106 protein-coding genes, 2 tRNA genes and 1 pseudogene (1 of these 109 cut by a window edge) are annotated in these 112972 nt (G+C 66.0%); 56 read left to right on the forward strand and 53 right to left on the reverse strand.

Going from position 1 to position 112972, the window contains the following annotated elements; all coding sequences use genetic code 11:
- The coding region (locus tag HCU64_RS16860; protein ID WP_233385518.1) for a hypothetical protein at positions 1-234 on the forward strand (234 nt) is incomplete at its 5' end.
- A 130-nt stretch (positions 235-364) separates the two neighbouring features.
- On the opposite strand, the gene HCU64_RS16865 is transcribed toward HCU64_RS16860, so the two are convergent.
- From HCU64_RS16865 to HCU64_RS16885, 5 genes are all read right to left on the reverse strand, one after another.
- Complete coding sequence (locus HCU64_RS16865) at positions 365-2083, reverse strand: L-lactate permease (protein ID WP_233385293.1); 1719 nt, start codon at positions 2081-2083, stop codon at positions 365-367.
- A gap of 251 nt (positions 2084-2334) precedes the next feature.
- Positions 2335-3372 carry a carbon-nitrogen hydrolase family protein gene (locus HCU64_RS16870; protein ID WP_233385294.1) on the reverse strand — a complete coding sequence of 346 codons (1038 nt, stop codon included), beginning with the start codon at positions 3370-3372 and terminating at the stop codon, positions 2335-2337.
- Positions 3373-3417: 45 nt separating this feature from the next.
- On the reverse strand, positions 3418-4542 hold the full coding sequence (locus HCU64_RS16875; protein ID WP_267922444.1) for an enolase C-terminal domain-like protein: 1125 nt from the start codon (positions 4540-4542) through the stop codon (positions 3418-3420).
- A 10-nt stretch (positions 4543-4552) separates the two neighbouring features.
- Entirely contained in the window at positions 4553-5014 is a 462-nt protein-coding gene (locus HCU64_RS16880; protein WP_233385297.1) for a GlcG/HbpS family heme-binding protein, read from the reverse strand.
- Positions 5015-5354: 340 nt separating this feature from the next.
- Positions 5355-6524 (reverse strand): alpha/beta fold hydrolase, encoded by a 1170-nt coding sequence (locus HCU64_RS16885; protein ID WP_233385298.1) that lies wholly within the window; start codon positions 6522-6524, stop codon positions 5355-5357.
- A 112-nt stretch (positions 6525-6636) separates the two neighbouring features.
- Between HCU64_RS16885 and HCU64_RS16890 the strand changes: the two genes are divergently transcribed.
- The 4 genes from HCU64_RS16890 (at position 6637) to HCU64_RS16900 (ending at position 9919) form a co-directional block, all read left to right on the forward strand.
- Positions 6637-7212: a TetR/AcrR family transcriptional regulator gene (locus tag HCU64_RS16890; RefSeq protein ID WP_233385299.1), complete on the forward strand. Its 576-nt coding sequence runs from the start codon at positions 6637-6639 to the stop codon at positions 7210-7212.
- Positions 7213-7714: 502 nt separating this feature from the next.
- The gene (locus HCU64_RS25645; protein WP_442785979.1) at positions 7715-7906 is read left to right on the forward strand and encodes a twin-arginine translocation signal domain-containing protein; all 192 of its coding nucleotides are present in this window, start codon (positions 7715-7717) and stop codon (positions 7904-7906) included.
- A 36-nt stretch (positions 7907-7942) separates the two neighbouring features.
- Entirely contained in the window at positions 7943-8746 is an 804-nt protein-coding gene (locus HCU64_RS16895; protein WP_233385300.1) for a fumarylacetoacetate hydrolase family protein, read from the forward strand.
- A gap of 99 nt (positions 8747-8845) precedes the next feature.
- On the forward strand, positions 8846-9919 hold the full coding sequence (locus HCU64_RS16900; protein ID WP_233385301.1) for an alpha/beta hydrolase: 1074 nt from the start codon (positions 8846-8848) through the stop codon (positions 9917-9919).
- A 270-nt stretch (positions 9920-10189) separates the two neighbouring features.
- Here the strand turns inward: HCU64_RS16900 and HCU64_RS16905 are convergent.
- Positions 10190-10264: transfer RNA gene (locus HCU64_RS16905), tRNA-Gln, on the reverse strand.
- Positions 10265-10362: 98 nt separating this feature from the next.
- Between HCU64_RS16905 and HCU64_RS16910 the strand changes: the two genes are divergently transcribed.
- Positions 10363-11115 (forward strand): SDR family oxidoreductase, encoded by a 753-nt coding sequence (locus HCU64_RS16910; protein ID WP_233385302.1) that lies wholly within the window; start codon positions 10363-10365, stop codon positions 11113-11115.
- A 103-nt stretch (positions 11116-11218) separates the two neighbouring features.
- Positions 11219-12838 (forward strand): peptide chain release factor 3, encoded by a 1620-nt coding sequence (locus HCU64_RS16915; RefSeq protein ID WP_233385303.1) that lies wholly within the window; start codon positions 11219-11221, stop codon positions 12836-12838.
- Positions 12839-12868: 30 nt separating this feature from the next.
- Here HCU64_RS16915 and HCU64_RS16920 read toward each other — a convergent pair whose 3' ends face one another.
- Complete coding sequence (locus HCU64_RS16920) at positions 12869-13630, reverse strand: ArsR/SmtB family transcription factor (protein WP_233385304.1); 762 nt, start codon at positions 13628-13630, stop codon at positions 12869-12871.
- Between the two features lie 158 nt (positions 13631-13788).
- On the opposite strand from HCU64_RS16920, the gene HCU64_RS16925 reads away from it, so the two are divergent.
- Positions 13789-15177 (forward strand): MFS transporter, encoded by a 1389-nt coding sequence (locus HCU64_RS16925; protein WP_233385305.1) that lies wholly within the window; start codon positions 13789-13791, stop codon positions 15175-15177.
- Here the strand turns inward: HCU64_RS16925 and HCU64_RS16930 are convergent.
- The gene (locus HCU64_RS16930) at positions 15166-15600 is read right to left on the reverse strand and encodes a Tellurite resistance protein TerB (protein ID WP_233385306.1); all 435 of its coding nucleotides are present in this window, start codon (positions 15598-15600) and stop codon (positions 15166-15168) included. The genes HCU64_RS16925 and HCU64_RS16930 overlap by 12 nt on opposite strands.
- A 306-nt stretch (positions 15601-15906) precedes the next feature.
- On the opposite strand from HCU64_RS16930, the gene HCU64_RS16935 reads away from it, so the two are divergent.
- The 4 genes from HCU64_RS16935 to ldtR all read left to right on the forward strand — a co-directional run bounded on the left by HCU64_RS16935 (position 15907) and on the right by ldtR (position 19848).
- A complete protein-coding gene (locus HCU64_RS16935) occupies positions 15907-17214 on the forward strand; it encodes an MFS transporter (RefSeq protein WP_233385307.1) in 1308 nt (435 codons plus the stop codon).
- Positions 17215-17319: 105 nt separating this feature from the next.
- On the forward strand, positions 17320-18585 hold the full coding sequence (locus HCU64_RS16940) for an arsenic transporter (protein WP_233385308.1): 1266 nt from the start codon (positions 17320-17322) through the stop codon (positions 18583-18585).
- Positions 18586-18810: 225 nt separating this feature from the next.
- Positions 18811-19047 (forward strand): hypothetical protein, encoded by a 237-nt coding sequence (locus HCU64_RS16945; protein ID WP_233385309.1) that lies wholly within the window; start codon positions 18811-18813, stop codon positions 19045-19047.
- 288 nt (positions 19048-19335) lie between these two features.
- The gene (gene ldtR / locus HCU64_RS16950) at positions 19336-19848 is read left to right on the forward strand and encodes a transcriptional regulator LdtR (protein ID WP_233385310.1); all 513 of its coding nucleotides are present in this window, start codon (positions 19336-19338) and stop codon (positions 19846-19848) included.
- A gap of 138 nt (positions 19849-19986) precedes the next feature.
- On the opposite strand, the gene pqqA (HCU64_RS16955) is transcribed toward ldtR, so the two are convergent.
- Together pqqA (HCU64_RS16955) and pqqA (HCU64_RS16960) are read right to left on the reverse strand one after the other, a co-directional pair.
- On the reverse strand, positions 19987-20076 hold the full coding sequence (gene pqqA / locus HCU64_RS16955) for a pyrroloquinoline quinone precursor peptide PqqA (RefSeq protein WP_147048147.1): 90 nt from the start codon (positions 20074-20076) through the stop codon (positions 19987-19989).
- Between the two features lie 64 nt (positions 20077-20140).
- Entirely contained in the window at positions 20141-20230 is a 90-nt protein-coding gene (pqqA, locus tag HCU64_RS16960; protein WP_147048147.1) for a pyrroloquinoline quinone precursor peptide PqqA, read from the reverse strand.
- Between the two features lie 435 nt (positions 20231-20665).
- On the opposite strand from pqqA (HCU64_RS16960), the gene HCU64_RS16965 reads away from it, so the two are divergent.
- From HCU64_RS16965 to HCU64_RS16975, 3 genes are all read left to right on the forward strand, one after another.
- Positions 20666-21085, forward strand: a complete 420-nt coding sequence (locus tag HCU64_RS16965) for an EF-hand domain-containing protein (protein WP_233385312.1) — start codon at positions 20666-20668, stop codon at positions 21083-21085.
- Positions 21086-21242: 157 nt separating this feature from the next.
- Positions 21243-21920: a metal ABC transporter permease gene (locus tag HCU64_RS16970; RefSeq protein WP_233385314.1), complete on the forward strand. Its 678-nt coding sequence runs from the start codon at positions 21243-21245 to the stop codon at positions 21918-21920.
- Positions 21921-22123: 203 nt separating this feature from the next.
- On the forward strand, positions 22124-22765 hold the full coding sequence (locus tag HCU64_RS16975) for a L,D-transpeptidase (RefSeq protein ID WP_233385315.1): 642 nt from the start codon (positions 22124-22126) through the stop codon (positions 22763-22765).
- A gap of 82 nt (positions 22766-22847) precedes the next feature.
- On the opposite strand, the gene HCU64_RS16980 is transcribed toward HCU64_RS16975, so the two are convergent.
- A complete protein-coding gene (locus HCU64_RS16980) occupies positions 22848-23342 on the reverse strand; it encodes a CinA family protein (protein WP_233385316.1) in 495 nt (164 codons plus the stop codon).
- Entirely contained in the window at positions 23339-24637 is a 1299-nt protein-coding gene (locus HCU64_RS16985; RefSeq protein WP_233385317.1) for a bifunctional 2-C-methyl-D-erythritol 4-phosphate cytidylyltransferase/2-C-methyl-D-erythritol 2,4-cyclodiphosphate synthase, read from the reverse strand. Before HCU64_RS16985 ends, HCU64_RS16980 begins: the two co-directional genes overlap by 4 nt.
- 111 nt (positions 24638-24748) lie before the next feature.
- Between HCU64_RS16985 and dusB the strand changes: the two genes are divergently transcribed.
- The 7 genes from dusB (at position 24749) to hflX (ending at position 34178) form a co-directional block, all read left to right on the forward strand.
- Positions 24749-25780 carry a tRNA dihydrouridine synthase DusB gene (gene dusB, locus HCU64_RS16990; RefSeq protein WP_233385318.1) on the forward strand — a complete coding sequence of 344 codons (1032 nt, stop codon included), beginning with the start codon at positions 24749-24751 and terminating at the stop codon, positions 25778-25780.
- Positions 25781-25785: 5 nt separating this feature from the next.
- Complete coding sequence (locus HCU64_RS16995; protein ID WP_233385319.1) at positions 25786-26919, forward strand: two-component system sensor histidine kinase NtrB; 1134 nt, start codon at positions 25786-25788, stop codon at positions 26917-26919.
- 23 nt (positions 26920-26942) lie between these two features.
- Positions 26943-28400 (forward strand): nitrogen regulation protein NR(I), encoded by a 1458-nt coding sequence (ntrC, locus tag HCU64_RS17000; protein ID WP_233385320.1) that lies wholly within the window; start codon positions 26943-26945, stop codon positions 28398-28400.
- 111 nt (positions 28401-28511) lie between these two features.
- Positions 28512-30851: a sensor histidine kinase NtrY-like gene (locus tag HCU64_RS17005; protein ID WP_233385321.1), complete on the forward strand. Its 2340-nt coding sequence runs from the start codon at positions 28512-28514 to the stop codon at positions 30849-30851.
- Positions 30848-32218: a nitrogen assimilation response regulator NtrX gene (gene ntrX / locus HCU64_RS17010; RefSeq protein ID WP_233385323.1), complete on the forward strand. Its 1371-nt coding sequence runs from the start codon at positions 30848-30850 to the stop codon at positions 32216-32218. Before HCU64_RS17005 ends, ntrX begins: the two co-directional genes overlap by 4 nt.
- A 213-nt stretch (positions 32219-32431) precedes the next feature.
- Positions 32432-32686, forward strand: coding sequence for an RNA chaperone Hfq (gene hfq, locus HCU64_RS17015; protein ID WP_003600267.1), 255 nt, complete (start codon positions 32432-32434; stop codon positions 32684-32686).
- Between the two features lie 97 nt (positions 32687-32783).
- Positions 32784-34178 carry a GTPase HflX gene (gene hflX, locus HCU64_RS17020; protein WP_233385324.1) on the forward strand — a complete coding sequence of 465 codons (1395 nt, stop codon included), beginning with the start codon at positions 32784-32786 and terminating at the stop codon, positions 34176-34178.
- Positions 34179-34253: 75 nt separating this feature from the next.
- On the opposite strand, the gene HCU64_RS17025 is transcribed toward hflX, so the two are convergent.
- From HCU64_RS17025 to HCU64_RS17045, 5 genes are all read right to left on the reverse strand, one after another.
- Positions 34254-34643: a c-type cytochrome gene (locus HCU64_RS17025; RefSeq protein ID WP_233385326.1), complete on the reverse strand. Its 390-nt coding sequence runs from the start codon at positions 34641-34643 to the stop codon at positions 34254-34256.
- Between the two features lie 281 nt (positions 34644-34924).
- Entirely contained in the window at positions 34925-35299 is a 375-nt protein-coding gene (gene copM, locus HCU64_RS17030; protein ID WP_233385327.1) for a CopM family metallochaperone, read from the reverse strand.
- Between the two features lie 34 nt (positions 35300-35333).
- A complete protein-coding gene (locus HCU64_RS17035; protein ID WP_233385328.1) occupies positions 35334-38504 on the reverse strand; it encodes an efflux RND transporter permease subunit in 3171 nt (1056 codons plus the stop codon).
- A 2-nt stretch (positions 38505-38506) separates the two neighbouring features.
- Positions 38507-40186: an efflux RND transporter periplasmic adaptor subunit gene (locus HCU64_RS17040; RefSeq protein WP_233385329.1), complete on the reverse strand. Its 1680-nt coding sequence runs from the start codon at positions 40184-40186 to the stop codon at positions 38507-38509.
- 66 nt (positions 40187-40252) lie between these two features.
- Positions 40253-40639 carry a hypothetical protein gene (locus HCU64_RS17045; RefSeq protein WP_233385330.1) on the reverse strand — a complete coding sequence of 129 codons (387 nt, stop codon included), beginning with the start codon at positions 40637-40639 and terminating at the stop codon, positions 40253-40255.
- Between the two features lie 234 nt (positions 40640-40873).
- Between HCU64_RS17045 and HCU64_RS17050 the strand changes: the two genes are divergently transcribed.
- From HCU64_RS17050 to HCU64_RS17060, 3 genes are all read left to right on the forward strand, one after another.
- On the forward strand, positions 40874-41950 hold the full coding sequence (locus HCU64_RS17050) for an efflux RND transporter periplasmic adaptor subunit (RefSeq protein WP_233385331.1): 1077 nt from the start codon (positions 40874-40876) through the stop codon (positions 41948-41950).
- A complete protein-coding gene (locus HCU64_RS17055) occupies positions 41947-45078 on the forward strand; it encodes an efflux RND transporter permease subunit (RefSeq protein ID WP_233385332.1) in 3132 nt (1043 codons plus the stop codon). Before HCU64_RS17050 ends, HCU64_RS17055 begins: the two co-directional genes overlap by 4 nt.
- Before the next feature lie 381 nt (positions 45079-45459).
- The gene (locus tag HCU64_RS17060) at positions 45460-45939 is read left to right on the forward strand and encodes a MucR family transcriptional regulator (RefSeq protein ID WP_233385333.1); all 480 of its coding nucleotides are present in this window, start codon (positions 45460-45462) and stop codon (positions 45937-45939) included.
- A 104-nt stretch (positions 45940-46043) separates the two neighbouring features.
- On the opposite strand, the gene HCU64_RS17065 is transcribed toward HCU64_RS17060, so the two are convergent.
- Complete coding sequence (locus HCU64_RS17065) at positions 46044-48080, reverse strand: carbohydrate porin (RefSeq protein ID WP_233385502.1); 2037 nt, start codon at positions 48078-48080, stop codon at positions 46044-46046.
- A gap of 435 nt (positions 48081-48515) precedes the next feature.
- Entirely contained in the window at positions 48516-49049 is a 534-nt protein-coding gene (locus HCU64_RS17070; protein ID WP_233385335.1) for a DUF2147 domain-containing protein, read from the reverse strand.
- A 216-nt stretch (positions 49050-49265) separates the two neighbouring features.
- Here HCU64_RS17070 and ndk point away from each other — a divergent pair, with 216 nt between their 5' ends.
- Together ndk and HCU64_RS17080 are read left to right on the forward strand one after the other, a co-directional pair.
- On the forward strand, positions 49266-49688 hold the full coding sequence (ndk, locus tag HCU64_RS17075; protein WP_233385337.1) for a nucleoside-diphosphate kinase: 423 nt from the start codon (positions 49266-49268) through the stop codon (positions 49686-49688).
- Between the two features lie 138 nt (positions 49689-49826).
- Positions 49827-50201 (forward strand): hypothetical protein, encoded by a 375-nt coding sequence (locus tag HCU64_RS17080; protein ID WP_233385338.1) that lies wholly within the window; start codon positions 49827-49829, stop codon positions 50199-50201.
- 42 nt (positions 50202-50243) lie between these two features.
- On the opposite strand, the gene purN is transcribed toward HCU64_RS17080, so the two are convergent.
- The 3 genes from purN to HCU64_RS17095 form a co-directional block, all read right to left on the reverse strand.
- Entirely contained in the window at positions 50244-50897 is a 654-nt protein-coding gene (gene purN / locus HCU64_RS17085; protein WP_325169990.1) for a phosphoribosylglycinamide formyltransferase, read from the reverse strand.
- Complete coding sequence (gene purM / locus HCU64_RS17090; protein ID WP_233385339.1) at positions 50894-51961, reverse strand: phosphoribosylformylglycinamidine cyclo-ligase; 1068 nt, start codon at positions 51959-51961, stop codon at positions 50894-50896. Before purM ends, purN begins: the two co-directional genes overlap by 4 nt.
- A 100-nt stretch (positions 51962-52061) precedes the next feature.
- Positions 52062-52655 carry a DUF4865 family protein gene (locus tag HCU64_RS17095; RefSeq protein WP_233385340.1) on the reverse strand — a complete coding sequence of 198 codons (594 nt, stop codon included), beginning with the start codon at positions 52653-52655 and terminating at the stop codon, positions 52062-52064.
- Between the two features lie 88 nt (positions 52656-52743).
- Here HCU64_RS17095 and HCU64_RS17100 point away from each other — a divergent pair, with 88 nt between their 5' ends.
- The gene (locus HCU64_RS17100; protein ID WP_233385341.1) at positions 52744-53835 is read left to right on the forward strand and encodes an AI-2E family transporter; all 1092 of its coding nucleotides are present in this window, start codon (positions 52744-52746) and stop codon (positions 53833-53835) included.
- 27 nt (positions 53836-53862) lie between these two features.
- Here the strand turns inward: HCU64_RS17100 and HCU64_RS17105 are convergent, their stop codons facing one another.
- Complete coding sequence (locus HCU64_RS17105; RefSeq protein ID WP_233385342.1) at positions 53863-55386, reverse strand: hypothetical protein; 1524 nt, start codon at positions 55384-55386, stop codon at positions 53863-53865.
- Positions 55387-55618: 232 nt separating this feature from the next.
- Here HCU64_RS17105 and HCU64_RS17110 point away from each other — a divergent pair, with 232 nt between their 5' ends.
- The 6 genes from HCU64_RS17110 (at position 55619) to minE (ending at position 62632) form a co-directional block, all read left to right on the forward strand.
- Positions 55619-56347: a hypothetical protein gene (locus HCU64_RS17110; RefSeq protein ID WP_233385504.1), complete on the forward strand. Its 729-nt coding sequence runs from the start codon at positions 55619-55621 to the stop codon at positions 56345-56347.
- A gap of 172 nt (positions 56348-56519) precedes the next feature.
- Positions 56520-58889 (forward strand): RNA degradosome polyphosphate kinase, encoded by a 2370-nt coding sequence (locus HCU64_RS17115; protein WP_233385343.1) that lies wholly within the window; start codon positions 56520-56522, stop codon positions 58887-58889.
- A gap of 62 nt (positions 58890-58951) precedes the next feature.
- A complete protein-coding gene (gene ppx, locus HCU64_RS17120; RefSeq protein WP_233385345.1) occupies positions 58952-60445 on the forward strand; it encodes an exopolyphosphatase in 1494 nt (497 codons plus the stop codon).
- Between the two features lie 378 nt (positions 60446-60823).
- Complete coding sequence (minC, locus tag HCU64_RS17125) at positions 60824-61504, forward strand: septum site-determining protein MinC (protein ID WP_233385347.1); 681 nt, start codon at positions 60824-60826, stop codon at positions 61502-61504.
- A 46-nt stretch (positions 61505-61550) separates the two neighbouring features.
- Positions 61551-62366: a septum site-determining protein MinD gene (gene minD, locus HCU64_RS17130; RefSeq protein ID WP_233385348.1), complete on the forward strand. Its 816-nt coding sequence runs from the start codon at positions 61551-61553 to the stop codon at positions 62364-62366.
- The gene (minE, locus tag HCU64_RS17135) at positions 62363-62632 is read left to right on the forward strand and encodes a cell division topological specificity factor MinE (RefSeq protein ID WP_233385349.1); all 270 of its coding nucleotides are present in this window, start codon (positions 62363-62365) and stop codon (positions 62630-62632) included. Before minD ends, minE begins: the two co-directional genes overlap by 4 nt.
- Positions 62633-62648: 16 nt before the next feature.
- Here the strand turns inward: minE and HCU64_RS17140 are convergent, their stop codons facing one another.
- A complete protein-coding gene (locus tag HCU64_RS17140; RefSeq protein WP_233385350.1) occupies positions 62649-64037 on the reverse strand; it encodes a cytochrome P450 in 1389 nt (462 codons plus the stop codon).
- A gap of 273 nt (positions 64038-64310) precedes the next feature.
- Here HCU64_RS17140 and HCU64_RS17145 point away from each other — a divergent pair, with 273 nt between their 5' ends.
- The 3 genes from HCU64_RS17145 to HCU64_RS17155 all read left to right on the forward strand — a co-directional run bounded on the left by HCU64_RS17145 (position 64311) and on the right by HCU64_RS17155 (position 65127).
- On the forward strand, positions 64311-64565 hold the full coding sequence (locus HCU64_RS17145) for a hypothetical protein (protein ID WP_233385351.1): 255 nt from the start codon (positions 64311-64313) through the stop codon (positions 64563-64565).
- A 149-nt stretch (positions 64566-64714) separates the two neighbouring features.
- Positions 64715-64791, forward strand: a tRNA-Pro gene (locus tag HCU64_RS17150).
- 24 nt (positions 64792-64815) lie between these two features.
- Entirely contained in the window at positions 64816-65127 is a 312-nt protein-coding gene (locus HCU64_RS17155) for an ETC complex I subunit (RefSeq protein ID WP_233385352.1), read from the forward strand.
- A 6-nt stretch (positions 65128-65133) separates the two neighbouring features.
- Here the strand turns inward: HCU64_RS17155 and HCU64_RS17160 are convergent, their stop codons facing one another.
- The 3 genes from HCU64_RS17160 to HCU64_RS17170 are packed head-to-tail and all read right to left on the reverse strand — an operon-like array spanning position 65134 to position 67459.
- Positions 65134-65595 carry a nucleoside deaminase gene (locus tag HCU64_RS17160; RefSeq protein WP_233385353.1) on the reverse strand — a complete coding sequence of 154 codons (462 nt, stop codon included), beginning with the start codon at positions 65593-65595 and terminating at the stop codon, positions 65134-65136.
- A 22-nt stretch (positions 65596-65617) separates the two neighbouring features.
- Entirely contained in the window at positions 65618-66685 is a 1068-nt protein-coding gene (locus tag HCU64_RS17165; RefSeq protein WP_233385355.1) for a spore photoproduct lyase family protein, read from the reverse strand.
- A 27-nt stretch (positions 66686-66712) separates the two neighbouring features.
- Positions 66713-67459, reverse strand: a complete 747-nt coding sequence (locus HCU64_RS17170; protein WP_233385356.1) for a hypothetical protein — start codon at positions 67457-67459, stop codon at positions 66713-66715.
- 286 nt (positions 67460-67745) lie between these two features.
- Between HCU64_RS17170 and glgX the strand changes: the two genes are divergently transcribed.
- From glgX to HCU64_RS17185, 3 genes are all read left to right on the forward strand, one after another.
- Entirely contained in the window at positions 67746-70064 is a 2319-nt protein-coding gene (glgX, locus tag HCU64_RS17175) for a glycogen debranching protein GlgX (protein WP_233385358.1), read from the forward strand.
- Positions 70065-70223: 159 nt separating this feature from the next.
- Positions 70224-71828, forward strand: coding sequence for a histidine kinase famiy protein (locus HCU64_RS17180; protein ID WP_267922457.1), 1605 nt, complete (start codon positions 70224-70226; stop codon positions 71826-71828).
- Positions 71829-71860: 32 nt separating this feature from the next.
- On the forward strand, positions 71861-72178 hold the full coding sequence (locus tag HCU64_RS17185) for a plasmid stabilization protein (RefSeq protein WP_233385360.1): 318 nt from the start codon (positions 71861-71863) through the stop codon (positions 72176-72178).
- Between the two features lie 12 nt (positions 72179-72190).
- Here the strand turns inward: HCU64_RS17185 and HCU64_RS17190 are convergent, their stop codons facing one another.
- From HCU64_RS17190 to HCU64_RS17200, 3 genes are all read right to left on the reverse strand, one after another.
- Positions 72191-73303 (reverse strand): helix-turn-helix transcriptional regulator, encoded by a 1113-nt coding sequence (locus HCU64_RS17190; protein ID WP_233385361.1) that lies wholly within the window; start codon positions 73301-73303, stop codon positions 72191-72193.
- Between the two features lie 249 nt (positions 73304-73552).
- The gene (locus tag HCU64_RS17195) at positions 73553-74767 is read right to left on the reverse strand and encodes an NADP-dependent isocitrate dehydrogenase (protein ID WP_233385362.1); all 1215 of its coding nucleotides are present in this window, start codon (positions 74765-74767) and stop codon (positions 73553-73555) included.
- 123 nt (positions 74768-74890) lie between these two features.
- Positions 74891-75382 (reverse strand): hypothetical protein, encoded by a 492-nt coding sequence (locus HCU64_RS17200; protein ID WP_233385363.1) that lies wholly within the window; start codon positions 75380-75382, stop codon positions 74891-74893.
- A 115-nt stretch (positions 75383-75497) separates the two neighbouring features.
- Between HCU64_RS17200 and HCU64_RS17205 the strand changes: the two are divergent.
- Together HCU64_RS17205 and HCU64_RS17210 are read left to right on the forward strand one after the other, a co-directional pair.
- Positions 75498-76013 (forward strand): annotated as a pseudogene (locus HCU64_RS17205) (formaldehyde-activating enzyme); the annotation flags it as partial.
- A 203-nt stretch (positions 76014-76216) separates the two neighbouring features.
- Entirely contained in the window at positions 76217-76963 is a 747-nt protein-coding gene (locus HCU64_RS17210; protein WP_233385364.1) for an RNA methyltransferase, read from the forward strand.
- Between the two features lie 6 nt (positions 76964-76969).
- Here the strand turns inward: HCU64_RS17210 and HCU64_RS17215 are convergent, their stop codons facing one another.
- Positions 76970-77986, reverse strand: coding sequence for a zinc-dependent alcohol dehydrogenase family protein (locus HCU64_RS17215; RefSeq protein WP_233385365.1), 1017 nt, complete (start codon positions 77984-77986; stop codon positions 76970-76972).
- Between the two features lie 196 nt (positions 77987-78182).
- Between HCU64_RS17215 and HCU64_RS17220 the strand changes: the two genes are divergently transcribed.
- The gene (locus HCU64_RS17220; RefSeq protein ID WP_233385366.1) at positions 78183-79076 is read left to right on the forward strand and encodes a hypothetical protein; all 894 of its coding nucleotides are present in this window, start codon (positions 78183-78185) and stop codon (positions 79074-79076) included.
- Between the two features lie 29 nt (positions 79077-79105).
- Here HCU64_RS17220 and HCU64_RS17225 read toward each other — a convergent pair whose 3' ends face one another.
- The 5 genes from HCU64_RS17225 to HCU64_RS17245 form a co-directional block, all read right to left on the reverse strand.
- Positions 79106-80074 (reverse strand): Dyp-type peroxidase, encoded by a 969-nt coding sequence (locus HCU64_RS17225; protein ID WP_233385368.1) that lies wholly within the window; start codon positions 80072-80074, stop codon positions 79106-79108.
- A 112-nt stretch (positions 80075-80186) separates the two neighbouring features.
- Positions 80187-80732 carry a L,D-transpeptidase family protein gene (locus tag HCU64_RS17230; protein ID WP_233385370.1) on the reverse strand — a complete coding sequence of 182 codons (546 nt, stop codon included), beginning with the start codon at positions 80730-80732 and terminating at the stop codon, positions 80187-80189.
- A gap of 144 nt (positions 80733-80876) precedes the next feature.
- On the reverse strand, positions 80877-81260 hold the full coding sequence (locus HCU64_RS17235; protein ID WP_233385372.1) for a response regulator: 384 nt from the start codon (positions 81258-81260) through the stop codon (positions 80877-80879).
- A gap of 293 nt (positions 81261-81553) precedes the next feature.
- Positions 81554-82057 carry a MucR family transcriptional regulator gene (locus tag HCU64_RS17240; RefSeq protein ID WP_233385373.1) on the reverse strand — a complete coding sequence of 168 codons (504 nt, stop codon included), beginning with the start codon at positions 82055-82057 and terminating at the stop codon, positions 81554-81556.
- 524 nt (positions 82058-82581) lie between these two features.
- Complete coding sequence (locus tag HCU64_RS17245) at positions 82582-83862, reverse strand: O-acetylhomoserine aminocarboxypropyltransferase (protein WP_233385374.1); 1281 nt, start codon at positions 83860-83862, stop codon at positions 82582-82584.
- Between the two features lie 93 nt (positions 83863-83955).
- On the opposite strand from HCU64_RS17245, the gene HCU64_RS17250 reads away from it, so the two are divergent.
- Both HCU64_RS17250 and HCU64_RS17255 read left to right on the forward strand, forming a co-directional pair.
- A complete protein-coding gene (locus HCU64_RS17250) occupies positions 83956-85218 on the forward strand; it encodes an MFS transporter (RefSeq protein WP_233385375.1) in 1263 nt (420 codons plus the stop codon).
- 157 nt (positions 85219-85375) lie between these two features.
- Positions 85376-86041 (forward strand): hypothetical protein, encoded by a 666-nt coding sequence (locus HCU64_RS17255; protein ID WP_233385376.1) that lies wholly within the window; start codon positions 85376-85378, stop codon positions 86039-86041.
- A 21-nt stretch (positions 86042-86062) separates the two neighbouring features.
- Here HCU64_RS17255 and HCU64_RS17260 read toward each other — a convergent pair whose 3' ends face one another.
- Positions 86063-86602 carry a CoA-binding protein gene (locus tag HCU64_RS17260; protein ID WP_233385377.1) on the reverse strand — a complete coding sequence of 180 codons (540 nt, stop codon included), beginning with the start codon at positions 86600-86602 and terminating at the stop codon, positions 86063-86065.
- Positions 86603-86642: 40 nt separating this feature from the next.
- On the opposite strand from HCU64_RS17260, the gene HCU64_RS17265 reads away from it, so the two are divergent.
- Positions 86643-87068 carry a PaaI family thioesterase gene (locus tag HCU64_RS17265; RefSeq protein ID WP_233385506.1) on the forward strand — a complete coding sequence of 142 codons (426 nt, stop codon included), beginning with the start codon at positions 86643-86645 and terminating at the stop codon, positions 87066-87068.
- Between the two features lie 584 nt (positions 87069-87652).
- On the opposite strand, the gene HCU64_RS17270 is transcribed toward HCU64_RS17265, so the two are convergent.
- From HCU64_RS17270 to HCU64_RS25295, 4 genes are all read right to left on the reverse strand, one after another.
- Positions 87653-88294, reverse strand: a complete 642-nt coding sequence (locus tag HCU64_RS17270; protein ID WP_233385378.1) for a protein-S-isoprenylcysteine O-methyltransferase — start codon at positions 88292-88294, stop codon at positions 87653-87655.
- Positions 88291-89514 carry a hypothetical protein gene (locus tag HCU64_RS17275; RefSeq protein WP_233385380.1) on the reverse strand — a complete coding sequence of 408 codons (1224 nt, stop codon included), beginning with the start codon at positions 89512-89514 and terminating at the stop codon, positions 88291-88293. Before HCU64_RS17275 ends, HCU64_RS17270 begins: the two co-directional genes overlap by 4 nt.
- 13 nt (positions 89515-89527) lie before the next feature.
- Positions 89528-90172, reverse strand: a complete 645-nt coding sequence (locus HCU64_RS17280; RefSeq protein ID WP_233385381.1) for a hypothetical protein — start codon at positions 90170-90172, stop codon at positions 89528-89530.
- Positions 90173-90306: 134 nt separating this feature from the next.
- Positions 90307-90438, reverse strand: coding sequence for a hypothetical protein (locus tag HCU64_RS25295; protein WP_267922459.1), 132 nt, complete (start codon positions 90436-90438; stop codon positions 90307-90309).
- A 555-nt stretch (positions 90439-90993) separates the two neighbouring features.
- On the opposite strand from HCU64_RS25295, the gene rplM reads away from it, so the two are divergent.
- Both rplM and rpsI read left to right on the forward strand, forming a co-directional pair.
- Entirely contained in the window at positions 90994-91455 is a 462-nt protein-coding gene (rplM, locus tag HCU64_RS17285; protein WP_233385382.1) for a 50S ribosomal protein L13, read from the forward strand.
- Positions 91456-91457: 2 nt separating this feature from the next.
- Positions 91458-91943, forward strand: coding sequence for a 30S ribosomal protein S9 (rpsI, locus tag HCU64_RS17290; RefSeq protein WP_233385383.1), 486 nt, complete (start codon positions 91458-91460; stop codon positions 91941-91943).
- Between the two features lie 70 nt (positions 91944-92013).
- Here the strand turns inward: rpsI and HCU64_RS17295 are convergent, their stop codons facing one another.
- The 3 genes from HCU64_RS17295 to HCU64_RS17305 form a co-directional block, all read right to left on the reverse strand.
- Entirely contained in the window at positions 92014-92523 is a 510-nt protein-coding gene (locus tag HCU64_RS17295) for a DUF1697 domain-containing protein (RefSeq protein WP_233385384.1), read from the reverse strand.
- Positions 92524-92619: 96 nt separating this feature from the next.
- Positions 92620-93072 carry a response regulator gene (locus HCU64_RS17300; protein WP_233385385.1) on the reverse strand — a complete coding sequence of 151 codons (453 nt, stop codon included), beginning with the start codon at positions 93070-93072 and terminating at the stop codon, positions 92620-92622.
- Positions 93073-93103: 31 nt separating this feature from the next.
- Positions 93104-93574, reverse strand: a complete 471-nt coding sequence (locus tag HCU64_RS17305) for a BLUF domain-containing protein (RefSeq protein ID WP_233385386.1) — start codon at positions 93572-93574, stop codon at positions 93104-93106.
- 239 nt (positions 93575-93813) lie between these two features.
- On the opposite strand from HCU64_RS17305, the gene HCU64_RS17310 reads away from it, so the two are divergent.
- From HCU64_RS17310 to HCU64_RS17320, 3 genes are all read left to right on the forward strand, one after another.
- Complete coding sequence (locus HCU64_RS17310; RefSeq protein WP_233385387.1) at positions 93814-95205, forward strand: flagellar hook protein FlgE; 1392 nt, start codon at positions 93814-93816, stop codon at positions 95203-95205.
- A gap of 91 nt (positions 95206-95296) precedes the next feature.
- Positions 95297-97165 carry a flagellar hook-associated protein FlgK gene (gene flgK / locus HCU64_RS17315; RefSeq protein ID WP_233385389.1) on the forward strand — a complete coding sequence of 623 codons (1869 nt, stop codon included), beginning with the start codon at positions 95297-95299 and terminating at the stop codon, positions 97163-97165.
- 11 nt (positions 97166-97176) lie between these two features.
- Positions 97177-99027, forward strand: coding sequence for a hypothetical protein (locus HCU64_RS17320; protein WP_233385391.1), 1851 nt, complete (start codon positions 97177-97179; stop codon positions 99025-99027).
- A gap of 81 nt (positions 99028-99108) precedes the next feature.
- On the opposite strand, the gene HCU64_RS17325 is transcribed toward HCU64_RS17320, so the two are convergent.
- The 5 genes from HCU64_RS17325 to HCU64_RS17345 form a co-directional block, all read right to left on the reverse strand.
- The gene (locus HCU64_RS17325; RefSeq protein ID WP_233385392.1) at positions 99109-100251 is read right to left on the reverse strand and encodes a DUF4167 domain-containing protein; all 1143 of its coding nucleotides are present in this window, start codon (positions 100249-100251) and stop codon (positions 99109-99111) included.
- A 441-nt stretch (positions 100252-100692) separates the two neighbouring features.
- The gene (gene prmC, locus HCU64_RS17330; protein ID WP_442785980.1) at positions 100693-101598 is read right to left on the reverse strand and encodes a peptide chain release factor N(5)-glutamine methyltransferase; all 906 of its coding nucleotides are present in this window, start codon (positions 101596-101598) and stop codon (positions 100693-100695) included.
- 28 nt (positions 101599-101626) lie between these two features.
- Complete coding sequence (prfA, locus tag HCU64_RS17335) at positions 101627-102706, reverse strand: peptide chain release factor 1 (protein WP_233385393.1); 1080 nt, start codon at positions 102704-102706, stop codon at positions 101627-101629.
- An 86-nt stretch (positions 102707-102792) separates the two neighbouring features.
- Complete coding sequence (ptsP, locus tag HCU64_RS17340) at positions 102793-105057, reverse strand: phosphoenolpyruvate--protein phosphotransferase (protein WP_233385394.1); 2265 nt, start codon at positions 105055-105057, stop codon at positions 102793-102795.
- Positions 105058-105143: 86 nt separating this feature from the next.
- Complete coding sequence (locus HCU64_RS17345; RefSeq protein WP_233385395.1) at positions 105144-106379, reverse strand: aspartate kinase; 1236 nt, start codon at positions 106377-106379, stop codon at positions 105144-105146.
- A gap of 184 nt (positions 106380-106563) precedes the next feature.
- Here HCU64_RS17345 and ubiG point away from each other — a divergent pair, with 184 nt between their 5' ends.
- The gene (gene ubiG, locus HCU64_RS17350) at positions 106564-107295 is read left to right on the forward strand and encodes a bifunctional 2-polyprenyl-6-hydroxyphenol methylase/3-demethylubiquinol 3-O-methyltransferase UbiG (protein ID WP_233385396.1); all 732 of its coding nucleotides are present in this window, start codon (positions 106564-106566) and stop codon (positions 107293-107295) included.
- Between the two features lie 71 nt (positions 107296-107366).
- A complete protein-coding gene (locus HCU64_RS17355; protein WP_233385397.1) occupies positions 107367-108350 on the forward strand; it encodes an NADPH:quinone oxidoreductase family protein in 984 nt (327 codons plus the stop codon).
- A gap of 79 nt (positions 108351-108429) precedes the next feature.
- On the opposite strand, the gene HCU64_RS17360 is transcribed toward HCU64_RS17355, so the two are convergent.
- The 3 genes from HCU64_RS17360 to HCU64_RS17370 all read right to left on the reverse strand — a co-directional run bounded on the left by HCU64_RS17360 (position 108430) and on the right by HCU64_RS17370 (position 110190).
- Positions 108430-108723, reverse strand: coding sequence for a hypothetical protein (locus HCU64_RS17360; RefSeq protein WP_233385399.1), 294 nt, complete (start codon positions 108721-108723; stop codon positions 108430-108432).
- A gap of 197 nt (positions 108724-108920) precedes the next feature.
- A complete protein-coding gene (ruvC, locus tag HCU64_RS17365; RefSeq protein ID WP_233385400.1) occupies positions 108921-109487 on the reverse strand; it encodes a crossover junction endodeoxyribonuclease RuvC in 567 nt (188 codons plus the stop codon).
- Positions 109488-109566: 79 nt separating this feature from the next.
- Complete coding sequence (locus HCU64_RS17370; RefSeq protein WP_233385401.1) at positions 109567-110190, reverse strand: YceI family protein; 624 nt, start codon at positions 110188-110190, stop codon at positions 109567-109569.
- A 109-nt stretch (positions 110191-110299) separates the two neighbouring features.
- Here HCU64_RS17370 and ruvA point away from each other — a divergent pair, with 109 nt between their 5' ends.
- Positions 110300-110917, forward strand: a complete 618-nt coding sequence (gene ruvA, locus HCU64_RS17375) for a Holliday junction branch migration protein RuvA (protein ID WP_233385402.1) — start codon at positions 110300-110302, stop codon at positions 110915-110917.
- A gap of 24 nt (positions 110918-110941) precedes the next feature.
- On the opposite strand, the gene HCU64_RS17380 is transcribed toward ruvA, so the two are convergent.
- The gene (locus HCU64_RS17380) at positions 110942-111238 is read right to left on the reverse strand and encodes a DUF3572 domain-containing protein (protein ID WP_233385403.1); all 297 of its coding nucleotides are present in this window, start codon (positions 111236-111238) and stop codon (positions 110942-110944) included.
- Positions 111239-111315: 77 nt separating this feature from the next.
- On the opposite strand from HCU64_RS17380, the gene HCU64_RS17385 reads away from it, so the two are divergent.
- Both HCU64_RS17385 and HCU64_RS17390 read left to right on the forward strand, forming a co-directional pair.
- Entirely contained in the window at positions 111316-111690 is a 375-nt protein-coding gene (locus tag HCU64_RS17385; protein ID WP_233385404.1) for a response regulator, read from the forward strand.
- A gap of 40 nt (positions 111691-111730) precedes the next feature.
- Positions 111731-112972, forward strand: partial view of a PleD family two-component system response regulator gene (locus HCU64_RS17390; protein WP_233385405.1) — the 5' portion only. The gene runs 132 nt beyond the window's last position; only the first 1242 of its 1374 coding nucleotides appear in the window; it begins with the start codon at positions 111731-111733; its stop codon lies beyond the right edge, outside the window.

Consider the following 112972-nt stretch of genomic DNA (forward strand, 5'->3'; position numbering starts at 1 on the left):
CAGCGTCGCGCCGAGATCGGCCCGGCTCTTCGGCAGGACCACGCCGGCCGGCATGATCTGGTAGATCGACGCATCCGTGCTGTAGCGACCGCGCGTGAACGCATCGAAACGAACATCACCCTGAAGAGCCGTCGCAAGGCTATTTTTCAGATCACCATTCATGAGGCCTCTCCAAACGCTTGCGATATCCGCTTCGATTCGGTCGATCTCCGTCGATGTGCCGGCATCGGCTAGAATTGGTTCGTAGATGAATTGTAATTAGCAAGCATTCGGCAAAATCATGCCTGCAAGGCAACAGCGGCAGCGTAGGGACAGCCCATCACGCTTTGCCGGCCCCGCCGGAGCGGGGCCGACGTCGCTTTCGTCATTCGACGATCATCAGCGTGAACGGCCAGACATAGGCCTGGAGTGTCACGAACCCACCGACTAGGCAGGCGAGAATAATGGAGTGCCAGAAGACGAACCGCAGGATCTCGCCTTCCTTTCCGCGGTAGTTGGTGGCCGTGGCAGCCACGACGATCGACTGCGCGTCGATCATCTTGCCCATGACACCGCCCGAGGTATTCGCCGCTCCCATCAGGATCGGGGACAGCCCAAGTTGCTGGGCAGCCGTCTTCTGGAGACCGCCGAACAGGACGTTCGAGGCCGTGTCGGACCCGGTCAGGGCGACGCCGAGCCAGCCAAGCAGAGTCCCGAAGAACGGGTAGAGCATCCCCGTCGCCGCGAAGGCCAATCCGACGGTGGCGTCGAGCCCCGAATACTTGGTCAGCGTGCCGAGCGAGAGCATGGCTGCGACCGTGATCAGCGAGTGGCGCAAGGCCCAGAGCGTCTCGCCATAGGCTCGCAGCAGCTTGAGCGGCGAGAACTTCATCAGAAGACCGACAACCAGGGCTGCGAAGAAGATTCCGGTGCCCGTCATCGTAACGATGTTGAAGCTGAACACCGCCCGTTCGAGGCTCGCGGCCGGGACGACCGGAGGGACCTTCTGGATCAGCTGATCCAGGCCGGCGATCGGCCATTTCGGCGCGAAGATCGGCATCGCCCAATCCTTGAAGGTCTGGGTTCCCCATACGAAGACGAAGGCGCAGAGAATGACCCAGGGCAGCCAGGCCTGGATCAGCGATGCCCGGTCGGCGCTCGGTTTCACCAGGCTTGCCGGGGTCGCGGCGGCGCCCAACGACAGAGCGGGCTGGACTTCGACAAGGCCTCCCTCGGCGTGCCCCCGAAGCCGAGGGCTTGTCCAGATCGTCTTCGGGCTCCAGACCCGGAGAAACGCCATCAGCGCCGTCATGGACACGATGGCCGCGGCGACGTCGACGAGCCACGGGCCATGATAGTTGGACACCAGAAACTGGACGCCCGCGAAGGATCCGCCGCAGACCAGGATGGCCGGCCAAATCTCCAGGGTGGCGCGTCTGCCGGCGAAGGCCCAGACCAGCCAGAACGGCACGAGCAACGAGAAGAGCGGCAGTTGCCGCCCGACCATCGCTCCGAGCTTGATCGCATCGATATCCGTATTGCCCGAGAGGTGCATGACGGAGGCCAGCGTCACGATCGGCGTGCCGAGCGCGCCGAAGGCCACCGGCGCCGTGTTCGCGATCAGTGCCAGCCCGGAGGCCGCCAGCGGAGAGAAGCCCAGGCCGATCAGGATGGCGCCCGTCACGGCGACGGGCGTGCCGAAGCCGGCAGCGCCTTCGAAGAAGGCACCGAAGCAGAAGGCGATCAGAAGCAATTGCAGCCGTCGGTCCGGCACCAGGCCGGCGAGATGCGACTGCAATGTCTGGAAGGATCCGTTCTCCACCGTGAGGCGGTATAGGAAGATCACGTTGAGGATGATCCACCCGATCGGGAACAGCCCGTTCAGGCCGCCCAGGAGAGCGGCTTTGCCGGCCATCTCGACCGGCATCGTGAAGACGAGCACGGAGACCGCCATGGCCGCGGCAAGCGCGATCAGGGCGGCGAGATGGGCCTGGATGTGCCCGAAGGCGATAAGGCCGAGGAGGATGACGATCGGCAGGGCCGCGACGACTGTCGAGATCGCGCTGTTGCCAAACGGATCGTAGAGCTGGCTCCACACGGTCATGGCTGACCTCCCTGTTGTTCGATTGTTGTCGTTGAGGGCGGCTCCCGTTCGCCGGAGGCCGCAGGTCCGGGCCTGCTTCACCGCACCCCGCGAGGAGGGCTTGGCCGAGGCCGGATGGCGTCCGGACGGCGCATCGATGTGGAAGGTCGGATCTCGCTCCGCGGTGGCTCACGCGGAGTCGGGGCGGATGGCGGCCGCCCCGTTTGCCGCGATCGTGATGGCGTCACGATCGGGCCGGCATGCGCACCCCGTCAGCGCGCCTCTTCGGCGGCGAGCGAGGCCTGGAGGTCGCCCTCGAAATCCGGTGGCGACAGGTCGTTGACGAACTCGGCGGCTGCGTTCGCGCGGCGGTTCACCTTGAACTCGAAGACATCGAACCTGTTGTAGTAACCCACCACGTCCTGGAACTGCTTCGGCACCACGCATTGCGCCAAGTCGATATCCGCGTAAGCGATGCCCTCTTCCTCCTTGAGGACCTCGCTGATCGGAGCGCCGCCGGGGCCGAAGATCAGGGAGACGCTCTTCGAGGCCTCTTCCAGCAATTGGCGCGCGCGGGAATTGTCGCGGCTGATCAGGTCGATGGCATCCGGCGGCAGGAAGCCGGAGGCGACTATGTTGAACAGCTTGCCTTCGAAGGCGTGAGCGCCCGCGCGCAGCCGGATTGCGGCCTCGAGGTCGTAGGCGGCCTCGCCCGGCGGATGGGTCGGCCAGCGCGGTGAGAACGAGGAGATGTGGACGTTCTCGCCCTGTGCGAGCAGCGCGAAACGCGCCAGGCCGTTCGTGTTCTCGCCGCAGACGAGCGCACCGATGCGGCCGACACGGGTATCGACCACGCGCAGGCCGCTCCCGTCGCCATTCGCCCAGGTCAGCTTCTCCCAGTAGGTCGGCACGAGCTTGCGGTGAACGTTGAGCAGCGAGCCGTCGTCACCGATCAGGACGTTGGTGTCCCAGACGCAGCCGTCGCTGATCGGCGAGGCTTCGTTGATGCCGATGGAGACGAAGACGCCGTGCTTCCTCGCCGTGGAGCGCAGGCGCGCGATCTCGGGACCGTCGATCAACACCGAGGAACCGGCGAGCTTGCAGAAGAACTCGTGGGTGTCGACCGGCGCCCAGACGCCGGACCAGACGGGGAACGAGGCGATATAGGCTTCCGGGAAGGCGATGAGTTCGGCGCCCTTGCGTGCGGCCTCGGCGATCCAGGCGCAGGCCTTGTCGACCGTGGCATCCGCATCGAAGTAGACCGGCGCGGCATGGCAGGCCGCCGCCTTGAAGCGGGGGTAGGACTTCATCGGACCATCTCCTCGGATCGTTTTTTGGCGTGGTGGTGGGCCGTGTCAGGCCGCGAAATCGGCGATTGCCGCCTCGTCCCAGCTGATCCCGAGACCCGGCTCGTCGCCCGGCCGCACATGCCCGTCATGGACCGGCAGGGTCCTGGCCAGGATCGGATCTGCGAGGCCGAAATATTCGACGAGGTGCGCCGTCGGCGTCGCGCACATCAGATGCGCGCTCGCTTCCTGGAAGAAGTGGTTGCTGACGGGGACGCCGTGCGCATGACACAGGGCGCTGGCGCCGAGCCATCCGGTGACGCCGCCGACCTTCACCAGGTCGGGCATCATGAGGTCGGAGGCGTGGAGCTCGATGGACTCGCGGACGTCGCGCGGCCCCCAGAGGTTCTCGCCGGTCTGGATCGCGGTTGCGGTCTTGGCCGTGATCCGCGCGTGCCCCCGCATGTCGTCGTAGCGTGTCGGCTCCTCGATCCAGCCGAGGCCCTCGTCGTCGAGGGCGCGGCAGCGCCGCAGCGCCTCCGGGACCGTGAGCGACTGGTTGTAATCGACGAGGAGGTCGACGGCGCCGAGCGCGTGCTTGACCGCCCGAACGACGGCAACGTCCTCCGCCAGGGTGGGGTAGCCGATCTTGATTTTGACGGCGGTGAAGCCCTGCTCCGCAGCGCTGGCGGCGAGCCGCACCGACTCGTCCTGGCCGTCCATTCCGAAGCTCGCATAGGCACGCAGAGGCTTCGCGGTCGCTCCGAGCAACCGGTAGAGCGGCCGATCGAGGATCTTCGCGTGGGCATCCCACAGGGCGACGTCGATGGCCGCCAGGGCCATGTCGAGAAGCCCACGGGTCCCGAGGAGCACGAAGCGCGACCGCAAGCTCTCCATGATCTGGACTGGCTCGAGCTCCGCACCTTCGAGAAGCGGCAGCAGATTGCGCAGCAGCTCGGTCAGGCCGGGCAGCGCCAACGGCGTGTAGGCGAAGGCATAGCCGTGCCCGACGTCACCGCCATCCGTCTCGATATCGACGAGAACCAGCGGCGCGCTCGTCATCGTGCCTGTCGCCGTACGGAGCGGCGAGGAGAGGGGAGCCTTCACCGCGCGGACGCGCGACCTTCGGATCCGGCTGCCATGCGCCAAAGACTCCGGTTCTGGGGACGGCTGCAGCGACGAAGCTGGGCTCATCGTTCGATCCTCACGGTACGAGGGCGGCGATGCCGGCCTTGGCGATCACCTCGTCATGGTCGGGCGTGTCGGCGGACACGCCGATCGCACCGACGATCCGACCGTTGACGCTGATCGGAAGCCCTCCGCGCATCAGCACGAAGCCGCGGGCCGACAGGGCTGCAGGACGTTGTCCGTTGATCGCATCCTCGAGAGCGCCGCTCGGCCTCCGAAACAAGGCCGCCGTGCGCGCCTTGCCGGGCGCGAGTTCGACGCCCGCCGGCACGGCGGCGTCATCCATTCGTTCCAGAACAATCGGCAGGCCGCTGCTATCGACAACGGCGATGACGCAGGGCCAGTGCTCGGCCTGCGCCTTGGCCTGAGCGGCCTTCAGGACCACGCGGGCCGCTTCGAGGGTCAGCACCGGCTGGACCGGCAGCGTCTGAGCCAGGGCGCCTCCGACGCTACATGTCCCGACGAGAACGGAGGCCACGCAAGTCCGAAGCAATCGAAGCACGGGTCATCTCCGTTTGAGACCGTGCTCTATTTCTGAAGCGCCCGTCTTCCGATGTCATTGCCGGCTCCGTTCGATTTAATTAGTCGCAGACTAATTCTCGCGGAGGCCGGTACGGCTATTGTAGCTCACCGTGCGCCGTCGGAATCGGCAACTCAGACTGTGCAGTTCGTCAACACGACATCGACCGGACTTCCCGAATACCGATGCGTTATGGCGAGGGCGCCACGGGCCCTGCCGGTCCTACGACGGCCCGGCCCTATGGCTTTCCGTATCGCCATCCATGCCGAGGCCGCCGGTCGGCGATCGAAAACGAAATCTAGCGCGTCGACGTGGCGGACTGCGTCTCGATCCACTTCATGAACTCACCAACATGGCCCGCCCAGAGCGCGGGATGGGCCATCGTGAGATGACCGAACGAGTCAGGCGACCCCTTCTGTACGACTGAACGCCCGTTTGCGACCTTCTTCATGGACTGTTGCAGGATCTGCAGACGGTCTGGGTTGAACTCGTCGTCGTCGAAGTTCAGGGCGAAAACCTTTGTCTTGACCTCACTGAGCTTCGGCTCCGGGTTGTAGTCTTGCGACGACTCGAGCGAGTAGAGAATGTCGTTCGGGTCGGAGGACGGTCCCGGCTTGCTGATCGCTTCGATAAAGGCGTCCGCTGATTTCACATCCGGAATCGCTTTCTGGAAGCGAGGAACGCCGTCGATCATCAACCTGATGAACTGCTGAGCCTGAACGTATCCTCTGGTGGTGGTCGCATAGCCGTTGCTCTGCCACTCGGGATCGTTGCGGATGATCGCAGCGGCCATGCGCCGCCAAAGAAGATTCCGGCCGGAAATCGGTACCGGGAACGCGACGACCGGCATGATCGCGCTGACCTGATCCGGATACGCCTCGGCCCATTGCCAAGCGTTCATTCCGCCCATCGACATGCCAAGAATGGCACGGAGTCGTTTGATCCCCAGAGTTTCGGTGACAAGTTTATGCTGTAGATCAACGATGTCGGTGTAGCCGTAGCGCGGAAACTTGTTTCTTAGGCCGTCGCTAGGCTTTGTCGACTGCCCGTGACCGAGGTTGTCCGGTACGATGAGATAATACTTGCTTGCGTCGAGAGGCTTGCCATCGGCAAACAGGGACTGCTTGTACTCTGGGGTCAAGACCGATGCGCCACTGTTTCCTGTCCAATGGAGAACCATAATCGCGTTGTCGATATTACCCGTTGCATCGCGATGAGGATTGCCAAGTGTCGCGAAGTGGAGACGCAGCCTTTCGATCGTCTCGCCGCTCCGCAGTCGGTAATTATCATAGATCGCGTCGGATTCCTTTTGCTGGAGCAAGTTTGATACTTGCTTCTTGCTTGTTTCCTGCGCAGCGCTCGGCGCAAGACAGCTTGATAGAACGACAAGCGCCGCGGCGGCTTTGAAACTCAGTGCGCTTGGCCTCTGCAGAGACTGTGCGGCCTTCAGAACGGCGGTTATCGGCATCGGATCGCGCTCCCAATCGGGCCCTACTGCCAACCTCAGCATTGGACAACGATTGCGACCGCAATTATAGTTTTTTGATTACGATCGCAATCAAAAATCCGAGGGAGCGGCGATGGCGCGGGTCAGCAAGGAGCAAACGCAACAGAACCGCGAGCTTCTGCTCGACGCGGCGGGCCGCCTGTTCCGCGAGCATGGTATCGACGGGATCGGCGTTGCGGATCTCAGCAAGGCCGCCGGCATGACACACGGCGCGCTCTATTCGCGCTTCGGTTCGAAGGACTCGTTGGCCGCGGAGGCCTTTGCTCACGGACACGAGCAAAGCGAGAGTCGGATGGACGATGAGATCGGCAGCAGGCCGAGCCTGGAACAGATCATTGCATTCTACGTGTCACCTCGACAGCGCGACAATCTCGCAAACTGCTGCCCAATGCTCGCATCCGCCAGCGAAGCGACGAGGCAGTCGGATGCTTTGAGGACTGAGTTCGCGACCGCGTATCGCCGTCTCAGCAATAAGATCGAAGCCGCTATCGACGTGCCGACCGAGGAAACTCAGAAAAGCCGGCTCATTGCAGCAGCCATGATCGGTATCGTCGCGGTTGCCAGAGCCCTGAGTTCGGTCGATCCGCAGGGTTCGGATGACTTGCTCTCGAGCGCGCCGTCGATCCTGTCAGGTATCGCTGCGCCTTGAGCCGACCAGCCTGACTTACGACGTGAAGTTTGCAGCGTCGGCCGCAGCAGGCTACAACCCGGCGCCCAGACAAAAAAGGCCACTCCCGAAGGAGCGGCCCGAAGTCTAGGGAGGAAACGCCCAAGAAGGGCTGCAAAATCGCGACGCCATCGCGATCTCACGCATCAGAAATTATATGCTGCACCGCACAATGCAAGTCGCACGCCCTATGCGCGCGGCGCATGAAGCTGCGCCGGTATGCCTCGCGGCTTCGCCGTCTTCCTCGGAACGCTAGCCGCCGGCATCGGATTCGGGCTCAATCTTAGGGGCAATGATCGCAAGCCGAGTGCAGCCTGAGGTCAAGCAAGGAGCCAATCGGCGGGTGATCAAGCAGACTTGATCGACACGGGCGAGCCGGCTGCGTTTTTTGAATACATTTTCCTTGTGCTCGCCGGCGCGTGTCGCCGATGCTCCGAAAATGCGCATCGCTTCGCCGAAAAGCGAGCGCATCGGAGGATGAGCCATGAGCACGCGACGGGACTTTCTGCATTTGACGGCAGCGGCAACGGCACTGGGAGCTCTCTCGGGACCCGCAGCAGCGCAGGAAACGGCCTCGAACGCAGGTCGTCCCATCCCTCCAGTCGGCAACGACGTCCTCCGTCTCGTCACCTTCCTGCCTTCGTCCGACAGCACGCCACGGGTCGGAGTCGTGTAAAAAGATGGGCGCGTCGTCGACCTGACGCGAGTTGGGGTGCCCGGCTTCGACGCATCCAGAATGGTTTCGCTGATCGAAGCTGGCCCGAAAGTGCTTGAACTCGTCCGCCGCGCCGCGGCTGCTGGTGACGGCCCACATGTCGAAACCGTTCGTCTTCTGGCGCCGATCCCGACGCCGACACGTAACATCTATGCGGTTGGTTGGAATTATCTCGAGCACTTCGCCGAAGGACAGGCGGCCCGCGGTACCAACATGGAATACCCTGCTCACCCCGTGTTCTTCACCAAGGGCGTCAATACGGTGAACGGACCCTATGATCCGATCCCGTATGATCCTCAGATCTCTACTGCGATCGACTGGGAAGTGGAGCTCGCCGTCATCATCGGCAAGGAAGGGCGAAACATCTCGGAAGCGGACGCCATGAGCCACGTCTTCGGCTATAGTGTCATCAACGACACCACTGCGCGTGACATGCAGATCAAGCTCCATGGGGGGCAGTGGTTCAAGGGTAAGAGTGTCGATAAACATGGGCCGATCGGCCCGTGGATCGTGCCCGCGGCAGACCTCGATCCAGGCGACCTTCATCTCAAGACGCGGATCAATGGGGTCGTGAAACAAGATGCCTCTACCAAGCAGATGTACTTCAAAGTCGCCCGCATCATCGCGGAACTCTCACACGGTCTGACACTGGTGCCCGGAGACATCATCGCGACCGGAACGCCCCCTGGCATCGGCAACGCCCGCAAGCCGCCAGAATATCTCAAGCCAGGAGATGTCATGGAGACCGAGATCATCGGCATCGGCACATTGCGGAACGTGATCCAGGCCGTGCCTGCTTAAGTCTTGCACTGACCGGGTATAGACTTTCCCGGAAGGGAAGCTCGGTCAGTACTCATTGAAGAACAAGGCCCCAGTAGCGGGCCCACTCGGGAGGATTTAATGCTGAAAAGCGGGCCGAGGATTCTTGCTGCCGCTGCTGCGGCGATCACCGGATGTGTGCTGCTTGGCATGACGCCGTGCCGCTCGCTCGCCCAATCCGGACCGTCGGGCATTGTTACCGAGGAGATGATGGTCCCGGCCACGGACGAAGGCATCAGCCTCTACGTCCGTAACAAGCATCCCGCGGGGATATCCAAGTTTCGGCCAGAGCGGACGTTGCTTTTCGTGCACGGCTCGACCTACCCGGCTGAGACCTCCTTCGATCTACCGCTGGCCGGCCGCTCGTGGATGGATGAGATCGCGGCCAAGGGCTACGACGTCTATCTCGTCGATCTGCGCGGGTATGGACGCTCGACGCGCCCACCGGAGATGTCGCAGGCGCCGGAGGCTAACGGACCGATCGTCCGCACCGAAACGGCGGTCAAGGATGTCGGCAGCGCCGTCGATGCCATCCTAAAGCGCCGGGGTCTCGCGAAGCTCGATCTGATGGGGTGGTCCTGGGGCACGACCATCATGGCGAGCTACACGACGCAGCATCCCGACAAGGTCTCGCGCCTCGTTCTCTATGCTCCCCAGTGGATTCGGACGACACCTAGCCCGATGGCGACGGGATCGGGTCCACTCGGAGCCTATCGCTCCGTCACGAAGCAGACAGCACATGAGCGTTGGCTGACCGGTGTCCCGCATGACAAGGTCGATAGCCTGATTCCGGCAGGATGGTTCGAGCAATGGGCCGCTGCCACCTTCGCGACCGATCCGATCGGCGCGAAGGCCGAGCCGGCCGTGATCCGGGCTCCCAACGGCACGGTTGCCGACGCCAAGGATTACTGGTCCTCGAACAAGCCGGTTTATGACCCCGCGAAGATCGTCGTCCCGACGCTCCTGGTGGGTGCGGAATGGGATCGAGACTGCCCGGCCTACATGCGCCAAGCCCTTTTCCCGCTGCTCGTGAACGCGCCGGGAAAACGCTATATCGAGCTCGCCGAAGGCACCCATACCATTCTGATGGAAAAGAACAGGCTCGAGCTGTTCCGGGCCGTCCAGACCTTTCTCGACGAAGGCGGTGGTAGCTGACGCTCCAACGTGGAGATTATTTTGATCTTCGCGCCCGCAGGCAATCACGCCGTCGCCAGGTCGGGAGAAGGCTAGAGGCTGACAACTCTGATCCCAGACACCATCCGCCGAACCCTCTCGCCTACGAGCCAAGGGCCTCAAGCTCGATGGCCCCGATGTGAGGAACGACACTGGGCCTGCGTGTCAGGATGGTGCCGCAGGTGTGCGTAGCTGAGCCGAGGTGGGATGCTCAGGCAGAAAAACGCAGGTGTTTCAAAGGCTGAAGCAATGTGGCTGGGGCGGGAGGATTCGAACCTCCGAATGCCGGTACCAAAAACCGGTGCCTTACCACTTGGCGACGCCCCATCGCGCTAGGCTGGGCGTGTCTAGACGGCGTCCGTGATGCTTGCAACTGGGCACGAGCGGCGCGAAACCGCCATCCGGCGTGTTTCGAGGGGCAGGACATGAGCGGCGGCATCGGGATCGTGACGGGAGCCGGCTCGGGCATCGGCCGGGCCGTGGCGCTGGCACTGGCGGCTGCTGGCTGGCGCCTGGCGCTGACCGGGCGGCGGCGCGAGCGGTTGGAGGCGGTGGAGCGCGAGATCCGCGCGGCTGGCGGCGAGGCTTTCAGCATCTCTGCCGATGTCGGCGACGCGAAGGCGGTCGACGGAGTCGTCGCCGAGGTGGTCGCGCGCTACGGTCGGCTCGACCTGCTGTTCAACAATGCTGGGATCTTCACCCCGGCGGTGCCGGTGGACGAGATCAGCGATGCCGACTGGCTCGGCTCCGTCACCACCAACCTGACCGGCGCCTTCTACTGCACGCGCGCTGCCTTCCGACAGATGAGGGCGCAGTCGCCGCAGGGCGGGCGGATCATCAACAACGGCTCCATCGCCGCCACCGTCCCCCGGCCGAACTCGGCGCCCTATACGGCGACCAAACACGCCATCACCGGGCTCACACGCTCCACCGCGCTGGATGGGCGACCCTACAAGATCGCCTGCGGCCAGATCGACGTCGGCAATGCCGAGACCGAGATGACGATCACGTTCAAGGACGGTGCACGACAGGCCGACGGCTCGATGAAGCCGGAAGCGGTGATGGATGCCCGCCATGCCGGAGATGCTGTCGTCTACATGGCTGGGCTGCCCCTCGATGCCAACGTGCTGTTCATGACGGTGATGGCGACGACGATGCCGTATGTCGGGCGCGGCTGAGCCCGCAGCGGTCTTTGCGCGGGCGAAGCGGAACGCGTAGAGAGCGCACTCTACCCATAGGACCTCCCACGAGCGGCCGCCCCACAGGCGGCCGGTGCCCGCCATGCTGATGCAGACTGATCCCAAACCCGCAGCCGTGAAGGAGACCGATCCGGTCGCGCGGCGGCGTACCTTCGCGATCATCTCGCACCCGGATGCCGGCAAGACCACGCTCACCGAAAAACTGCTGCTGTTCGGCGGCGCCATCCAGCTTGCCGGCGAGGTGAAGGCCAAGCGCAACCGTGTCTCGACCCGCTCGGACTGGATGGGCATCGAGAAGGAGCGCGGCATCTCGGTCGTCACTTCGGTGATGACCTTCGAATACGGCGACTGCGTCTTCAACCTGCTCGACACGCCGGGCCACGAGGACTTCTCGGAGGATACATATCGGACGCTGACGGCCGTCGACTCGGCGGTGATGGTGATCGACGCGGCCAAGGGCATCGAGGCGCGCACCCGCAAGCTGTTCGAGGTTTGCCGGCTCCGTGACATTCCGATCGTCACCTTCGTGAACAAGCTCGATCGGGAGGCGCGCGACCCCTTCGAGTTGCTCGACGAGATCGAGAAGACGCTGGCGCTCGACGTTGCGCCGGTCACTTGGCCGATCGGCCGGGGGCGCTCCTTCGCCGGTACCTACGATCTCGGCAACAATCGCGTGCGCAGGCTCGATGCTGCGGACGATGCCGGCACCGTAGCGGTATCCGGCATCGACGACCCGCTCTTCGACGAACTCTTGAAGGAACAGGGCGAGGCCGCGACCTGGCGCGAGGAAGCGGAGCTTGCCGAGGGCGGCCTCAAGCGCTTCGATCTGACAGCCTTCCGCGAAGGCCACCTCACGCCGGTCTTCTTCGGTTCTGCGCTCCGCAATTTCGGCGTGCGCGATCTCATCGACGGGCTCGCCCGCGTCGCGCCGCCGCCGCGCGGGCAGGATGCCGACAAGCGCCGCATCGAGCCGAACGAGCCGAAGATGACGGGCTTCGTGTTCAAGATCCAAGCGAACATGGATCCGAACCACCGTGACCGCATCGCCTTCATGCGTGTCTGCTCGGGCCAGCTCCGCCGCGGCATGAAGGCCAAGCTCGTGCGCACCGGAAAGCCGATCCCGCTCACGGCGCCGCAATTCTTCTTTGCCCAGGACCGTGCCATCGCTGACGAGGCCCATGCTGGCGACGTCGTCGGTATCCCGAACCACGGAACGCTCCGCATCGGAGACACGCTCACCGAGGGCGAGGAGCTCATCTTCCGCGGTGTCCCGAGCTTCGCTCCCGAGATCATGCGCCGGATCAAGCTGACCGACGCGATGAAGGCCAAGAAGCTGAAGGAAGCTCTCCAGCAGATGGGCGAGGAGGGCGTCGTCCAGGTCTTCATCCCGCAGGACGGCTCTCAGGCGATCGTCGGCGTCGTCGGTGCGCTGCAGCTCGACGTGCTGAAGGAGCGGTTGCAGGCGGAATACGGCTTGCCGATCGACTACGAGATGAGCCGCTTCTCGGTCTGTCGCTGGATCGAGTCGGATTCGGAGGCCGAGCTGGACAAGTTCGTCGATTCCCACGGGTCGTCGATGGCCAAGGATCTCGACGGCGCACCGGTCTTCATGGCGACGACCGCGTTCTCGCTGCGCTACGAGGAAGAGCGCTGGGAGAAAGTGCGCTTCACGGACGTGAAGGACTACCAGAAGGCGGTCTGACCGCCCGCACCATCTTCACGGTAGTCGCAGCTATCCACGGAATGCGGTCGATGACGAAGACTCGACCGCCTCGTCTCCGGCTCGCAACGATGAGAGCGCGATCCCGAATGTCGCGTCGAGTCCGGCATAGCCTTTCGGCGTGATCGTCACGGCCCGGCTATCTTTCGCGCGCGTGATCCAATCCAACTCTTCGCAGCGCATGCAAAGGGCGGCGCCGAGTCGCCCGGCGAGATGCGTGCGCCGCTCGCTCCAATCGACACAAGTCCTGCAGAGCGGGCGAGTGCTGCGCCTGCCGGACGTCAGATCGATGCCGAAGTCGCGTAGGAACCTCTCGCCAGAGTTGGTGACGGCGCCTGCGCCGTCCTCGAGGACAAGGTGGCCGTGCCCCACGAGCGCATCGCTCAGGGCCACGCCGATACGGCCGGCGAGATGGTCGTAACAGGTGCGGGCCTCGCGCATCGCTTCGTCGCGCGGACCCGGCGGGCGGTGACGGATCGGACCGACCGAAACCAGCACCATCAGTGCCTCGATGGCATGCGCCACCTCGGGTGAGGCCAGTCGGAAATAGCGATGTCGCCCTTGTTTCTCCGCCGTGATGAGTTTGAGGGCATCGAGCTTGGCGAGATGGCCGCTCGTCGTCTGCGGCGTAATCCCGGCCTCCCAGGCGAGCTCACCCGCCGTATGGGCGCGCCCGTCGGCGAGTGCGGCGAGGATGGTGGCGCGGGCGGTGTCGCCGATGGCGGCGGCAACCTCGGCGACCGCGCTGCCTGAGGCGAAGGTCGATCCGGTCATGAGCGCAAGAATAGGGACGCCGGGCAAACAGGTCACGGGAGAATGCTTCGGCCGTGACCGAACCGTTCTGCGATGACCGAACCCGTTTGGGCTGGCATCGTTTCGCTCGTCCGGCGGCTATCCGTCGGCGGTGTTTGATGGAAGCCCAAGGATCGGAGATGGACGGCGATCGGACGAACCACCCGGCTGCAGGAGGGCAGCCGTCCCCGCTTGGCATCGTCATTGCGCCCACCGGCTTCGCCTTCCTGCTCGTTCAGCTCGATGTCTCGATCGTCAACGTCGCGCTCGCGGCGATGGGGAGCGGGTTGGGTGCCAGCGTCGATGGGCTGCAATGGATCGTCGACGCCTACACGCTCGCCTTTGCCGCGCTGTTGCTTTTCGCGGGCACGCTCGGCGACCGCGTCGGAGCGCGGAAAGTCTTTCTCAGCGGCTTTGGGTTGTTCATCGCGTCATCCGCCGCCTGCGGCCTGTCGACGAGCCTCACAAGCCTCGTCTCGGCGCGTGTGATGCAGGGCGCGGGAGCTGCCCTGATGGTGCCGTCCTCGCTGGCCCTGCTCAACCATGCCTGCGCAGAGGATGCCGCGGCGCGGTCCCGAGCCGTTGGACTGTGGACCGCAGCGGGCAGCATCGGGCTCGCGACCGGCCCCATGCTCGGCGGTCTGCTCGTCGACGCGTTCGGCTGGCGCAGCGTGTTTCTGGTCAACGTGCCGATCGGCATTCTCGGGATCGCGACGACGCTGTTTTTCGTCCGCGAGGCAGGGCGTCGCGCGGGACGTTTCGATGCGGCAGGCCAACTGCTCGGTATCGTCTCACTGGTGGCGATCGTCGGCGCGGCGATCGAAGCCGGACCGCGCGGATGGCTGTCGCCGATCCCGATCGCCGCCCTGGCAACCGCACTTTCGGCGGCCGGTGCCTTCGTCTGGGTCGAGCGGTGCAGCCGCGACCCGATGCTGCCGCTCGGATTCTTTCGCGATCCGTCCTTCAGCGCGGCAACCTTCGTCGGGCTCTGCGTGAACCTGACGCTTTACGGCATTCTGTTCGTGCTGAGCCTCTACCTGCAGCACGAGCGCGGCTATTCGCCGGCGGAGGCTGGCCGTGCCTTCCTCCCGTTCACCGTCGTGCTGGGCTTGGCCAATGTCTTCGCCGGTCGGGCCAGCGGGCGGATCGCGGCGCGGACGCTGATGATCGGCGGCCTTTCGATGGCCGTCGTGTCCTACGTGGCGCTGGCGTTCCTGGGCGCAGCGCGAGTTCCGATCGTCCTGCAAGGCTGCCTGATCGGGTTGTCATTCGGCATCGGGATCACAGTGCCGACGATGACAAGCTCGCTGCTCTCTCGCGTGCCGCCCCAGCGAGGCGGCGTCGCTTCGGGCGTGCTGAACACGGTCAGGCAGGCCGGCGGCGCGCTCGGCGTTGCCCTGTTCGGCACGATGCTGGCGGCCGATGCGCAGGCGGGCCTGCGCGTGGCTCTGCTGGTCTCGGCGTCCCTGCTCGCAGCCGCTGCCGTCGCGGTCTGGCTCGCAGGTCGCGCCGAGGCCTCAGCCCAGTAGAGCGACCTTGTCGACGTCGAGCGCCTCGGCCAGCGCATCGAGCACCTTGTGCTCGGTATCGGTCACGCCGCCCTTGTCCGCCACATCGGCCGCGATGAGGAAGACGTGCTGGCGGTGCTCCAGCGGCCGGTCGGCCACGGCGGCGACGAGCGTCATGTTCTCGAGCCGGCCGGCCCGCAGTTCGGCCCGCGCCAGCGCCTCGTAGAGCTCTTTCTCGAGGGCGAGCGTGTCGTAGGATTTCGCGAGGATCGGGTTGGCCCGCATGCTGACGAGAGCGGCTTCGATCTCTTCCTCGTCAGTCTCGCCATCGGCAACGATGATGTTGGCGGCCGCCGCGACGGCTGCCTGCATGAATACGGAATCGCCGGCATAGGACATGACGGCGCGATTGATGCGGACGAGCGCATCCTGAAAGAACCCCATCACGGTCTCCTCGCGGCGGCCGCTCGGCCGTCCAAGCCCTTGCTTGGATACATGGTTCGCCGCCGCGCGCCTTCGCGTCAAGACACGCTTGCGGGGAGTTCGGCGGATGTGAAGGGCGATCAGTACCGACGCGCTCCGGGCACGGCCACGCCGTGCCGTCAGCCGAGTCGATGGTCCCGCCGGTGAAGCGATCCCGCTCGTCGTGGAAATGCGGAACCGAGTCGGACCAGACGCATTTCCAGCTCGGCCTCCTGGGACCCGTATTGGTTGTAGGGAGGCCTCCCGACCGGCCGGAGAGCGACCAAGATGCGTGAGAGCGATGCACCGGCCGCCCCGGCACGTCGGCCGTCGGCGCGATCCCTGCGCGGGCTCGACGCGATGAACTTCTTCCTCGCCGATGTGCGCGACGGGCTCGGACCGTACCTTGCGATTTACCTCCTCGCCGTGCGCGGACCAGACCAGGGATGGAACGAGGCCACCATCGGCCTGGTCATGACGATCGCCGGCATAGCCGGGCTGATCGCGCAGACGCCGGCCGGGGCGCTGATCGACCGGACGAACCGCAAGCGCGCCGTCGTGATTGCCGCGGCGGTCGCGGTGACCCTGAGTTGCCTGGCGCTGCCTTTCGTCTCCAACTTCTACCTCGTGGCCGCAACGCAATCGCTCGCCGGGATCGCCGGGGCGATCTTCCCGCCGGCCATTGCTGCGATCACCCTCGGCGTGGTCGGTCCGAACATGTTCTCGAAGCGCGTCGGTCGCAACGAAGGCTTCAACCATGCCGGTAACGCGGCCTCGGCGATGATCGCGGGCGGCAGCGCCTATTTCTTCGGCCCGATCGTCGTGTTCTGGCTGATGGCGATCCTGGCCGTTGCCTCGATCGCCGCGACGCTGATGATCCCCGCAGCGGAGATCGATGACGATCTGGCGCGCGGGATGGACCATGCGGAGGGCCAGGAAGGCGCGGACCAACCCTCCGGTCTCGCGGCATTGTTGCAGAATCGGCATCTGATGCTGTTCGCCGGACTTTGCGCGGCCTTCCATCTCGCCAATGCAGCGATGTTGCCCTCGGTGGGCCAACTGCTCACCAAGATCTCGGGCAAGGACCATGCAACCTCGCTCATCGCGATCTGCATCGTCGCCGCCCAGCTCGTCATGGTGCCCGTTGCCGTCTTCGTGGGGGCCAAGGCGGACATGATCGGACGCAAGCCGATCTTCCTCGCCGCCTTCGGCTTCCTGGCGATCCGCGGCGTACTCTACGTATTCTCGGACAATCCATTCTGGCTGGTTGCCGTGCAGTGCCTCGACGGCATTGGCGCGGGCATCTACGGCGCGCTGTTCCCGCTCGTCGTCGCTGACCTGACCCGCGGCACCGGACGCTTCAACGTGGCTCAGGGCGCGGTCGCGACGGCCCAGGGCGTGGGGGCATCGTTCAGCGCCACGCTTGCCGGTGTGATCATCGTCGCCGCTGGCTTCTCGACCGCCTTCCTGGTGCTCGCCGCCATCTCTGCCGCTGGCTTCGTCGTGTATCTCACGCTGATGCCCGAGACCCGCGGCTACGTACCGCCGGACAGACGCATGGCGATCTCGACACTCAGCGTTCCGACCGTCGCCTGACGCGCTTCCCTCTTGATCGATTCCGTAGCTGGGCATTATCCGCCAACGGGCAGAAGGTCGCGTCTCGGCCAACATCTGCCGATCCCGCGAAAGCTTCCCGGACTGATGAGCGCGTTGAGCTCGACACCCAACCTCGCCGCCTGGGCAATCGCCGGGCTGGCGACCCTCGGCGTGATCCTGCGCCCGTTCTCCTGGCCCGAGGCGATCTGGGCGGTGGTGGGCGCGGTGCTGCTCGTCGCGCTGGGGCTGTTGCCCTGGCAGGCGGCGCTCAACGGTGTCCTGAAGGGTACCGACGTCTACCTGTTCCTCGTCGGCATGATGCTGCTCTCCGAGATTGCGCGGAAGGAGGGGCTGTTCGACTGGCTGTCCAGCATTGCCGTGCGCCACGCCAGGGGCTCGGCGACGCGGCTGTTTCTCCTCGTCTACATCGTTGGCACGGTGGTGACGGTGTTCCTGTCGAACGATGCCTGCGCGGTGGTGCTGACGCCGGCCGTCTATGCCGCGGCCAAGGCCGCGCGGGCCGAACCTTTGCCCTACTTGTTCGTCTGCGCCTTCATCGCCAACGCGGCGAGCTTCGTACTGCCGATCTCGAACCCGGCCAACCTCGTCGTCTACGCCGCGCACATGCCGCCGCTGCCGCAATGGCTCGCCCGTTTCGCGCTACCCTCGGCGCTGGCGATCCTCGCCACCTTCGCGATGTTGCGCATCAGCCAGAACAGGGAGCTGAGGCGGATAAAAGTTGCCACTGACATCGACCCGGTCACGTTGTCGGCCACCGGCAAGGTCGCCGGGTTCGGCATTGTCGCCACGGCATTCGTCCTGCTCGCGGCGTCCGCGTTTGGTCTCGAGCTCGGCTTGCCGACCTTCATCTCGGGGCTTGCGGCGACGCTCTTCGTCCTTGCCATCCGGCGCGGCGGGCTCGTCGAGGTGGTCAAGGACGTTTCATGGAGTGTGCTGCCATTGGTGGCCGGCCTGTTCGTGCTGGTCGAGGCGCTCGACGTCACCGGCGTCCTTCGGATGATCGCTGCCGCGCTCAAGGCTTCTGCTCAGGGCGCGCCAGAGGCGACGGCCTGGGGCGGCGGCGTGTTGGTCGCGGTGCTGTGCAATCTCGTCAACAACCTGCCGGCGGGGCTTCTGGCGGGCGCCGCCGTTCAAAACGCTGACGTCTCTGACAAGATTGCTGGCGCTATCCTGATCGGCGTCGACCTCGGGCCGAGCCTCTCCGTCACCGGCTCACTCGCGACGATCCTCTGGCTCGTTGCGATCCGCCGCGAGGGAGAGAACGTCGGTGCACTCCGCTTCCTCAAGCTCGGCCTCCTCGTGATGCCGCCGGCTCTCGTGCTGGCGCTGGTCGGCCTGCTGCTGGTGTGAGGCTGCCTCACCCTTTGGGAAGGCCGGCTATTCGATCCGAGACCTGCGCTTCGCGATTGGCCCTCGGCCAATGCGATGTGCTACTTCCGCCAAGTCTCCGGCGTCTGCTCGATCGATGCGACGCCACACCTTTCCGACGCAGCCCATCCTCACCGGAGAGCGGGCTTCGATGAGCCTCCGCCTTGTCGACGGCAGGGCGCGCCGACCGAGTACGAAAGTCCACCGATGACCACCGAGGACCCGACCGCGAAGATCCCCACCGAGGACCGTGCCGAACGCGCCCAGCGCCTCGCACGCGATGGAGCCCAGGCGATGGCGGATCATGTGGCGCAGATCAAGGCGGTCGACGAACGCACGGCCCGGCTGCGCGCTCTGCGCCTCGCCAAGGAAGCCGAAGAGGCCGCGCTTGCGCCCGCGCCGACGCCGCCCAAGCCGAAGCGCAAGCGCGTCGTGAAGGCCTGACCCGATTGGTTTTCGCCGCCTGGAACGGCGGCCAATAGATAAGCCGCAGCTTTCGCCCCGGCGGCGCAAGTCGAGCCTGCGCGCCTGCCCGGTATTCTTAGCGGAAGCTTGGCGGATAGCCCTTCGCATTGGTAAATATCGCGGATTTTACTGCGCATTTACCTCGGCAGGTAAATCACAAATTCATCTTGTCGCTTAAATCGGCTTTCATTCGTCTCCGCCAGATTGGCTGCATAAGCGGTGCCGACGAAGAACGGCACACGGCAGAACAGAGCAGTGAGGCGTCAGATGAAGTCCCAGGCCGCGAGGATCGTCGAGTCCGACACCGCACCGGAAGCCGCCCCGGCGACCGGCTCCTACCTGGAGGCGCTTCATCTGGTTGAGCGGCTGCATCGCCGCCTGCTCGACGTGATCAAGGACGAGTTCGAGCGGCGCGGCCGCGAGGACGTCAACAGCGTTCAGGCCCTGCTGCTCTACAACATCGGCGACAAGGAGCTGACCGCGAGCGAGCTGCGCTCGAAGGGCTACTATCTCGGCTCGAACGTCTCCTACAACGTCAAGAAGCTGGTCGAGGCCGGGTTCCTGCATCACGCCCGCTCGAAGCTGGACCGCCGCTCGGTGCGGATCAGCCTCACCAACAAGGGGCACGAGGTCCACGAGATCATCCGTGGCCTCTACGAGAAGCATGCCCGCACGATCCAGCCGATCGGCGGCATCTCGACCGACGATTTCGGACGGCTCAACACGGCGCTTGGCCGGCTCGAGCGCTTCTGGACCGACCAGATCCGCTACAAGCTCTGACCCTTCGGCGCGCCTAAGACAGCGAAACGGCCGGGTGAGTGATCACCTGGCCGTTTTGTTGTTCAAGCACCGAAATTAAAAAAGGCGCCACCCCTTCGGGTGACGCCTCCAGAACTCGTCGAGTCCCGAAATACGACCTTAGTTGAAGGTGTCGATCTCAGCGGACTCGTAGCTGGTGACTTCCATGCCGACGCAGACTTCCTGGACGACGGGGGCAGACCACTTCATGACGTTTCTCCTGAATTAAAAGGTTTGTGAGAAGGCTATCGACCGAGATCAGCTTTCGCCGATCTTAGTTGAAGGTGTCGATCTCGGCGGACTCGTAGCTAGTGACTTCCATGCCAACGCAGACTTCCTGAACGACCGGGGCAGACCACTTCATGACCGTCTCCTTCGTGTTTCGATGACCCTTAGATAGCCGATCCATTGGGCGCAATTCAAGCGGGCGCTGCACTTATATTTCTCATAGAACATTTAGGAATTTCTCAGGAAGCGATCCAAGAGGCGTTCTGCAAATTCTCGCGCTCTCAGAGGGGGTTGGCTCCTGCACTATCATTCCCAGTGCCGGCTAATCGGAGCCACGGAAATGGCTCGATCCAGCCCGTCCGAGGACAACGTCCGCGGGCTCGTTCGGTTGCGCCCGCGAAGGCCAGCGGACTGATGAGAGGACAAGCTTGGCTAAATGCGCTTGTTCCCTTGACGCGATTGCCAAAAGCTCCCGATATAAGATTCCGCGTTGCAACACGTTGTGGTGTCCCGTGCCGTGTTCGCTCTGCCCTCACCACGTTCGAAGATTGACCCGTAGGAGACCTCGATCATGACCGTTTCGACCCGCGCGACCGCGCTTCTCGCCGCCGCTGCGTTCCTCCTGCCGGTGGCTTCCCTGAGCCCTGCTTTCGCCAAGGGCGCCGGCGGCAGCGCGATCATCAAGGCCGTCGACACCGACAATGACGGGACCATCGACCTTAAGGAGGTTCAGGCTGCGGCCTCGGCTTCGTTCGACGCGCTCGATCCGGACAAGGATGGCACGCTCGACGCCAAGGAGCTGAAGGGTCGCGTGAAGCCCGCCACCCTCAAGCAGGCCGATCCGGACAGCGACGGTACCCTCGACAAGAAGGAGTTCCTTGCTCTCGCCGAGTCGCTGTTTAAGGCTGCCGACCCGGATAACGACGGCACCCTCGACGCCAAGGAAATGAAGAGCCCGGCCGGCAAGGCTCTGGCCAAGCTGCTCAAGTAAGTTTGCAACATGGGCGCCCGATCGGGCGCCCATGTCTTTTTCAACCTGTCACGCTGAGTGCAAAATAAGAAGCCTTGAGCGTTATTCGATTGCGCGCAAGCTTGTCGGCCCGGTTCCTCGCCCCATAACTCGGCGATACGAACAGGGAGACAACGTCATGAGACGCCTCACGCTTACGGCCTTTGCGGGATTTCTAGCCCTGACTAGCGCCGGTCTCGCGGCCCCCGAACTCCAGCGCGTCCGCGGCACGATCGAGAGTGCCGATGCCGGTTCGGTCGTCGTCAAGACGGCAGACGGCGCTTCGGAGACGATCGCAATTTCGGGCGCGAAGTTCGCCTGGGTGGTCAAGTCCAGTCTCGACGAGATCAAGGATGGCGTCTTCATCGGCACGGCGACCAAGGGCGACAATCCGCCGACCGCGTTGGAGGTGGTGCTCTTTCCCGAATCCATGCGCGGCACGGCCGAGGGGCATTATCCCTGGGATGAGATCGTCGATACGACGGCGGGCGGCACGAAAACCAAGAGCTCGATGACCAACGGCACGGTGAAATCGAGTTCCGCTGGGGCGCCCAAGGTGAAGAGCTCGATGACCAACGGTACGGTCAAGTCGAGCGCCGGCGAGAGTGGCGACAAGACGCTCACAGTGACCTACGACAAGGACGGCTCGAAGACGATCACCGTCCCAACCAAGGCGCCGATCGTGGCCTTCGAGCCCGCTGACAACTCCATCCTCAAGCCTGGCAGTAAAATCTTCGTGGTCGCCGCCAAGGACGGTGGTAAACTCGACGGCAAGCTCGTCGGCGTCGGGAAGGACGGTCTGACCCCGCCGATGTAATCATCCCCCAGGATGAAGTCCGACTACTGAGACGCTGTGCGGCACCGGGGCTCGCCCCGGTGCCGTTCTTGGGAAAGGGCTGGCGGCCGAGGGACTTGCGCCGGTCGGCTCGCCCTTGTGGGTGCCGCGAGATTTCGCGGAACCTCGCGGCTTCGGCGGCGTAGTCTGTGAGGCTTAACCGTTCCGGTTGCGAGGCCCCCCTCATGCGTGCGCCGTTCCTCCCCCTGCTGTCATGCATTGTGCTGGCGGCTTTCATGGCCCCAGCCTCGGCCGAAGTCCGTATCGACGTCGACAAGTCGAGCCAGCGGATGTCGGTCACCGTCGATGGACAGCCGCGCTACACGTGGCCAGTCTCGACGGGCGTTTCGGGCTACGACACTCCGAGCGGAAGCTACAAACCGTTCCGGATGGAGCCGAATCACTTCTCGCGCGAGTTCGACAACGCGCCGATGCCGCATGCGGTGTTCTTCACGCAGATTGGCCACGCCATTCACGGCACCAATCAGGTCCGCAGCCTCGGGCGGGCCGCATCGCATGGATGCGTACGTCTCTCGCCGGGCAATGCCGCGACTCTCTACAGCCTGATCAAGTCGCATGGCATGGCGAATACGCGGATCACGCTCGAGGGCGACGTTCCCGCAGCGGTTGCCGGCGGCGGGCGTGATCGCGGCTTCCGCACCGTACGGCAGAGCCGCAGCTACGACGATGACGGCGACGTCATGCCGGCGGGCATGCAATCTGGCCGCTCGGCCGGTTACCGCTCCTCTCCCCAGCTACGGCAGCGCTCATACGATCCGTTCGGCGACCGAGAGTATGGTCGACGGGACGTGTTCGGCGATTATTGACCCAAGCCGGCCTCTTCGGATTCGCGTCGATGCGGTGTGACCCGCGCCTCGCGGATGCCAGAGGCAGCTGCGTGTCGGGTGTTCAGGTCAGCGCGCCTTCGAGAAGACCGAGGGCATCTTCGACGGCGCGGCGCCGGATTTTTCCGCGCGCCTCCGGCCCGTAGCGGCGTTCGAGATGACGCGTCCCGCCGTTTCTCTCGGCGAGACCGAAATGCACGAGCCCGACCGGCTTGTCCGCTGTTCCCCCGCCCGGTCCGGCAATGCCGGTAATCGAGACCGCGACATCCGCGCGAGAGGCTGCGAGAGCGCCCTCGGCCATGGCGACAGCCGTAGGCTTGCTGACAGCTCCGTGGGCTCGCAGCGTCGCCTCGGGCACGCCGATGAGCTCCGTCTTGGCCTCGTTCGAATAGGTCACGAATCCACGCTCGACGACCGCGGAAGAGCCGGCGACGGCCGTGAGCAAGGCGGCGACCAATCCACCCGTGCAGGATTCGGCGGTGGCAATGCGCCGTCCCGCCGCCTGGTAGGCCCTTAGCAGCGCCTCGGCGCGGGCCAACAGGACGGCGTCGTTGATCACGACTGGCGGTCGGTCTGCTCCGCCTCGGCGTCGAGCTCGGTGAGGATCTCGGGCAGGCGAACACTGGCGGCGGCCTGCGCGGCGAGGCCTTCACCTCGGCCGACGAAGCCGAGCGTTTCGGTGGTCGTCGCCTTGATCGAGACGCAGGCGACCGGGATGGCCGCGATCTCGGCGATCCGGGCGCGGATCGCGTCGCGGTGCTTGCCGATGCGCGGCGCCTCGGCGAGCACGGTGATGTCGAGATGGTCGATCTTGCCGCCCCTGGCCCGGACCAGTTCGACGGCATGCGCCAGGAACTGGTCGGAAGCCGCCCCGCGCCACTGCTCGTCGGAGGGCGGGAAATGCGTGCCGATATCGCCATCGGCGATAGTGCCGAGCAGTGCGTCGGTGAGAGCGTGCAGCACGACGTCGCCGTCCGAATGCGCGATCACACCGCGGTCGGCCGGGATTTTCACGCCGCCGAGCCAGACGTGGTCGCCCGGTCCGAACTTGTGGACGTCGAAGCCGGTGGCGAGGCGCGAGACGAGCGAGGTCATGGGGGAGACCGATACAGCGCCGGCGCCCCGCGAGAAAGAGCGATCGGCGTCGATCAGGTCACTCGGCTGCGTGATCTTCCTGTTCGCGGCATCGCCCTCGAACACGACCACGGACAGGCCGGCCCATTCGGCCAGCGCGCCATCGTCGGTGAAGCCGTCTTGGCCCTGATCGGCAGCTCGGCGATGCGCGGCAAGGAGCGCCGAATAGCCGAAAGCCTGCGGGGTCTGCACCGCACGCAGCGCCTCGCGAGCCGGGGTCTCGTGAACGCGGCCGATCCCCGGTGCGATCGGCTCGACCAGCTTGATCGTGTCGGTGACGGCCACGCCCGGCACCGCAGCACCATGCTCGCGGCCAGCCTGGATGGCGCGGTCGACCAGGTCCGTCGCCACATAGGGGCGGGCAGCGTCGTGGACCAGGACCAGGCCCGGTGTCCCGCCGCTGGCGCTCAGCGCCTCCAGCCCGGCGCGGACGGATTGCTGGCGCGTGGCGCCCCCCTGCACGGGTTCGGAAAGCTTTTTGCCGAGATCGGATGAGAGATCGGCGAGGCATTCGCGGTAGAACGCGGCGGCATCGGGCGCGATCACGGGTTGGATGCGGTCGATGCCCGGATGGCCAGCGAGCGCCGCCAGGGTTCGCGTCAGGACGGCTTGGCCTCCAACCCTGCGATACTGTTTTGGCAGATCGCCGCCGATGCGCAGGCCCTTGCCGGCTGCGACGACCACCGCGGCGGTCATGGGCCTCGCGGCGGGGTCGGACATGGGGCCTCTGCAAAGGGGTGGAAGTCGGGTGGCTCATAAGCGCTGCCCAAGACGAAGGCAAACCGAAGAACCCGCTTGCCTTCGCCGGCTTTTGTCTATTTATTGTGCAGAATGTTGGCTGATCATTATTTAAGCGTTCTGAGGGGCGATGGCGACCCGGCCGAGGGCGTGCCGGTGCTGCTGGCGCCGCTGTCCGGTGTCACGGACCTGTACATGCGCCGGATCGCGCGGCGTCACGGTGCCACCGCTGTGGTCTCAGAGATGGTCGCCGCCGCTGAGCTCGCACGCGGCGATGCCGAGTCGCAGCTTCGCTCGGAGGGGGCCGGCGTCTCGCCGCATGTCGTCCAGCTCGCCGGTTGCGCGCAGGAGCCGATGGCGCGAGCCGCCCGCATCGCCGTGGAGGCCGGCGCCGACGTGATCGACGTGAACATGGGCTGTCCCGCCAAGACGGTCACAGGCGGCGCGGCGGGCTCTGCCCTGATGCGCGATCTCGACAACGCGGAGCGACTTCTCGGCGCGGTGCGCGATGCCGTCGACGTTCCGGTTACGGTCAAGATGCGGCTCGGCTGGGACGAGGCGAGCCTGAACGCCGCCGATCTGGCCCAGCGTGCCGAGCGGCTCGGCCTCAACGCGGTCACGGTTCACGGCCGTACCCGACAGCAATTCTACAAGGGCAGCGCCGATTGGTCGGCAATCCGCGCCGTCGCCCAGGCGGTGAAGATCCCCGTCTTTGCCAATGGCGACATCACGAGCATCGATGGGGCCCGTGCCTGTCTCGCGGCGTCGGGCGCGGCCGGTGTGATGATCGGTCGGGCGGCACAGGGGCGGCCCTGGCTCGTTGGTGCGATCGCCGCCGCTCTTGCCGGTCAGGCGCGGCCCGAGCCGTCGCGTGCGGAGCGCGCGAGCATTGCCTGCGAGCATTACGAGGGCCTGATCGCGCTCTATGGGGCCGCGATGGGGGTGCGACATGCGCGCAAGCATCTGGCTTCCTACGTCGATCACGCCGGACCGGGCGCGCTTGCCGCGCCCGAGCGCGCGCGTCTGCTCACGACGACCGAGCCAGCGGTAGCGCTCGAACTCCTGCGCCGGGCCTTCCTCGATCCGGACGGCTCGGCCCTCGAATCCCTTGGCGAGGCGGCATAGACGCGATGTCAGGCGAGAGCGGCGTCTTCCCCATCGGCGGCCTCAGTTCGGAGGCGATCATCAATGCACTGCCGCTGCCGGTTCTGACCGTCGGCGCCGACGAGCGAATTCTTCACGCCAACCACGCGGCGGAGACCTTCTTTGACGCTTCGCTGCGCCTGATGAAGCGCGGCCGGCTCGGCGACATCTTCCCCTTCGCCTCGCCGATCATCGCCCTCGTCGCAGAGGTGCGGAACCGCCGCTCCAGCGTCAGCGAGTACAGGGTCGAGCTGATCCAGCCACGCACAGGTCTGGAGCGCAGCGTCGACGTCTTCGCCACGCATCTCGGCGACGACGGCGACAACGTCGTGCTGATGCTTCAGGAGCGCACCATCGCCGACAAGATGAACCGGCAGCTCACCCATCGCGGCGCCGCCCGATCCATGGTGGCGCTTGGCGCCATGCTCGCACACGAGATCAAGAACCCGCTCGCCGGCATTCGCGGCGCTGCCCAATTGCTCGAACAGTCGGGCGTCGAGGAAGACCGAGTTCTCACGCAGCTGATCTGCGACGAGTCGGACCGGATCGTGCGCATCGTCGAGCGCATGGAGCTGTTCGGCGACGAGCGCCCCGTCGAACGCGGACCGGTGAACGTGCACGGCGTGCTCGATCAGGTGAAGCGTTCTGCCCAATCAGGCTTCGGGCGGCACATCCGTTTTCTGGAGAACTACGACCCGTCGCTGCCGCCGGTGCTCGGCAACCGCGACCAGCTCGTCCAGGTGATCCTCAATCTCGTGAAGAACGCCGCCGAGGCGATCGGCGCGGACACCGTCGAGGGTGAGATTACCCTGTCGACTGCCTACCGCACGGGTCTGCGCCTGCAGGTGCCGGGATCGCGCGAGCGCGTCAGCCTGCCGATCGAGGTCGCTGTCCGTGACAACGGACCCGGCATCTCGGCCGAACTGCTCCCGGACCTTTTCGATCCCTTCGTGACCACGAAGGCGCAGGGATCAGGCCTGGGTCTTGCATTGGTCGCCAAGATCGTCGGCGACCATGGGGGCATCGTCGAATGCGATCCCATTCCCCGTCGCACTGCCTTCCGCATCCTGCTGCCGATGTCCAGCGCCCGAGACGGGCGTGCATCGACGGCGGAGCCGTGAGTTCGGAGCCCGAGTAAAGCGAAATGCCGAACGGCAACATCATCGTCGCGGACGACGACGCAGCGATCCGCACCGTACTCAACCAAGCCTTGTCCCGCGCGGGCTACGAGGTGCGCTCGACGGGCAATTGCGCGACGCTCTGGCGCTGGGTGGCGCAAGGCGAAGGCGATCTCGTCATCACCGACGTGATGATGCCCGACGAGAACGTGTTCGACCTGCTGCCACGCATCAAGCGCGTGCGGCCCGAACTGCCGATCATCGTGATGAGCGCCCAGAACACCTTCATGACGGCGATCCGCGCTTCCGAGCGGGGTGCCTATGAGTATCTGCCCAAGCCCTTCGACCTGAAGGAACTGACGGCGATCGTCGGGCGCGCGCTCTCGCGGCCCCGCGGCACGCCGGCGGCCGGCGTCGCACCCGAGAACGACGACATCCCGCTCGTCGGCCGCTCTCCGGCAATGCAGGAAATCTACCGGGCGCTCGCTCGGCTGATGCCGACGGATCTCACCGTGATGATCACCGGAGAGTCGGGTACCGGCAAGGAGCTGGTGGCCCGTGCCCTGCACGATTACGGCCGTCGTCGAGCCGGCCCCTTCGTGCCGGTCAACATGGCGGCAATCCCGCGCGACCTCATCGAATCGGAACTCTTCGGCCACGAGAAGGGCGCCTTCACCGGTGCGTTGACCCGCTCGGCCGGACGCTTCGAGCAGGCCGAGGGCGGCACGCTCTTCCTCGACGAGATCGGCGACATGCCGATGGAGGCGCAGACCCGCCTTCTGCGCGTGCTGCAGCAGGGCGAGTACACCACGGTCGGCGGCCGCGTCCCGATCAAGACCAATGTCCGCATCATCGCGGCAACGAACAAGGACCTGCGGGTCTCGATCCAGCAGGGCATCTTCCGCGAGGATCTCTTCTTCCGTCTGAATGTCGTGCCGCTGAGGCTGCCGGCATTGCGCGAGCGCGCCGAGGACGTGCCTGATCTGATCCGGCACTTCTTCGTGCTGGTCGAGCGCGAGGGCCTGACCCGCAAGACACTCGACGGCGACGCCATGGAGCGGCTCAAGCGCTACCGCTGGCCTGGCAACGTGCGCGAGCTGGAAAACCTCGTCCGCCGTCTTGCCGCACTCTATCCGCAGGAGACCATTACCGGCCCGGTCATCGAGGCCGAGCTCGATACCCTGCCGCTGATGCAGTCCCAGGCGTCTGGCGCAAACGGCCGCAAGGCTGCCGAGAACGAGACGCTGTCGGGTGCGGTGGAGCGCCACCTCTCCGACTACTTCTCAGGCTACAAGGACACGCTACCGCCGCCCGGCCTCTATCACCGCATCCTGCGGGAGATCGAAGGCCCCCTGATCGGCGCGGCTCTGGCCGCAACCCGTGGCAACCAGATCCGCGCGGCAGAGCTTTTGGGCGTCAACCGCAACACCCTGCGCAAGAAGGTGCGAGATCTCGACCTGCAGGTATTTCGCACCTCGCGCTAACCTGGCGTCACAGGAGAAGTACGGATGGGCGTCTCGTGATTGGGGCGGCCGATTGCCCGATTCGTATTAATTTCGCCACACTGTGATGGTCCTGCATCAGCCATGCCGCTGATGCGTTGGTTCAGGAAAGGGTCCGCCCCCGAGGCGGAGGCCGCAAGGCCCGGACGGACCCCACGGGGACCGGGCTGGATCGGCGCGGCCGTCGTCGCCACCGCGCTGATTTCGGCGAGCGTCACCTTCCTGATGCTGGCCGGTCTGATCAAGGTCACGCCGACACCGGCCACGGGCGTGACCCTGCTCGCGATCAACGTTGCGCTCGTGCTCGGGCTCGTGGTGGTGATCGTCTGGGAGGCGCGGGTCTTTCTGCATGCCCGCAAGGCGCATGCGGCAGTGGCGCGCCTGCACTCGCGCATCGTCGGCCTGTTCAGCCTGATCGCAATTCTTCCGACCATCCTGCTCGCCATCGTCGCCTCGGTGACGATCGATCGCGGCCTCTCCCTCGGCTTCACCGACCGTGTGCGCGACGTGGTGCTCAAATCCGTCGAGGTGGCCGACGCCTACCAAGAAAACCAATGCCAGTCCCTGGCCCGAGAGATCCGCATTCTCAGCGACGACCTGACCAGGGCCCGGCCGCAATTCGACGTGAACCGCGACTGGTTCGAAGGCTTCATGACGACGCGCGCACAGGCCCTCGGCCTGCCGATCGCCAAGATCATGCGCGGCCCGAACGAGGTCGTCGCGCGCGCCCAGATCGACATCCTCAAGCAGACACGCCTGCCTTCGGCGGCGGCTTTCGAGGATGCAGCGAAATCGAGCGAGCCGATCTGTCTGCTGCCGAACGAGGGACGCGTCTTCGCAGCCCTGCAGCGCATGCCGGCCTATGACAATGCGGTGCTGCTGATCCAGCGCGAGGTCAGCCAGCTTGCCATCGACTTTCCCGGCGTATCGCGCGCAGCGGCGGCAGAGTACCTGACCTACGATTCGTTGAAGCGCTCGATCCAGATCGCTTTCGCCTCGGTCTTCCTGCTGATCGCCCTGATCACGCTGCTCTCGGCGGTCTGGTTCGGCTTGAACTTCGCCAATCGTTTCGTCGAGCCGATCCGCCGCCTGATCAACGCGGCCGATCAGGTCGCCTCGGGCAACTACTACGCGCAGGTTCCGGCCCGGAGGGACGAGGGCGACCTCGGCCATCTCGGCGAGAGCTTCAACAAGATGACGCAGGAGCTGCGCCGCCAGCACGACGGGCTGACGGCTGCGAGCGAGCTGATCGACCGACGCCGCCGCTTCACCGAGGCCGTGCTGTCGGGCGTGTCGCCGGGCGTGATCGGCGTTGATGCCGGCGGCGTCATTACCATCGCCAACCCGTCCGTGGAGCGCACCCTCGGGCTATCTTCCGGCGAGCTCGTCGGCGTTCCGCTCGCGCAGGCTGTGCCCGAACTCGCCTCGCTCCTGCCGGAAGAGGGCGGCCGCGAGGGCCGCCAGCGCGCCTTGCAGCAGCAGATCCAGCTCCAGCGCAACGGACGCGAGCGCACCATCGCGGTCCGTGTCACGAGCGAGCAGGCCCAAGGCGGTTCGCGCGGCTACGTGGTCACGCTCGATGACATCACCGATCTCGTCACGGCCCAGCGTACCTCGGCCTGGGCCGACGTCGCGCGCCGCATCGCGCACGAGATCAAGAATCCGCTGACGCCGATCCAGCTTTCGGCAGAGCGCATCCGTCGCAAATACGGAAAGGTGATCGTCGAGGACAAGGAGATCTTCGATCAGTGCACGGCAACGATCGTGCGCCAGGTCGACGAGATCAAGCGCATGGTCGACGAGTTCTCGTCCTTCGCACGAATGCCGAAGCCGACGATCGCGCGGCAGGACCTGACCGAGATCGCGAAGCAGAACCTCTTCATGATGCGCGTGGCGCATCCGGACTTCGACTTCCCCTTCTCCGTGACGGGCGCTGGCGAGGATGAGCGGATCGAGGCGGCCTTCGATATCCGGCTGCTGAGCCAGGCCCTCACCAACATCCTCAAGAATGCCGTCGAGGCGGTTCAGGCCGTGCCGGAGGAGATCCTGCTCGCGGATGGCGGCCAGGGCCGCGTGTCCCTGCGGCTCCTAGTCGAGCAGGACTTCGCGGTGATGGAAGTCACCGACAACGGAAAAGGCTTTCCCGCAGAGGGACGCCAGCGCCTGCTCGAGCCCTATATGACCACCCGCGAGGGGGGGACCGGCCTCGGCCTGGCGATCGTCAGCAAGGTCCTCGAGGAACACGGTGGCGGGATCGAGTTGAACGACAATCCCGACGGACGGGGTGGTCAAGTCCGCATGAGAGTGCCGCGCGATCTGTCGCGTGAAGCCGGCACCGGTGCAGCAGCCGCCCCCATCCCCACTCCTCACACGAACACTGGCAGGGAGGGCGCCGGCACGAGCGCTCCCCGCGTCGCGGAGATGCAGTCATGAGCGCCGATATCCTGATCGTCGACGACGAGGCCGACATTCGCGACCTCGTTTCGGGAATCCTCGACGACGAGGGGCACCGGACCCGCACGGCGTCCGGCTCGGACGAGGCGCTGGCCTCGATCGAGAGCCGGCGTCCGCACCTCGTCTTCCTCGACATCTGGCTGCAGGGCTCGCGCCTCGACGGCCTGCAGGTGCTCGACCTGATCAAGGCCGGCCATCCCGACCTGCCGGTGGTGATGATCTCGGGCCACGGCAACATCGAGACGGCGGTCGCCGCGATCAAATCCGGCGCCTACGACTTCATCGAGAAGCCGTTCAAGGCCGACCGCCTGATCCTCGTTGCCGAGCGCGCCCTGGAGACCTCGCGGTTGCGTCGCGAGGTGCGAGACCTCAAGACCCGCGGCGGCCAGACCAGCCGCATCGTCGGCGCTTCGGTTGCCGTCAACCAGCTGCGCCAGACCGTCGAGCGCGTCGCGCCGACGAACGCCCGCGTGATGATCTCGGGCGCGCCCGGCTCCGGCAAGGAGCTCGCCGCACGCACGCTGCACGCCTCTTCGGCGCGGGCCAGCGGCCCCTTCGTGGTCATCAACGCCGCGACCATTACCCCGGACACCATGGAGGCCGAGCTCTTTGGCGTGGAGGCGGGCGAGGGCCGGACCCGTCGCGTCGGCGCGCTCGAAGAGGCGCATGGCGGGTCGCTCTACATCGACGAAGTCGCCGACATGCCGAAGGAGACGCAGAGCCGCATCCTGCGCGTCCTCGTCGACCAGAACTTCCAGCGGGTCGGCGGCACCACGCGCGTCCATGTCGACGTGCGCATCATCTCGTCCTCGTCTCGCGACCTGGCGGAAGAGATCGCCGGCGGCCGCTTCCGGGAGGACCTGTTCCACCGGCTCTCGGTGGTGCCGATCCGGGTGCCGTCGCTCGCCGAGCGCCGCGAGGACGTGCCCGAGTTGATCGCCTTCTTCATGGACCAGATCTCGGCGGCCACCGGCCTGCCGCGTCGTCGCATTGCCGAGGACGCCATGGCGGTTCTGCAGTCGCATGACTGGCCCGGCAACGTCCGCCAGCTGCGCAACAACGTCGAGCGGCTGATGATCCTGACCCAGACCGATCCGGAGCAGGAGGTTACCTCGGAGATGCTGCCGACCGAGGTCGGTGCGCTGGTTCCGACCACGCCGACGGGGGCCGGTGGTGAGAAACTGATGAGCCTCGCCCTGCGTGAGGCCCGCGAGATCTTCGAGCGCGAGTATCTCATCGCGCAGATCGCGCGGTTCTCCGGAAACATCTCACGGACCGCTGAATTCATCGGGATGGAGCGCTCCGCGCTTCACCGGAAGCTGAAATCGCTCGGAATTGGTCCGTAAGCGGCCGGGGCCTGGATAGCCCCACGACGCTGTGGACCGGTCCAGGAAAAGACCTTGGGTGACGCAAACCTCTTGCGTCCGGGAAGGCTTCGCCGTGTAATGCCAAACGTCCGGGGTCGGATCCGGATGACGGGCTCGAATGTTTCGACTCGCGAAGCCAATCAAAAGAATCCGTTCTGAGTGACGGACATAAGCTCAACAAGGATAAGAAAAATGGCGGGCGAGCGCGCACAAAATCTTCAGGACACGTTCCTCAATCATGTCCGCAAGAACAAGATCCCGCTCACGATCTTTCTCGTCAATGGAGTGAAACTCCAGGGCGTGGTGACTTGGTTCGACAACTTCTGTGTGCTTCTGCGCCGGGACGGCCATTCGCAGCTCGTCTACAAGCACGCGATCTCGACCATCATGCCGGGACATCCCGTGCAGCTGTTCGAGCCGGATGAGACGGCTCCCGAGAAGGCTTGAGGCTTCTCCGGCGCCATCCTCGATGGTTGCCCGGTAGGCCCCCCTTCGAAACAGTATCGGGCATCACGATATGTCATCGTGATGCCAAGAGGACTTCATGACTGAACCGCTGACCCCCGGCGAAGCGCGGTTGCGGCGTCAGGCCGCGCCAGAGGGCGATATCGCCGCCGCGACCCGGACACTCGTCGTCGGCCCCTATCTCACGCGCGCCGCTGAGCGCTCTGCGCATGCCGACGAGACGCCGCGCTCGATCGAGGCACGGCTCGACGAGGCTGTCGGTCTCGCCGCTGCGATCGAGCTCGACGTCGCGCAGGCGATCAGCGTGCAGATCCAGCGCATCCGACCATCGACCTATCTCGGCAAGGGCCGGGTCGAGGAGATCGCTGGGCTGATCGCTGCCGAGGAGATCGGTCTCGTTGTGGCAGACTGCGCGCTCTCGCCGGTGCAGCAGCGCAATCTGGAAAAAGTCTGGGGCGCCAAGGTCATCGACCGCACCGGCCTGATCCTGGAGATCTTCGGCCGCCGCGCCTCGACTCGCGAGGGCACCTTGCAGGTCGAGCACGCCCATCTCGCCTACCAGAAGAGCCGTCTGGTCCGCTCCTGGACCCACTTGGAGCGCCAGCGCGGCGGCTTCGGCTTCCTCGGCGGCCCCGGCGAGACCCAGATCGAGGCCGATCGCCGCCAGATCCAGGAGCGCATGACCAAGATCGAGCGCGATCTCGATTCGGTCACGCGCACCCGCGGCCTGCACCGCAAGAGCCGCGCACGCGTGCCGTACCCGATCGTGGCGCTGGTCGGATACACGAATGCCGGTAAGTCGACGCTGTTCAACGCGCTCACCAAGGCCGAGGTGAAAGCGCAGGACATGCTCTTCGCCACCCTCGATCCAACCGCCCGCGCGACCCGGCTGCCGCATGGCGAGACGGTGATTCTGTCCGACACGGTCGGCTTCATCTCGGACCTGCCGACCTCGCTGATCGCGGCCTTCCGCGCCACGCTGGAAGACGTGATCGAGGCCGACATCCTGCTGCACGTGCGCGATGTGTCCCATGGCGACACCGAAGCCCAGCGTAAGGATGTCGACGAGGTGCTGCGCGAACTCGGCATCGAAGCCAATGCCGACCGGGTCATCGAAGTCTGGAACAAGGCGGACCTGCTGCACGAGGGCGAGCGCACGCGGCTCGCCAATCTCGGCCGCCAGAGCGGGGGCGCTGCTCCGGTTCTGGTCTCGGCGCTGACAGGGGAGGGGCTCGAGGCACTCTCCGCCCGAATCGAAGCCCGTATTGCCAAAGCCCGCTCGACCTTCGCCGTCGAGTTGGGGCCGGAGGAGGGCGCCGCGCTGAACTGGCTCTATGAGAATGCCGAAGTGCTCGATCGCAAGTCGGAGGAGGGCGGCACGATGCATCTCGCTATCCGGATCGCACCGGAAAAAGAGCCGCGCTTCCTCAACCGTTTCGAGGGTGCCCGCCGGATTGGCGCATCGGCCAATTAGGCAGCCGGCACGCGTCGCCACGTGCTCTTTGCATGAAGCGTTCGGGAGGCCGCGTTTCCGCGGCCTCCCGAAAGGCTATTTCGGAAACTGGGCGCTTGCCGAACCCTTGGTGAGATCCTTGTCTCCGGGCTGCACGCCGTTCTTCGAAAGGACGAAGGCAACGATCGGATCGATCTGATCGTCGCCCAACGAGCCGGGCGCCGTCTGCGGCATCTTCTCTTGGACGAAGGTGCGGAGCTCGGCCACGGGCTTTCCGGCCCATTTCTTCTTGAACTCATCGCCCGTGAGAGCAGGGCCGGTGCCGCCTGCGAGGTTCGGCCGGTGACATTGGGCGCAGTGATTGTTGAACTTCGTCTTGCCGTCCTCGGCCTGCTTCTGGCTGAACGGACCGGCATCGGCAAGCGCGCCGCCTGCAAACATCAGCGTCCCGAACGCGAAACCCGCACCAATCGTCGTCACCCTCATCTCGGCATCCCTCCATGTGGCTTCAGGCGCCTCGAAACGATTTGCGTCGTCTCGAGGCGCGGCGTTTTGTCGTGCGGAGGGAACTGCTGAGAAGATAATAAGGATGCACAAAAATTGGAATTCTTCTGAATACAATTCCTGTCTTGTAGTGTGAACTATTGAACATTCAGAGATTCATATTGCGACGCACACTGTAAAATTTTGAATTTACTGCATGACAATTGCCGGCCTTGTCTGGGCAGAATTTTGCAATGCAAAATCGGTGCTTTGCGCTGCGAGCGTTACCGGTTGCGAGCGCTTTCGCGTTGCTTCAGCATCGCCTGCATTTGTGCGATCTCGTCGACCTGAGCCTTGACGATTTCCTCCGCGAGTCTGCGGACCTCCGGGTCTTTCGAATGCGCGAGAGCGACCTTGGCCATGGCGATGGCGCCGGCGTGGTGCGGGACCATCCCGCGCAGGAAATCGACGTCGACGTCGTTCGAATAGCTGATCGCCATATCCTGGTGCATGCGCGTATCCGCCTCTTTGAAGGCCTTGGTCGCAGCCGTGTCGGTGGCCCGTACCGCCTCTGACATCGCATGGCCGTGGTGATGCTCGCCTTCGGCCGAGGCGGCCGAGCCGAGCATGAGGATGGCGACAACGAGGATGTTTCGCATGGGCGGTTTTCCGGAGTGATGAGGGGAGTCGGTGTCAGAAGGCTTCGCGCAGGCTGCCGCCTTCTTTGGGCCTGTCCTGCAGCCGCTGGAAGGCGCGGCGTCCGAAGCGCAGGGCGAGGATCGGGGTCAGCACTGCATCGAGCAGCGTCGCGCTGATCAGGCCGCCGAAGATTGTCACGGCGACCGGATGAAGGATCTCCTTGCCCGGCGCGGTGCCATCGAAGAGCAGCGGCACGAGGGCGATGGCGGCCGCGAGGGCCGTCATCAGGACCGGCGTCATGCGCTCCAGGCTGGCGCGGATCACGAGTTCGGGCCCGAGGGTCAGGCCTTCCTCGACTGCGAGGTTCAGCATGTGGCTGACCTTGAGGATGCCGTTCCGCGCCACGATGCCCGTCAGAGTCACGAAGCCGATCATCGAGGCGACGGAGAGCGGCAGACCCGTGATCCGGAGAGCCGCGACGCTGCCCAGGATCGCAAGCGGCACGTTGCCCATGATGATCAAGGCAAGTGCCACCGAGCGGTACCGGCCGTGAAGCAAGGCGAAAACCAGGCTCAGCGAGACCAGTGAGAGCAGGCCGATGGTGCGCGCGGCCTCGCCTTGCGCCTGATACGTCCCTTCCAGATTCGCGCTGACGCCCTGCGGCAGCTTCGCGGAATCGAGCACGCGATGGATGCCCGCGATGACGGCGGCCATGTCGGTGCGTCCGTCGGAATTGGCCTGCACGACGATCCGGCGCCGGCCGTTCTCCCGCAGGATCTGGTTGGGCCCGTCGGTCTCACGGATGTCGGCAACCTCGCGCGCCGGCACCCAGCCGGAGGGCGTCTCGATGAGCAGGTCTCCGAGCGCCTGCGGCGTGCGCCGGGCCTCCGGCAGGCGCAGGGTCACGTCGAAGCGGCGCGGGCCGTCGGCGATGGTCGAGACGGTGCGGCCGTTGGCCAGCCGGCTGATCGCCTCGACGACGGCCGAGGGCGAAACTCCGTAGAGCGCGGCACGGTTATGATCGACGCGGATGTCGAGCTGCGGAATCAGCACTTGGCGCTCGACCTGGAGGTCGCGCAGGCTCGGCACCTCCTTCGACAGGCGCTCGCGTAAGCTCTCGGCAGAGCTGCGCAGCGTATCGAGATCGTCGCCGAACAGCTTCAGCGCAATCTCGGCGCGCACACCCGAGAGCATGTGCTCGAGCCGGTGCGAGATCGGCTGCCCGACATTGACGGAGACCGGCAGCACCGCGAGGCGTTCGCGCAGATCCGCTAGCACGGCCTCTCGCTCGCGGCCGGCGGATTTCAGCCGCACCTCGAGATCGGACGAGTGCACGCCCTCGGCATGCTCGTCGAGCTCGGCGCGGCCGGTGCGCCGGCCGACCGCTTCGACCTCCGGCACATCGAGCAGCAGGCGCTCGGCGATGGCTCCGACCCGGCTGCTCTCCGCCAGCGAGATGCCCGGCCGGAAGGTCAGGTTGATGGTGAAGGAGCCCTCGTTGAAAGCCGGCAGGAAGGCGCGCGGCAGCCTGCTCGCCCCGAATCCCGCAGCCGCGACGGCGATCAGCACCGTGGCGATCAGAAGCACCTGATGCGCGAGCGCTCCGCGCAGGAGCCGGCCATAGCCTCGCTTGAGCCAGCGGATCAGCGCGGGCTCGTGGTCGGCGAGGCTTTTCATACCCGGCAGCAGGTAGGAGGCCAGCACCGGTGTCAGCGTCACCGAGACGAGAAGGCTCGACAGGATCGCGACGATGTAGGCCTGGCCGAGCGGCGCGAAGAGCCGGCCTTCGATGCCCGACAGAGCAAAGAGCGGCACGAAGACCAGGACGATGATCGCCGTTGCGTAGACGATTCCCGAGCGCACCTCGGACGAGGCCGAGACGACAACGTCGAAGACGGAGCGCGGCGAGCCGTCCGTCCGGTTCTCGCGAAGCCGCCTGTAGATGTTCTCGACGTCGACCACCGCGTCGTCGACGAGCTCGCCGATGGCGATGGCCAGGCCGCCAAGTGTCATCGTGTTGATCGACAATCCAAAGAGCTTGAACACCACGGCCGTGGCGAGGATCGAAACCGGGATCGCCGTGAGCGAGATCAGCGTCGTGCGCGCGTTCATCAGGAAGGCGAACAGCACGAGCGAGACGACCGCGATGGCCTCGATCAGCACGCGCTCGACATTGCCCAACGAGGTCTCGATGAAATCCGCCTGCCGAAACAGGATCTTTTGGGCGTCGATGCCGGCGGGCAGGCTCGGGCCGATTTCCTTCAGCGCGGCTTCGACGCTCTGCGTGAGCCGTACGGTGTCGACGCCCGGCTGCTTCTCGATCGAGAGGATCACCGAGGGCTTGCCCATATAGCCGGCGTCGCCCCGCCGCTGTTTGGCGGCGTAGCTCACCTCGGCGACTTGGCGCAGATGGACCCTTCCCTCCACTGCCGGGTTGCCGGTGCCCGGCAGGTCGGCCGCCGCAGTGGCGCCGTCGGGGCCGGTGGGCACGACGACGTTCTTCAGGTCGTCCAGACTCAGCGTGCGGCCGACATTGCGGATCAAGATCTCGCGGGCATTGCTGTCTGCGAAGCCGCCACCGGCATTGGTGCCGAAATTGGCGAGTGCGTTGGCGAGCCCCTGGTTCGTCACGCCGAGCATGCGCATGGCGGCCGGGTTCGGGCTTACCCTGAACTGCCGCACCTCGCCGCCGATCGGGATCACCTGCGCCACCCCAGGGATGGAGAGCAGGCGCGGTCTCAGAGTGAAGTCGGCGGTTTCACGCAAAGCCATCGGCGTTGCCGTGTCACTCGTGACGGCGACCAGCAGGATCCCGCCCATGATGGAGGCGACGGGCCCCATCGTCGGCTCGACCCCGGTCGGCAGCTCGGCGCGCACCAAAGCGAGCTTCTCCGCGACGAACTGGCGGTCGCGGTAGAGGTCTGTACCCCAGTCGAACTCGACCGTGACGATCGAGAGTCCGACGCCCGAGACCGAACGCACGCGGCTGACGCCCGGCAGGCCGTTCATACGGCTCTCGATCGGGTAGGTGACGAGTTGCTCGACTTCTCGCGGCGCGTAGCCTTCGGCCTCGGTCATCACCGTGACGGTGGGCCGGTTGAGATCGGGCAGCACGTCCACCGGCAGCCGCGTCAGCGCAAGGCCGCCGCCGAGCACGAGCGCCGCGCAGAGCGCCAGGACGAGGACGCGGTTGGCGAGAGCAGAGCGGACGAGGAAGGCGAACATCGTCAGCGCACCTGATCCAGCAGCTCGGCGCCCTGCGTCACGATTCGCCGACCCGGCGGTAGCCCACTCGCCACCAGTACCCGCTCGGCATCGAGCGGCTCGACCTTCACCGGCCGCGGCTCGAAACGCTCGGCCGAGACGTGCTCGTAGACGACGGCGCCGCCGTCCGAGCGGATCACACTCGCCCTGGGAAGGGCGAGTCCGTTAGCAGTGGCGCCGGTCGGGGCGAGGACCGTGACGAACTGGCCGAGGCGCACACCCTCGCCGCCAGCGGTGATGGCGAACTGCACCGGCACCGCTTGGGCACGGTCGGCGAGTCCGGCGCCGCGGTAGGCAAGCGTGAGCGTGCGGCCGTCCGGGAGCCGCGCGCCTGCCATGGCGTCGGGCTCCAGCACCTCGAAGCTCAGGGCCTCCACGTAAAGCCGGTCGGGATCGACGACCCGAAACACCATGGTGCCGGGATTGGCCATCTGGCCCGCCGTCGCCGCGCGCTCGGCCACCACGCCGTCGACTGGCGCGATCAGATCCTCGGGTTGGCGGCGAATGGTATCGAGGGCGCTGCGGCGGTCCTTCAGGCCGGTCAGCTCGGCGCGGGCATCGTCGAGAGCGGTCTGCGCGACGGCGCCGCTTGGCGCGAGCTTCTCGTAGCGGGCGACGCGGCGGCCGACGATGGCGATCTGCTGATCGAGATCGCCCTGGGTCTGGCGCATGTCGGAAGCGTCGACGGCCTGGACCGGCGGCGTGACGGTGGCGAGCACGTCACCCTTGCGTACCCGCGCACCGAGATTCGGAAAGCCGCCGGGCGGCGCCGATAGGCGTCCGCCTACCGAAGATTGCACGACGCCGCTGGCATTCGGGTCGGCGATCACCCGGCCCGGCAGCTCGACGCTGCGCCGATGGCTGGCCTCGGTGGTGACGTTGGTGCGAAGCGTCAGGAGATGCTGTGTCGACTTCGGCACGAAGATCGAACCGTCCGGCATCCGCCGCGCTTGTTCGAAGACGGTGCTCGGCGCGACGAGCGCCGCCCCCCTCACCTCCGGCGCCGCCGGCTCGTGACCCTCATGGGCGATCGCTGCGCCGCCGATCAGAACCGTCAGCGTCAGCGCCAGCACTGCCAGTGCGGGGAGCATGCGCTTTGTCCGGAGCAGCATGATCGTCGCGAGGCCAAGCAGGAAGCCGCCGCCGAGCGCGCCCATCAGGCCCTGATGCCCGAGATGCTCGCGGATCTCGGCGATCAGCGGGAAAGACTCGGTTTGCGCCGTCGCGGCGAGCGGACTGGCCGCAGTCGGCAGGTCGAGATCGATCGTCAGCGTCTCCTCGACACCGCCCACCTTCACCGTAACGGCCAGATCGCGATGGCCTCCGGCCGCCAGCCAAGGCGCATCGATGCGGTAGCTGCCATCGGCCTGCGGCTTCGCCTCGACGAATCCCTCCGGTGTCTCGACGTCGATATCCGCGCCCGCCACCGGCACGTTCGTCGCGAAGTCGTCGAGATAAAGAACGAGAGCGCTGCCGCGCGGGATCGCGACGAGCTCGAAGCGCTGCGAGGCGGCCTCGGCACGCGGCCCGACATGAGCGGGCGGAGCCGGTTCGTCGCCGTGGTCGTGGCCCTCGTGGGCCGAGGTGGGATGCAGCCCGAGAACGGCGAGCGCACACAGCGCTGCCGCGAAACGACGGAACATGATGGAAGACCTTCACCGGAGGGGTGCCGCTGGCGGCGCAAGGATGCGCCGGCCGAGCAGCAGGGCTCAGGCGAAGGGTCTGGGTGGCTCGGGTAGCGCCTCTGGCACGATGCCGGAGAGACCTGCCAGGTCTCGGCTGGGCGCGCGGGCCGATGTCATGGGCGGAAGCGCCGCAGCAACGCCGGTCGGCGTGAGACCGGTGGCAAAACAGCACGAGCCGTGGTGGCCGCCGGCCGCGCAGGACGGGCAATCACACTCGGCTCCCGTCTCCGACTGAATCACTGAAGTGTGGATGTCGACCTGCGAAGGTGTGGCATGCGTCGCGTGTCCGCCCATCGGCGTCACCGCATGGCCGCGGCCGTCATGCGCCTGCGCCGAGGACGGCGACAGCGACACGGCGATCGTGGCGATCGCCATAGCGAGCAGCAGCGCGATTTGCCGGACCAGGGTCATGACCGTGACTGGGTATCATGAACCGCGCCGTTGAAACAGAGCACGGCCGCGCCGCCGCCAGACGACGCCTAAGATTGCGCGAACCGGGATAATTTGGTGGCAAATACCGGGATAAAATGGTAATCGGATCGCTGCATTAGAACGGCTTACACAGGGCGCGCGCGTGGTTCGCTTGGGGGAGCATCGAACCATGGCAGTTGGCTCATGACGTCGCGTGGTCGTCGCAGATCCAGTGTGGCATGGGTCGTGGGCCTGTTGCTGCTCGTCGCGCTTGCCGTCCTGTCGTGGCCCCAGCTCGAAAGTTCGCTCGCGCCGAAACTGGCTGGCTTTTTTGCGCAGAACAAGCCGGGTGCAGCCAAGGTCGAGCCCCAGCGCCCGCTGCTGCTGGCGACGCGCACTGCCATCGAGGGCGGCCGCGTCGTAGTGAAACTCTCCGACGACGAGCGCGCGCGCATGGGTGTGAAGACGGCACGGCTCTCGCCTGCCGCGCATCGCACCGAGATCCAGGCCTATGGTAGCGTCCTCGACATTGCGCGCATCACCGACCTGACCAATTCCTACGCCAGCGCCAAGGCTGCGCTGCAGACGGCCCAGGCGCGAGCCGAGGTCTCGCGGAGTGCCTACACACGGGCGAAGAGCCTCGGGCAGTACGCCACGCAGGTGCAGGTTGAGACGTCAGAGGGCACTTTCCGCACCGATGAGGCGGCGCTGACGGCAGCGCAATCCCAGGTGCGTACGCTCGCCGCGACGGCGCAGCAGGAATGGGGCGCAGTGCTCGGCAAGGCGATCGTTGAGCGTACGCCTGCCGTGACGCGGCTGATCGAGCGCACCGACTTCCTGGTGCAGGTCACGCTGCCGCCGGGCGAGACCCTGAAGGGCGAGCCGGGCGCTGCCTTCGCCGAGGTGCCGCCGCAGAGCGATCGCGTGGCGCTGCGCTACGTCTCGGCCGCGACCCGTACCGACCAGCGCATCCAGGGCCTGAGTTATTTCTACGTGGTGTCCGGTGACAGCGGGCTTCTGCCGGGCATGAGCACGCTGGCCTTCCTGACCTCCGACAAGATCGCCAACGGCATCGCCGTGCCCGAGAGCGCCGTGGTGCACTGGCAGGGCAATGCCTGGATCTATCGCGCCGTCGGCGACGATAGCTTCGCCCGCCACGCCCTCAAACCCGATACACCGATGGCCGACGATGCCTACGTCGTCGGTGATATCGAGGCGCCGACCGAGGTCGTGGTGACCGGGCCGCAGGCTGTGCTCTCGGAAGAGGTGAAGACACAGAGCCAGGCGACCGGCGACGCCGACGACGATTGAGCACGCTCCCCGTGACGCCCGACCATCACGGCCCGCAGGCCGCTCTTGTCGCCTTCGCCGTGCGCCGGCCCGGCATCGTGCTGGCGCTGGCCCTGGCGCTCGCCGTCTACGGCATCCTCGGCTTGAGACAGGCGAAATTCGACGTTTTCCCGGAATTCGCGCCGCCCACCGTGACGGTGCAGACCGAGGCACCAGGCCTCAACCCGGAACAGGTCGAGGTGCTGGTGACGCAGGCGGTCGAGGTCGCGCTGAGCGGGCTGCCGGGCCTCGCCACCATGCGCTCGAACTCGATCCAGGGTCTCTCGGTGATCACTGTGACCTTCGGGGGGCGCAGCGATATCTACCGCGTGCGCCAGCTCGTCACGGAGCGTCTCGCGACGCTCGCCGGTCGCTTGCCCCAGGGCGTCCTGACACCGGCCATGACCGCGCTGACCTCCTCGACTAGTTCCGTGCTCCTCGTCGGCCTGACGTCGGACACACGCTCGCTCATGGACGTGCGCACCGTCGCCGACTGGCGCGTACGGCTTCGGCTGCTCGCGGCTCCCGGCGTCGGCGAAGTGCTGGTCTATGGCGGCGACGTGCGCTCGTTCCAGATCCAGGTCAGGCCGAAGGATCTGATCCGCTTCCGCATCGGCATGAACGACGTGCTGGCGGCTGGCCGCAAGGCGACGGGCGTGCGCGGGGCCGGCTTCGTCGACACGATCAACCAGCGCATCACGCTGCAGACCGAGGGACAATCGCTGACGCCGGACGAGGTGGCGCGCACGGTCCTCGTCAACGAGGGCGGCGCCAGCGTGGTGCTCGGCGACGTTGCCGACGTGGTGGCCGCGCCGGAACCTGCGATCAGCGCGGCCTCCGTCGACGGCCGGCCCGGGGTGCTGCTGATGGTGGGCGCGCAGGTCGGAGCCAACACGCTCGACGTGACCGAGAAGGTCGAGACTGCGCTTGCCGAACTGCGCCCGGCGCTGGAGCGCGACGGGATGACCTTGCGCGCTGACCTGTTTCGTCCGGCCAACTTCGTCTCGGTAGCCACCGAGAACGTCGTGCAGGCACTGGCGCTCGGCGGAGCGCTCGTCGTCGTCGTGCTCTTCATCTTCCTGCTCGACTGGCGCACGGCCTTGATCAGCGCCGTGGCGATCCCGCTCTCGCTGATCAGTGCCGTGCTGGTGCTGCAGCTCCTTGGGGAGAGCCTGAACACCATGACGCTCGGCGGCCTCGCCATCGCCATCGGCGAGGTGGTGGACGACGCAGTGATCGGCGTCGAGAACGTCGTGCGCCGTCTTCGCGAGAACCGGCGATCCGCCACGCCCGCGAAAGAGCCGCGCGTGATTCTCGACGCGATCCTCGAGGTGCGCGTCTCGGTCGCCTACGCCACCTTTGCGGTGCTGCTCGTCTTCCTGCCAGTGATCGCACTGACCGGCGTACCCGGCCGGCTCTTCGGCCCGCTCGCCATCGCCTACATCCTCGCGGTGCTGGCCTCGCTCGCCACGGCGCTGACGGTCACGCCGGCCCTGTCGCGCCTGCTGCTCGCCGGCCGCAAGACCCTGCCGACGCGCGATCCGCCGGTGATGCGCGGCGCCCGCGCCATCTACACACGGTTGCTCTCACGCATCGACCGGCATCCGGGGATCATGATCACGGGCGCGCTGCTGACCACGCTGGCAGGAGCGGCAGCCGTGCCGTTCTTCGGTGGAGCTTTCCTGCCCGATCTCAAGGAAGGCCACCTCATCCTGCACATGGCCGCGGCGCCGGGCACCTCGCTGCAGGAATCGCTCCGCCTCGGCTCACACATCACCGACGGCCTGAGGGCCGTGCCCGGCGTGCGCGCTGTCGCCCAGCAGATCGGCCGGGCCGAAGCCGGCTATGACGTCGGCGGCCCACAGGACAGTGAGATCCACATCGACCTGCAGCCCGGATTGGACGGAGTTGCGCAGGATCGCGCTCAGGCCGGCATCCGTGCGCTGATGGCGGCGACGCCCGGCGCCAGCTTCTCGCTCAAGACTTTCCTGACGGAGCGCATCGAGGAGACCGTCTCGGGCTTCACCGCGCCGGTCGTCGTGCAGGTCTATGGCAGCGATCTCGACAAGATCGAGGCCGCTTCCCGTGACGTCGCCCGCGAACTCGCCGAGGTGCACGGCGCGGCCGATGTCCAGCAGCGCTCGCCCGCCGGACTGCCGCAGATCAATGTCGGCCTGCGCGCGAACGACCTGCGCCACTGGGGCCTCGATGCCATCGAAGTCCTGGAGATCGTCCGCACGGCCTATCAGGGCGACACCGTCGGCCAGGCCTACGAGGGCAACGCCGTCTTCAACGTCATCGTCATCCTGGACCGCGCTACGCGCGCAAAGCTCGCGACGGTGGGTGATCTACCGCTGAAGACGCCGAGCGGCAGCTACATCCGTCTGGCCCAGGTTGCCGATGTCTACGAGACCTCGGGCCGCTACGCCGTACAGCATGCCGGCGCCCAGCGTGTGCGCACGGTGACCGCCAACGTCGAGGGCCGCGACGTCGCCTCCTTCGTGGCGGCGGCCAAGCGCAAGATCGCGCGCTCGGTGAAGCTGCCGCCGGGCGTCTATGTCGGCTTCGAGGGCGCCGCCGAGGCGCAGGCGCGGGCTCGCCAGGATCTGATTCTGTATTCTGGACTTGCCGCGCTCGGTATCCTGCTGCTGCTCGCCGTCGTCACCGGTTCCTGGCGCAACCTCGCCATCGTGCTGGCCAACATGCCCTTCGCCTTCGTCGGCGGGGTCCTCATGGTCGGGCTGACGGGGGCCGTGGTCTCGCTCGGCTCGATCGTCGGATTCGTGACCTTGTTCGGAATCAGCCTGCGCAACAGCATCATGATGATCGCCCATTACGAGCATCTCGTCGCCATCGAGGGCCGAACCTGGGATCGCGCGACCTGCGTGGAGGGCGCGGCGGACCGGCTCGTACCGATTCTGATGACCTCGCTCGTCACCGGGCTCGGCCTGCTTCCGCTGGCGCTCGGGGCGGGTGAGCCTGGCCGCGAAATCGAAGGTCCGATGGCGATCGTGATTCTGGGAGGTTTGGCGAGTTCGACGATCCTCAACCTACTGATCTTGCCATCGCTTTCACTGCGCTTCGGCCGTTTCCTGCCGTCTTGTTGCTGAATCCGCATTGCTAGGCGCCTTCGAAGACACTGTTGCCCCTGCCTGCTAGCCGCCCCGCATTCACTTCAATTTGATCGAGAAGTCCCCGAGTGCACGCAGATCAGGCAACGATCTGTCGAAATGACTTTTGCCCCCTGCTGCGCGTCGATCACATTGAATTGATCGCCGATACTAACCTTCTGGGTGCGCGGTATGCATATCGCTCCATTCACTGAGAAAAAAGCCGGGAGACTTCAGGTCGTTCCCGCCTGGCATGAGCTGTGTTCTACGTTGCATTTCGTAGAGTTGCTGGACTTGTTATGGTCTTCGAGGATACTCGCTTGATTTCCGGCATCATTTGTATGATCTTGCCGTCAGGGGGCAATCAACCGGACCGTGGACATGGCAGAAGAACAACAGACAGTGAACTCAGACTTCGTTACGCTCGCAGGTGACATCGTTTCCGCCTACGTATCGAAGAACTCATTGCCAGCCGCGGATCTTCCGGCCCTGATCGGCAGTGTCCACGCGGCCCTGATCGGCCTGTCTGGCAGTGTCGAGGCAGCGCCCGTCGCCGAGAGTGTCGAGAAGCCGTCCTCGGGTCAGGTGCGCAAGTCGATCACGCCCGACGCGATCATCAGCTTCATCGACGGCAAGGCTTACAAGACCATGAAGCGCCATCTCGGCACGCATGGCCTCGACCCGCATTCCTATCGCCAGCGTTACGGTCTGCCGAGCGACTACCCGATGGTTGCGCCCAATTACGCCGCACAGCGCTCCGCGCTCGCCAAGTCGATCGGCCTCGGCCGTCCGGGCGGACGTATTCCGGAAGAAGAGATCGTCGAGGAGCCCAAGGCTCGCGGTCGCCGCAAGGTCGCCTGACGCGCCGGACGTATATTGGTCGTCCGCTGAAGTAACAGACAGACGATCGTGAGCCGTATCCGATGAAGTCGGATGCGGCTTTTCTTTTGGCCGCCGGGCCTGCGTCAGAACTCCGCGTGCAGCCTCGTCGCGAAGAAGTCGGCCGGCCCGCGGTCGCGGTTGTAGCCCGGGTTCTCGACGTGCTGGTAGTCGAAGGACACCGTGACTGATTTCGTCAGGCTCATCGCGTAATAGGCCTCGATGGCCCGTTCGGGCGCGTAGTTGAGCTGGCCGTCGCCGATCAGCAATCCGAATCCGCCGGCTGCGAAATAGGCTTGGTGGGAAGGCGACAACTGGTTCATCGATGTGCCGAGCCCGACCGTGTCGGCGGGCCGGCCCCAGGCGGTCCCCTTGAGGGACAGTCCGCCTGAAAATGAGCGGTCGATATCGGTGAAGGACAGGTTCTCGTTGCGGCCATCGCCGGCGCTGGCCCGGGCGAAGACGCCGAGATCGCTCGTCACGGCCTGTTCGAGGTTCACGTAGAAGCCGGTCTTGCGGCGCGCCGCGCGGGTTGCGGCCGCCGCATCGTTGACGTCGGCGAAGGCACCAATCTGGGTCAACGTCACCGCCTCGCGATAATTCGCCGTGTTACCGACGTTCGAGAAGATGCCGAGTCTGAGCTTGCCGGGCTGTTCGAGCCACGGCAGCGTGTGCCGCTCTTCGATTTCTGCCGTGATGCCCTGCCGGTCGAGAACACGGGAATCGAAGACGTCGCTGGAGGGCTGCTTCGGAACCTGCGTGTAGGCCGCGCGCAGCGCGAACTCGGCCCGGTTGTACTCGACCATCAGGCCTTGCGTGAAACCGGGTAGATTGGCCGGGAAGTCATAGGCGGCAGATCCCCAGAGCCCCCAATTGAAGAAGTCGACGCGAGGATCGTGCGCATAGGCGTTGTTGTCGAAGTAGTCGCCGAGCGCGAACTTCCCGACAACCACCGTGACTCGCTCGACGTCCCGCGTGCCGGCGATCGCATTCGGCCCATCCGGCACTTCCTCGGTCTCGCCACCGAGTCCGAAGGTCTGTTTGATGAAGTAGCGATTCGAGCGAAGCTTCGGGAAGGGCGCTCCCGCTTTCTGCGCCTCGCCGTTGACGAAGCCGGCGACGCCGAGTGTGCGCGAGAGGCCGAAGCCTTGGCTGAACTCGGGATTGTAATAGAGCTCGGTACCCTCGAAGAGTTTGAAGCCGAGAAAGGCCGTCGCGGTGGTGGTCGCCTGCGCCTGATGCGGCACGAGGCTCTGATCGCCACCATAGGGCGCGTGGAAGCCGCTGACCGCCTGGTTGATGAAGGTGGTCTGGCCGTGGAACGAGAACCGGCTCGGCTCGCTCGACTTCTGTTCTTCGCTCTCGGCCGGGAGCTTCAGACCTTCGGGATGCCAGTACAGGCGGACCATCATCTCGTTTGAGATGAAGGCACTGCGCGTGGAGACTGGGCCGCCATTGGTGCCGGGGAGGATGCCGAGGTCGAAGCGGCCGCTCTGGCCGAAATCGATGTAGCGGTAGTCGAGGCCCAGCGAGAAATTCGGCGAGATCGCATACTGAACGCCGGCGCCGAGCGTGAAGCCGAGATAGGACACGTCGTGGCGTGCGGTATTCACGCCGCCCGTGGCGAGGTCCGGATAGGTCGCGCGCACGCGCCCGTTCGCGCCGGCCAGGCCGAAGCTCGCATAGACGAGATTGCTGTCGAAGGCGTAGCCGAGTCGCACCCGGCCGGTGCCGATCAGGTCGGTCGTCTCTCGGATCACGCCGAATGGCGGGTCGATCGCTTCATAGCCGAGACCCGGCGCATTGGACGGAGCGGGACGCCTCAGATTCGCGCCGACGAGGTCGGCTTCAATGCCGTAGACGAAGGCCCCGCTCTGCCAGTTCCAGCCCGTGAAGCCACCACCGAGGGCCGTCGTCGCGTCGCGGCCCAGATTGTTTCTGCCGGTCGCGTCGCCCGTTTCGAAGGTCCCGATGCGGCGGTTGCCGATCGTCGTCGGGCCGAATTCGTAGTTTCCGAAAGAGGCACCGGCGCTGCCCTGAAGGCCGAGATAGCCGCCGGACCAGTCGACATGTCCTTGCGCGGTGCCGGCTTGGGCGAGGTCGGCGGCCGATGAGCGCGCCATGGGCGAGCCGACGGCGGCAAGCAGCAGAGCTGCGCGGGTCAAAACCCGGCTGCTTCCGCTTCGCTGTACCGTGACCTTTCGACCCGCCACCGCCCGCTCCAAACCTCAGTCGCCACCGAGGTATAGCAATTGCTATAATTGCTGCAATTGCCCGAGAGACGAGGATCGAGAGCCGTTGCGAAGAAGCTACACCTTGGAAAAGCGAAGCTTGTCAGCCACGACCGTGACAGTGATGTGACTGGACCGGCGCGGTCGCTGGAACAAAAATCGGGGGATAGCCCCGATGCCGCAGAATTCTTGCGATCGCCGCGATGGGGAGGTGTTGTAATCAGATCCCGCCTAGACCCCCATCAGGATAGGCAAAAACTTAGGGCGCACCGTCTCCGGTGCGCCCTTCTTCTTTACGTAACTGATGTCAGATAACGTGGTCGGCTATCAATCTTCCGGTTCAGCTTCGGGCTGTGGCTTGGCGGCCGGCTTCGCGGCGGCCTTGGCGTCGCCCGGTGTAATGGCGGCCTGCTGGTTCACGTCCGGCACGCGGTTCCAGGTCTGCGATCCGCACAGGACCTTCAGCAGGCAGCCGGAGATGCTCAGCTCGGACGCGCTCTCGCGCTGCAGGCTCACCGAGTACATCTTGCCTTCCTCGGCGTTGTAGATCTCGCCGGAGAACTTCGCGTCTTCGGGCTTGAGGTTGTCGAGAAGCGTCAGGCCGATCACCGGACGGGAGCGCTTCTTGGGGTCGGGATTCTTGAGGTCGGTGCGGGGACCTCCGGTGGGGCCGGTCGGAGACTTCAGCCAGACCACCTTGCCGCAGATGTTCGAGGCGCCCGGACCGCAGCGATCGATCTTCACCTTGGCGCGTCCGTCCTCGGTGAGCCAGGTGCCGGACGGGTCCTTCGGCGCGGCCGAAGCCGCGGAGGCGGCGCCAAGGGCCGCGAGGACGAGGGCGGAGCGAAGGGCGATGCGCATCAGCGGTCTCCTTGGTGTCTGCCTGGCGACGTCCGTGCGGGCGCCGCGTCTTGACCGGAACAAAGCGTCGCAATGGGGCGATTTTCCGGCACTGTGGCGATTTCGCCATGGCAGCGAGGCCGGCGGGCTCGGTTGAGGGCGCGGACTCCCGTCGCTATAAGCCTGCCGCGACGGCCGTTTTCGGCCTCACCGACCTCTCTCGAAAAAAGATCGAACATGGCCACCGAGCGCACGTTTTCCATCCTGAAGCCCGACGCGACGAAGCGGAACATCACCGGTGCGGTGAATGCCGTGATCGAGAAGGCGGGGCTGCGCATCGTCGGCCAGCGCCGCATCCAGATGAGCAAGGCCCAGGCCGAGAAGTTCTATGAGGTCCACAACGCGCGCCCGTTCTTCGGCGAGCTCGTCGAGTTCATGACTTCGGGCCCGGTCGTCGTGCAGGTGCTCGAGGGCGAGAACGCCATCGCCAAGTATCGCGAAGTCATGGGCGCCACGAACCCGGCTCAGGCCGCCGAAGGCACCATCCGCAAGACTTTCTCTGAGTCGGTCGGCGAGAACACGGTGCATGGCTCGGACAGCGCCGAGAACGCCAAGATCGAAATCGCGCAGTTCTTCCAGGACTCCGACATCGCCGACTGAAGGCGAAGTCTGATGCGCCTCGAGGTGGAACCTTGAGGTCGCATTACTGAGACGGTGTGGCCTCGCTGCCCTAGCGGCGCGGGGCCAGCCGGGACGAGAAGGATCGCGTTGACGAATCTCTCTCCCGGACAAAAATCGATGCGCCTCGTTTCCTCGCGCGCCAGCAAGCTGCTCATCGCGGCCGGCCTCGCTTCCCTGCTCGCCGCCTGCCAGAGCGGCCGCACGCAGGTCGCCTCGCTCGAAGGCTACACGCCCGATCCGGCGCTGAAGACCGCGTCCAAGAGCAACCTCAAGGGTCGCGTCAGCCACGCCTGCATCGTGACGCAGTCCAAGCTCCAAAAGGTTGAAGAGGCCGCTGTCGCGCAGCCCTGTGGCTGCTATGCCGACCAGACGCTGAAGTCGATGGACAGCGGCGAAATCCAGTCCTACCGCGCAACCGGCTATTTCAACGACAGCGCCAAGGCGAAGGCCCTGAACGCGCTCGACAGCTGCAAGCTGCCGCGTCCGGTCTAAGGCAAGCGTCCAATCGCCGAAGAGCTACTTCTTCGGCGACTTCTACAAAGAATGCAGGGCGCCCTTGGCGCCTTGCGCCGCTGCGAAATCGACGCGCCCGTTTTTCAGCGGCGCTTGCCCCGATGCGACGAGCGCCAGAGCCTTCGGGTAGAGCTTGTGCTCCTGCACGATCACCCGATCGGCGAGGCTGTCCGGGTCGTCCCCCGTCAGAACCGGCACGGCGGCTTGGGCGATGATCGGGCCGGCATCCAGCTCCGGCACGACGTAATGCACCGTGCAGCCGTGCAGCCGCACCCCCGCCTGGAGCGCCTGCTCATGGGTATGCGTGCCGCGAAACAGGGGCAGCAGCGACGGGTGGATATTGACCATCCGCCCTGCCCAGGCCTCGACGAAGCCGGCGGAAAAAATCCGCATGAAGCCTGCGAGGCAAACGAGTTCAATTCCGGCCTCGCGCAACGCCGCGTCGAGCGCCGCATCGAAGCTTTCGCGGCTCGCGAAAAGCGTGTGGTCGATGGCCCTCGCCGGAATGCCGGCCTCGGCGGCCCTGGCAAGGCCGCCGGCATCCGGACGGTTCGAGAGCACCAGCGCGATCTCGGCCGGATAATCGGGGGCTTTCGCGGCCTCGATCACCGACACCATGTTCGAGCCGCGTCCCGAGATCAGGATCGCGACCCGTGTCTTCTTCGGGAGACTCACAGCGCGAGCGTGCCGGTAAAGGTGACGGGTTCGGGCCCGCGCTCGGTGATCCGGCCCAGACGGACGGCCGGCTCTCCGGCCTGAACGAGGGCGCTTTCCACGGCCTCCACCGCGTCGGCCGCGACCACGACAACCATGCCGATGCCGCAGTTGAAGGTGCGTAGCATCTCGGCCTGCGCGACGCCGCCTTCCTGCGCCAGCCAGCCGAAGACCGGCGGGGCTGTGATCGCGGAGAGATCGATCTCGATACCGACCCCGTCCGGCAGCACGCGCGGCAGGTTGTCGGGGAAGCCGCCACCGGTGATGTGGGCGAGTGCCCGTATGCCGCCGGCATGCTTCATGGCGGAGAGCAGCGCTTTCACGTAGATCCGCGTCGGTGTCAGCAGGGCCTCGCCGAGCGACTTGCCCGGCTCGAACGGTGCCGGCGCATCCCAGCCGAGACCCGTGCGCTCGACGATGCGGCGGACCAGGGAGAACCCGTTCGAATGGACGCCGGAAGAGGCGAGGCCGAGCACGACATCGCCCGGCTGGATGCCGGGCCGCGGCAGCAGCGTTCCGCGCTCCGCGGCGCCAACGGCGAAGCCGGCGAGATCGTAATCCTCGCCGCCATAGAGCCCCGGCATCTCGGCGGTCTCGCCGCCGATCAGCGCGCAGCCGGCCTGCCGGCAGCCCTCGGCGATGCCGCGCACGATGTCGGCACCGACACCCGGCACCAGCTTCCCGGTGGCGTAGTAGTCGAGGAAGAACAGTGGCTCGGCACCCTGCACGACGATGTCGTTCACGCACATCGCGACGAGATCGATACCGATCGTGTCGTGCCGCCCGGTCTCGATGGCGATCTTCACCTTGGTGCCGACGCCGTCATTGGCCGCGACCAGGATCGCGTCTTTGAACCCGGCCGCCTTGAGGTCGAACAGGCCGCCGAAGCCGCCGATCTCAGCATCGGCGCCCGGCCGGCGCGTCGCGCGCACCAGCGGCTTGATCGTCTCGACCAACTCGTTGCCGGCGTCGATGTCGACACCCGCCTGCGCGTAGGTCAGCCCGTCTTGATCTGCGGCCGTCATCGGCACCCCGTCCTGTTTCGCGCCTCTTTAGCCGATTTTGCGCCAGTGCCACCCCATCGCCTGCGCAACCGCCGAGATCGCTGTCGACAACGCTCCTCGGTCAGTCCTGAAAATCCAGATCCTCCACGCGGGGTGCCGATGTGTGAAGGATCTCGAAGCTGCGTGATCCCACCGGCAGGGCGTCTTGCGGTCGATCCCAGAAGTCGAAGCGGACCAGCCGCCAGGTCTCGATGTTGAGCCCGACCGCGCGGAGGCAGAGGCCCGGTGCTTCGGCGACGGCCGTGCGGGCGTTGCGCGTTTCGTCGGATCTCAGAGCCGCGAGATCGATGCCGCGCTCGATTGTGACGTCCTCGCGCACGAGGCTGCGAAACCGGGTCGGATCGCGACCCGCCTGTGAGCGCGCGAGCGCGAAGCCGAGCCACGTCTGGATCGAGGGGCGGCCGAAACTCCGAGCCACGCCGTCGAACCCGCTGCCGGCCACGAAGTCCCAAAGCGCCTCGGCCTCCGGCCACAGATAGACCGGCGCGTATTGATTGGAATCGGCGCCATGCCGGCCCTTTTCACGGGCCAGGAAAGCTTTGAGGCCAAGCCCCGGGAACCGATCGAAGGCATCGGCGGCGCGCGCCACGCGATCGCGGATGATCTGCATGTCGTAATCGGCTGGGAGGTCGATGACGTATTGCTTGAGGATCATCCCGGATCTCCCGCCTCGGGTCTGCCTTGACCGTATGGGCGACGCTTCCCAATCTCGTTGCGTCGACGAGTCTAACGCGAGGGGCCGGATGCGAACCAGGGCAATCATCGGTCTGCTGGTTCTCGGGGTGCTCGTCTTCCTGCTGTACGCCCTGCGCGAAGTGATGCTTCCCTTCGTGGCGGGGCTGGCGCTCGCCTACCTGCTCGATCCACTCGCCGATCGGCTGGAGCGCCTCGGACTCGGCCGGCTCGCCGCGACGCTCATCATCCTCGCCGGCTTCGTGGTCGGTCTGATCGTGCTCCTGATCATCGTGGTCCCGCTCGCGGCAGGCCAGGTCGCCTCGCTGGTCAACGCGCTGCCGGGGATGATCTCGAAGCTCCAGGGCATCATCGTCGAGAGAGCCGGCCCGCTAATCGAAAAAGTCGGCGGTCAAGATGTGGTGAACGAGTTGCAGAACTCGGTCGGCTCGCTGGTGGGGCAGGGCGGACAGTGGTTTCTCGCATTCCTCGGCTCGATCTGGTCCGGCAGCCAGGCGCTGATCTCGATCGCGTCGCTTCTCGTCATCACTCCGGTCGTGGCCTTCTACCTGCTGCACGACTGGGACCGGATGATCGCCGCCCTCGACCGCTGGGTGCCGGCCCGCCATCGCGAGACCACGCGCCGGCTCGCCCGCGAGATCGATCAGGCCGTTACCGGCTTCGTGCGCGGGCAATCGCTGGTCTGCCTGATCCTCGGCACCTTCTACGCGCTCGGCCTGTTCTGCGTCGGTTTGAACTTCGGTGTGCTGATCGGGCTGATCTCGGGCTTCCTGACCTTCATCCCCTTCGTCGGCAGCCTAACCGGCTTCCTTCTCTCGGTCGGCGTCGCGCTGGTGCAGTGGTGGCCGACGGGCGACTGGCTGCATATCGGGCTGACGGTCGGCGTCTTCCTGATCGGGCAGTTTCTCGAAGGCAACGTGATCTCGCCCAAGCTCGTCGGCGATTCCGTCGGCCTACATCCGGTCTGGCTGATGTTCGCTCTGCTCGCCTTCGGCACGCTGTTCGGCTTCTTAGGGCTGCTGCTCGCGGTGCCGGTCGCGGCTTCGATCGGAGTGATCGTGCGCTTCGGCGTCGAGCGCTATCTGCAGAGCCGGCTCTACCTCGCGGATGAGCCGGTTCTCCTAGCTGACGTCGACGACTGACCCTCCGGCTTCGGAGCGACATATCGGTCAGTCCGGATTGGCTGGCAGCGGACCGCCATCCGGCCCAGGCTTGCCGAAGGTCAGGACGGCGTCGATCGATTTGCGCTGGAGAGTCTGCCAGCGCGCAAGTTGCTTACAGAGAGATGGCACCTCTGGCGGCGCACCTGCCGCGCAGCGGAGCGACACGAAGTTCTGCAGGCTCATCGAAAGCTGCAGCGACGAGTCGGACGAGTATAGCTGCGTGTCGCTGAAGACGACGCCCGAGGCGACATTGCCCTGATACATCATCCGAAGGCTCTGCTCGGTCTGCGGCTGCCGTTCGGCATCGAGGCCGAGCACGCTGCCATTGGCGGAGAATTCCGGAAGGATCGGCACGTTCGGGAAGCCCGCCGTCTGGTGGCACCCCATGCAGGACGCCTTGGCATTGTCGACAGGGCCGGCGAGACGGCCACCATAGCCGAGGTGGTTGAAGTTCAGCGGCGCGGTGTTGAGATCCTTGAGTGCCTGCGGGTTGATCCACTGCTCGGTCAGTTTCGACTGGTCGCAAGGGCCGTTTGGCCCCTTGCAGGTCTCGGCGAAGGTGGCCTTCGGCGAATTTCCCCACTGAAGACCCAGCGGCACCATGCGCTTCCAAGGCGTGTCGCCCTGGGCGTTGCCATCGTAGCCGAAGGTGCCGAGCAGCCAGCCAGTCGTGCTCCTCTCGTCCCGCACCGACACGTCGATCTGGATCATGCGGATCGTGCTGATCTCGCGCTTGAACCGGGAGAGCGGTCCGGCATTGCGCCAGCGCGGATCGTCGTTGGCGAAGACATGGGCCTTCCATTCCAGCGCGTTCTTGACGCTCGGAAGCTGATCTTCCGTCACCGTCGAGAACAGCAGCTTGATGATGAAGGCGCCGTCGGGAAAGGTGTTGAGCGCGGTCGGATCGGGGTTCAGCGCTCCCGGCTTGGGGTCGTCGGGGTTGCAGTAGACCTGCCCGATACCGAAGGCGGCGCGATCGTTGTAATAGGCGCCCGACCAGGTATCGACGAAGTCGCGCTGCAGCGTGCTGAGCGTGTTGCCCGACGAATCGAATTCGTGGGTGAAGCCGTGGACGAATTCACGGCCATCCGTGCCGGGCCAGTCGGACGCGACCTCGGTGTTCCAGTCCATCCACGGCATGCCGTACCATTTCCGGACCTTACTATCCTCGACGTAGAAGTCGACATCGACGTTGCCTTCGAGGCCGTAATCGAGAAGAGCCTGCAGATAGGCTCGCGGATCGACCGGTGCCCCATCCTTGAAGTCGATTTTCTGCCAAGGCAGTTTTTCGGCGGGCGGCAGCTGATCTGGAAAATTCTGGCTCAACTTGAAAACGCGACCGCGGTAGTTCGCCGGTGGATCGCCGCCTCTACCTTCGAGATAGTAGTTCGCGAACTTTCCGCGGACACAATCCTTGCGCGCGAGCGTATTTCGAATGTCGTCGGACGTGGCGGCTGCACTCGAGATGCCGATAGCGAGCATGGCAAGCACTTGCGCGGCCAAGAGAAATCTGGTTTTCGAACGTTTCATGTCGTTCCCCTGACCATTGGGGTCGACCTAAAATCGCCACGCTTAAGACTTGGATATTCTGTAGACGCAGTTCGGTTATATTTCTACGAATTCTGTTTTCGCGAATGGCGTGCAGTCAAATGCGCAATTGGTAAATGCAGGCGTTCCGGCTGTCTCGCGAGCGGATCGTTCGGCCCGGTTTGTCGTGGCCGCGCTTGCGCAAATCGCGAGCGATCCGGTGTATATCCCGCCCATGCGCGACCAAGCTCCGCCGAAGCAGCTCACTTTCGATCTGCCCCTCGACCCGCGTTACGGCCGAGAGGACTTCCTCGTCGGCCCCGCTAACGAAGCGGCCTACGGCCTCGTCGAGGCCTGGCCCGACTGGCCGGATACGGTGCTGCTATTGCAGGGGCCGGCCGGCAGCGGGAAGAGTCACCTCGCCTCGATCTGGGCGACCCGCGTTCATGCCTGGACCGTCTCCGCCGACGCGCTCAAGGACGATCAGGTCACGCATCTCGTCTCGAACGGTGCCCTCGTCATCGAAGATGTCGATCGCGCCTCCGGCCGGGACGAGGCTGCCCTGTTCCACCTCCTCAACCTCGCCCGCGAGCGCAGGAGCCCCGTGATGATCACCGCGGCTGGCCCGGTCGACGGTTTCGGCCTGAAGGTGGCGGATCTGCGCTCGCGACTGCGTCTCGCACCGAGCGTCGAGATCCTGCCGCCGGACGACGCTCTGCTGCGCGCCGTGATCGTCAAGCTGTTCGTCGACCGTCAGATCGTGGTCGATCTCGCCGTCGTGGAGGCCGTGGCTCTGCGCATCGACCGCTCGCTTGCCCGCGCCCGCGACGTGGTGGCCGAGCTCGACCGGGATGCCCTCGGCCGCGGCCGCCGCATCACCAAGCCGCTCGCGCTCGCGGTCCTGAATCGACTCGGGATGGCGGAGAGCAGCGAGGATGCGGAGACGGCAGACGAGGACGTCTGACGGGCCACCGACGATCCCGGCGCGACAGGACGACGTTTGCGGAGGAGGCGAGGGCGGAAGGGGCGTCGCTTCTTCTTGTGCGAGGCCTCGTCGCGGCTGTCATCGAATCGTCATATGGCATGAGCGCACCCGTGCTAGGGCAGCGCCCCGCGCGCAATTAAGGAGCCAGCCGTTGCCGGAGATGGAGTCGGACGCCTCGGTGCAAGACGGTGAGGCGGTCGAAGTCGAAGAGACCGCGCTGGCCACCGAGCGCGGCGTCCGCAGCGCGACCGCTCGCGCCCGCACCGCTCGCGCCGCCCGCCTCCTCGCCGCCGAGAAGGCGGCCGAGCCCGATGCGGGGCCGAGCGGACAGAGCGGCCCCGGCAAGGTCGACGAGGCGGCCCGCGAGCCGATCCTCGAAGCTGGCCGCCATCTGCGCCACTCGCCCGAGCGCTTCGTGAACCGCGAGCTGTCGTGGCTGCAGTTCAACCGGCGCGTCCTGGAGGAGGCGTCGAACAAGAATCATCCGCTGCTGGAGCAGCTTCGCTTCCTCTCGATCTCGGCCAACAATCTGGACGAGTTTTTCATGGTTCGCGTCGCGGGTCTCTACGACCAGGTACGCGCCGGTATCACCTCGCCCTCGCAGGACGGGCTGTCGCCGTCCGATCAGCTCCAGCGCATCGGCGACGAGGTCTCGCGGCTCGCGCTCGACCAGCAGGAGCGCTGGCGTGCGCTGCGCGGCGAGTTGCTGGATGTCGGGATCGAGCTGGTCGAGCCGGCCGGTCTGTCGGAGCAGCACGTCGCGTGGCTGGACGACTACTTCCTTCAGCACATCCTGCCGGTACTGACGCCGCTCGCCATAGATCCGGCACATCCCTTCCCGTTCATCCCCAACCTTGGGTCGACCATCGCGCTGATGCTGGTTCGACCCCGCGATGGCCGGACCCTGCGCGCATTGATCCGTCTTCCGTCGATGATCGACCGTTTCGTGCGGCTGCCCGATGCGCAGGGTGACTCGACCGTGCGCTTCATCGCCATCGAGCAGGTCATCGTGAAATTCACGAACCGGCTCTTCCCCGGCTACACGGTCAAGGGCCAGGGCGCCTTCCGCGTGGTCCGCGACTCCGACCTCGAAATCGAGGAGGAGGCCGAGGATCTCGTCCTGCATTTCGAAAGTGCCCTGAAGCAGCGCCGTCGCGGCGTCGTCATCCGGCTCGAGATCGAGGAGGGCATGGCCGAGGACCTGCGCTCCTTCGTCGTCGACGAACTGGAGATCGCCCAGGACGAGGTGTTTCTCGTCGAGGGCATGCTGGCGCTGAACGAGCTGTCGCAGATCGTCGGGATCGACAGGCCGGACTTGAAGTTCAAGCCCTACAATGCCCGCTTCCCCGAGCGCATACGCGAGAGCGGCGGCGACGTCTTCGCGGCGATCCGGCAGAAGGACTTCATCGTCCACCACCCCTACGAGACCTTCGACTCGGTGGTGCAGTTCCTGGCCCAGGCCGCCCGCGACCCGAATGTCGTCGCGATCAAGCAGACGCTTTACCGGACCTCGTCGAACTCGCCGATCGTCGCGGCCCTCGCCGAGGCGGCGGAGGCCGGCAAGTCGGTGACTGCTCTCGTCGAGTTGAAGGCGCGCTTCGACGAGGAAGCCAACATCCGCTGGGCGCGCAACCTCGAGAAGGCCGGTGCGCAGGTGGTGTTCGGCTTCGTTGAGCTGAAGACCCACGCCAAGCTGTCGATGGTGGTGCGGCGCGAGGGAGAGCGGCTCGTCACCTATTGCCACATCGGCACCGGCAATTATCACCCGATCACCGCGCGGATCTACACCGACCTGTCCTTCTTTACGGCGGATGCGGCCATCGCGCGGGACGTCTCGCGGATGTTCAATTTCATCACTGGATATGCCGAGCCGGCGGAGCTCGAGCGCATGGCGGTCTCGCCGCTGACGCTGAAGCCGCGTCTTCTCCAGCACATCGAGGAGGAGATCGCGCATGCCAAGGCGGGGCGCCCGGCCGCCATCTGGATCAAATGCAACTCGCTCGTCGATCCGCAGATCATCGATGCGCTCTACGATGCGAGCGCCGAAGGTGTGCAGATCGACTGCGTGGTGCGCGGCATCTGCTGCCTGCGCCCGGGCGTGCCCGGGTTGTCCGAGACCATTCGCGTGAAGTCGATCGTCGGCCGCTTCCTGGAACACGGCCGCATCTACGCCTTCGGCAATGGCGCCGGGCTGCCGCATCCGAACGCCACCGTCTACATTTCCTCGGCCGACCTGATGCAGCGCAATCTCGACCGCCGGGTCGAGGCGCTGCTGCCGATTCTGAATCCGACGGTGCACCAGCAGGTGCTCGATCAGATCATGCTCGCCAACCTGCTCGACAACCGGCAGAGCTGGCGTGTACTGGCATCCGGCGCGAGCGAACGGATCCAGCCCGCCGAGGGCGAGGAGCCGTTCAACGCCCATAAGTATTTCATGACGAATCCGAGCCTCTCGGGGCGCGGCAAGTCGTCGAAAAAATCCAGCCCCCGCTCGCTGAGCCGCAGGGCTCAGCGCTCCTGACAAGGTGCTGTATGGGTCCGATCCGTCCCCACCTGAAGCTGGCACATTCCGCCGACCTGCCCATGCCTGATCGGCTAAAACCCGTCGCCATCATCGATATCGGATCGAACTCGGTCCGGCTCGTCGCCTATGACGGGCTGACCCGCGCTCCAACGCCGCTGTATAACGAGAAGGTGCTGTGCGGCCTCGGCCGCGGCGTCTTCTCGACCAAGCGCCTGAGCGACGAGGCGGTTCGCCGGGCCTTGCACGCGCTCGGCCGGTTCCGGGTCCTCTGCGACACCATCAAGGTCGAACGCATTTTCGTCCTCGCGACCGCTGCCGCGCGCGACGCCGAGAACGGGCCGGCCTTCATCAAGGCGGCCGAGAACATTCTGGGCCAGAACATCGAGCTGTTGTCGGGCCGGCGCGAGGCCGAACTCTCCGCGCTCGGGATCGTGTCCGGGTTCCACGGACCGGACGGTGTGGTCGGCGACCTCGGTGGCGGCTCGCTCGAACTGGTCGACGTCCGCGGATCGACGGTGGGGCAGGGCGTGACCATGCCCCTCGGCGGTCTCGCTCTCCAGGACCTCTCCGGCGATTCTGCCAAGAAGGCCCGCAAGATCGCGCGCGAGCATCTCAAGAAGGCCGAGCCGCAGCTCGAGACCATGCGCGGGCGGACCTTCTACGCCGTTGGCGGCACCTGGCGCGCACTCGCCAAGCTGCACATGGCAGCACGTGGTTACGATCTTCACGTGATGCACGGCTACAAGGTCGACCCGCAGGACACGCTGGCCTTCCTCGACATGGTCGAGAAGAGCGAGGCGAGCGCCCTACAGGACGTCGAGACGCTGGTCTCGGAGGCACGGCGACCGCTGCTCGCCTATGGCGCCGTGGTGCTCGAAGAGATCATCAACATCGGCCGCCCCCGCGAGGTCGCCATCTCGGCGCTCGGCGTGCGCGAAGGGCTACTGTTCGAGCAGCTCGACCGCGAGACCCGCGCTCTCGACCCGCTTATCGCGGCGGCCCAGGTCTTGAACGAGCAGCGCGCCCGCTCGCCGGAGCACGGCGAAGAGCTGCGTCGGTGGACCGATCATTTCGTCGCCACCCTGGACGGTCCCGAAACTGCCGACGAGCGCCGCCTGCGTCATGCCGCTTGTCTGATGTCCGATATCAACTGGCGGGCGCATCCCGATTATCGCGGCGAGCAGGGTCTCAACGTCATCGCCAACGCCTCCTTCACCGGCATCGATCATCCGGGCCGGGCCTATCTCGCGCTGACCGGCTATTTCCGGCACGAGGGTATCGCCCCGGAGAAGGCAAGCCAGACCCTGCGCGACCTCGCGGGGCCTCGCCTTCTGGACCGCGCCCGGCTTATCGCAGGGCTGTTGCGCGTGGCGTTCCCGATCACGGCGGGCATGGAGGGGGTGCTCAATCGGACACCGCTCGTCGTCAACGGCGGCAAGGTCGTTTTGAGGCTGCCGCCCGAGTTGCGGCCCCTCGATGGCGAGCGCCTGCTCAACCGGGTGCGCGGCCTCGCGCGCATCATCGGGCTCGACGGCCGGGTCGAGGTGGGCTGAGCCTCCCAATTGGACATCCCGGGCCGCTGGAAACGGGCCCGAGGATCCACCCGCGGTGCCTCGTTTCGGCGATTGCCGAGCACGACCGTGGCTTGCGGCGCCGGTTGCGCAGCGTCGAGACGCGGAGTGCCGGAGGTCTCCCTGATTCGTCCGATCACAGGATCAGGCGATCCTCAGCCTGAAGCTTGCGAATCCTTAACGGATGCAATCCGGCTACAGATCAAAGTAAGTTGTTGATCTTTATAGATTTCACATCGAGCAGCGGGTGTGGCCTCGCTGATCGAACCCGGCAAATCTTGCCGAGTCATCGGAAAAATTAACCGCGCAGTAACCATGCCGGCGCTGAATGGGCGCGTCGGTAAGGAAAAGTTCACGCCCGTGACGAGCCCTGCTCCTACACTCCCCGTTTTCGCCTGCCGCGGCCGCGTCTTTCGCGCGCTTGCCCTGGCGCCCCAGGCTCCGGTCTCCGACTGGCTCGCCCTGCTCGATGAAGCGCTCAAGCGCTCGCCGACGTTGTTCGCCGGCAAAGGCGTGATCCTCGACGCAGCCAACCTCGGCTCGGAGGCTGCGGACATCGAAAGCCTCATCGCCGAGCTGTCGGGCCGCCGCATCCAAATCCTCGGCATCGAGGGGGCGTCCTGCGAGGCTGCCGGCCTGCCGCCCTTCCTCGTCAATGGACGTCCTGCTGCGGACTCCGTCGAGGTCGTGATCGAGGAGGAGAAGCCTCCGATGACCTCGCTGACCATCGAGGGTTCGGTGCGATCCGGCCAGACCATCGTCCACCACGAGGGGGACGTGACCGTGATGGGCTCCGTCTCTTCCGGTGCCGAGATCCTCGCGGGCGGTTCCGTCCACGTCTATGGCGCCCTGCGCGGCCGGGTCATCGCCGGTGCTGCCAAGAATCCGCGCGCCCGCATCTATTGCCGGAAGTTCGAGCCCGAGCTTCTTGGCATCGACCGCCTCGTCCGCACCGCCGAGGACATGGGTAACCACCTGCGCGGCCAGGCCGCGCAGATCTGGCTCGACGGCGGCGCGATCAAGATTGCGGCGCTCATCTGAGCCCCGCTCCCGACAACAACGATTTGGCTTCAAGGGAAACGATCAGATGGCCAAGGTTCTCTGTGTGACATCCGGAAAGGGTGGTGTCGGCAAGACGACCACCACCGCCGCTCTCGGTGCGGCTCTGGCCCAGGCCGGCGAGAAGGTCTGCGTCGTCGATTTCGACGTCGGCCTGCGCAACCTCGACCTGATCATGGGCGCCGAGCGCCGTGTGGTCTACGACCTGATCAACGTCACCAATGGCGACGCCAAGCTCAACCAGGCTCTGATCCGTGACAAGCGGCTCGAGAACCTCGCCCTGCTGCCCGCTTCGCAGACCCGCGACAAGGACGCCCTCACCGATGCCGGCGTCGAGCGCGTGATCGGCGAGCTCCGCGAGAAGTTCGACTGGATCGTCTGCGACAGCCCGGCCGGGATCGAGCGCGGCGCCCAGCTCGCGATGCGCCACGCCGACGTCGCCGTCGTCGTCACCAACCCCGAAGTCTCCTCGGTGCGTGACTCCGACCGGATCATCGGCCTGCTCGACTCGAAGACGGTCCGCGCTGAGAAGGGCGAGACCATCGAGAAGCACCTGGTGCTCACCCGCTTCGACCCCGCCCGCGCCGATCGCGGCGACATGCTCAAGGTCGATGACGTGCTCGAGATCCTCTCGATCCCGCTGCTCGCGATCATCCCGGAAAGCCTCGAAGTGCTCCGCGCCTCGAATGTCGGCTGCCCGGTGACGCTGAACAACCCGCTCTGCGCCCCGTCGCGTGCCTACATCGACGCCGTGCGCCGCCTGAAGGGCGAAACCGTTGCGATGGCGATCCCGTCCGATCGCAAGTCCCTGATCAACAAGCTGTTCACACGGAGGGCAGCATGAGTGTTCTGACGTTCCTCAGGCCCCGCGGCTCGGCCTCTGCCGCCCGCGAGCGCTTGCAACTGATCATCGCGCACGAGCGGTCCGAAACCGGCCGTCCGGACCTGGTGATCACGCTGCGCGAAGAGATTCTCGCGGTCATTGCCAAGCACGTGAAGGTCGACGCCGACAAGGTGCAGATCAAGCTCGAGCGCGGCCAGGGTGTTTCGACGCTCGGCGTGGATATCGAGATCCCCGTCGACGCGGCTCCCCTTCGGGCCTCCGCCTGACAAACTCCGCGCGCGATCAGCTCCCGCGCGGGGTCAACCGGAACGCCGGTGCATGATCGGGCTGCGTGGTCACGATCGGCGCCGGCAGGACCGGTCTGTCACTGGCCAGTTCGATCTGGAATCGCGCGAGCAGGCGTGACAGCGCCAGCACGGCTTCCGTGAGCGCGAACTGGGCACCGATGCACACGCGCGGGCCCGCCCCGAAAGGCAGGTAGGCGAAGCGCGGCGGCACGGGCGCTCCGTGGAGGAATCGCGACGGATCGAACGCATCCGGCATCTGCCAGAGCGTGCGATGCCGGTGAAGCAGCCACGGCGAGATGATCACGATGGTCCCGGCTGCAATGTCGTGGCCCACGAGCCTGTCAGGGCCGCGCGCGAGCCGCGCCATGATGAAGGCGGGTGGATAGAGCCGCAGGGTCTCGTCCAAGACGGCCCGTGTCAGCGGCAGGCGCTTCATCAGGTCGCCCGAACCGGTGTCGGCGCACGCCTCCGCGGCAACGGCTTCCTGGATCACCGGTGTCTGCGCCAACAGGGTGCACGCCCAGAGCAGCGTCAGCGCCGTCGTCTCGTGGCCGGCAAGGATCAGCGTCGCCACCTGGTCGCGCAACTCGTCCGGGCCGAAGGCACGCCCGCTTTCCGGATCACGCGCCTCGCCGAGAAGATCGAGCAGGTCCTGCGCTGCGCCTGTGCGTCCGCTGCCACGATCGGCGATGACCCCGTCGAGAAACGCCGTCCAGGTCCTGCGGAAACGCGACCGGGCGACATCGTGCGGGCTCGGCCAGCGCAGGGGAAGCAGGAAATCGAGCAGGTGTGGCCGGCCGAGCCGTTGCTGGTAGTCCTCGACCAGGGCGCGCAGTTTTCCGCCGTGCCGCGCCATGCCGACCGAGAACATGGTGCGGCCTGCGATCTCCAGCGCGAGATGCTGCAACGCGCCGAACAGGTCGACGTCGCCCTGGCCCGCCGCGGTGTCGAGCCTGCAGATCGCCTCTTCGGTGGCCGTGAGGATATGCGGCGCCAACAGCTCCACCGCACGCGGGGTGAAGGCCGGCGCGAGGGTACGGCGCTGGTGGCGCCAGGCGGCGCCCTCGCTGATGAGAAGGCCGTCGCCAAGAACCGGGCGCAGCATCCGGACCGAGATCGCCGTGCGCGCATAGTTCTCGGTATTGTCCACGAGAACGCGCCGCACGGCCTCGGGGTCGCTGACGGTGACGCGCTCGCGCCCGAACAGCCTGCGTCGCTGGACGGGGGTCTCGTAGGCCTCGCGTGGCCAGATCCCGATACCGTTGCTGCCGACTGTCGCGATGAACCGGAAGAGGGGCAGATCATGCTCGGGGGGCGCCGGCACCGGCGGCACCAGGGGCGTCACATCCGGGAAGCGCCGAGGGCTCGTCTCGGCTTCGATCATGCCGAAGTGATGCGGTGAGAGCGCTCGCCTGTAAACCGCTCCTGCCCGGTGCGGGTCTCCACGGCAGAGCCGACGCCGAAGGCGTTCTGCTTCGCCGACACGATCGGGCCGCGCCCAAGCTCCCCAGTTTTCCACAAGTATACACAAATAATCGCGCGATGATTTCGGCCAAGCTCACTCACCGCATAATTGTCACAATCTGAATATTGATTTATATGCGGATACATATAGAGATTGTGAGGTGTGATGATGATACACGTCGATCACCAGCCTATGAACACTGCAGCTCAGCTTGCGTTCGTTCTGCTCGGCGAGGCGTATGCCGATCTGGCCCGGTCTCTGCTGAAGATCGACGAGGAGCCGGCTCGCGAACTGCTACGGTCGGTCGAGTTGCGCGCTCAGCGGAAGCTGGATTCGTTTCACGAGCACGATGCCGACGCGACCTCCGATCGTGAATTGATGAACCACGCCGCCCAGCCGGTTCTGGTCGTCCTGCGTGGCGCACATGCGGCTGCGCTACAGGGCTGACGAGGCTCCGGTTCCGAGGGCGTTCTCGCAGCCTGGCTTGAGATGCCCGGCTGCCAGCACGAGATCGGTCTCCGAACGGGCCACCTATGTCGCCGAGGCCTTGCCGGAGAACCGCTAAAACCCTATTCCCCGATGGCGCGTGAGCGTGTCGGGGTGTAGCGCAGTCTGGTAGCGCATCTGGTTTGGGACCAGAGGGTCGTAGGTTCGAATCCTATCGCCCCGACCATTCTTTCCGGAGACCGTTCCGTCGATGTCGAGCGCCCGCATCTTCCGCCCTTCGAAGGATGCCTCGCAGTCGGGCCTCGCCCGCACCAAGCAATGGCTGCTGGAATTCGACCGGACGAGCCCGCGCGAGAAGGACCCGCTGATGGGCTGGACCTCTTCGTCGGACATGCTGCAGCAGGTGCGGCTCGAATTCGACACCGAGGAAGAAGCCATCGCCTATGCGAAGCGCGAGGGCATCGCTTACCGCGTCGAGAAGCCCCGCCCGCAGATCTTGCGCAAAGGCCTGTCCTATTCGGACAATTTCAAGTTCAACCGCACGGCCCCTTGGACGCACTGAGCCGCATCAGCGTTTCTTGCTCCCGGCCCACTCGGCATAGGGCGCCGGCTCGTCCGCGATGAGGAGATGGCGCACGCGCATCGGCTGCTCCTCAAGCGGCCGGCAGAGTTCGCCGTAGAGCGCGGCATTGCCTGCGCCATGTTCCGCAGCCTGCTCGGCCGTGAAGGCGAAATACGCCTCTCCGATCCCCGCGAGCCGCATGGCGGCATGGCACATCGGGCAGGGCCGCCCGCTCGCATAGCCGACGCAATCCTCGAGCTTCGGACGTCCGAGAACGCGGCCGGCTTCGCGCAGGGCCACGGACTCGGCATGGGCCGTCGGGTCGTTGGTGGCGTGAACCTGGTTGGCCGCGCGCGCGATCACCTTGCCCTCGTGGACGATCACCGCACCATAGGGCGTGCCGCCCTCCGCAATGTTGGCGCGGCCGAGGGCTATGGCTTCTCGGAGATGGATTTCGTGGCTCGTCATAGCGGACACCTGTGAAGATCCGTCAGAACGCGTATCGCACCCGACAATAGGGCATCCGTTCGTGGAGTAGAGCCTTGAACCGCGTGAGCCATCGGCCCTTCCAACCGGTTCTGTAGCGCAAGTTATCGCCGCCGCCCTCGGAGCGCTTGGCCTCCTGGATGTCCGGCCGCCAGAGCAGGCTCTCCGCCTTTGGGTGCCAGCCGAGATTCACCGCGTGCAGACCCGCATTGTGGGTCAGCATGATGATCTCGCATTTGAGCTGGGCCTTGGCGGCGTCCGAGATTGTGTCGTCGATCTCCTCGAACAGCGCCCGCCAGTCCATTTCCCAGCCCTCGTAGAGGATCACCGGCGAGAAGTTGATGTGGACCTCGTAGCCGGCACGCAGGAAGTCGTCGATCGCAGCGATGCGCTCCGACATCGCGGTCGTTCGCACGTCGACGACCCGCGCGATCCGGGCTGGCATCAGCGAAAACCGGATGCGGGTCTTGCCCTGCGGATCGTAGCCGAGCAGGTCGCGGTTCACCGCCTTGGTGGCGAAAGAGCCCTTGGCGTTCGGGATGTCGCGAAACAACCCGACGAGGTCGCGCACCGTGTCGCTGAGCATGGCGTCGACCGAGAGGTCGCCGTTCTCGCCGAGATCGTAGACCCAGAGCGACGGATCGACCTGGTCCGGCTCGGGCAATCGTCCCTGTTTCTCGGCGTGCCGACGGATCGCCTCGCCGATGGCCTGCGTGTTCACGAAAAGCGAGATCGGGTTGGCGAAACCCTTGCGGCGCGGAACGTAGCAATAGGCGCAGGCCATGGCGCAGCCGTTCGAGGTGGAGGGCGCGATGAAATGGGCGCTGCGCCCATTGGGCCTCACGGTGAGCCCTTTCTTCACGCCCAGCACGAGGGTCGAGCGCTTGATGCGCACCCAGTCTTCGACGGACCCTTGGTTGCCGTGAAGCGAGGGGATGTTCCAATGCGAGGGTACGAGGACGCGCTCGGCATCGGGAAAGCGGCCCAGGATCTCCCGGCCGCGCGGAAAGTCGGCCACCGCCGGTTCGTGGAAGATGCGGGTGATGTCGACGATGTCTCGCTCAGCGCTCATGGATCGAACGTCTGAGCCGAAGGCCGCTCAGCCTCGGCCTTGAGCCAGATCGATCAGCCGGCGTGCGAGGGCGATCTGCCCGTCCGACACCGCTGGCACCTCACGCGTCACCGGATGCCAGGCGCCGTCACGCCAGCTCATGGTCAGGGCCTCGACCACGGGAACGACCCGCACCGGCTGCTTGCCGAAATGCGCCCGGCGGATCGTCTCGGGCATGGTGCGCCAGGCCGCATCGGCCTGCGCCAGACGATCTTCCTCGCGAAGGGTTGCAAGCGACCGGCCTTGTTGATCCCAGGCCTCGATCCGCTCCATGGCGGGACCGGTCTTGTCGGTCCAGCGATAAGCGCTGCCGACGGCTTGTGCGTAGCCGGCGCGGGCGAGGGCGCGCAATGCGGCCCGATAGTCGGATGGCGGCGTGAACGGCGCCCGCTCCGAGGACAGGCCATCATGCTGACAGGCGATGGCGAGGAAGGCTGAGAGCAGCGCCTCGATGCGTTCGTCATCCGCGGGGATCGCACAGGCGAGACGGGCGGGCATTGTCTCGCACGACATGGTCAGCGCGTGACGGCAGTACCAGGTCTCGTCCGGTTTATCGTCGCGCGGGACCGGCCGCACCAGGCCGAACTCCTTGAGGATGCGGGTCGCGTCTTCGAAGGCGGGCTCGGATTCGTGATAGTAGGTCGCGCCCTCGGACCCGGCCTCGGCCTCCGTATCGCCCTGGGTCAGATAGCGGGCGATGGACGCTGCCAGTTCGCCGCACAAACGTCCCTGCACGTTTCCCAACGCAACCAACTCCACCGCAAACGACTCCAGCCTGCAGGACACAACTCCGCGGCACGATAGCGGTTCGAAGTGAATCAACACTTAGGAGTGGGGGCGACGCCCGGTTCTGAAAAAGTCATTGCCTGATCGAAACTTCCCGCAATGCAGCGGCTTCCGGTGCGACACGTTCGGCGCTGCGCCGATATTTCCCGCGCAACGGCGGAGCTTCATGCCGCCAGCGGCGTTCATGACTGCATCGAGAGGGGCGTCCAAGGCGGCGCCGATCAGCGGAGAGATCATGGCCGACGCCAACAACGACCTCGCCAGCAGGACGCCAGCAGACACCCGATCCTCGACACCGGCCGCCGAGATCGCCAAGCCCCGGCTCTCGCGCTCGCGGATCCGCGAAGGCTCGCCGCATCCGCGCGGTGCCACCTGGGACGGTCAGGGCGTGAATTTCGCGGTCTTCTCGGCGCACGCCACGAAAGTCGAGGTCTGCCTGTTCGACGATGCTGGCGAGAAGGAGATCGAGCGGATCGCGTTGCCCGAATACACGGACGAGGTCTGGCACGGCTATCTGCCCGATGCCCGCCCCGGCACGATCTACGGCTATCGTGTGCACGGACCCTACGAGCCCGCTGCCGGCCATCGCTTCAACCCGAACAAACTGCTGATCGACCCCTATGCCAAGGGCCTGCTCGGCTCCATCACGTGGAACCCGGCCCTGTTCGGCTACAAGATGGAGACGGGTGACGACCTCACCTTCGACGAGCGCGACAGCGCCCCCTTCACGCGCCGGTGCCAAGTGATCGACCCGGCCTTCACCTGGGGGCGCGACGTCAAGCCGAACGTACCGTGGGAGAAGACGATCTTCTACGAGACCCACGTTAAGGGCTTCACCAAGCTCCATCCGGCGGTCCCCGAGAAGCTGCGCGGCACCTATGCCGGGCTCGGGACGCCGGCCGTGCTCGACTACATCAAGAGCCTCGGCGTCACCTCGGTGGAGCTGCTGCCGGTCCATGCCTTCGTGCAGGACGATTACCTGCAGGAGAAGGGCCTCACCAACTACTGGGGCTACAACACGATCTCGTTCTTCACGCCGGCGCGGCGCTACGCGGCGGTGCCGGACTTCGCCTTCTCCGAATTCAAGGAGATGGTGGCGCGCATGCACGGCGCCGGCCTCGAGGTGATCCTCGACGTGGTCTACAACCACACGGCCGAGGGCAACGAGAAGGGTCCGACGCTCTCGTTCAAGGGCATCGACAACGCCTCCTACTACCGGCTGATGCCGAAGGAGCCGCGCTACTACATCAACGATACCGGCACCGGAAACACCTTTAACCTCTCCCATCCGCGCGTGCTGCAACTCGTCACCGACAGCCTGCGCTACTGGGCCACCGAGATGCGGGTCGACGGCTTCCGCTTCGACCTCGCCACCATCCTCGGACGCGAGCCCTACGGCTTCGACGAGGGCGGTGGCTTCCTGGATACCTGCCGCCAGGATCCGGTGCTCAACTCGGTCAAACTCATCGCTGAACCATGGGATTGCGGTCCCGGCGGCTACCAGGTCGGCGGCTTCCCGCCGGGCTGGGCCGAGTGGAACGATCGCTTCCGCGACGACGTGCGGGCTTACTGGAAGGGCGACGAGGGCCTGCTTCCATCGCTGGCCTCGCGGATCACCGGCTCGGCGGACAAGTTCAATAAGCGCGGCCGCCGGCCATGGGCTTCGGTGAACTTCATTTCGGCGCATGACGGTTTCACGCTGGCCGACACGGTCTCGTACAACGAGAAGCACAACGAGGCGAACGGCGAGGACAATCGCGACGGCCACGGCCACAACCTGTCCTTCAATTACGGTGTCGAGGGTCCGACCGATGATCCCGAGATTCTGGCGGTCCGCCTGCGCCAGATGCGCAACATGCTGTCGACGCTCTTCCTCTCGAAGGGGACGCCGATGCTGCTGGCCGGCGACGAATTCGCCCGCAGCCAGAAGGGCAACAACAACGCCTATTGCCAGGACAACGAGGTCTCCTGGATGGATTGGGAGGCGATCGGGCCTGAGGAGCGCGAACTCGCGGAATTCGCGCGGCGCCTGATCCAGCTGCGCAACGCCTTGCCGATGCTGTCGCGCGGCCGCTTCGTGAGTGGCGGGGTCGATGAGGAGTTCGGCGTCAAGGACGTGACCTGGCTGACGCCGGCCGGCACCGAGATGACCTCGGAGAACTGGAACGACGGCAATTCCCGCTCGCTCGCCGTGCTGCTCGACGGCCGAGCGCAGGCCTCCGGAATCCACCGCCGTGGTGGCGATGCGACCGTACTCCTGTTCTACAACTCCTATCACGAAGGCGTCGGCTTCACGCTGCCCGAGACGCCCGGCGGCGTCGCCTGGACGCGGCTCCTCGACACGAACCTGCACGACAGCCAGGAACTGACCAGTTTCGGCGTCGGCGAGAACTACACGGTGACCGGCCGCTCGATGCTGATGTTCGTGCTCAAGCCCGAGGCCAGTCCAGGCAAGGCAGCCTCCGACATGGAGCGCTCCTATCAGCACGTGCTGCAGGCCTTCGAGCGGACCCATGGCGAGCGCGTGCGCTTCGGGCTCGACGAGGAGGCGTGAGGGCCATCGACGCCGATCCGCCGGGGCTGCGAACGAGGCCGTGCCTGTTCATCCCGGCGGCGGCCTGATCGACAGGCATCGGGGTTCCGATTACGGTTTTTGACGTTGGCCGACGGGGCCGAGGCACGCCTCACCCCGCGCGGAAGCGAGTGGGTGCCCATGGACGCGTCTTCCGATAAGCCGGCGGCTCTTGCGCGCGGCGCCCCCGTCGAGCCGGCGGGATCGGACAGCGGACGCCCCGAGGACAAGGTCTTCTTCGCGGCCGTCGAGATGTCGCGCATGCCGATGGTCATCGCCGACCCTCGGCTGCCGGACATGCCGATCGTCTTCGTCAACGCCGCCTTCCTTGCGATGACCGGCTATACGAAGGCGGAGGTGGTCGGCCGCAACTGCCGCTTCCTGCAGGGTCCGGGTACGGATCGCGAAGCCGTCGCCGCGATCGGCCGGGCGCTGGCGGAGCGCCGCGAAGTGGCCGTCGAGATCCTGAATCATCGCAAGGACGGCTCGACCTTCTGGAACGCGCTGTTCATCTCGCCCGTCTTCGATGCGGCGGGGGAGATCATCTATTTCTTCGCGTCGCAGCTCGATGTCTCGCGGCGTCGCGACGCCGAGGACGCCCTCGGCCAAGCCCAGAAGATGGAGGCGCTCGGCCAGCTCACCGGCGGCATCGCGCACGACTTTAACAACCTGCTTCAGGTCATCCTCGGCTATGTCGACATCGTCGCGGCCGGGCTCGACAAGCCGGATGCCGATCGCGCGCGTCTCGGCCGTGCCACGGACAACATCCGTACGGCCGCGGAGCGCGCCGCGACCCTGACGGGGCAACTCCTGTCCTTCGCCCGCAAACAGCGGCTCGAGGGTCGCTCGGTGAACCTCAACCATCTCGTGGAGAGCATGGGTGAGCTGGCGGGGCGCACCCTCGGCGAGCAGGTCGAGGTCGAGACCCGGCTCGCTCCCGATCTCTGGGCCTGCCGCATCGACCCGACGCAGGCTGAGGTCGCGCTGCTCAACATTCTGATCAACGCCCGCGATGCCATGCCGAAGGGCGGACGACTCACGATCACCACCGAGAACCGGCGGCTCGAAGACGGCTTCAGCGCAGATGGCAGGCGTCTCGTCAGCGTGTCGATCACCGATACGGGCAGTGGCATCCCGCCGGAAATGCTCGCGCGGGTGATGGACCCATTCTTCACGACGAAGGAAGAGGGCAGGGGAACCGGGCTCGGCCTCTCCATGGTCTATGGCTTCGCCAAGCAATCAGGCGGGACGGCGCAGGTCTCCTCCGTGGTCGGAGAGGGCACGACCGTGCGCCTGTCCTTCCCCGCCACCAGCGGGGAGGTGCGGCCGGATGCCCAGAGGCCCGCGCCGGAGGCCGACCACGCGGGGACGGAAACGGTGCTGATCGTGGACGACCGCGAGGACGTGGCCGACCTCGCCCGGACCATCCTGCGCGACTACGGCTACACCACCCTGACCGCCGCCAACGGCCGCGAGGCGCTGCAGATCCTGGAGGCGCGTTCCGACATCGCGCTGCTGTTCTCGGACCTGATCATGCCCGGCGGCATGAACGGCCTTACGCTCGCCCGCGCCGCCCGCGACAGGCGGCCGGAGCTGAAGGTCCTGCTCACCACCGGCTATGCCGAGGCCAGCCTCGAGCGAACCGACGTGGGGGGATCGGAGTTCGACATCCTGAATAAGCCCTACCGCCGCGCCGATCTCGTGCGGCGGGTCAGGAGCACCCTCGACGCCCCGAGCGGCGGCTGACCGTCCGTCGCCGCGCAAGGATGGAGATGCCCATGCCCCGCGGCGACAAATCGAAATACACCGACAAGCAGATCCGTAAGGCGGACGCGATCGCCGAGTCCTACGAGAAGCGCGGCGTGCCGGCGAAAGAGGCCGAGTCCCGGGCCTGGGCTACGGTCAACAAGGACGACGGCGGCGGCAAGCATCCCGGTGGCTCGGGACGCGGCAAGTCGACCGATCATCCCGCCTCACACAAGGGTGGCCGCAGCGGCGGCGCAGCGTCCGCGTCCCGGACCGCGGAGCAGCGCTCGGCCTCCGCGAAGAAGGCTGCAGCAACCCGTAAGCGAAACGCGGCCGCTAAGGCGTCCTGACCCGGCTCGCCGTCAGATGTCGTCCGACGACCGCACCAGCTTGAGTCCCGAGCCGAGCCTGACCAGATCGAGCTGACCCTTCATCCCGGTCTTGGCAAAGACCGATTTGAGCTGGCTGCGGACGGTGCTTTCGCTGACACCCTGGCGCAAGGCCACCGTCCCCACTGTCTCTCCGGCGACGATCCCGCGCGCCACGCGCGCCTCCGCAGCCGTCAGGTCGAACAGTCCCTGGAGAAGATCGGCATCCGGACCCTCGGCGTTCATCTCGACCGGCGTCAGGACGAGGATGAACGCGCTGCCGGTGAACAGGTCGCGGGCGACGCCCCGCACAGGCACCAGATGGGCGACCATTGCTGGATTGTTGTCGCGCGCCGGGATCGGGATCGAGCGCGGCACTTGCCGGCTCGCCGCGTTGAGCGCGGCAGCGAGAAGGTCGTCGGCATCACTGTCGGCGAAGGCCACCCGTGCGGCTCCGTCGCGAACCGTGAGTGGGATCAGCGCGTCGAGAAGCGAATTGACCGCCTGGAGGCGCGAATCCCGGCTGATGATCCCGGCCGGCAACCCGAGAAGCGCGAGTGTCTCGACCGCCGCGCGGGCGCGCTCGAGGCGCAGCCGACCGGAGATCAGCGCTGCGCGGCCAAGATGGGGGCGCACGCTGTCGAGGATCGAGACCGCCTCCGTTGGCACCGGCCCATCGCGGAAGGCGCGCTCGATGCTGAACACCAGCGTGTCGCCGGTCGTCATCGGGAATGCCGTCGCGGTTGCCCAGCCGAGGCCCTGGGGGCGCAGAAACTCGTTGATCAGCGGGTCTCGCTCGATCTCCGCCGGAGTGTAGACGTCCGTCTCGACGATGAAGCCGGCATGACGTGCTTTGAGCACGGCCGGTGTCCGGGTGTTCCTGTCGGGCCAGCCCTGCTCCACGAAATTCTCGACGAACCCGGAGAGCCCCTTCGTGCTGATGAAGCGAAAGTCGGTCGTGTCGGCGGCGAGAAGGATCGTGCCGACGCCGCCAGCAATGTCCGTCATCGAATCGAGAACCGGCGTCCACGCTTCTGGGACGACCGACGCCTCGTAGATCTTGTCGGTGATCGCTTCGATGTCGAAGCGATCCGTCCCCCGCGCCATGCTGGAAAACCCGGGCTGCACAGCGCATGGCGCTGTCGAATATACCAAGATTAACGATTGTCGCTCATCGGGGCCACTGCGAACCGCGTGATCACCGCGGAAAATGCCCCGAAATTTTGCAAGTGCGCCCGAAATAGAAATGTTCGGAAACAAACAAAAGCCGGGTCACTCCTTTCGCAACCCGGCTCGATCGGCCGCCTTCGGGACGGACGTCATCGATCGAATACACGATGACGCCCGCCGGGAGCTTTACGCACCCATCGCTGCCTTCAGGTTCGTATCGACCTTGTCGAGGAAGCCGGTGGTCGAGAGCCATTTCTGGTCGGACCCGACGAGCAGCGCGAGATCCTTCGTCATGAAGCCGGCCTCAACCGTGTCGACGCAGACCTTCTCGAGGGTCGCGGCGAAGTTCGCGAGGTCCGTATTCCCGTCTAGCTTCGCGCGATGCGACAGGCCGCGAGTCCAGGCGAAGATCGAGGCGATGGAGTTGGTCGAGGTCTCCTTGCCCTTCTGATGCTCGCGATAGTGGCGGGTCACCGTCCCGTGTGCCGCCTCGGCCTCGACGGTCTGGCCGTCGGGCGTGAGCAGCACCGAGGTCATCAGGCCGAGCGAGCCGAAGCCCTGGGCCACCGTATCGGACTGCACGTCGCCGTCGTAGTTCTTGCAGGCCCAAACATAGCCGCCAGACCACTTGAGCGCAGCGGCCACCATGTCGTCGATCAGGCGGTGCTCGTATGAGATCCCGAGGGCCTGGAAGCGCGACTTGAACTCGTCCTCGTAGACCTGCTGAAAGATGTCCTTGAAGCGTCCGTCATAGGCCTTGAGGATGGTGTTCTTGGTCGAGAGGTAGACCGGGTACTTGCGGGCGAGGCCGTAATTCAGCGAGGCGCGGGCGAAGTCGCGGATCGACTCGTCGAGGTTGTACATGGCGAGCGCCACGCCGGCGTCCGGGAACTTGAACACCTCCTGCTCGATGACCTGGCCGTCGTCGCCCTCGAACTTGATCGAGAGGCGGCCCTTGCCCGGCACCTTGAAGTTCGTGCAGCGGTACTGGTCGCCATAGGCGTGACGGCCGATCACGATCGGCTGGGTCCAGCCGGGAACGAGGCGCGGCACGTTCTTGCAGATGATCGGCTCGCGGAAGATCACGCCGCCGAGGATGTTGCGGATCGTGCCGTTCGGCGACTTCCACATCTCCTTGAGCTTGAACTCTTCGACGCGCTGCTCGTCGGGGGTGATGGTCGCGCATTTCACGCCGACGCCGTGGCGCTTGATCGCCTCGGCCGCATCGACGGTGACTTGGTCGTTGGTCTGGTCGCGGTACTCGACGCCGAGGTCGTAATATTCGAGGTCGATGTCGAGATAGGGGTGGATGAGCTTGTTCTTGATCTCGGCCCAGATGATCCGGGTCATCTCGTCGCCGTCGAGCTCGACGACCGGATTCGCTACCTTGATCTTCGCCATGTGCTGTTCCCGCTGGCGGCCCGCGGAGCGTTTCCAGGGCCAAGTCGGGGCTCGCTATAACGCGCTGCAACAACCCGACAAAGGGCCTGAGTTACGATCGATGAATTCCGTCATCGGCCACGCTTAACTTCGGCGCAGTTGGATCGCGAGCCAGACCAGGATCGCGAGGGCGACCAGGTTCACTGCCACGGTGATCTCTTCACGCGGCGCCAGGGAGAGCGCGTAGGCGCCCTTGTGGATCAGGTCGAGCTGCCAGGCGAGGACCAGCCCGTCTCCAGCATAGCGCAGCAGCAGGTCGGCGAGCATCCAGCCGCTGGCAGCGATGCGGAAGGTCAGACCGGCGCTGACGAACCACACGACCTGGAAGAGCTGCACCGGAATCGACAGCGTGTAGCCCCAGCGCCGGTCGTGCCAGAGCGCGACGCCGGCGACGACGCTTGCGATCAGCACGAGGGCGATGATCGCGATCCCCGGCATCAGGGTGACCGGGATCTTCGAGGCCGTCGTCTCGATGTCGTGGGCCAGGCCCCAGAGGCCGTTGAGGCCGCCCCAGATCTCGATGAGCGCCACCGCGTAGCGCAGGCCGTCGCGGCCGGATCTTGCCTGTTCCGTCATGGGCGAGAGGATCTAGCGGACGCACCCCCCGCGCGCCACCCGCATGGCGTCGGCCCTGGATATCCGGCATGAGCGCGACAGTTTCGGGACCATCCCGCAATCCGAAGGAGACATCATGAGCGACCGTATCATCCTGCGCGCCGGCGAGGCCCTCGTCGCAGGCGGCGCCCCGAACACGGCGGCCGAGCCCGAGGTGATCATTGGCGAGCTCGACGGTCCGGTCGGCACCGCCCTCGCCACCCTGACCGGCGATCAGGTCGTCGGCCATTCCCGCGTCTTCGCGCTCCTGAACACCGACATCATGGTGCGCCCGGTGACGCTCTGTGTCTCCAAGGTTAGCGTGACCGAGAGCAAGTACACCTCGATCCTGATGGGCACGGTGCAGTATGCCATCGCCAACGGCGTGCTCGACGCCGTGCGCGCCGGCTACATCCCCAAGGAGAAGGCCAACGACCTCGGCATCATCTGCTCGGTCTGGCTCAGCCCCGGCGTGATCGAGGCCGAGACGGTCGATCACAAGTCGATGTTCGAGATCCAGCGCAAGGGCATGTGCGAGGCGATCCGCAAGGCCATGACCAACGAGCCCTCGATCGACTGGCTCCTCGAGAACCAGGACAAGATCGTCCACAAATNGAGCGGCCGGGTAGTCGGCTCTCGCATCAATACACCTGATCCTGAGGTGGAGACGCGCAGCGTCGGCCTCGAAGGAGGTGTCCAGTCATCGCACCGAAAACTGGGCCCTCCTTCGAGGCTGCTTCGCAAACCTAATGATGAGGGCGTGGGCGGGGTGGGCGCCGTCTTTTCGCCGGCCTTGGTCCATGTCACAGGGCCGGAATGAGCACCGTCGCCCCCGCTGTCATCCTGGTCGAGCCGCAACTGGCCGAGAATATCGGCATGACGGCCCGCGCCATGGCGAATTTCGGGCTGTCCGAACTGCGCCTCGTCGCGCCGAAGAACGGCTGGCCCAAGAAGGGCGTGCGCGAGGCGGCCTCGGGCGCTGTCCATGTCCTCGACGGTGCGCAGCTTTACGCAACCGTCGGCGAGGCCATTGCCGATCTGAACTTCGTGCTCGCCACCACGGCACGTGAGCGCGGGCAGATGAAGCGGGTCTATGCTCCCGATGCCGCCATGGAGGAGGTCGCCGCGCGCAGAGGAGGCGGCCAGCGCGTCGGCATTCTGTTTGGGCGCGAGCGGGTCGGCCTCTCGAATGACGAGGTCTCTCTGGCCGACGCCATCGTCACCTTCCCGGTCACCGAAGAGTTTCCCTCACTCAACCTCGCCCAGGCGGTGCTCCTGGTCTCTTACGAGTGGCGCAGGGCAGCCGGTCTAGCCCGGCAGCGCTTCGATGGCGCGATGACCTCCACGCCGGCAAGCCGCGAGGCCGTGCTCTCGCTGTTCGAGAGCCTGGAATCGGCACTGGGCGCGGCGGGCTTCTACCCTCCGCACAAGCGCCTCGGCATCATCCGCAACATGCGCGACCGGCTGCACCGCATGGCGCTCACCGAGCAGGACGTCAGGACGTTTCGCGGCGCCCTCAGGGCACTGACGCGCCGGGCCACGCGCGCGCAGGGCGAGGACTGAGCGGCCTCAGGCCGCGACGCGCACCACGATCTTGCCGACATGCGTGCCCGCCGCGAGATGGGCGAGCGCCTGCTTCGCCTCGTCGAAGGCAAAGCTCCTGTCGATTACGGGCTTGATCTGGTGGAGCCCGATCACGCGGTTCATGTCCTCGAACATCTCGCGCGAGCCCACCATCACGCCGCGCACGAGACAACTCGCGCCGAGGATGGCGAGCGGATCGAGCGGCTCGCCCTGGGCCAGCAACCCGACGAGCCCGATATGGCCCCCGGCCCGTGTCGAGGCGATCGAACGTGGCAGCGTTCCGGCGCCTCCGACCTCGACGACATGGTCGACCCCGGCGCCGCCGGTGATCCTGCGGACTTCCGTCTCCCAATCGGGCTGGCTGCGGTAGTTGATGACCGCGTCGGCGCCGAGCGCGCGCGCCTTCTCGAGCTTCGCGTCGCTTGAGGACGTCGCGATCACCCGTGCTCCGGCCGCGTGGGCGAGCTGGATTGCGAAAATCGAGACCCCGCCCGTCCCGAGCGTCAGCACGGTCTCGCCGGCCTTGAGCGGCTTCGCGCCGTAGAGCGCGTTCCAGGCTGTCACGGCGGCGCAGGGGAGGGCGGCGCCTTCCTCGAAGGAGAGATGATCCGGCAGCACGACGAGCCCATCCTCGTCGAAGACCTGGAATTCGCTCAGCACGCCGTCGATGGCGCCTCCGAGCGCCGTGTTCCAAGCGTCCGAGACCTGCGCACCACCCAGCCACGACTGCGAAAAGATGGCGGCGACGCGCTCGCCACCCTTGAAGCGCCTGACGCCGGGACCGACGGCGATGATCTCGCCAGCGCCGTCCGAGAGCGGGATCAGCCGATCGAGATTGACGGAGAACGGGTAGAGGCCGTTCGCGATCAGGATGTCGCGAAAATTCAGCGATGCGGCGTGAATCCTGACGAGAACCTGTCCGCGGCCCGGTTCAGGTTCAGGGCGCTCGGCGAGCGACCAGGACTCGAGACCGGTGGCTGAAGACATCTCGTAGGCGCGCATCCGCCGCTCTTCCTCCGGTTTGCTGCTCTTTGTTTTGACAGTCTTTCCGTTGTGCTGGTGCGTATCGCTATGACAACCAGACTTATGGGTACCTTCCCGGACTCTGTTTCCGCCCTAGGCCATCCGGCGGGGCCTTGACCTGCCCGGAACGCAACGGCTAACTGGTATAGCACAAGCTATACATATGAGCCTTGCCTTGCGAGCTGCCCGTCTCAACCCCGCCCTCCACCCTGTGGCGATCGTCCTCGCCCTGGCGCTCGTCCCGGCGACGCTGGACGCCGCCCGGGCCGACTCCGTGCACGACGTCGATACCGAGCACCTGTTCGGCTTCACCGAGGGCTCTGACATCGGCGGTCCCGGCGAGCGCGAACTCGAATCCGAGACGACCGGCCGGCTGGGCAAGCGCGGCGGCCGATTCCAGGCCGTGGACTCCGCCGTCGTCCTGAAACTGCCGCTGAGCGAGCGCTTCCGGATCGCCCCCGGCCTGAGCTTCGCGGCCTACGACATCGGCGTAGGCCCGGGCCTCGACGATCGTCGCCTGACGAGCCTCGGCGGGGCCTCGGTCGAGGCGCGGACCCGGCTGCTGACGCGGCAGGAATCCCCGTTCGGGCTCACCCTCAACACGGTGGTCGGCGCGAACCGGATCGACCCGGCGACAGGGCTCGGCGCGCGCGGTGTGTCGGCGGAATTCGGGCTTCTCTTCGATCGCGAGATCGTGCCGGGCCAACTCGTAGCGGGCCTGAACCTCGTCTATGCCCTCGGCCAGTCACGCATCGATGGGTTCGATGCCATGCAGCGCGCCTCCGGCCTGGAGGTCTCCGCGGCGCTCTCGCAAAAATTCGCGCCCGGCACGTTTCTCGGACTCGAGGCCCGCTACGCACGGGCCTATTCCGGCACGGCCCTCGACCGTTTCAGTGGCGATGCGATCTATCTCGGGCCGACGATCTATCGAGAATTGACCGACGCGACGTGGATCTCGTTCGCCTGGGGCGTACAGGTCGCGGGCAGCGAGACCGGCATGGGTTACGACCAGGACCTGACGAATTTCGACCGGCACCAGGCGCGCCTCAGGATCGGCACGCATTTCTAGAAACGGCCGGGCCCGGCCGTTTCAGCCGATCAGGCAGCGCCGCCGCCAGCCAGTTTCGCCAGCGTGGACCGCGATGGCGCGAAGAAGGTCGTGCCGGTCTGCGGTGTCGAGAAATCGAGGAGCCGGTCGTAGGAGCCCGGCGGATCGCCGACGAACATGCGCTCCAGCATCTTCTCGATCACCCAGAGACGGCGCGCATATCCGATGAAGTAGGTGCCGAACTCGCGCCGCCCGGCGCTTCCGAACGGCATGTTGTCTCGCAGGATGTCGTGCTCGACGCCCTCGGCGTCGACGATCGTCGCGAGGGACTTGTGCGACTTGCGGGGCGCCGCGTCGTCGTCGAGCTCGATGTTGTCGGCCTTGGTGCGGCCGATGATCTTTTCCTGCGCGTCGGCGCCGAGCGCCTTCCAGGTCACGAGATCGTGCAGGTATTTCTGGGTCACGACGTAGCTGCCGCCGGCGAAGCGAGGATCCTCGTCGCCCACCAGGGCCGCGTCCGGAATGTCCTGACCGACCGGGTTGGCCGTGCCGTCGATGAAGCCGAGGAGGTCCCTCGCGTCGAAGTAGCGAAAGCCCGAGGTCTCATCGACGACACGGGCCGCGTCGCCGAGCCCGTCGAGCAGAAGCTTGGCGAGCTCGAAGCACAGGTCGACCCGCTCCGCGCGGATGTGGAACAGCAGGTCGCCTGCGGTCGAGGGCGCCTTGTGTGCCGGTCCGTCGATGGGGGTGAAAGGTTTGAGTTCGGCCGGGCGCTCGGTCGGATCGAGACGGTCCCACAGCCTGGAGCCGATCGCGGCGATGCAGGACAGCTTTTCGTCGAGGGCGCGAAAGCCGACCGTCTTGAGAAGGTCGTCGAGGCTGTCGAGCGTCGCGCGGACACTGGCGATCGCGGCATCGCCTTCGACGATGTCGAGGACGAGGAAGATCGCGGCGCGGGAGAGTGGAGCTTCGATGCTCTGGGCATCGATTGGCACCCGATCCCAGGTCTGGCCTGCCATGGACACTCCGTCTTTCGGGCACGGAATGCGGATCCGCGGCTCCTTAGACCGTGTCTAGCTTGAGCACTCGCGATTCTCTATCGGGCGCCTCGCGCGGTGGAGACCAGCCTCTTCACGGCCGGATCTCGATCGGGGTGTCGACGTCGACCCGCGAATAGATCGCCTCCATCTCGGCATTGGTCACGCCGACGCAGCCGCTGGTCCAGTCGGTGAGGCGGTGGAGCCCGCCAATCCAGCCGAGCCCGTTCATGATGCCGTGGACCATGATGTCGCCGCCGGGTGAATAGCCGCCCGATGCGGCCGCGGCTTCGTCGGCCTGGTTCGGGTAGGACACCTTGAGCGAGAGATGCGCCACGCTGCCCGGATTCTTGTACTCGATCTTGTAGCGGCCCTCGGGCGTGCGCCCGTCACCCTCCCGCTGCTTGTGGCCGACGGGGCTGAAGCCGAGCGAGACGGGATAGGTTGCGAGCACCTTTTCACCCCGCATCAGGGTCAGCCGCCGAGCGCCCTTCTCGACGAGGATGAGGTCGGCGCGCTCGGACGCGGGCACGAGGGCGGGCTCGGTGCGGAAGATCTGCAAGTAGTCCACGGCCACGATGGCGATCGCGGCCAAAACCGCGACGCCGAACAGCGATCCGATCGTCCACACGACACGCATTGGGATGTGCCTGCTCGCTTGCGGCCTCGATGCTCCATGATGATCGGCGATCATGGCGCTTTGCGGTTGCGCCTGCTCGATGGTCATTCCGGGGCCGCCAGCCGCATTCAGGCCGTGCGACGGCGAGAGCGGTCGATCCAGCGTTCAGGCTGCGCTGACCACCGCGCGAAGCGTCCGCACCAGGGCCGAGGGCTGGTAGGGCTTGGAAATGAAACGTGCGCCTTCCGGGAGATCGTGCGGGCCGGGAAAGCCCATGCCGGAGACGACGAGTACCGGGATCTCGGGCCAGCGGCGGGAGACGAGACGGGCCAGCGCGAAACCGTCCATGGAGCCCTGCGGCATGTCCACGTCGGTCATCAGCACGCCGACGTCATCGCGGCCCTCGAGCATGGTCAAGGCTTTGTCGGCATGGGGAGCTTCGAGAACGGTGAAGCCTGCCTCCGCGAGGGTATCGGAGGCCTCCATCAGGAGAAGCCCATCGTCTTCGACGAGCAGGACGACAGGATTCTCGGAGGGGTCGTCTGTCATCAGCGATGATTACGCTTCCACAAGGCGGTTTCGTGCGCCGTAAAGGCGGGGCGCCGGGAGGTCAAGGATTGGCGAGTGCTTGGTTGTGCGATGCAATGTGTGCCGACCACCCATGGCCTTGATCCGTCACACGGCTTCGGCGAAACGGCGCATCGCACAAAAGCGTGATCGATCCTTCGGCGGCGAATGACCGCCTGCCCGGCAGATCCGATGCCTCGGAGAGAGGCCGGGGTCGAGCATCCGACCCCGGGCGTTTCTGATCGCCGGGGCCGGAGCGGTATCGAGGGTCGAGCTCAGGCCGCCTCGGTGGTCTTCTTGCGGCCGCGGGTCTTCTTGGGAGCCTCGCTGACGGCTTCGGTCGTCTCGGCGGCCTTGGTGGCCGGCTTGCGGCGCTGCTGGCCGAGGCCGAGATCCTTGGCGAGCGCCGAGCGGGCAGCCGAGTAGTTGGCGGAGACGGTGGGGTAGTCGGCCGGCAGGCCGTAGCGGGCGCGATAGGTCTCGAAGTCGAGGCCATGCGTCGAAAGGTGCCGCTTCAGCGTCTTGTAGGGCTTGCCATCGATAAAGGAGATCAGCGCATCCGGCGTGATCGACTTCTTGATCTGGCTCGAAGAAGCCTTCTCAACCGACTCGTCCGGCGCAGCTGCAGGAGCGGACAGATTGGCCAGCGCGGCGTGAACCTGCGAGATCAGCCCCGGAAGATCAGCGGCAGGCAGGGAATTGTTGGAGACATAAGCCGATACCAGATCGGCGGCGAGTTCGACACGGTCGAGTGGCAGGGCTTCAGTACTGTCCGACATTTGTAGCTTCCTGTGTTTGGCTCACACCATTTGTGACCTATGCGGATCGTAAAAAGATTCAAGCGTTTTTTTCAGTGATCGCGCAGGTTCGGCACGTTTTCACGTATAAAAATCCGTTCGTGACCATGGTCTGGCGCCTTTAGGCCCTGTCGGAGCCTGTTGTGCGGAAAAGGAGAACGAGTTTTGGCGGCGGCGAAGCACTCGCGAGACCGCGACGGAACCAGGTTTGATCTGACGCCGAGAGCCGATTCGCGAGGCTCGTTTCGAATCGACGTCTGCCTCGTCTGCGTCGACGGGATTAAAGCGCCAATGCGGCCGGCGAGAGCGGCCAGCGCCCGGGCGCTGGGGGTTACGCCGCTCGTCTTGGTCTCGATTGCAGCGATACTGACGAGTTCTTGACGTGAGCGTGGCCGGGTGCAGGCAGGTCGCCGATGCGCCGGTTCATGGAGAAGCCACGGCCGTCGCGGCCGCCCGCAACGACGTGCGGCGGGTTTCGCCTCGGGTGCGATGGGCCGTCCGGAGGTTCAGGCGTTCAGGGCCGCGTCGAGATCGTCGATGAGGTCGAGCGCGTCCTCGATGCCGATCGAGAGGCGCACCACTTCCGGGCCGGCACCAGCCGCGCGCTTCTGGTCGTCGGTGAGCTGGCGGTGCGTGGTCGAGGCAGGGTGGATCACCAGCGAGCGCGTATCGCCGATATTGGCGAGATGGCTGAACAGCTGGAGGTTCGAGACGAGCTTCACCCCCGCCTCGTAGCCGCCCTTCAGGCCAAAGGTGAAGACCGCGCCGGCGCCCTTCGGCGTGTAGCGCTTGGCGAGCGCGTGGTAGCGGTCGGACTCGAGCCCCGGATAGCTCACCCAGGCGACGGCCGGATGCTTCTGCAGGAATGTCGCCACCTGCAGCGCATTGTCGGAATGGCGCTGCATCCGCAGCGGCAGGGTTTCGATGCCGTTGAGGATCATGAACGCGTTGAACGGCGACAGCGCCGGGCCGAGATCGCGCAGGCTCAGGACCCTGACGGCGATGGCGAAACCGAAATTCCCGAACGTCTCGGAGAGCACCATGCCGGCATATTCCGGGCGCGGCTTGGAGAGCATCGGGTAGCGCTCGTCGCCCTCCCAGCGGAAGGAACCGCCATCGACGATCAGGCCGCCGATGGAGTTGCCGTGGCCGCCCAGGAACTTCGTCGCCGAGTGCACGACGATGTCGGCTCCATGCTCGAAGGGCTTGATCAGGTACGGCGTCGCCATGGTGTTGTCGACGATCAGCGGGATGTTGTGCCGCTTCGCAATGGCCGAGAGCGCCGCGATGTCCGTGATCACGCCGCCGGGATTGGCGATGGATTCGCAGAAGATCGCCTTGGTGCGCGAGGTGATCGCGGCTTCGAAGGTGGCCGTGTCGTCGGTATCGGCCCAGACCACGTTCCAGCCGAAGCTCTTGTAGCTGTGATTGAACTGGTTGATCGAGCCGCCGTAGAGCCGGTTCGAGGCCACGAATTCGTCGCCCGGCTGCATCAGCGCGTGCATGGTCAGGAACTGGGCCGCGTGGCCCGAGGAGACGGCAAGCGCCGCCGTGCCGCCTTCGAGCGCCGCGATGCGCTCCTCCAACACCGCGTTGGTCGGGTTGGTGATCCGCGAATAGATGTTGCCGAAGGCCTGCAGACCGAACAGCGAGGCGGCGTGGTCCACGTCGTCGAAGACGAAGGACGTGGTCTGATAGATCGGCGTCGCACGGGCACCGGTCGCCGGGTCCGGTGTCGCTCCGGCGTGGATCGCCAAGGTGTTGAAGCCGGGCTCGCGGTCGCTCATGGGGTACTCCTCGCGCAGTCGTGTACGCCCGCAGTTCCGAGTGAGGCAAGCCGATGCATTGCGCGGAGGAAACTCGGCTATACAGCCGCCGCCATGCAGTTCTCACCCACCCGCATCTTGCTCGCCAGCTTCGTCGGCACGGCGATCGAGTTCTACGACTTCTATATCTACGCGACGGCGGCGGCACTGGTAATCGGGCCGATCTTCTTCCCGCCGGGCGAGCCGGCGGCGCAGACGCTCCAGGCGTTCGCCACTTTCGCCATCGCCTTCGTGGCGCGACCGGTAGGGGCGGCCCTGTTCGGGCATTTCGGTGACCGGGTCGGACGCAAGGCGACGCTCGTCGCCTCACTGATGATCATGGGGCTCTCCACCGTCGGCATCGGCTGCCTGCCGTCTTACGCCAGCATCGGCTGGGTGGCCCCGGCGCTGCTCTGCCTGTTCCGGGTGGGACAGGGGATCGGCTTCGGCGGCGAATGGGGCGGGGCAGCGCTGCTCGCGGTCGAAAATGCCCCTCCGGGCCGGCGCGCGCTTTATGGCATTGCCCCCCAGCTCGGTGCGCCGGTGGGGTTCCTGGCGGCGAACCTGCTCTTCCTCGGCCTGAATTTCAGCCTGACGCCGGAGGCCTTCGCGTCCTGGGGCTGGCGGCTCCCCTTCCTGGCGTCGGCGGTGCTCGTCGGCCTCGGGCTCTATGTGCGGCTGAAGCTCACCGAGACGCCGGCCTTCGCCGAGGCCTTGGCCAGGACTGCTCCCGAGCGCGTGCCGCTCGCCACGATCGTCACGCGCCATTGGCGGGCGACGCTGCTCGGCACGCTGTCGATGGTGGCGCCCTACGCCCTGTTCTACCTCTCCACCGTCTTCGCGCTGAGTTGGGGAACCGGGCCGCTCGGCTATCCGAAGACGACCTTCCTGCTGTTCGAGTGCGCGGCGATCCTGTTCCTGGCGCTGTCGATTCCGCTGGCCGGTGCGGCGGCTGACCGGTTTGGTCGTCGGCCGGTCCTGCTTTCAGGCCTCCTGGTCACGGCCGGCTTCGGCGCGCTGTTCGGGCCGTTGCTCGGCAGCGGGGAGGGGAGCCTGGTGCTCGTGTTCCTCTGCCTCGGTCTCTTCGCCATGGGCTGGATCTTCGGACCGATGGGCGCGGCCCTGCCGGAGCTGTTTCCCGTGCGGGTCCGCTACACGGGCGCCTCGGTCACCTACAATCTCGCCGGCATCCTCGGGGCGTCGATGGCGCCGTTTGCCGCGCAGTGGCTCGCCGGGTGGGGCGGGATCGGCTCGGTCGGCGTGTATCTGGCCGCCGCTGCCGCGATCAGCTTCGTCGCCGTCTTGCTGATGGCCGAAACGCGTCCGCGCGCCGAATAACGCTCGCAGCACGCGTACAGGCCACCGCCGGGTGACGGCGCGCACGGCAGAGGTTAAGTCGCAAGTTGCATGAGTAAATCAGTTCAAGGATGGTTCATCGATCAATCGAAGATCGTTCGTCGTCTAAACTTGGGGCTTATCGCAGAAGGGCAACGCCATGATCATTTGGGGCAGCTATGCGATGAACAAGAAGCTCAAGACAGGCGAGTTTTACTGCCCGCATTGCTCGAATCCCCGGAATTTCGTTCACAAACGTCCGAGGCGCTGGGGTCATCTCTATTGGATCCCGCTGATCCTGATGGACACCTACGACTCCTATATCGAATGCCAGGCCTGCAAGAAGACCTTCAACGAGCAGGTCCTCGACCACGACCCGCGTCGCGCCAAGGCGGCTGCCGAGACGAACCTTTCGGCGTTGATCGGCCAGGTCATGATCCACGTCGCTCACGCGCAGAAGACGGAGCTCTCGGCTCCGTCCATCGCGATGACGATCAAGGACGTGCTCGGGCTCGAGAAGCTCCCGCCTCGGGCCGAGGAGACGTTCGCGGTGCCGATGGACAAGACCGCAATGCTCGATCTCGTGCGCGAACATGCCGGTCTTCTGACCGCGAAGGGCCAGGAGATCGTCCTCGTGAAATCCGTTGGCGCGATTCCGCTGACGCCCGAGGTGAGCGGGCTCGTCGGCGAAATCGGTGCGGCGATGGGAATGACGGCCTCCCATGTGAACGGCGTTCTCGCCGACCTCGCGCAGAACCCGCCCGCCCTGCGGCTTGCCGAACCGACCGCCGCGCCGAGCCAGGGGCAGCCGGCGGCGAGCGCCTAGATCACCGGCAGCCTCGAGGCCTTAGCGCTCGTCGATCGTCAGTCGCTGCACGCCGCGCTTGTCGAGCACGGGCTTCTTCGCGCTGATGATCCGCGAGTTCACTCCGGTCCAGCCGATCTCGCCCGAGAGGCGGCCATACTCGATCTTCGGACAGCGGTTCATGATGACGGTGACGCCGCGGGCCTCGGCGCGCGCCGCAGCCTCGTCATTGCGCACACCGAGCTGCATCCAGATGATCCTCGGCAGCTCGGGAAGCGCCAAGGCCTCGTCGACGAGGCCGTCCGCCGCGATGGAGTTGCGGAAGATCTCGACCATGTCGACGGGGCCCGGCAGGTCTGCGAGGCGGCCGATCACCGGCATGCCGAGAAGGGTCTGGCCGGCAAGACCGGGATTGACCGGCGTCACCTTGTAGCCGCGCTCCGACAGGTATTTCAGCACGATGTAGCTCGGCCGGGCCGGGTTCGACGACGCGCCGACCAGCGCGATCGTGCGTGTCTGCTTGAGCAGCGCGCGGATCCGGGCATCGGGGTAGTGATCGTGGTGGGCGAGGGCAGCGTCCATTCCGCCTTGTGGGTCAGCGAGTGTCGTGCTGCAAGACGCCATGATCGTGATGAGCCTGGACGAGACCCGCGACTTCCTCGATCGCGAGTTTCCGCAGATGAACGATGGCGGCCGCTCCTACCACCTGGAGGCCGTAGGCCCTCTGACGGCGCGTATGCGGCTCGACCATCACGAGCGATTCCTGCGCCCTGGCGGGACGATCTCCGGGCCGGCCATGATGGCGCTCGCCGATTTCGCGCTCTACGCGGCGATCCTCGCCAATGTCGGCCCTGTGGCGCTGGCGGTGACGACGTCGCTGAGTTTCAACTTCCTGCGCAAGCCCGGGACGGATGGGCTGATCGCCGAATGCACCCTGCTGAAGCTCGGGCGGCGGCTCGCGGTGGGTGAGGTGCGCGTCACGACGAAGGGGAGCGACGATCTCGTCTGCCACGCGACGGGGACGTATTCGATCCCGCCTCGGTCGTAATTGGATCGTTGGTGGACGCGAGCCGCCTGCGGCAGCTCCCTCGGTAATCGGTAGAGGAATTTCCGGGCACGCCGGCAAAGATGCAAATTTTATCGAAACTTTTGAAAGAAACCTCAGTCATGGTCGCTAGATGAGCCAAGCGGTAGGGGAGGTTCTATTGAAAAATATGCTGACCAGCGTTGCGTTCGCGGCTTTAACAAGTTTTCTGACCGTGCAAGCATATGCTCAAGAAGTATCTCAGCGATCTGCGCCATCTAAGCGGACGCTTACGCAGAGTATATCATCATCGATGTCCTTTACCATTCCGGGTCCAGTCGATACTCCAGAGCAGATAAAAGCCAAGAGTGAGAGTGCGCGGCGAACTGTCTACGAGATGATCGAGTCGGAGTGCCGTGTTTTGTCGGAAATCTTCAAGGCAGATTGCCGTTTGGGAGACGTCAACGCCAATAGCTCGGTCGCGACGCGCCGAGAGGGCTTCGAGGGCATTGCCGTGACTGGCCGGGCTACCTACCAGCTGACGCCGCGAGACTGATCTCCGAGTCGCAAGCAGTCGGCGCAAGATCGGCTGCTTGCGAGGCCCTTGTTCAAGGCTTTCGAGCCAGCGCCTTCCACGGCACGACGCGCGGCGTCGCGGCGGCATAGGCCAGCCACTCGCCGCCGAAACGCTCCTGCATCATCCGCTCCTCGCGCGGCACGCGGAAAAAGTAGAGGCAGCCGAATCCGACGAGACCGGAGAGGCCCGCAATCCAGTTCGGCAGCAGGATCGCCTGGGCGAGCGCCCAGAGCCAGAACGCGCTGTACATCGGGTGTCGGACCCAGGCGTAGACGCCCTGCGTCTTGAGGCGGTGGCCGTCCCGCAGTTCCAGGCTGAACGACCATTCGCGTCCGAGACCGCGATGGCTCTTGTCGAACATCCAGAGCGAGAGGGCGGCGACGACGAGGCCGAGCGCGAGCAGGGCGAGATTCGTGGGCCGCTCACCGATCCGCGCGAGGCCGAACAGGCAGTAGATCGTAGGGATCACGCCGAGACCGGTCGCCGAAATCGACAGCAGGAGGTTTTCGCGAAAGTCCCAGTGCGAACTCGCGACTGGCGTGCGCCGCGCCCGTCGCTTGTGCGGAATACGGATCGCGTACCAGCCCACCATCAGGGCCAGGAAGGCGATCTTGCAGAGAAGCGGCGTCGTCATCGGGCGGCGATAGGGGTGATCCGCGCGGCGCGCAATCACGCCTCGCTCGGGCTACCGACTCCCGGCGCCTTGTCTGTGAGCGCGCCGGCTGCATCCAGCCATGCGAGGGCCCCCTCGCGCGAGCGCGCGAGGTCGCCACAGAAGAACGGGCCGCAGGCGAACAGGAAATAGTCGTACTCGCTCCGGCGCGTCGCCGCGTGGAAGAACAGATTGTGCTTGCGGAAGAAGTCGAAGCGCAGGGCGCGCAGGGCCTCCGGCGAGATCATGTGCCGGAAGGTGGCCTTGCGGCTGATCGTGGGGTGCACGGGCGTGAGCCCCATGGCGACCGCCGGATCCACATAGGGGAAGTTCATCACGTCGTGCTGAGACCAGTAATCGGCCCAGACCAGTCGCGATGAGGCGGTCACGGCGGCGGTGGCACGGCGCAGCGGCGCGGCGGCACTGTGCAATCCGATCTTGAGAACGGACGAGCCGATCGTCAGGACTGCGATCCTCGTCCGGCATGAGCCGGAGGTGCCCTCCGGCAGGCCGGCAAGCAGCATCTCGGCGAGATGCAGGATCATGACGGCCCCAAGGCTGTGCCCGATGAGCAGGACCTCGTCGTAAGCATCAGCCTCGACCGCGGCCTGCACCTCGCGGCGCGCCTCGTCGAGACGTGCGGCGAGCTCCGGCTCGAGCCGGCGGGCCAGGACGCTGGCGAAGGCCCAGTCCTCCAGCAGGATGAACAGGAAGAACTTCTTCGAGCAGAGCGCGATCGCCGCGGCGAAGACCGCGAGCCCGGCAAGCGCGGCGAGCATCGGTCCCAGCGGAGCGGAAAGCCACCAGCCGGCAGCGAGGCCGGCCATCACGGCAGCCACCATCATCGCCAGCGGCGCGAGGGTGAAGATGGCGTAGCGCCAGCCATAGCGAAAATAGCCGAGGATCGCCGGGTCGAGCAGGAAGTCGAACAATCCGCGAATGCCGAGGACGATCCGGTCGAGCAGCGGGCGGTGATGCCCCTGCGCGATCAGGTCGTCGAGCCGGATGATCCGGTAGTCGGTCCGCGTGCGCCAATCCGGTCCGGCCGCCTCGGCGGACCAGCGTGCCTGCCGCGGCGAGATCTCGGGCAGGCCGGTCGCCGTCTTGGCCGACCAGGTCTCGCCGAAGGTCGCGAGGTCGCGTCCGAAGCGCCGATGGAAACGTTCGGGGGCCGTCAGCTGGTAACCGTGGATGTGAACGACGAGCCTGCTGCGTACGACCGGTCCTGACGGGACTGTCATACGGCCGGTCGCATCACTGAGCGGCGGCGAGCGACTGGGCCGTGCGGCGGTCGTTGCCTTCGTTCATCCGCTTCATGCCGTTGATGAAGTCTTCCGGCATCAGCAGGGAGTTCGGCGCGCTCAGGCCCATGTAGCGGCCGACATCGGCAACCCAGCCGCTGCAATTGTTGAAGATCGCGTGCCAGGTGCCGGAATTGGCCTGCTTGGTCTTGATATAGGCGACGATCCGGCGGAACTCGGGCTCCTCGACGGTGACCCGGTAGCGGGCGGAGACGTACTTGTCCTCGAGGTCGCCGTCGCTCGGGCCGGTCTCCGATTTCACGGGGACGATGTGGCCGAGCATCCATGGCTGCGGGCTGTCGCCCGCCGGATGCAGGCCGGCCACCACGCGATCGACGAGCTGGCCCTTTGCGTTGAGGCGCCCGTACATGATGAAGGTGTGGCCGTAGCTCAGCGCGTAGCGCGAGCGGAATTCGATGGCATAGAGCTGCTTGCCGCGAACGCTGGTCTGCTGGGCTTCAGGGCCGCCGCGGGCAGCGTCGGCCGGCTGGCCGGTTAGCCCGAGGGCGAGAATGCCTGCGGTCAGGGAGAGGAGGGAGAGCCGGCTCAAGGTCCGCGTCGTCCGGACGCGTCCAGCCAAATCGCGAATGTCGGCCATGGGCCCGCGCTCCAACAGCGTCGTGATGTGAATTGTCTTACGAGCGACGGCGGAAAAGAGTAGGGGCTCGCTCGTGGCGAGCCCCTGGGCCGTCTGGTTCGGAGACCGGTCGATTAAATACTGGTCTTCAGAGATCAGTACTTGGAGATGACCGGAGCCGGGGCCGGCGGGGGAGCCTTGCCCTTGCCGATGCAAGCGGAAGCGTTGAGAGCGACGGCGGCAGCGAAGGCGAGCAGAACGACGCGCTTGGTGGTGGAGGTGATCATCGTGGTCTCCGACTCAGTTCCGAATGAACAACCTCAGCTTACGGTATGGCTAAGCTAGCAATAGTGCAGAAAAAGCACAGTGCGGTTCCATCGCCCCATTTTGGGCCAGGATGGCCCGTCCGCCGGACTTCGAAATTCAACCATTCGCGCTAACCATTTGTTAACTGTTGTGGATTCGGGCCGCTGCCGCGTCATGCGGCCACAGGGGAGCGCTCACGGCCATAGCTTTCGCAAGCGTCGGCGAGATCGGATTGTGGCGCGAATGCCATGGTTCGGGCCGCTCTGATTTGTGGAGATACCTGGAAGTCTTCTAAATACTGCACACGAGCTTGGCGGTTTGCTCAAACGATGCGCAGCTGCGGCGTCGAAAGACGCGAACGACAGCGAGGTATTATGATACCGTATTTACTAAGTGTCTGATAATACGAAGTTACTTGAGAAAATCTCAAAACCAACTTGACGCGTCGCCGTCGACCCCGTAGAGACCGCCCGAACGCCGCTGCGTCTCCCCGACGCGGCGGCGCCTTTTATTCCGAAACCCGGTACGGATCAGCCATGAAGACCACCTCGCTGAAGCCCGCCGACGTCGACAAGAAGTGGCTCGTGATCGATGCGGAGGGCCTCGTCGTCGGCCGTCTGGCTTCGATCGTCGCCATGCGTCTGCGCGGCAAGCACAAGCCCGCCTACACCCCCCACGTCGATTGCGGCGACAACGTCATCGTCATCAACGCGGAGAAGGTGAAGTTCACCGGCCGCAAGTACGTGCAGAAGAACTACTACCACCACACCGGCTATCCGGGTGGCATCAAGGAGCGCTCGGCCAAGTACATCCTCGAGGGTCGCTTCCCCGAGCGTGTGGTCGAGAAGGCCGTGGAGCGCATGCTGCCGCGTGGCCCGCTCTTCCGCCAGATCATGGGCAATCTGCGTGTCTACAAGGGCTCCGAGCATCCCCATGAAGCCCAGCAGCCGCAGACGCTCGACGTCGGCGCCCTCAACCGTAAGAACGTGAGCGCTTGATCATGGCGACGCTTCAGTCTCTCTCCGACCTCAACCGGTCGAACACCGCCACGAGCAACCCCGAGCAGGAGGCTCCGGTCCACGTCCAGAAGCTGGACAAGCAGGGCCGCGCCTACGCCACCGGCAAGCGCAAGGACGCGGTCGCCCGCGTCTGGATCAAGCCGGGCAAGGGCACCGTGGTCGTCAACGGCCGCACCATCGAGTCCTACTTCGCTCGTCCGGTGCTGCGCATGATCCTGCGTCAGCCGCTCGAGATCGTCAGCCGCGTCGATCAGTACGACATCACCGTCACGGTGAAGGGTGGTGGTCTCTCCGGTCAGGCTGGCGCCGTGCGCCACGGCCTGTCGAAGGCCCTGACCTACTACGAGCCCGAGCTGCGTTCGCCGCTGAAGCGCGAAGGCTTCCTGACCCGCGATCCGCGCGTCGTCGAGCGTAAGAAGTACGGCCGCAAGAAGGCTCGCCGCAGCTTCCAGTTCTCGAAGCGCTAAGTTCGAAACGGCAGTTCCGAAACGAGAGGGCGGATCCGAAAGGGTCCGCCGTTTCTTTTGGCGGGCGCCGTCACGCCAGCATCTGCACGAGCTTGGCGACGGTGTTGATGTTCCGGCCGGTGCCGACGGAGGCGGCCGGAATGCGCAGCTTGGACTGCCCCATACCGACGATGCCGTAGCGCACGTAGATCTCACGACGGCCGAGCCGAACCTCTTCGTCGGCCAAGCCGGACACACGCGACAGCATGTCGGGGTGGGTCGCTTCGTCGAGGAAGATCGTGACGACGCGGTTGCCCGGATGATCCGGGAAGGGATTGCGTGCGAGCACCTCTGCCATTTCGGCCGCGTCCCGCACGATGACGCCGACAGGCTTGCCGAGATGGCTCCGCAGACGCTCTTCGAGCGCGAGCTTGACCGCTGCTGCGCTCTTCTCGCTGGACAAGACGACGTTGCCGCTGGCGATGTAGGTGCGAACCTCCGCAAGGCCCGCCTCCTCGCAGAGCCGTGCGAGATCCGCCATCGCGAGCTTGCCCGTTCCGCCGACGTTTACGGCGCGCAGGAGGGCGACGAAGCGTGTCACGGTTTGCGCACTCCGGCAGGGCGACTACCACCGAGGTGCGAAAGCCGTGCGGTTCCAGCCTCGGCGGCAGGCTGAGGATCAGCCCGATTTCGCTGCTTAGAGCTTGCCCAGCAGCGGGAATTCCTGGCTGAGCGTCGACTCCATCGGCAGCGGCGCCTCGCGGCGGCGCGGCTTGCGGTTGAGGACCTGCTTCAGCTTGGTCTTCAGGAGCGCGATGTCGAAGGGCTTCAGCAGGAAGGCGTCGGCGCCGGCGAGGTGCGCGACGTTCACGTCCTCGAAGTCGAAGGTCGCCTCGGTGAGGATGAAGGGCGTGTTCATCAGCGCGTTGTCGGCTCGGACCTCGCGCAGCAGCGTCAGACCGTCCATCGGCTCGAGGTTCAGATCGCAGATCACCAGGGCGTATTTACGGGCGCGCATGCGCTCGAGCGCCTCGAAGGCATCCGACACGCCCTCGACTTCCGGGAATCCCAGTCGGGTCAGAAGTTCGATCACCAGCCGAAGCAACTTCGGCTGATCATCGACGATCAAGATGGCGGGGACGTCGCTCATGGCGCTCTCGGCAGCTTCCGGCATGACGATATCAGACGAAGAGATGATCGATGCCCTGCTTCGACATCGTGTCTTGCTGGAGCGTGGTGGCGAGATTGTGGATCGTGCTGCTCTTCGGCGTTCCGCGTTGAAGCATCGGCAGCAATCCCGCCTTGTTGAAGTGGATCTCGGTGGTTCCACTGCGCACGCCCGTCGTGAAGGACGTGACGAAGGCGCGCTTGTTGATCTCTCGCCACTCGACAATCTTCACGTCGCGGTGGCGGGTGTCGGTCGAGATCCGCTGAAACGTCTCGTTCACGGATAGCCGCTCGCCCTCGATGATCTGGACGGCGAAGCTGCCCTCCACGATCAGGAAGCTCGTGATCACCGAGAACTCGTTCTTCTTCTGCGCATGCTTGGTGATCTCGCTGATCTGACGCGCACGTGAAGGCGCATCGGCGGCGAGGTTGAGCCGCGAGAAGTAGATCAGGTTGACCAGGCTGGTCCGCTTGGCAGGCCGCATAGACTCGTTCCGATCCCGCATTTTGGGCGCAGGAACCACACCCTAGCGGGCTTGCCGATAACGTCGCGTAAACGACGAACACACTCGGCAACACTTGCCGGCCCCGCCGTTTGCCGGGCCAAAATCTGCCGCGTGCCGCGCCAGTGCTGCGAGCAATATCAGAGACTTACGTCTGGCATGAGCGTTGCGCCGCGCTGTCCGAGGGCGGAGCCGCCCAGGCGGCAGAAGGAGTACCGGCCATGGACGTTTTTACCGCGATGCAGACGGCGGTCTCGGGACTGAAGGCTCAGTCCTACGCCCTCGACAACATCTCCGGGAACATCGCGAACTCGCAGACGACGGGCTACAAGCGCATCGATACGAGCTTCGTCGACCTGATTGCCGAACAGACCGCGCGCCGCGAGGTGGCCGGCAGTGTCGCCGCCTATTCGCAGCTCACCAACACCATCCAGGGCAACCTGTCCTCGACCGGCGTCAGCACCAACATGGCGCTCAATGGACAGGGCTTCTTCGTCGTCCAGAAAAAGACCTCGGACGCGAGCGGCAACACCACCTTCTCGGCCAGCAACCTCTATACGCGCCGCGGTGACTTCGCGCCCGACAAGGATGGCTACCTCGTCAATGGAGCTGGCTCGTACCTCACGGGAACGATGCTCGATCCGGTGACGGGGCAATCGACCTCCAACGGACCGATCAAGATCTCGAACTCGGTGCTGCCGGCCAAGGCGACGACGACGATCACCTATTCGGCGAACCTGCCGAAGACGCCGGCCACGGCCAAGACGACGTCGACCGCCGGCTCGGAATTGCTCGGTCCCTTCGCGGATGGCTCCGACCCGCGCATCACGAGCGGGACCGGAACGGCGACGGTCTCGGCGGCGAACGCGCAGAGCTTCGTCGACAACAGCATCCAAGGGCCGCAGCTGACGGCCTACACTGCGGCCGGATCGCCCGTCCCCGTCACCACCCGCTGGGCGAAGGTCTCGAATGCGGACTCGACCGCCACTCCGCCGACCACCGACACCTGGAACCTGTTCTACGCCAACAGCACGTCCACGACGGGCAACAACACCGGTTGGACCAATGTCGGACAGGCCTTCAGCTTCAATGCGAGCGGCCAGCTGACCTCGCCCACGACGACGTCGATCACCATCCCGAACCTCACCGTCGACGGCGCGACGGTCGGCAACGTGACGCTGGACTACGGCGCAGGCGGTCTCACCGAATACGCGTCGAGCACCGGCGGCGCCACGACCAACGCCCTCCAGCAGAACGGCTACTCGTCCGGAACTCTGAACTCTGTGGACGTTTCGGAGGACGGCAAGATCACCGGCACCTACTCCAACGGGGCCTCTCTGACGCTCGCCACCATCAACGTCGTCCACTTCACCAACGATGACGGGCTGAAGCCGGATTCGTTCGGCAACTATCAGCAGACCCAGGACTCGGGTGAGCCGATCACGGGCCTCAAGGGCACGACCATCGTCGGGGGCAACGTGGAGCAGTCGAATACCGACATTGCCGGCGAGTTCTCTAAGATGATCGTAACGCAACAGGCCTATTCTGCGAACACGCGCGTCATCTCGACCGCTCAAACGATGATGTCCGACCTGATCAACATCATCCGCTGAGCGGGGGTGAGGTCGGCATCCGTCCGATGACGCGTCCCGAAACGATAGGACCTGCCGGGCGCGTCGCAGCCCGTTCGAGAGGAGGCGTCACGTGTCCCTCAATGCCCTGAACACGTCGACGGCCGGCCTCAAGCTGACGCAGGCGCAGCTCGGCATCGTCTCCCAGAACATCGCGAATGCTGGCACGGTCGGTTACGTCCGCCGTACGCTCGATTCCGTCACGACGGGGCCGGGCAATTCGGGCGTGGCGACCGGCACGATCAGCAGGAGCATCGACGCAGCCGCGTTGAAGCAGTTGAGGCTCGAGACCTCGGGTGCCGCCTACACGACGGTTCTGTCGAGCGTCCTCACGCAGGTCGACAAGCTCTACGGCACGCCCGGCTCCTCGACCTCGCTCGACGGACTGGTCAACGGCTTCTCCTCGGCGTTGCAGAGCCTGGCCGCCGATCCGACCTCGTCCGCGGCCCGCTCGGCCGTCGTGACGAGTGCATCGAGCCTCGCGTCCCAGATCGGCAGCATCGCGGGAAGCGTGCAGGACCTGCGCAGCGCGATGGAGTCCCAGCTCTCGCAGGACACCACGCAGGCGAACCAGTTGTTGAAGTCGATCGCCGACCTCAACACGCGTGTGTCCCAGGCCAGCGACGGCGCGAACAAGGCCGACCTGCTCGACCAGCGCGACCAGGCGGTGAACTCGCTTTCCGCGCTGATGGACGTTCAGAGCGTCCCGCAATCCGACGGCACCGTCTCACTGATCACCACGACGGGTGTGACGCTCGTCGACCGCGGCAATCCGACCGTGCTGTCCTTCGACTCCCGCGGGACGCTCTCGCCGGGGTCGGAATACTCGACCGATCCCACGCAGCGCGGCGTCGGCACGATCACGGCGAAGACGCCCGGCGGAGCCACGATCGACCTCGTCGCTTCCGGAGCGATCCGGTCCGGCTCGATCGCTGCCGAACTCGAGATGCGCGATACGGTGCTGCCGCAGGCCCAGCGACAGCTCGACGATCTCGCCGCGGGCCTGTCGCGCTCGATGTCGGATAATCAGGTGACCGGCACGGCCGTGACCGATTCCGGCAAGGCCGGCTTCGATGTCGACCTCTCCAATCTCAAGGCGGGCAACGCGATCACCCTGACGGTGAAGGATGGTTCGGGGACCCGAAACCTCATCCTGATGCCGTCGTACCTGACGCCGCCGGCCAATCCCGATGCGTCCCTGACGGACGACCCCAACGCCACGGTCGTCCCGTTCACCATCCAGGCACCGCCCGCGACGCCCAGCGCCTCCGACATCGCCTCCGCGATCTCGACCGCGCTCGGTTCGAGCTACACGGTGAGCGCGCCCGGATCGGCGGGCACGGTGCGTATCCTGTCGAACGGCGGACCGACCCTGCTCGCGGCCAATGCCAGCGTCACCCAGCCGACCTCGCCGACCGACAAGGGAACGGGCACGCAGGTCGCGCTCTTCGTCGATTCTGGCAACAAGAACGGGCTCTATACCGGCTCGTTCGACGGCGGCTCGCAACTTACCGGCTTCGCACAACGGCTCGCAGTCAATCCGGCCGTCGTCACGAACAACGCGATGCTGGTGACGCAGACCTCCGCCGGGGTCAGCGATTCCTCGCGGCCCCAGGCGCTCTACGACGCCCTCAACACCACGCAGCGGACCTTCTCGGCGGCGAGCGGGATCGGCGGCGTCAACGCCCCGACGACGTCGAGCGTCAGTGGGTTCGCTCGCTCGATCATCGCCTCCCAGGGCGCGGCAGCCTCTTCCGCTCAGGATCTCGACGAGGGCCAGGGCATCGCGCTCGCCACGGCACAGGGCCGGTTCTCGAGTGAGTCCGGCGTCAACATCGACGAGGAGATGTCGAAGCTCATCGAGCTGCAGACCGCCTACACCGCCAATGCGCGCGTGCTTACTGCCGCCCGCGACATGCTCGACACGCTTCTGCGCATCTGACGGGGCGCACCATGACGACCATCAACTCCTTCGCCGCCGGCAGCTTCAACGCCGACCGCACCACCGCCAGTCTGCTCACGCTCAAGAGCCGCCTCGACGGGCTGACGAACCAGCTCTCCACCGGCCAGGTCGCCGACACCTATGGCGGCCTCGGCTCGGCGCGCACGGCGAGTCTCAGCGCCCATGCCACGATCAGCGCGCTCGACGGTTACGTCGCCTCGATCACCGGCGGGACGACGCAGGTGAACCTGGCCGCGACCAGCCTGACACAGGTCAAGAAGCTCGCCGATACGCTCGGCAACAGCCTGACCGCCAATCTGCAGCCGAGCACCAGCACCGGCATCACCACGAGCGTGGCACTCGCCAAGTCGGGTCTCGACGGCGCAATCGACGCGCTCAACCAGAACGCGGCCGGCAAATACATCTTCGGCGGCCGCACGACCGACCAGGCGCCGGTAGTGTCGGCGGACCTCATGCTCAACGGGGACTCGACGGCTGGATTGGCCGGGCTGAAGACGTTGATCGCCGAGCAGCGGAAGGCCGACGGGACGGACGGTATCGGACGGCTTCAACTCTCGGGGGCCTCGGGCAGTGCCAGCGTGACGCTCTCCGAGGCGACTGATCCAAGCGTGCGGGCCAATTTCGGCTTCACCATCAACGATTGGTCGAGTTCCAACGCGAGCGCGATCAGCGCCAGCCCCGCAACGCCGGCGGCACAGGTGCAGGTCGGCGGCAACCCGACCTTTCCCAGCGCCTTTCCGCCCGCACCGGCCGATGGCGACCGCTTTCGCGTTGCCGTGAACATGCCGGATGGCAGCCAGAAGATCATCGACCTCACCGCGCAGAATCCCGGCAGCGGTGCCGACGGGACGTTCGCGATCGATCCGTCCAGCGCGGCGAACACGGCGGCGAACATCGCGAGCGCCGTCGGCAACCTGCCGATCGCGAGCATCCAGTCCTCTGGCACTCCGGAGGTCACGCTCGACTACTCGGCGGCACCGGCAGCGCGCAGCGTCGGCCTCACCGTCAGTGACACGAACCCGCCGCAGGATGGCGACACCGTCACCGTCACGCTCGGGATGCATGACGGCACGACCAAGACCGTGACGCTGACCGCAACCACCACCTCTCCGCCGCCGGCCGGCTCGTTCCTCATCGACACGGCGGGAGCAGACGCCGCAACCCGCGCCGCCAATACCGCCGGCAATCTCAAGACGGCGCTCAACTCCGCGCTGGGGACCTCGGCCCAGACGGAGCTCTCGGCGAGCTCGGCGGTCCGCGCCTCGGAGAATTTCTTCGACGGGTCGTCGTCGGCGGGTCTCGCCCCGCGCCGGGTCAAAAGCGACTTGAGCGGCTACGAGGACGTCCCGAAGAACAATACCGTGATCTGGTACACGGGCGACGACGCGGCCACCGATCCGCGTGCGACCAGCAGCGTCCAGATCGGCGCCAACCGCAGCGTCGGCATCGGCGCCAGGGCGAACGAGCAGCCCTTGCGCGACACGCTCGCCGCCTTCGCGACTCTGGCGGCCGACAGCTTCACCGATGCGACCGGGACGCAGGACGCCGCGCGCTTCCAGGCGACCGCCAGCCGGGTTCAGGGGCTGGTGACGCCGAGTGACACCAAGACCAGCGTCGCCGACATGGTGGGCGAGTTCGGCATCGCGTCGAGCACGATGGCCGACGCCAAGACGCAGGCGGTATCGACCAAGAACACGCTGCTCGACTCGATCGAAGGCGTCGAGCAGGTCTCGACCGAGGAGGTGGCGGCCAAGCTCATGACGCTTCAGACCCAGCTCCAGGCCACCTATCAGGTCACCTCGATGCTCTCGAAGCTCTCGCTGGTGAACTACCTCTCCTAATCGTCGAAACCACCCGGCCTGAAACGAGAAGAGCCGCCCGATGAGGGCGGCTCTTCCTGTTTTCGTTCGGGACTTCGGCGATCACTCGCCGGCGTCGGCGACCTCGGGCTTCTCGGGCGCGGTGCCTTCCTCGCCGGCCTTGTAGCGCGTCCGGCGACGACGGGGCTTCGGCGCGGGCGCCGCCTCGTCCGAGACCGCCTCGTGCTGGGGCGCTGCGACGGGCTCGGGCGCTGCGCGCGCCGGCTCGACATTCGCCTCTGGGGCCGGCGCAGGAGGATTGCGCGTCGCCGTCATCAGGAACGCGGGCAATGCCGACGTCTCGTCAGCGCTCGAGCGATGGCTTTCGTCGCGGCGGCGCTCGCGGCGAGGCGCCTCGTTCCGGGGCGGCGGAGCGTCGTCGCGGCTCGGCTCCTGGCGCTGCGTATCTTGACGCTGCGTATCCTGGCGCTGCGCCTCCTGACGTCCCGCGTCCTGGCGATTGCGCTCGGGCCGGCCGCCGTCCTGGCGGTTGTAGTTGCCGCGGCCGTTCTCGTAACGCGGCTGATCCTGATTGAACTGGTCGTTCCGCGCCGCGTCCTGACGGGGATAGTCCTGACGACCGTAATCCTGGCGGCCCTGCTCGGGACGGCCCTGGTCATGCCGCCCGTAATCCTGTCGCGGCTGATCGTGCCGGGACTGATCCTGGCGATAGTCGCCGCGATTGTAGTCCTGACGATTGTTGTCGAAGCGCTGCGGCCGGTCGTTCCGGTCGTTGCGGTTCTGGAAGCGCTGCGGGCGATCGTTGCGATCCTGGCCGCGATCCTGGCGATCATTGCCGCGGTTCTGATGGCGCGGCTCGTACTCCTGGCGCTCGTAGGGCTGGGGCTGCTGGCCCGGATCGCCGTACTCTTCGCCGCCATAGCCCTGACGGCCCTGGTCGGCGCCATTCTGGCCCTGGACGTCCTCGTCGCCCTCGTCCTCGTCCTCGAAGCCGTTGCGGGCATAGCCCTGCGCCTGCGGCCGGTTCGGCTCCTGGGCGCTGGTGATGATGCGGAAATAGTGCTCGCCGTGCTGGAAGTAGTTCTCCGCAGCGACGGGATCGCCGCTCGCCAGCGCGTCGCGCGCAAGCTGGGCGTACTTGTCGGCGATGTGCTGGGCGGTGCCGCGGATTTTGACGTCGGGGCCGTTGGATTCATACGACCGGGTCAACGGATTGGGACCCTTGGGCCGGTTGCGACCGCGCATCCGTCTATTCTGGTTTGGTCTCATCGGCCTCGATTGACCTTTCGCTCGTAACAGAAATGATCTCTGACAGGGTTGATCAGCGGCTTACCCGGACGCTCCGCCACCGAGCCTGATGCCCGCCGCGGGATGTGTCGCCGGTCGATCCGTGATCTTTCACGTCGTGCGTGCCGTCGTCTCGTCCGATCGGTACCCGCGCTCGCCTCGAGGCGTGCTCGCGGAATGACCTTAGACTGTCAGGTTCAAATCCATCGCGCTTAGCGGCAGCCTTGGCTGTGATGCCAGGTGTGCGTTCGCTCGATGGTGGGGCGATCGTCCGAACCGGAGACGGTGCTGATCGAACTCGATCCTACCGTGACCCATGCTGATGGGCCGTCCACGATCTACAACTCGAACGTAATGGCTGACGGCCTCCGCAACAAGCACTTTTTCATGTCGTCGCGATTATTGAACGACTTTGTCGTGGGTTGTGACATCCGAGGATGGCCGAAGCATGACGACTCTCGGGTGTCCCGCGAGATCGCGCTCGACACCCTCGACGATCAGTCCCGCCCGCTGCCCCAGCGTTGCGACGGCCTCTGCCTGATCGTAGCCGATCTCGAAAGCCAGGGCGCCGTCTACCGCGAGAAGGCCCGGTCGTTCGGTGAAGGAACGGATGATCGCCCGGTAGGCATCGAGCCCATCCTGCCCGCCATCGAGCGCCGCCATGGGGTCGTGCTTGCGGACCTCCTCGGCCAGCGTCGGGATCACACCGCTGGCGATGTAGGGCGGGTTCGAGACGATGAGGTCGAAGGGGCCGCCGGCCGCCGCGCACCAATCGCCTCTCACGAAGAGACTGCGGCTGCCGACACCGTTGCGGGTGGCATTGCCGCGGGCGGTTGAGAGCGCGTCCGCCGATCGATCCAGGCCGATGCCGCGGGCGCCGGGCAAAGCGTCGAGGAGCGCCACGAGGATGCAGCCCGAGCCAGTCCCGAGATCGAGGATCGCCGGTGCGGGTGAGCGCAGGAGGCGCAGCGCCGCCTCGACCAGCGTCTCGGTGTCGGGCCTCGGCACGAGCGTCTCCGGGGAGAGCGCGAAGGTGAGTCCGCGAAACTCCCATTCGCCGAGGATGCGCGCCACGGGCACGCCCGCCAGGCGCTGGCGGAGCGCATCGGCGAGGGTTTCGGCTCCCGCCGGCCCAATCGGCTCGTTGCTGCGCAGGGCCAGATCGGTGGGCGTCAGGCCGAGGAGGTGAAGAAGGAGAAAGCGGGCATCGCCGCGCGCCTCGCCGATCCCGGCTTGCTCCAACGCCTCTGCCATCCGCGAGCGCGCCTCGGCGCGGGACAGGCTCGGCTCGAACCCGGTGGTCACGGCTCGCGATGATGGTGGCGGCCAGCGCTCACGCCATGCCCTCGGCGGCAAGCAGCTCGGCCTGATGCTCGGTCACGAGGGCGTCGATCACCTCGTCCAGCGCTGTACCGGCCATGACCTCTTCGAGCTTGTAGAGCGTGAGGTTGATCCGGTGGTCGGTCACCCGGGCCTGCGGGAAGTTGTAGGTGCGGATGCGCTCCGAGCGGTCGCCCGAGCCAACCTGTGCCTTCCGGTCGGCAGCCCTCGCCGAGTCTTTCGCCGTACGCTCGGCGTCGAACAGCTTGGCCCGTAGCAGCGACATCGCCCGCGCGCGGTTCTTGTGCTGCGAGCGCTCTTCCTGGACGAAGACCACGATCCCCGAGGGCATGTGCGTCACGCGAATGGCCGATTCCGTCTTGTTGACGTGTTGGCCGCCCGCACCTTGCGCGCGCATGGTATCGATCTTCAGGTCGGCGTCGTTGATGACGATGTCGACTTCCTCGGCCTCCGGCAGCACGGCCACGGTGGCGGCGGAGGTGTGGATGCGCCCCTGCGTCTCCGTGTCGGGCACGCGCTGCACACGGTGGGCGCCGCTCTCGAACTTGAGCCGCGAGAACACGCCGCGGCCGTTCACCTCGGCGAAAATTTCGCGATAGCCACCCATGGTGCCTTCGCTCTGCGAGAGCACCTCGACGCGCCAGCCCTTCGCCTCGGCATATTTGGCGTACATGCGGAAAAGGTCGCCGGCGAAGAGGGCGGCCTCGTCACCGCCCGTGCCCGCGCGGATTTCGAGGATGGCGCTCTTCTCGTCGGCCGCGTCCTTGGGAAGCAAGATGAGCTGAAGCGCGCGGTGAGCTTTCTCCAGGGCCTCCTCGGCCTCCGGCTTCTCCTCGGCGGCGAGCGCGCGCATTTCGGCATCGCCCTCGGCGATCAGCGCTTCGATCCCGGCGAGATTCTCGCTGGCGGCGCGATAGACGTGGATCGCCGCCACGACGCCGTCGAGATCGGACAGCTCGCGTGACAGCTGCACGACGCTGTCGGCAGGCGTGTTCTCCGCTGACAGCTGGGCAGTGATGATGTCGTGGCGCGCCAGGATGGCGTCGAGGCGCTCGGCTGGGATCGGGGTCACGTTTTCTTGAGGCTCATTCGGAAAGCGGGCTTCCTAGCCCAGTGCCGCCCGGAGCGCGAGCGCCGACACGTCATGCCAGCCCACGTTTAGACCGGAATGCCCCGCGCCTTGGCGAAGGAGGTGAGGGCGGGGCGGAGCGAGACGCCGTCCGTCACCTTGCCGAGTTCGCTCTCGATCAGCTCGCGAACTTCCGCTGCCTCGATCGACAGGACCATGGCCTTCACCGGGCCGATCGCGGCCGGCGACATCGAGAAATGGCGGAAGCCGAGGCCGATCAGCGCCATCGTCTCCAGCGGGCGCCCGCCGATCTCGCCACAGACCGTGACCGGGCAGCCGACCGCCTCGGCGCGGTCCGAGATGACCCGGAAGGCCCGCATGGCGGCGCCGCAGAGCGGGTCGAAGCGGTCCGCGACGCGACGGTTGTCGCGATCGACGGCAAAAAGAAACTGCATGAGGTCGTTGGAGCCGACGGAGAGGAAGTCGGCCTCGCGCGCGATCTCATCGATCTGGAACAGCAGCGAAGGCACCTCGACCATGACGCCGAGCTTGCAGTCGCTCGGCAGCACGTAGCCGTGTCGGCGCAGATGCGCCTTCTCGCGCTCGACGATGCCGCGGGCCCGGGTGAACTCCTCCACCGTCGCCACCATCGGGAACATGATCTTGAGCGGGCGTCCGGCGGCGGCTTTCAGCAGCGCGCGGAGCTGCACGCGCAGCAGGGCAGGGCGGTCTAGGCCGATGCGGATGGCACGCCAGCCGAGCGCCGGGTTCTCCTCTTCGAGCGCCGGCATGTAGGGCAGAATCTTGTCGCCGCCGATGTCGAGGGTACGGATCGTGACGGGCAGCTCGCCGGTGGCGGCGAAGACCGACTCGTAGAGCGTCTGCTGCTCGGCGGCGGACGGCATCCGCTGCGCGACCATGAACTGCAATTCGGTTCGGAAGAGCCCGATGCCCTCGGCACCGGTCTCGGCGAGATGGCTGAGGTCGATCAGCAGGCCGGCATTGAGATTGAGCCCGATACGGACCTTGTCGCGCGTCATGGCCGGGACGTCGCGGAGCGCGCGGTACTGGGCCTGGCGGCGAGCGCGCAGGCGCGCCTGCTCGGCATAGGCCGACTCGATCTCCGGCGTCGGCCGGACCTGGATCTCGCCGGAGGCGCCGTCGACGATGATCGCATCGCCCGAGTCGCACAGGGCCGTGGCGTTGGCGATCTCGCCGACGGCGGGGATGCCCAGCGCCCGGGCGACGATGGCGATGTGGCTGGTCGGGCCGCCTTCCTCCAGCACGACGCCGCGCAGGTTCGCCCGCTCGTAGTCGAGGAGCGCGGCCGGACCCATGGAGCGGGCGACGAGGATGGCGTTGTCCGGCATCGCGGCGAGGCCGTTCCCCGGCTCCTGGCCGACGAGCCGCCGCAGCAGGCGGTTGGCGAGGTCGTCGAGGTCGTGCAGGCGGTCGCGCAGATAGGGGTCGGACTGGCGCAGCATCCGCGCGCGGTTGTCCGATTGCACGCGCTCCACGGCGGCCTCGGCGGTGAGGCCCGATTGCACGGCCTCGCGCATCCGGCGCAGCCAGCCCTTGTCGTGCGCGAACATGCGCACGGTCTCGAGCACCTCGCGGGATTCGCCCGAGCCGATGCCGTCGCCGCGCTCCACCAATTCGTCGATAGCCGAGCGGACGTCCTCGATCGCCGCTTCCAGGCGCTCGACTTCGATCTCGACGTTCTCGGCGATGAGCCGCTTCACGATGATGCGCGGCTCGTGCAGCACCACATGGCCGAGGCCGATGCCGTCCGCGAGCGGCACGCCGCGCTGGCTCACCGGCCGGCGCGCGGCACTTCCGGCACCGGGGGCGAGGGCCTGCAACTCGCCAGAGGCGATCATCTCCGAGAGCACCATGGCGGTGGTCTGGAGCGCCTCGATCTCCTCGTCGGAATAGACGCGGTAGGTCTTGTTCTGGACGACGAGCACGCCGAGCGTGTTGCCGGCGCGGAGCAGGGGCACGCCAAGGAAGGCGTGGTAGATCTCTTCGCCCGTCTCCGGCCGATACGCGAAATTCGGGTGCGACTGGGCGTCCGAGAGCGAGAGCGGCTCGGCCTGCCGGGCGATCAGGCCGACGAGGCCTTCATCCGCACGCAGACGGGTGATGTGCACCGCGTCGCGATTCAGACCCTCGGTTGCGAACAACTCGAGCGTGTTGTCGTCGCGCAGAACGTAGACCGAGCAGACCTCGGCGATGACGTTCGCGGCGATCAGAACAACGATGCGGTCGAGGCGTGCTTGAGCGCTGACCGGTTCCGCCATCGCTTCGCGGAGCCGGCGCAGCAGCAGGCGCGGGCCTCCGGGCGCAGCGGGCATCGAGTCGTCAATCCGTGTTCAGCCGGTGCAACCACCAAACGTGCCAACTGCCGAGACAGTGGCACGTCACGATGCGGCGAGTACGGTCAGGCCTTATCGAGGCCGTATAGCGAGTGGAGCGTGCGAACGGCAAGCTCCGTGTATGCGGCATCGATCAACACGGAGAACTTGATTTCCGAGGTTGTGATCGCGCGGATATTGATTCCCTTTTCCGCAAGGGCTCGGAAGGCCTTGGCCGCGACGCCCGCATGCGAGCGCATGCCGACGCCGATGGCCGACACTTTCACCACGTCGGTGGCGCCCTCGATCTGGCCGAACTGGATGCGCTCGCGCTGGGCGTCCAGGATCGCACGGGAGCGCTGGTAGTCCGCCGCCGGGACTGTGAAGGTCATGTCCGTCGTCGACTGATCGCCCGACACGGTCTGGATGATCATGTCGACGTTGATGTTTGCGTCCGCCAGCGGACCGAAGATCGCCGCGGCGATGCCGGGGCTGTCCTTGACCGAGCGGAGGGTGACCTGGGCTTCGTCCTTCGAGAAGGCGATCCCGGTGATGATCTGCTGTTCCACGATGTCGTCCTCGTCGCAGATGAGGGTGCCCGGACGCGCCGCGTCGGGGGGATCGAAGGAGGAGCGCACCGTCGTCGGCACGCGATGGACCATGGCGAGCTCGACGGAGCGAACCTGAAGCACCTTGGCCCCGAGGGAGGCCATTTCCAGCATTTCCTCGAAGGTCACGCGCTCCATGCGCTGGGCCTTCGGCACGACGCGCGGGTCGGTGGTGTAGACGCCGTCGACGTCCGTGTAGATGTCGCAGCGCTCGGCACCGATTGCGGCGGCGATGGCGACGGCACTGGTGTCCGAGCCGCCACGGCCGAGCGTCGCGACGCGGCCGGTCTCGGTGTGGACACCCTGGAAGCCCGCGATTACCGCGACCTCGCCGCGCTTGAAGCCCGTGTCGAGATTTTTGGGGTCGATCGCCTCGATGCGGGCGGAGCCATGCGCGCTCGAGGTCTCGATCGGGATCTGCCAGCCCTGCCAGGAGCGGGCCTTGATGCCATTCTTCTGGAGCGCGATGGCGAGGAGCCCGGCCGTGACGAGTTCGCCCGAGGCGACCACCGCGTCGTATTCGGTCTCATCGTAGAGGTCGTTGGCATCCTTGACCCAGGCGACCAGCTCGTTGGTCTTGCCCGACATCGCCGAGACCACCACCGCGACGTCGTAGCCGGCCGCAACCTCGCGGGCCACGTGGGCGGCCACGTTGCGGATCCGGTCGACATTGGCGACCGAGGTGCCGCCGAACTTCATCACCAAACGGGGCATATCGCGTCCGCGTCTTCTGTCCGTTTCGTACCGTCGGTCGGGAGCGGCCCGCCGCGGCATTGCCGTCGCGCGGAAAGCCTTCGCGACTGTACCGGGGAGGTGCCCGGCGGGTACAAGGGCCTCTCGAAGGTGTCAATGCGATGGCGGCGAAGCCTGTTCGCCGGCTGAGGGTGTGTGGGGTGTGATGGCTGCGTCTGTGGATCGGGAAGAGGTCGCGCGCTTCGACGCGCAGGCCGCGACGTGGTGGGACGCGGACGGACCGATGCGCGTCCTGCATCGATTCAACCCCGTGCGCCTCGCCTACATCCGCGACGAGGCCTGCCGGCATTTCGGGCGCGATCCGAACCGGCCCTTCGCTCTCGAAGGCCTGAGCCTCGTCGATGTCGGCTGCGGCGGTGGTGTGCTCTCCGAGCCGCTCGCCCGGCTCGGCGCGAGCGTGATCGGCCTCGATCCGGCGGAAAAGAACGTGGCTGTGGCGCGGGCCCATGCCGAGGCCGAGGGCGTGAAGGCCGATTACCGGGCCGAGACCATCGAGGCCGTCGTCGAGCGGGGTGAGCGCTTCGATATTGTGCTCGCCATGGAGGTGGTGGAGCACGTGGTCGACCGCACGGCCTTTCTCGCGACCTGCTGCGCCGCCGTGAAGCCCGGAGGCCTGCTCTTCGCCGCGACGCTCAACCGCACGATGCGCTCCTTCGCGCTCGCCATCGTCGGCGCGGAATACGTGCTGAACTGGCTGCCCAAGGGCACCCATGACTGGGACAAGTTCGTGAAGCCCGACGAATTGACCGCCGATCTCGAGGCCGGCGGCCTGCAGGTGTTCGATACGGCCGGCGTGATGTTCGATCCGCTGACGGGAGGCTGGCGCCGCAGCCGTGATACGGCCGTGAACTACATGGTCGCCGCGCGGCGGGATTGATTGCCGTACCGGCACACCTGTCGATTTTTGCCCGCGCTTCGGCCATCCGGGCCGGCGAGGGGGAGCATTGAATGAAAGCCTTGATGTGCACCCGGCTCGGTGGGCCGGAGGAACTGTCGATCGAAGACCTGCCGGATCCGATGCCCGGCTCGGGGGAGGCCCTGGTGCGGATCACCATCGCGGCGCTCAACTTTGCCGACACGCTGATCATCGCCGGCCGCTACCAGGTGAAGCCGGACCTGCCGTTCTCGCCGGGTGGGGAAGCCAGCGGTGTCATCGAAGCGCTCGGCGAGGGGGTAGAAGGGTTTTCGGTCGGCGATCGCGTCATCGTCCATGCGACTCACGGCAATTGCCGCGAGCGTGTCGCCGTCGAGACGCGCCGCCTGACGCGGGTGCCGGACGGCCTTTCCGACGAGATCGCGGCCGGGTTGACCATCACCTATGGTACCACGCTGCACGCTCTGCGTGACCGGGCGCGTATCCAGCCCGGCGAAACGCTCGTCGTGCTCGGTGCCTCCGGTGGCGTTGGACTCGCGGCAGTGGAGATCGGAAAGATCCTCGGCGCGCGGGTGATCGCCTGCGCCTCGTCGCCTGGAAAGCTGGAGACGGCGCGCGAGCACGGGGCCGACGATCTCGTCGACTACGCCGCCGACAACATCCGCGAGGCCCTGCGCCGGCTGACGGGCGAGCGAGGCGTCGACGTGGTCTACGACGCGGTCGGCGGCGACCAGGCCGAGCCGGCGCTACGGTCGCTCGGCTGGAAAGGACGCTACCTCGTCATCGGCTTCGCAGCCGGCGAGATCCCCAAATTCCCGCTCAACGTCATCATGCTCAAGGGCGTCGAGGTCCAGGGCGTGCATTGGGGTGCGTTCGTGGAACGCGAGCCGGGCACGCATCGCGCCAACCAGGAGCAGCTTCTCGCCTGGGCCGCGGAGGGGCGGCTGCGGGCCAGGATCCACGGTGTGCTGCCCCTCGCGGATTACGAGGAGGCTTTCGGCATCCTCAAGAGGCGCGAAGCGCGGGGCAAGGTGCTGCTGCGTGTGAGCGGCGACTGAACAAAGCCATCAAAAACGCCCCGCCGCCTTTCGGCGACGGGGCTCGAAACAATCGCGCCGTCAGGGACGGCAGCGCGGATCAGTAATCGGTGGAGCGGCGCACCGGGCGCTCACCACGCATCATGCGGCGGTCGCGACGCTCCATGCGCTCTTCGCGCGCCTCACGGGCATCCGGATCGACGCCGAGCACACCACCCACGGTGCCAGTCGCTGCGCCGACGGCACCGCCGACGACACCGCCGACCGGTCCGGCTGCCCGGTTACCATCCTCGGCGCCGCGCTGCGCGCCACGCAGGGTGCCCTGAGCATCGGCAGTACCGGCGAGCACGAGCGGAGAAACGGCGAGGGCTGCAACGAGTAAAATGCGCTTCATTCAATGAACTCCGGGTCTCGGGATTGATCAAAAGACCGGTTCGCACCGGCCTCGTTCTGGTCTGCTAACGACTGAGATCCCGATTGGTCCCAAATTTTATTTGGAAAGTTTGCCGAACGCTCCGCAAATGCTGCTGCCTCGCTCGAAAAACAGACGAGATCGGTCGCGTTCGCTGCGTCCGGGTCTCGAAACGAGCGTTAAGCTTGGCGGGCCAGTGCCGCGGCGATGCGGGCCGCGCCTGGGCCCTGCGCGGCATCGACCGCGTGCAGCCGCTTCAGCGAATGTGCGCCGCGGTGGTTTGCATGGGTGATGGCGATGGCGAGCGCATCGGCGGCGTCGGCAACCTTGAACTCTGCCTTCGGCAGCAGGAAGCGCACCATCGCCTGGATCTGGACCTTCTCGGCATGGCCCGATCCACAGACCGTCTTTTTCACCAGGTTCGCCGCATATTCGGACACGGGAAGCCCGGCGAGCGCCGGCACCAGCAGGGCCACGGCGCGGGCATGGCCGAGCTTGAGCGTCGCCTGCGCGTCCTTGTTGACGAAGGTCTCTTCCACCGCGACCTCGTCCGGCGTGTGGTCACCGACGACGCGCGTAATGCCCTCGTGCAGCTCGCGCAGGCGAAGGGCGAGCGGCAGGTCGCCGTCGGAGGTGACGACGCCGCAGGCGAGATAGGCGAGCTTGGTGCCCTTCGTGGCGATCAGGCCCCAGCCGGTGCGGCGCAGGCCGGGATCGATGCCGAGGATGCGGACGTCCGTCGTCATGGTGCCTCCGGCGCGGCGGGCGACCCGCGACGCATCCACCATCAGCACATATCGTGAACGTTTCCTGACCGCAAACGGATTAAGGCTGTGCCTTGAATTCTCCTTCGAGCCGCAACTGAACTTCGTCGCCGAGGATGGGCAGGAAGGCGTTGATGCCGAAATCGGAGCGGCGGATCACGGCCCGGCCGTCGAAACCCACCGAGTAGACCTTGTCGACCGGGTTCACGCCGGCCTGGTTGAAGGTGGCGTCGAACGAGACGACCCGCGTGACGCCCTTGATCGTCAGCTCGCCGTTGACGTGGGCCGTGGTCGGGCTTGTCGGCTCGATGGAGGTGCTGACGTAGCTCGCCTGCGGGAATTTCTCGACGTCGAAGAAATCCGGCGCCTTCAGGTGCTCGTTCAGCTTGTCGTTGAGGCCGTTGACGCTCGCCGTGTTGATCGTGACCGAGAGCGTGCTCTTGGCCGGCTCCTTCGGATCGAAGGTCGCCTCCGCCGCGACGTCGGTGATCTGGCCGTAATAGGTCGAGTAGCCGAGATGACTGAGCGACCAGGTGATCTTTCCGTGCGCCGGGTCGAGGCGGTACTTGCCCGGCTTCACCTGCGTCGGGTCCTTGCTCAGGCCAGCCGGCGCGTCCTGCGCCCGCGATGGGGCAGGCGCAACGGCGAGAAGCGCCAGGACGGCGAGGGCGATCGTCGGCTTCATGGGGGTGTCAGGCTCACCTTGTCGGCTTCGTCGGCGTATCGGATATGGCAGGCGGGCCTGGGAACCAAGTCCCGCATCAGCGCCCGAACCGGGTCCGCACGGAATCGACATGATCGGCAAGCTCAAGGGCATCGTAGATTCCTACGGCGAGGATTTCGTGATCCTCGACGTGCAGGGTGTCGGCTACGTGGTGCATTGCTCGGCGCGCACCCTGCAGCGGCTGCCGAAGCCCGGCGAGCCGGCCGATCTCGCCATCGAGACCCACGTGCGCGAGGACATGATCCGGCTCTACGGCTTCCGCTCGGATGCCGAGCGCGAGTGGTTCCGGCTGCTGCAGACCGTGCAGGGCGTCGGATCGAAGGTCGCGCTTGCAGTACTGTCGGTCCTGGAGCCGGGCGCGCTCGCCACCGCGCTCGCGACAGGTGACAAGGGCGCGATCGCGCGCGCCCCGGGGGTCGGTCCGCGCCTTGCGGCGCGGCTCGCGGCCGAGTTGAAGGACAAGGCCCCGTCCTTCTCGCCGGCCGATCCGGCGCTGATCGCGCTGACGGGCGCGGTCGAGGAGCGCACCGCGCCGCAGCCTGTGGCGGACGCGATCTCGGCTTTGGTCAATCTCGGCTATCCGCAGATCCAGGCCTCTGCCGCCATCGCCACCGTGTTGAAGAGCGCTCCCGAGGGAGCCGAGGCCAAGACGCTGATCCGTCTCGGGCTTCGCGAGCTCGCCAAGTAGAGCCAAACTTTCAGGGCCGAACTCTCAGAGGGTGTGGTCGAAATCCGGCGGTTGCAGCCGCCGCCAGGCCGTCGCGATCGTTTCGGGCTTCACATCGAGCGCATCGGCGCAGGCGAGCAGGAGCGTCTCGTCGCCCATGACGTGGTCGAGGACGGCTGCGAGGAAGGCCGGATCGCGCGCGCTCTCGCGCACCGTTCCCGGGTTCAGTCCGCTCGCCTGCAGGAACGGAAACAGTCTGTCTTCGTCGCCCGCGAGCCAGACCAGCACCTCGAGTGCAAGAGACTCGGTTCCCTGGTCTCCATGATCAAATTTGCGTTTCATCAACGAGTATCACTTAAGAGGAATACGAACACAGGGCGACCGAGGCGAGGTCGCGGGAGCCCGGAGAATTGGGGGCCATGTCGAAAACCGTTCTCATCGTTGAAGACAACGAGCTGAACATGAAGCTCTTCAACGATCTTCTCGAAGCTCATGGTTACGCAACCCTTAAGACCGCCAACGGCATCGAGGCGATCGAGCTCGCCCGCAAGCATATGCCCGATCTCATCCTGATGGACATCCAGCTTCCGGAGGTCTCGGGGCTCGAGGTGACCAAGTGGCTGAAGGACGACGAGGAGCTGCGCCATATCCCCGTCATCGCCATCACTGCCTTCGCCATGAAGGGTGACGAGGAGCGCATCCGGGAAGGCGGCTGCGAGGCCTACCTGTCGAAGCCCATCTCGGTGGCGAAGTTTGTCGCGACCGTGCGCAAATATCTCGGCGAAGACGTCTGACCCCGCCGGGGCCGTCGGAAAGGGGGCTGTAGGAGACCATATGTCCGCCCGTGTCCTGATCGTCGACGACCTGCTGCCGAATCTGAGGCTCCTCGAGACCAAGCTCTCGATGGAGTATTTCGACGTCGTCTCCGCCATGAACGGACCCGAGGCCCTCGCGATCTGCGAGAAGGGCCTGTGCGACATCGTGCTGCTCGACGTGATGATGCCCGGCATGGACGGGTTCGAGGTCTGCCGGCGGCTCAAGACCGACCCGGCGACGGCGCATCTTCCCGTGGTGATCGTCACGGCGCTGGACGAACCCTCCGACCGGCTGCGCGGCCTCGACGCCGGCGCCGATGACTTCCTGACCAAGCCCATCGACGACACCGCGCTGTTCACGCGGGTACGCAGCCTGCTGAGGCTCAAGGCGGTTCAGGACGAACTCCGCAGCCGCGCGTTGGCCTCTCGCCAGCTCGGCATGGGCGATCCCTTCGCGCTCGCCGCCGCCGAGACCGGCCAGGGTGCCCGGATCCTGCTCGTCGAGGATCGCCCGAGTGCCGCCGACCGCATGGCCACCGCTCTGTCCCAGCACCATACGGTGACCATCGAGAGCGACCCCCAGCGTGCACTGATGAGCGCGACCGAGGGCGATTTCGACCTGGCGCTGATCAGCATCGACCTCGATGGCGCCGACGGCCTCCGGCTGTGCAGCCAGCTCCGCTCGCTCGACCGCACGCGCGACATGGCGCTGATCATGATCGGCGAGACGCACGGCATGGCACGCCTCACCCGCGGGCTCGATTTCGGGGTGCACGACTACCTGTTGCGTCCGGTCGACCGGAATGAGCTGATTGCCCGGGTGCGGACCCAGGTCCGCCGCCGGCGCTTCTCGGCGACCCTGCGCGATGCCGTGCAGGCCTCGATCGAACTCGCGGTGACCGACGAGCTGACTGGCCTGCACAATCGCCGCTATCTCGATCGCCAACTCGGCCCACTCTTCGGGGCAGCGAGCGCCCAGGCGCTCGGCCTCGCCTGCCTGATCCTCGACATCGACCGCTTCAAGTCGATCAACGACACCTACGGCCACGAGGCCGGCGACGAGGTCCTGAAGGCCTTCGCCGATCGCGTCCGCCAGCATACCCGCGGCATCGACGTCGTCGCGCGCTTCGGCGGCGAGGAAGTGGTGATCGTCATGCCGGGGGCGACCCTGGCCGATGCCCAGGCTGCCGGTGAACGCATCCGCGATCGGGTTCAGTGTCTGCCGTTCCCGATCCAGCGTGGGACGAATCTGATCAACGTC

Origin of the sequence: Methylobacterium sp. C25, assembly GCF_021352225.1 — a bacterium.
GTDB lineage: Bacteria > Pseudomonadota > Alphaproteobacteria > Rhizobiales > Beijerinckiaceae > Methylobacterium.

Bases quoted from the DNA above. Each gene is read 5' to 3' on its own strand.
- HCU64_RS16995 (WP_233385319.1), top strand. From the start codon at position 25,786: ATGTCAGGCGAGAGCGGCGTCTTCCCCATCGGCGGCCTCAGTTCGGAG.
- HCU64_RS17095 (WP_233385340.1), bottom strand. From the start codon at position 52,655: ATGATCCTCAAGCAATACGTCATCGACCTCCCAGCCGATTACGACATG.
- HCU64_RS17005 (WP_233385321.1), top strand. From the start codon at position 28,512: ATGCGTTGGTTCAGGAAAGGGTCCGCCCCCGAGGCGGAGGCCGCAAGG.
- HCU64_RS17370 (WP_233385401.1), bottom strand. From the start codon at position 110,190: ATGAAGCCGACGATCGCCCTCGCCGTCCTGGCGCTTCTCGCCGTTGCG.
- HCU64_RS17235 (WP_233385372.1), bottom strand. From the start codon at position 81,260: ATGACAGACGACCCCTCCGAGAATCCTGTCGTCCTGCTCGTCGAAGAC.
- HCU64_RS16970 (WP_233385314.1), top strand. From the start codon at position 21,243: ATGAGACGCCTCACGCTTACGGCCTTTGCGGGATTTCTAGCCCTGACT.
- glgX (WP_233385358.1), top strand. From the start codon at position 67,746: ATGGCCGACGCCAACAACGACCTCGCCAGCAGGACGCCAGCAGACACC.
- HCU64_RS17080 (WP_233385338.1), top strand. From the start codon at position 49,827: ATGCGCCTCGTTTCCTCGCGCGCCAGCAAGCTGCTCATCGCGGCCGGC.
- HCU64_RS17245 (WP_233385374.1), bottom strand. From the start codon at position 83,862: ATGAGCGACCGCGAGCCCGGCTTCAACACCTTGGCGATCCACGCCGGA.
- ntrX (WP_233385323.1), top strand. From the start codon at position 30,848: ATGAGCGCCGATATCCTGATCGTCGACGACGAGGCCGACATTCGCGAC.
- HCU64_RS17250 (WP_233385375.1), top strand. From the start codon at position 83,956: ATGCAGTTCTCACCCACCCGCATCTTGCTCGCCAGCTTCGTCGGCACG.
- HCU64_RS17190 (WP_233385361.1), bottom strand. From the start codon at position 73,303: ATGGCGCGGGGGACGGATCGCTTCGACATCGAAGCGATCACCGACAAG.
- pqqA (WP_147048147.1), bottom strand. From the start codon at position 20,076: ATGAAGTGGTCTGCCCCCGTCGTCCAGGAAGTCTGCGTCGGCATGGAA.
- HCU64_RS16910 (WP_233385302.1), top strand. From the start codon at position 10,363: ATGAGCGGCGGCATCGGGATCGTGACGGGAGCCGGCTCGGGCATCGGC.
- HCU64_RS16930 (WP_233385306.1), bottom strand. From the start codon at position 15,600: ATGGGGTTCTTTCAGGATGCGCTCGTCCGCATCAATCGCGCCGTCATG.
- ldtR (WP_233385310.1), top strand. From the start codon at position 19,336: ATGAAGTCCCAGGCCGCGAGGATCGTCGAGTCCGACACCGCACCGGAA.
- HCU64_RS17035 (WP_233385328.1), bottom strand. From the start codon at position 38,504: ATGTTCGCCTTCCTCGTCCGCTCTGCTCTCGCCAACCGCGTCCTCGTC.
- HCU64_RS17380 (WP_233385403.1), bottom strand. From the start codon at position 111,238: ATGAAACGCAAATTTGATCATGGAGACCAGGGAACCGAGTCTCTTGCA.
- HCU64_RS16875 (WP_267922444.1), bottom strand. From the start codon at position 4,542: ATGAGCCCAGCTTCGTCGCTGCAGCCGTCCCCAGAACCGGAGTCTTTG.
- HCU64_RS16865 (WP_233385293.1), bottom strand. From the start codon at position 2,083: ATGACCGTGTGGAGCCAGCTCTACGATCCGTTTGGCAACAGCGCGATC.
- minD (WP_233385348.1), top strand. From the start codon at position 61,551: ATGGCCAAGGTTCTCTGTGTGACATCCGGAAAGGGTGGTGTCGGCAAG.
- HCU64_RS25645 (WP_442785979.1), top strand. From the start codon at position 7,715: ATGAGCACGCGACGGGACTTTCTGCATTTGACGGCAGCGGCAACGGCA.
- ruvC (WP_233385400.1), bottom strand. From the start codon at position 109,487: ATGACGACGGACGTCCGCATCCTCGGCATCGATCCCGGCCTGCGCCGC.
- HCU64_RS17025 (WP_233385326.1), bottom strand. From the start codon at position 34,643: ATGAGGGTGACGACGATTGGTGCGGGTTTCGCGTTCGGGACGCTGATG.
- ppx (WP_233385345.1), top strand. From the start codon at position 58,952: ATGCCTGATCGGCTAAAACCCGTCGCCATCATCGATATCGGATCGAAC.
- HCU64_RS16975 (WP_233385315.1), top strand. From the start codon at position 22,124: ATGCGTGCGCCGTTCCTCCCCCTGCTGTCATGCATTGTGCTGGCGGCT.
- HCU64_RS17165 (WP_233385355.1), bottom strand. From the start codon at position 66,685: ATGAGCGCTGAGCGAGACATCGTCGACATCACCCGCATCTTCCACGAA.
- HCU64_RS16935 (WP_233385307.1), top strand. From the start codon at position 15,907: ATGCGTGAGAGCGATGCACCGGCCGCCCCGGCACGTCGGCCGTCGGCG.
- HCU64_RS17320 (WP_233385391.1), top strand. From the start codon at position 97,177: ATGACGACCATCAACTCCTTCGCCGCCGGCAGCTTCAACGCCGACCGC.
- HCU64_RS16890 (WP_233385299.1), top strand. From the start codon at position 6,637: ATGGCGCGGGTCAGCAAGGAGCAAACGCAACAGAACCGCGAGCTTCTG.
- HCU64_RS17200 (WP_233385363.1), bottom strand. From the start codon at position 75,382: ATGACGGAACAGGCAAGATCCGGCCGCGACGGCCTGCGCTACGCGGTG.
- HCU64_RS17360 (WP_233385399.1), bottom strand. From the start codon at position 108,723: ATGAAGCGCATTTTACTCGTTGCAGCCCTCGCCGTTTCTCCGCTCGTG.
- ruvA (WP_233385402.1), top strand. From the start codon at position 110,300: ATGATCGGCAAGCTCAAGGGCATCGTAGATTCCTACGGCGAGGATTTC.
- HCU64_RS17180 (WP_267922457.1), top strand. From the start codon at position 70,224: ATGGACGCGTCTTCCGATAAGCCGGCGGCTCTTGCGCGCGGCGCCCCC.
- ubiG (WP_233385396.1), top strand. From the start codon at position 106,564: ATGGCTGCGTCTGTGGATCGGGAAGAGGTCGCGCGCTTCGACGCGCAG.
- HCU64_RS17060 (WP_233385333.1), top strand. From the start codon at position 45,460: ATGGCAGAAGAACAACAGACAGTGAACTCAGACTTCGTTACGCTCGCA.
- HCU64_RS16985 (WP_233385317.1), bottom strand. From the start codon at position 24,637: ATGTCCGACCCCGCCGCGAGGCCCATGACCGCCGCGGTGGTCGTCGCA.
- HCU64_RS25295 (WP_267922459.1), bottom strand. From the start codon at position 90,438: ATGATCACCTCCACCACCAAGCGCGTCGTTCTGCTCGCCTTCGCTGCC.
- minE (WP_233385349.1), top strand. From the start codon at position 62,363: ATGAGTGTTCTGACGTTCCTCAGGCCCCGCGGCTCGGCCTCTGCCGCC.
- HCU64_RS16900 (WP_233385301.1), top strand. From the start codon at position 8,846: ATGCTGAAAAGCGGGCCGAGGATTCTTGCTGCCGCTGCTGCGGCGATC.
- HCU64_RS16885 (WP_233385298.1), bottom strand. From the start codon at position 6,524: ATGCCGATAACCGCCGTTCTGAAGGCCGCACAGTCTCTGCAGAGGCCA.
- HCU64_RS17355 (WP_233385397.1), top strand. From the start codon at position 107,367: ATGAAAGCCTTGATGTGCACCCGGCTCGGTGGGCCGGAGGAACTGTCG.
- hfq (WP_003600267.1), top strand. From the start codon at position 32,432: ATGGCGGGCGAGCGCGCACAAAATCTTCAGGACACGTTCCTCAATCAT.
- HCU64_RS17385 (WP_233385404.1), top strand. From the start codon at position 111,316: ATGTCGAAAACCGTTCTCATCGTTGAAGACAACGAGCTGAACATGAAG.
- HCU64_RS16920 (WP_233385304.1), bottom strand. From the start codon at position 13,630: ATGACCGGATCGACCTTCGCCTCAGGCAGCGCGGTCGCCGAGGTTGCC.
- HCU64_RS17100 (WP_233385341.1), top strand. From the start codon at position 52,744: ATGCGAACCAGGGCAATCATCGGTCTGCTGGTTCTCGGGGTGCTCGTC.
- HCU64_RS16940 (WP_233385308.1), top strand. From the start codon at position 17,320: ATGAGCGCGTTGAGCTCGACACCCAACCTCGCCGCCTGGGCAATCGCC.
- HCU64_RS16870 (WP_233385294.1), bottom strand. From the start codon at position 3,372: ATGAAGTCCTACCCCCGCTTCAAGGCGGCGGCCTGCCATGCCGCGCCG.
- HCU64_RS17155 (WP_233385352.1), top strand. From the start codon at position 64,816: ATGTCGAGCGCCCGCATCTTCCGCCCTTCGAAGGATGCCTCGCAGTCG.
- HCU64_RS17040 (WP_233385329.1), bottom strand. From the start codon at position 40,186: ATGTTCCGTCGTTTCGCGGCAGCGCTGTGTGCGCTCGCCGTTCTCGGG.
- HCU64_RS17300 (WP_233385385.1), bottom strand. From the start codon at position 93,072: ATGAGCGACGTCCCCGCCATCTTGATCGTCGATGATCAGCCGAAGTTG.
- hflX (WP_233385324.1), top strand. From the start codon at position 32,784: ATGACTGAACCGCTGACCCCCGGCGAAGCGCGGTTGCGGCGTCAGGCC.
- HCU64_RS16965 (WP_233385312.1), top strand. From the start codon at position 20,666: ATGACCGTTTCGACCCGCGCGACCGCGCTTCTCGCCGCCGCTGCGTTC.
- ptsP (WP_233385394.1), bottom strand. From the start codon at position 105,057: ATGCCCGCTGCGCCCGGAGGCCCGCGCCTGCTGCTGCGCCGGCTCCGC.
- HCU64_RS16915 (WP_233385303.1), top strand. From the start codon at position 11,219: ATGCTGATGCAGACTGATCCCAAACCCGCAGCCGTGAAGGAGACCGAT.
- HCU64_RS17265 (WP_233385506.1), top strand. From the start codon at position 86,643: ATGATCGTGATGAGCCTGGACGAGACCCGCGACTTCCTCGATCGCGAG.
- HCU64_RS17185 (WP_233385360.1), top strand. From the start codon at position 71,861: ATGCCCCGCGGCGACAAATCGAAATACACCGACAAGCAGATCCGTAAG.
- HCU64_RS17110 (WP_233385504.1), top strand. From the start codon at position 55,619: ATGCGCGACCAAGCTCCGCCGAAGCAGCTCACTTTCGATCTGCCCCTC.
- HCU64_RS17260 (WP_233385377.1), bottom strand. From the start codon at position 86,602: ATGGACGCTGCCCTCGCCCACCACGATCACTACCCCGATGCCCGGATC.
- HCU64_RS17325 (WP_233385392.1), bottom strand. From the start codon at position 100,251: ATGCGCGGTCGCAACCGGCCCAAGGGTCCCAATCCGTTGACCCGGTCG.
- ntrC (WP_233385320.1), top strand. From the start codon at position 26,943: ATGCCGAACGGCAACATCATCGTCGCGGACGACGACGCAGCGATCCGC.
- rpsI (WP_233385383.1), top strand. From the start codon at position 91,458: ATGGCGACGCTTCAGTCTCTCTCCGACCTCAACCGGTCGAACACCGCC.
- HCU64_RS17160 (WP_233385353.1), bottom strand. From the start codon at position 65,595: ATGACGAGCCACGAAATCCATCTCCGAGAAGCCATAGCCCTCGGCCGC.
- HCU64_RS16945 (WP_233385309.1), top strand. From the start codon at position 18,811: ATGACCACCGAGGACCCGACCGCGAAGATCCCCACCGAGGACCGTGCC.
- HCU64_RS17210 (WP_233385364.1), top strand. From the start codon at position 76,217: ATGAGCACCGTCGCCCCCGCTGTCATCCTGGTCGAGCCGCAACTGGCC.
- rplM (WP_233385382.1), top strand. From the start codon at position 90,994: ATGAAGACCACCTCGCTGAAGCCCGCCGACGTCGACAAGAAGTGGCTC.
- HCU64_RS17280 (WP_233385381.1), bottom strand. From the start codon at position 90,172: ATGGCCGACATTCGCGATTTGGCTGGACGCGTCCGGACGACGCGGACC.
- HCU64_RS16925 (WP_233385305.1), top strand. From the start codon at position 13,789: ATGGACGGCGATCGGACGAACCACCCGGCTGCAGGAGGGCAGCCGTCC.
- HCU64_RS17310 (WP_233385387.1), top strand. From the start codon at position 93,814: ATGGACGTTTTTACCGCGATGCAGACGGCGGTCTCGGGACTGAAGGCT.
- HCU64_RS17240 (WP_233385373.1), bottom strand. From the start codon at position 82,057: ATGTCGGACAGTACTGAAGCCCTGCCACTCGACCGTGTCGAACTCGCC.
- HCU64_RS17045 (WP_233385330.1), bottom strand. From the start codon at position 40,639: ATGACCCTGGTCCGGCAAATCGCGCTGCTGCTCGCTATGGCGATCGCC.
- HCU64_RS17305 (WP_233385386.1), bottom strand. From the start codon at position 93,574: ATGCGGCCTGCCAAGCGGACCAGCCTGGTCAACCTGATCTACTTCTCG.
- HCU64_RS17215 (WP_233385365.1), bottom strand. From the start codon at position 77,986: ATGCGCGCCTACGAGATGTCTTCAGCCACCGGTCTCGAGTCCTGGTCG.
- HCU64_RS17345 (WP_233385395.1), bottom strand. From the start codon at position 106,379: ATGCCCCGTTTGGTGATGAAGTTCGGCGGCACCTCGGTCGCCAATGTC.
- HCU64_RS17065 (WP_233385502.1), bottom strand. From the start codon at position 48,080: ATGGCGCGCTCATCGGCCGCCGACCTCGCCCAAGCCGGCACCGCGCAA.
- pqqA (WP_147048147.1), bottom strand. From the start codon at position 20,230: ATGAAGTGGTCTGCCCCGGTCGTTCAGGAAGTCTGCGTTGGCATGGAA.
- ndk (WP_233385337.1), top strand. From the start codon at position 49,266: ATGGCCACCGAGCGCACGTTTTCCATCCTGAAGCCCGACGCGACGAAG.
- dusB (WP_233385318.1), top strand. From the start codon at position 24,749: ATGTTGGCTGATCATTATTTAAGCGTTCTGAGGGGCGATGGCGACCCG.
- HCU64_RS17070 (WP_233385335.1), bottom strand. From the start codon at position 49,049: ATGCGCATCGCCCTTCGCTCCGCCCTCGTCCTCGCGGCCCTTGGCGCC.
- HCU64_RS17140 (WP_233385350.1), bottom strand. From the start codon at position 64,037: ATGATCGAAGCCGAGACGAGCCCTCGGCGCTTCCCGGATGTGACGCCC.
- copM (WP_233385327.1), bottom strand. From the start codon at position 35,299: ATGCGAAACATCCTCGTTGTCGCCATCCTCATGCTCGGCTCGGCCGCC.
- HCU64_RS17105 (WP_233385342.1), bottom strand. From the start codon at position 55,386: ATGAAACGTTCGAAAACCAGATTTCTCTTGGCCGCGCAAGTGCTTGCC.
- HCU64_RS17145 (WP_233385351.1), top strand. From the start codon at position 64,311: ATGAACACTGCAGCTCAGCTTGCGTTCGTTCTGCTCGGCGAGGCGTAT.
- HCU64_RS17225 (WP_233385368.1), bottom strand. From the start codon at position 80,074: ATGGCAGGCCAGACCTGGGATCGGGTGCCAATCGATGCCCAGAGCATC.
- HCU64_RS17275 (WP_233385380.1), bottom strand. From the start codon at position 89,514: ATGACAGTCCCGTCAGGACCGGTCGTACGCAGCAGGCTCGTCGTTCAC.
- HCU64_RS17255 (WP_233385376.1), top strand. From the start codon at position 85,376: ATGATCATTTGGGGCAGCTATGCGATGAACAAGAAGCTCAAGACAGGC.
- HCU64_RS17195 (WP_233385362.1), bottom strand. From the start codon at position 74,767: ATGGCGAAGATCAAGGTAGCGAATCCGGTCGTCGAGCTCGACGGCGAC.
- purM (WP_233385339.1), bottom strand. From the start codon at position 51,961: ATGACGGCCGCAGATCAAGACGGGCTGACCTACGCGCAGGCGGGTGTC.
- HCU64_RS17230 (WP_233385370.1), bottom strand. From the start codon at position 80,732: ATGCGTGTCGTGTGGACGATCGGATCGCTGTTCGGCGTCGCGGTTTTG.